Below are 115,343 nucleotides of genomic sequence, written 5' to 3' on the forward strand. Positions count from 1 at the left end.
GCCGAACTCAGAAGTGAAACGCCGTAGCGCCGATGGTAGTGTGGGGTCTCCCCATGCGAGAGTAGGACACTGCCAGGCATCAAACCCAGTGAAAAGCCCCGTACTTGCGTACGGGGCTTTTTGCGTTGTGGGCCACAGATCGGTGCGGCCTATAGAATGGATCTTCTCCACTAAAGCAGAGAAGAACAGGGTAGGACGTTAAGGGGGAATGGGCAGAGAGTACGGCTACTTATGACTTATCCTGCGCCAGGCGTAAGTCCAGCGGCGTTTTGCTGGGTTCACCGCCAATCTCGCGTGTCAGGCGGGGTACCAGATAACCAGAAACCTTGCGCAGCAGCGCATGCATAATCGCCCTGGCTTCATCATCGCTCACCATAAAGTGTGCCGCGCCTTGCACTTTATCCAGTACGTGAAGGTAATAAGGCAGAATGCCGGCATCGAACAGGGCATTGCTTAATGCCGCCAGCGCATCGGCATTATCGTTGATGCCGCGCAGCAGGACGCTCTGATTCAGCAACGTCACCCGGGCCTGCCGCAGCCGCGCCATGCTGCTGCGCACCGCGCGATCGATTTCGTTGGCGTGGTTGATATGCGTGACCATCACCACCTGCAGATGGGTGCTTGCCAGGCGCTGGCATAAATCGGCGGTGATCCGTGCCGGGATCACTATCGGCAGGCGGCTATGGATGCGCAGCCGCTTCAGGTGGCTGATGCTCTCTAATTCGCTAATCAACCAACTGAGTTCATGATCCTTGGCCATCAGCGGATCGCCGCCGGAGAAGATGATCTCATCCAGTTCGTTGTGTTGGCGAATATAGGCTATCGCCTGGCGCCAGTTGTTTTTATTGCCCTGGTTATCCTGGTAAGGGAAATGACGGCGGAAGCAGTAGCGGCAGTTAATCGCACAGCCGCCCTTGACCAACAGCAGCGCGCGGTTACCATATTTATGTAGCAGGCCCGGCACTGCGCTGCGTTGTTCATCTAGCGGATCGTTACTGAACCCCGGTGCGCTGATAAACTCCTCTCTGGCGGTGAGCACCTGGCGTAGCAAAGGATCGTCGGCGTTGCCCGGTTGTATTCTGGCGACAAACGCTCTCGGTACACGCAGCGGGAACAGGCGACGGGCATCGTGCCCTGACGGCAGCTCCGGATGGTTTTCCAGAGACAGCAGCTGTAGCAGTTCGTCGGGATCGGTAATAACATCGGCGAGTTGCTGCAACCAATCTTCTCTATCTACCGTATTTTGGGTTATAATGTGTGCCATTTTTTTGGCTAAGTTACCAGTTTAAATTTTTTAGAGGGCCATCATGGCGACATATTCTAGCAACGATTTCCGTCCGGGTCTTAAAATCATGTTCGAGGGCGAACCTTACGCGGTGGAGTCCAGTGAGTTCGTTAAACCGGGCAAAGGCCAGGCGTTTGCGCGTGTAAAAATGCGCCGTCTGCTGACCGGCAAATTGTTGGAAAAAACCTTTAAATCCACCGATTCCTGCGAAGGCGCAGACGTGATGGATATGACCCTGACTTACCTGTACAACGATGGTGAGTTCTGGCATTTCATGAACAACGAAACGTTTGATCAGCTGGCTGCCGATGAGAAAGCCGTTGGTGATAACGCCAAATGGCTGCTGGATCAGGCCGAGTGCATCGTGACCCTGTGGAATGGTCAGCCGATCGCAGTGACTCCGCCAAACTTCGTTGAACTGGAAATCGTTGATACCGATCCAGGCCTGAAAGGCGATACTGCAGGCACCGGCGGCAAACCTGCCACCCTGTCTACCGGCGCTGTGGTTAAAGTGCCACTGTTCGTGCAAATCGGTGAAGTGATCAAAGTTGATACCCGCTCTGGTGAATACGTATCCCGCGTGAAATAAAATAAGCGCGAATACCAGGGGTTAGGCCCCTGGTATGCAAATCTCTTCCTGCAGAACGGCTATCCGATTCAGCACCAGTCAGCTTCCCATGTTATTGCCTGCCAGCATCGTTTGCCTTATTGATGTAGAAAAATCCGTATAAAAAAAAAGCTTCCTAAATTCTTTACTAAACTTAGAGAGCCATACTTTTTCATCAAAACCAATAAGGATTATATTATGCTGAAAAAAGGTATTATCGCGATTTTTTCTTTACTGATGCTGTCTTCTCTGGTGGCTTGCAACACGACGCAAGGTGTTGGTAAAGATGTTGAAGCTGGCGGAAAAGCGATTCAACGCAGCGCGCAATAATGTGCCCGTAACGGTATTCCCACGAGCTCTCATATTATGCTCGTGGGGGTACTTTCCCCGCTATTCTCGCGTAGTGCTCGTTCCCCCTATTTTATTTACCAAGACCCGTTGGCCGCTATCATTTATCGCCGCCAGGGGCGCGTTTTCGGCACATGCTGAGTTAGGCCTGGGGGCTGTGCTGCTTTACCCAAATGAGCCTTGAGGTGTCAAAGCCATAGCTTTGTGCTGTTTGCAGCAGTTTGGCGCGCACCCCGGCATCCAGGGTTGGTGTGCGTGACAGAAGCCACAAATAATCCCTGTTTGGCCCGCATACCAGCGCATAGCGATAGTCTGGGTCCAGTTCAATGATGTTATAGCCACCATAAAACGGGCCGAAGAAAGAGACCTTCAGCGCACCCACCTGTTCCGAACCGATAAAGTAGGCTTTGCCTACGCTTTCCTGCCATTTTTGCTTTTGGCTATTGAAACCACGGTTGATCACTTTCAGGCCGCCGTCTTCGCGCGGGCTGTAGTTGGCGGTAACCTGTTCTAGGCCGCGTTCAAAGCGGTGATTAAAACGCGCTACTTCATACCAAGTGCCGAGATAGCGTTGACTGTCGAAATTATCGACGACCTTAACATCCTTGGGTGGGGTAACGTTGCTGCAGGCTACGGAAAGAAGGCTAGAAAACATCACGCAAAGCTTTGACCAGAAACGCATTGGCAACTCCTGTTTACCGAATGATAGGTAAACAGTGTAGCGGAAAATCAGGCAAGGCGGCCAACGGGCGCTGACCGCCGAAGAGATTTACAGGGTAATCACCCCAATCAGGGTAATGACGCTAAGGATCGCCGCCAGCCCGTAGAATACCCATTTGCCCGCGGGCACGTGAATTTTCAGATCGTGCATTCCGTGGTGGATACGGTGTAGGCCGCACCACAGTGGCAGAATGATCATCAGCAGCAGGAACAGCCGGCCAATCAGGCTCTGGCAAAACGTCAATACGCGATCGTAGCCCAGCGTATCACCGGGGAACAGGCCCAGCGGCAGAAGTATGCCGACCAGTAAGACGATGGCCGGTGCAACAATGGCGCTCCACATACCGCCGGCGCCGAATAATCCCCAAAAAATCGGCTCATCAGAGCGTTTGGGTGCTGGATTAATCATGTTTCCTCCGGATTACAGTAAGGCCACGGCCAGGATGATCACGCTGACGACAATCGTGACGGCCCACAGCGCTTTGATGATAGGCCCAGGCCCCATTTTCTCATCGTGTATGACGATGTTGGCCGCTTTCGGCGCCAGTTCGAACCAGGTTTTGGTGTGCAGCAGCGCGGCCAGCAGCGCAATGAAGTTAATCAGCAGCACCAGTGGGTTTTGCAGGAAGCCGACAAAACCGGCCCAGCTTTCCGGGCCGCCTTTGAGCGCAAAAACGCCATACAGCAGCACGATACTGAACCAGACCGCCGGCACCGATGTGCCTTCGCGCAGCATGTAAAAGCGGTAGAACCCCAGCTTTTGCCACCATGTCTGCTCCATGGTGCGCACATAAGGCTTACGTTGTGTTGTCATTGCCATTTCTCCCTTATTGCGGCTTCAGCATGGCGATCATGAAATCTTTGGCGCTTTCCACTTTGCCTTGCTGGATCGCGGCAGCCGGATCGACGTGTTTCGGGCAGACTTCGGAACAGAAGCCAACGAAGGTGCAGCTCCACACACCGTTATCGCTGTTGAGCTGCGCCATTCGCTGTTTCTGGCCGTGATCGCGGTTGTCCAGGTTGTAGCGGTGGGCCAGCGTGATGGCGGCCGGGCCGATGAACTCTGGGTTGAGGCCGAACTGTGGGCAGGCGGCGTAGCACAGGCCGCAGTTAATGCAGCCGGAAAACTGGTGATACTTCGCCATCTGCGCCGGGGTCTGCACGTTGGGGCCTTCCTCCGGTTTGCGATTGTTGCCGATGATATAGGGCTTAATCGCTTCCAGGCTTTCGATAAAGTGGGTCATATCGACCACCAAATCGCGCTCGATCGGGAAATTACCCAGCGCCTCTACTCGCATACCGGCGGTGTAGTCGCGCAGAAAGGTTTTGCATGCCAGCTTGGGGATCCGGTTGACCATCATGCCGCAGGAGCCACAGATCGCCATGCGGCATGACCAGCGGTAAGAGAGATCGGGCGCCAGGTTATCTTTGATATAGCCCAGCGCATCAAGCAGCGAGGTTTGCTCATCATAAGGGACGGCATACATCTCGGCATGCGGCGCGGCGTCGCTTTCCGGGTTGTAGCGCACGATCTCTATGTTCAGCGTCTTTGTCTCAGCCATTTGCCTGCTCCTTATCCTTCTTGTCCTGCGCGTCGGCAGCACCGCCATATACACGTTTGGCCGGAGGCAGTTTGGTGATCTTCACATCGCTGTATTCAAGGCGCGGCGCGCCGTCCGCGTTATGGAACGCCAGCGTATGCTTGAGGAAATTCACATCATCGCGCTCGGTACAGCCCTCATCCAGGCGCTGGTGAGCGCCGCGCGATTCTCTGCGTTGGAAGGCGGAATGGGCCATGCATTCCGCCACATCCAGGCCGTAACTCAATTCGATGGTATACAGCAGGTCGGTATTGAAGACGCTGGAGTTGTCGGTAATCTTGACGCGTTTGAAACGTTCTTTCAGCTCGGCCAGCTTATCGATGGTTTTTTGCATCAGTTCCGGCGTGCGGTAAATACCGCAGCCTTCTTCCATCGAAAGCCCCATTTCGTCGCGAATCTTCGCCCAGTTCTCGTTGCCTTCTTGTTTCATGAGATTAGCCAGGCGGGTGTTTACATCGCGGCTCTGGGCATCCAATGCGCTGCCATTGGCCGGGTTAGCTTCCAGTGCGCGTTGCGCCGCCTGTTCGCCGGCCAGACGGCCGAACACCACCAGTTCAGCCAGTGAGTTGGAACCCAGGCGGTTGGCGCCGTGCAGGCCCACGGATGAACATTCGCCGATGGCAAACAGCCCTTTGATGCGGGTTTCACACTGCTGATCGGTTTCAATGCCCCCCATGGTGTAGTGGGCGGTGGGGCGGACCGGGATAGGATCGGTGACCGGATCGACGCCGACATAGGCCTTCGCCAGCTCACAGATAAACGGCAACCGTTCGCGCAGCTTTTTCTCGCCTAAATGGCGCAGATCCAGATACACCACATCGCCGCGTGGCGTGGCGATGGTGCGGCCGGCGCGCCATTCATGCCAGAACGCTTGCGAGACTTTATCGCGCGGGCCCAGTTCCATGTATTTGTTTTTGGGCTGGCCAAGCGGGGTTTCCGGGCCCATCCCGTAGTCTTGCAGGTAGCGGTAGCCATCTTTGTTGACCAGGATGCCGCCTTCGCCGCGGCAGCCTTCGGTCATCAGGATGCCCGAGCCCGGCAAGCCGGTTGGGTGGTACTGCACAAACTCCATGTCGCGCAGGGGAACGCCGTGGCGGAAAGCCATGCCCATCCCGTCGCCGGTGACGATGCCGCCGTTGGTGTTGTAGCGGTAAACCCTGCCGGCGCCGCCGGTGGCCATAATGACGGCGTTGGCACGGATTTGCACCTGCGTCCCTTCCATCATGTTCAGCGCCACCAGGCCGCGGGCCTGGCCGTCATCGATCAGGATATCCAGCACGAAATGCTCGTCGAAACGTTGAATCTGGGGATATTTGAGCGAGGTCTGGAACAAGGTATGCAGCATGTGGAAGCCGGTTTTATCGGCGGCGAACCAGGTGCGTTCTATTTTCATGCCGCCGAAACGGCGTACGTTAACGGAGCCGTCGGGTTTACGGCTCCATGGGCAACCCCACTGTTCCAACTGGGTCATTTCACGCGGGCATTGGTGCACGAAGTGATCGACGACGTCCTGTTCACAAAGCCAGTCGCCACCGGCGACGGTATCGTTAAAGTGGTAGTCGAACGAATCGTGATCCTGCGTGACGGCTGCAGAGCCCCCTTCTGCCGCCACCGTATGGCTGCGCATCGGGTAGACCTTCGAGATCAGTGCGATTTTTAATTGGGGATTGGCTTCCGCTGCGGCGATAGCTGCACGTAAACCAGAACCCCCGGCGCCAATAATGGCAAGGTCGGCATTAAAGGTTTGCACTGCATTCCTCCAGTATTCTTGTGAAAACGGCAAATTAGAAATCTATGCTTAACGTTTATAATTGGGGGCCCATAAAACCGGACGACGATCTGCTCTAAACATTAAGGATAGATAACTCACAATAAATATAGGGTTAACTATACCTAAAGTTAGTGAATAGAAATTTGACATGAACGATTGTTTTGTTGTTTATCGCGTGAGCAGTTGCATGTAAAAAAGTGGCATCGCATCTTGTCGCATTGGCTCTGCGATCGCAGGCGCGGAGGGTTTCTGCCCGGGGCTTTTTACCCTGGCCGCTCGCGCTAGGGTGAAGCGTTTGTTTGCGCAGCCGGATACGGGTAGACTGCATCCCCTGTTTGATTTCGGAGTAATAATCATGAGCGAAACGGCAAGCTGGCAACCTAGTGCACCCATCGCCAATTTGTTAAAGCGCGCAGCCATTCTGGCGGAGATCCGGCGGTTCTTTGCCGATCGTGGGGTGTTGGAAGTTGAAACGCCGACCATGAGCCAGGCGACGGTGACCGACGTTCAACTGTTCCCGTTCCAGACGCGTTTTGTTGGCCCGGGGGCCGCCGCCGGCATGACGTTGTACATGATGACCAGCCCGGAATATCACATGAAACGCCTGTTGGCGGCAGGCAGCGGCCCCATCTATCAACTGGGGCGTTCGTTCCGTAATGAAGAGGCCGGGCGTTATCACAACCCGGAATTCACCATGCTGGAATGGTACCGCCCGCACTACGACATGTATCGCCTGATGAATGAGGTGGACGATTTGTTGCAGCAGGTGCTGGATTGCGACAGCGCGGAAACTCTGTCCTACCAGCAGGCGTTTTTGCGCCATCTGGATGTGGATCCGCTGTCGGCCGATAAGGCCCAACTGCGGGAAGTGGCGGCCAAGCTCGATCTGAGCAACATCGCCGATACGGAAGAGGATCGCGATACGTTGTTGCAACTGCTGTTCGTGACGGGGGTTGAACCGCATATCGGCCGTGAAAAGCCGGCGTTTGTTTACCACTTTCCGGCGACGCAGGCCTCGCTGGCGGAAATCAGTACCGAAGATCATCGGGTGGCGGAGCGTTTTGAGGTGTATTTCAAAGGCATTGAGCTGGCGAACGGCTTCCGTGAACTGACCGACAGCAGTGAACAGCGCAAACGCTTTGAGCAGGATAACCGTAAGCGTGCGGCGCTGGGCCTGCCGGAGCACCCCATCGACAACTATTTACTGGATGCTCTGAAGCACGGCATGCCGGAGTGTTCCGGCGTGGCGCTGGGGGTCGATCGCCTGGTGATGCTGGCGTTGGGCGCCGAAAGCCTGGATGAAGTTATTGCCTTCCCGGTAATGCGCGCCTAAATGCCCTTGTGCCCGTATGATTGCGGGCCATCACCCGCTCTTTAACCATGCCAGCCGCGGTCAACGGGCTGGCATGTTTCGTTTCAGCCTGCGGCGGCGCGCCGCCCATGATTATCTCAGTCATCCCCTGGCTACTCCGGTTGCTTATCCCACTGCGGCGCGCGTAATGAAACATTTTCACCTTCAGGTTGAATACTCGACATTCAATGTGAAAAACGCTATCTTCGGGCATCTAGAAGTCTAAACGTATAAACGGATGTGAGGGGATCAAGTAATGCCGATTCGTGTGCCTGATGAGTTACCTGCAGTTAATTTTTTGCGCAATGAGAATGTCTTCGTCATGACATCCTCGCGGGCAAAGACACAGGAGATCAGGCCGCTAAAAGTATTGATCCTCAATCTGATGCCAAAGAAGATTGAAACGGAAAACCAGTTCCTGCGCCTGCTGTCCAATTCGCCGCTGCAGATTGATATCCAACTGCTGCGTATTGACCGCCGTGCGCCGAAAAACACCCCGGCCGAGCATTTGAATAACTTCTACTGCAACTTTGAAGATATTCAGCATGAAAACTTCGATGGCCTGATCGTTACCGGGGCGCCGCTGGGGCTGGTGGATTTTTGCGACGTGGCCTATTGGCCGCAGATTGAGCGCGTGATTGACTGGGCGAAAGAACACGTTACCTCAACGCTGTTTGTGTGCTGGGCGGTGCAGGCGGCGCTAAACGTGCTGTACGGCATCCCCAAGTTGACGCGCGACGTGAAGCTGTCTGGGGTCTATTTGCACCACACGCTTCAGCCGCATGCTCTGCTGACGCGCGGCTTTGATGAAACCTTCCTGGCGCCGCATTCGCGCTATGCGGATTTCCCTACGGATGTGATCCGCGACTATACCGATCTGGATATTTTTGCTGAATCCGAGCAGACGGGCGCCTACCTGTTCGCCAGCAAAGACAAGCGGATGGCGTTTGTCACCGGGCACCCGGAGTATGATGCGCTGACGTTGGCAGGGGAGTATTGTCGGGACAAAGCCGCCGGCCTCAACCCCACCGTTCCACTGAATTACTTCCCCAATGACAACCCCGAACTGGCGCCAAAAGCTTCCTGGCGCAGCCATGGCCACCTGCTGTTTTCCAACTGGTTGAACTATTACGTGTATCAGATTACGCCGTTCGATCTGCGCCAGATGAATCCTACCCTCGATTAATTTTTTGCATGTTTAAGGCGGCTGAATCGTGGCCGCCGTTGTTCCTCCTTGGTTTTTCCTTCCCTCGTAGTTGCCTTTCTTGCTGTGAAAATCCCTGTATAAACAAACGAACAACGCCAGCTTTTTAGCTTGTGGGAAACGATTTCCTATCATTTTTTAATACATTTTTTTATTAATACATTGAAAATAAAAGGGTAAATAAAAATGTTTTATAAAAATGGAAATCGTTTTTGATTTTTTTATTTTATTGGTTAATCTTAAATCGGAACGGGTAATAAATGAGCATGCGTTGGTGTTTGATCGGCGGTGAACCGTCATTTTTTCTGATGAAACCAATTGCCCGCTGTTCAGTATTCGGGTGGTTAGATGGAGGGGAGCAAGACCATGACGCAACAGATAGTGGGCACGGAATTAACCTTCAGCCAGGCTTTTGGCGCCGAGGAGCGGCAGATCCTCACGGATGATGCCGTTGATTTTCTGGCTGAACTGGTGGGGCGATTCACCCCGCGGCGTAATACATTATTGGCCGCACGTTCGGCCTGGCAGGAGAACATCGATCGCGGTTCGCTGCCGGATTTTATTTCGGAAACGGCTTCCATTCGTGAGTCGGGCTGGAAGATTCGCGGTATCCCGCGCGATCTACAGGACCGCCGGGTAGAAATTACCGGGCCGGTGGAGCGCAAGATGGTGATCAACGCCTTGAATGCCAACGTGAAAGTGTTTATGGCGGACTTCGAAGATTCACTGGCGCCCAGTTGGGACAAAGTGATCGACGGGCAAATCAACCTGCGCGATGCGGTCAACGGCACGATTTCCTACACCAACGAAGCCGGGAAAATTTACCAACTGAAGCCCAACCCAGCGGTGCTGATTGCCCGGGTGCGCGGCCTGCATTTGCCGGAGAAGCACGTGCACTGGCAAGGAGAAGCGATCCCCGGCGGCCTGTTTGACTTTGCGCTGTACTTTTTCCACAACTACCGCCAACTGCTGGCGAAAGGCAGCGGCCCTTACTTCTATCTGCCCAAAACCCAATCCTGGCAGGAAGCCGCCTGGTGGGGCGATGTCTTCAGCTTCACGGAAGACCGCTTTGATCTGCCGCGCGGCACCATCAAAGCCACGGTGCTGATCGAAACGCTGCCCGCTGTATTCCAGATGGACGAAATTCTCTACCACCTGCGCGATCACATCGTAGGGCTTAACTGCGGGCGTTGGGATTATATCTTCAGTTATATCAAAACGTTGAAAAACCATAGTGACCGTGTGCTGCCGGATCGGCAGTCGGTCACCATGGATAAACCGTTCCTCAGCGCCTATTCACGGCTGCTGATCAAAACCTGCCATCAACGCGGCGCCTTTGCCATGGGCGGCATGGCGGCGTTTATCCCCAGCAAGGATGCTGAAAAAAACGCCTGGGTGTTGGACAAAGTGAAAGTGGACAAAGAGCTTGAAGCGACCAATGGCCACGATGGCACCTGGATCGCCCACCCGGGGCTGGCGGATACCGTTATGGCGGTGTTTGACCGCATCCTGGGCGATCGCCCGAATCAACTGGGGGTGTTGCGGGAAAGCGATGCCCCGATCGGCGCGGCGCAACTGCTGGAGCCCTGCGAAGGGGAGCGCACCGAAGCCGGCATGCGCGCCAACATTCGCGTGGCGGTGCAATACATCGAAGCCTGGATTTCCGGCAACGGCTGCGTGCCGATTTACGGCCTGATGGAAGATGCGGCGACGGCGGAGATCTCGCGCACCTCGATCTGGCAATGGATCCACCACGAAAAAAGCCTGAGCGATGGCCAACCGGTCACCAAAGCGCTGTTCCGCCGGATGCTGGCGGAAGAAATGTTGGTGATCCGCGAAGAACTGGGCGCGGCGCGTTTTAACGCCGGGCGTTTCGACGATGCGGCACGCCTGATGGAGCGCATCACCACGCAAGATAAGCTAATTGATTTCCTGACCTTGCCGGGCTACGAACTGTTGGCCTGAGATCGGCGGCCGGCGTGGCGGCTATCCGTACGCCACGCCCGTAAACGCCGGTGCATTACCCCCTACAACTGACAACGTAAGGATAAGAATGATGACGACCTCTCGTACCCAACAGATTGAGCAACTGCAACAGGAATGGCAATCATCCCGCTGGGAAGGCATCACCCGGCCCTACAGCGCCGAAGAGGTGATTTCGCTGCGGGGCTCGGTCAACCCGGTGTGCACGCTGGCGCAAAACGGTGCGGCCAAGCTGTGGCGCCTGCTGCATGGCGAATCACGTAAGGGCTATGTCAATTGCCTGGGGGCGTTAACCGGCGGGCAGGCGCTGCAGCAGGCAAAGGCCGGTATTGAAGCGATCTACCTTTCCGGCTGGCAGGTGGCGGCGGATGCCAACACCGCTTCGGCTATGTATCCGGATCAGTCGTTATACCCGGTGGATTCGGTGCCGGCGGTCGTCACGCGCATCAACAATACCTTCCGCCGTGCGGATCAGATTCAATGGGCAAACAATATCACCCCCGGCAGTAAGGGCTACGTGGATTATTTCCTACCGATTGTCGCCGATGCCGAAGCCGGTTTTGGCGGCGTGCTGAACGCGTTTGAGTTGATGAAAGCGATGATCGAAGCCGGCGCCGCCGGGGTACATTTTGAAGACCAACTGGCGGCGGTGAAGAAGTGCGGCCATATGGGCGGCAAGGTACTGGTGCCCACGCAGGAGGCGGTACAGAAACTGGTGGCCGCACGGCTGGCTGCCGATGTGCTGGGTGTGCCGACGCTGCTGATCGCCCGTACCGACGCGGATGCGGCGGATTTGTTAACCTCCGACAGCGATCCGTACGACAGCGAATTCGTCACCGGCGAACGCACCGTGGAGGGTTTCTTCCGCACCCGTGCCGGCATTGAGCAAGCCATCAGCCGTGGCCTGGCCTACGCGCCTTACGCCGATCTGGTGTGGTGTGAAACCTCCGTGCCCGATTTAGCGGCGGCTAAACGTTTTGCGGAAGCGATCCATGCTCGCTACCCCGGCAAACTGCTGGCCTATAACTGTTCGCCGTCGTTTAACTGGAAAAAGAACCTGGATGACCAGACGATCGCCCGCTTCCAGGATGCGTTGAGCGCCATGGGGTACAAGTACCAGTTCATTACCCTGGCGGGCATCCACAGCATGTGGTTCAACATGTTCGATCTGGCCCATGCCTATGCGCAGGGCGAGGGCATGCGCCACTACGTTGAAAAACTGCAGCAGCCTGAGTTCGACGCCGCCACGCAGGGCTATACCTTCGTTTCGCACCAGCAGGAGGTGGGTACCGGGTACTTTGATAAAGTGACCAACGTCATCCAGGGGGGCGCCTCGTCGGTGACCGCGCTGACCGGTTCAACGGAAGAGCAGCAGTTCTAGGCGGTACAGCAGACAAGCGTATGCGCGCTGCTCCACAGCGGGGCGGCGCGCCTGCGTTATCGCGTAGCGGTGACACCCCGCGCCGCAGCAGGCTGGCGCGTGAGTCTGGATGGGGGCGACATGGCGGAAAAACGGGCATTGTTGATTGCACAAACGATCTTGCAGGGCTTTGATGCACAGTACGGCCGCTTTCTGGAGGTGACCGCCGGCGCGCAGCAGCGTTTTGAGCGGGCGGATTGGCCGGCGGTGCAGCAGGCGATGAGAAAGCGTATCCACCTTTACGATCACCACGTCGGCCTGGTGGTGGAGCAGCTCAAATGCATTTCCGGGCCGGACGTGCTGGATCCCCAGTTCAGCCGCCGGGTCAAGGCCGTCTACACGGAACTGCTGCCGGACTATCCGCGCTTTGAGATTGCCGAAAGCTTTTTTAACTCGGTGTATTGCCGCCTGTTTCAACACCGCGATCTCACGCCGGAAAGGTTGTTTGTGTTTAGCTCGCAGCCGGCGCAGCGCTTTCGTGAAATCCCGCGGCCGTTGGCACGGGATTTCACCCCCCATGGCGAACTGGCCGGCATGTTGCAGGGGATGCTGAATGATTTGCCGCTGCGTTTGCCCTGGGAGGATCTGCCGCGCGATATCGGCTATATCATCCGGGCGTTGCAGCAGGCGTTCAGCGCCCGGCAATTGGCCGGGGCGCGTTTTCAGATCGCCAACGAGCTGTTTTACCGCAACAAGGCGGCCTGGCTGGTGGGCAAGCTGCGTTTGGCGGATACCGTGCATCCCTTCCTGCTGCCGATCCACCATAATGAGTCGGGCGCGCTGTTTATTGATACCTGCCTGACCAGCAAAGCCGAAGCCAGCATTGTCTTTGGCTTTGCCCGTTCCTATTTCATGGTGTATGCGCCGCTGCCGGCGGCGCTGGTGGAATGGCTGCGGGAAATCCTGCCGGGCAAGACCACCGCCGAACTGTATATGGCGATTGGCTGCCAAAAACACGGGAAAACGGAGTGTTATCGTGAGTATTTGACCTATATGGCGCACTCGGACGAACAGTTTATCGTTGCGCCGGGGGTGAAGGGCATGGTGATGCTGGTGTTTACTCTGCCGTCGTTCGATCGGGTGTTCAAAGTGATCAAAGACCAGTTTGCGCCGCAGAAAGAGGTGACGCAGGCCCAGGTAATGGCCTGTTATCGGCTGGTCAAGGAGCATGATCGGGTCGGTCGCATGGCCGATACCCAGGAATATGAGAACTTTGTGATTGATAAGGCGCGTATCAGCCCGGCGCTGCTGGCGGAGCTATGGCGGGAGGTGCCGGAAAAGCTGGAGGACCTGGGGGAGCGCATCATGATCAAGCACCTCTATATGGAAAGGCGCATGACGCCGCTGAATCTGTATCTGGAGCAAGCGAATGACCAGCAGATGCGCGAGGTGATTGAGGAGTATGGCAACGCGATCAAGCAGCTGGCGGCGGCCAATATTTTCCCCGGCGATATGTTGTTCAAGAACTTCGGCGTTACCCGCCACGGGCGCGTGGTGTTCTATGACTACGATGAAATCTGTTATATGACCGAGATTAACTTTCGCGATATTCCGCCGCCACGCTACCCAGAAGATGAACTGGCCAGCGAACCCTGGTACAGCATTTCCCCCAACGATGTGTTTCCGGAGGAATTCCGCCATTTCCTGTGCGGCGATCGGCGTATCCGGCAGGTGTTTGAGGAAATACACGGTGATCTATTCGAAGCGAGTTATTGGCGCGGCCTGCAACAGCGTATCCGCGAGGGATATGTCGAAGATGTCTACGCCTACCGCAAAGCCCGGCGTTTTAGCCAGCGAACCGACGTGTGCTTCGCGGTGGCGGAGGGAACCTCCTAGGGGCAGGCTTACGCTTTCGCGCCGGCGATGGCTGCGCACGCCAGTTCGGTGATGCGGGCGTAGTCGCCGGTTTCCAGCGCGTCTGCCGGCACCAGCCAGGAGCCGCCGATGCACAGCACGCTTTTCAGCGCCAGGTAGTCACGGTAGTTGCCTGGCGAGATGCCACCGGTGGGGCAGAAGCGCACCTGCGGGAATGGGCCGCCGATCGCCTGCAGCGCCTTCACGCCGCCGTTGGCTTCCGCCGGGAAAAACTTGAATTCACGCAGGCCGAAATCGAGGCCCTGCATCAGTTCCGAAACGGTGCTGATGCCTGGGATCAGCGGTATGCTGCCTGCGGTGGCGGCTTTCAGCAGATCTTCGGTCAGGCCGGGGCTGATGGCGAACTGCGCGCCGGCTTCGGTCACTTCCTGCAGTTGGCGGGCATTCAGCACCGTGCCGGCGCCGACGATGGCTTCCGGCACATCCCGGGCGATGGCGCGGATAGCGTCCAGCGCGCACGGGGTGCGTAGCGTGACTTCCAACACCTTGACGCCGCCGGCAAGCAGCGCTTTCGCCAGCGGCACGGCATGTTCCAGCTGTTTAATCACGATGACCGGCATGACCGGGCCGGCGGTCAAAATCTGTTCTGGTTTGGTCTTCCAGTTATTCATGGGTGTTTCTCTCCGTTATACCCCAGGCTGCGGGGTTAAAAATGAATGCAACTTGCGCCCTGCTCGGCGCCGGAAAGCTGGCTGCGCAAAGCGCTGAACAGTTCACGGCCGCAGCCGATATGCTCTGCGCTCAGATCGGGATGGTAAGGCTGGCGTTCGGCCAGTTCGGCGGCGGGCACCAGCAGCGCCAGCTCACCGGTAACGCCGTTGACGCGGATCAGATCGCCGTTTTGTACCTTGGCCAGCATGCCGCCGGTATAGGCTTCCGGCGTCACATGGATGGCGGAGGGCACCTTGCCGGAAGCGCCGGACAGGCGGCCATCGGTGACCAGGGCCACCTTGAAACCACGGTCCATCAATACGCCCAGCGGCGGCATCAGCTTATGCAGTTCCGGCATGCCATTGGCCTGCGGCCCCTGGAAGCGCACCACGACCACACAGTCTTTGTTCAACTGGCCGGCTTCGAACGCCGGCACAATGTCATGCTGGCTTTCAAATACTACCGCCGGCGCTTCGATAATTTGGTTGTCTGCCGGCACCGCCGAGGTTTTCATGACTGCGCGGCCCAGGTTGCCGCTTAGCACTTTGGTGCCGCCGTGGTGGGCGAAAGGCTGCTCGGCGCTGGCGATCACGCTGGCATCCAGCGAGCGCTCTGCGCCGTCGCGCCAGGCCAGTTGGCCGTTCTCCAGCCACGGTTCCTGGGTGTAACGTTCCAGCCCGAAGCCGGCGACGGTATGCACGTCCTGGTGCAACAGGCCGCGCTTCAACAATTCGCGCACCACCAACTGCACGCCGCCGGCGGCCTGGAACTGGTTGATATCAGCCGGGCCGTTCGGATAGATGCGGCACAACTGGGGGACGGCGTCGGACAGCTCGGAAAAATCATCCCAGTTGATGATGATGCCTGCCGCGCGCGCCATCGCCACCATATGCATCGTCAGATTGGTGGAACCGCCGGTGGCCAGCAGCGCAACGATACCATTGACCACTACTTTTTCATCCAACAGTTGGCCGATCGGCATATAGCTGCCGCTGCGGCCGGTCAGGCGCGTCACCTGGCGTGCGGCGGCGTCGGTGAGGGCATCGCGCAGCGGGGTATCCGGGTGAACAAACGAAGCGCCGGGCAGGTGCAGGCCCATCATTTCCATCACCATCTGGTTACTGTTGGCGGTGCCGTAGAACGTACAGGTGCCGATGCCGTGATACGAGGCGGATTCCGCCTCCAGCAGGGCCATGCGATCAACTTTGCCTTCGGCGTACAGTTGGCGTATCCGCACTTTTTCCTTGTTCGGCAAACCGCTGCTCATCGGCCCGGCAGGAACGAACACCGTGGGCAAATGGCCAAAGGAGAGGGCCGACATCACCAGCCCCGGTACGATCTTATCGCAGATGCCGAGGAACAGGGCGCCATCAAACATATTGTGGGAAAGCCCGACGGCGGCGGACATGGCGATCACATCGCGGCTCATCAGCGACAGTTCCATACCGTCTTGCCCCTGCGTCACGCCATCGCACATGGCCGGCACGCCGCCGGCGACCTGGCCGACGGCGCCCACGGCGTGCAGCGCCTTTTTCAACCGTTCAGGGTAATGTTCGTACGGCTGGTGGGCGGAGAGCATATCGTTATAGGCGGTGACGATCGCAATGTCGTTGCGCACCATGTTCTTTAGCGCGGCCTTATCGTCCGGCTGGCACGCCGCAAAGCCGTGGGCCAGGTTGCCGCAGGCCAACTGGGCGCGGTGTACGGTTTGGCTACGCGCGGCGTCAATGCGTGCCAGATAAGCGGCGCGCGCCGCTTTGGAACGTTCGATGATGCGTTGCGTGACACGGGATAGGGTCGAATTAAGCATACCGTCCTCACATTGTTTCATAATCATTGCCGCCAATGGCGGTGCCTTCCCGGCGGCTGTTAGCCGAGAAGGTTCGTGTTGTTATTGCCGTGCGAAGGCTATTATTGCTGCCATGTGGAGCCGCCATGTGCGGTATGAACGGCGCATAGGGCCGTTGGTGATGCCGCTGCTGCTCGGGTGCATTACGGCGGCTACCGGTACTGTGGCATTGGCGCGCCGCCGCGGTACATTCCCTGCCACGGCGATGCTCTGCGTGTAGTGTGCCTTATTTTGGCTAAACCGGTTCAGTAAATGCACTGCAATTTGATCCAGCCCCCCGGTTTTTAGCAAGGTTTTATCGCCGGTTGCGGAAAATGCCGCCGTTTTCACGCGCAGGCCTCCTGCGGCATAGCGCTTTGGATATACTGTAGGGTAGCGGCGATAACGCCTTCCAGGGGTTGATTGATATCAATGGCCGCCACGTCTTTTTCATTCGGCCCGGGCTGTTCCAGCGTGGCGAACTGTGAAACCAACATCTGCGGTTTGAAAAAGTGCCCCTTGCGCGCCGCCATGCGGGCTTGGATCAGCGGAAAATCACCGTGCAGGTAGATAAAAGACAGGTTATCGTTGCCGGCGCGCAGGCGATCGCGATAGTGTTTTTTCAAGGCCGAACACACGATGATGGAGAGGCGGTTGGTGCGTTGCATTGCAAACGCCGCGTCGTTCAGGGCATCCAGCCACGGCGCCCGATCGTCATCGGTCAGGGCGGTGCCCGCCGCCATTTTCATGATGTTGCTGCGCGGGTGCAGAAAATCCCCATCAAGAAAGGCGGCGGAAAGCCGGCGCGCCACCGCATCGGCCACGGCGGATTTCCCACTGCCGGAAACGCCCATGATGACGTAAACTCGGTTGTATTCATTGCTCATGGTTGGGCTCCAAGCTTGATGACGGCGTTGTTAATTTAATTGTTACCGGTAACATGTTATCGGTAACATTATCGAAGGTTTGCGGCAGTTGCAATCGGCTTTTCTCATCACAAGCGCTAATTGTGATCGGCCTCATATTTCTTGTGGATAGTGAAACAGACGGCAAACAGACCGTTACAGGAATGCAACTTCTCCCTCACCCCAGCCCTCTCCCAGAGAGAGAGGGGGCGGACAGTGCTTACCGTTGTGTTACGAAGGAATGGCTTAACGGGTGGCATGACCCCTCACCCCAGCCCTCTCCCAGGGGGAGAGGGGGCGGACTGAACTTACCGCTGGGTTACGAAGACATCACTCACCGTCTGCAGGTGCACAGGCCTTAATACCATCTCGGGCTACTCCCTCTCCCTGGAGGGAGAGGGTTGGGGTGAGGGTGAAAGGCGAGGGGGGATGGAAAGAACTAGCGCACCCCGCCGTATTCCAGACTGATCTCTTTCGCCGCATGGATCACCAGCGCGCCCAGCTCAATCACCCGATCGTCGGTAATACGCGACACCGGGCCGGAAATGGAAATGGCGGCAAAGGCCTCGCGGTGTTCATCGAAAATACAGGCCGCGACGCAGCGCAGGCCGAGCGCATGTTCTTCATCGTCAAACGAAAACCCCTGTTTACGGATCTGTGCTAAACCCGCTTTCAGATTATGCGGTGTCAGGGTTTGCGGGGTGTAAGTCTGCATGCCTTTTTTATGCAGCAACTGGGTGACCTGCTCATCCGGCAAGGTGGCGAGGAAGGCTTTGCCCGCGCCGGAGGCGTGCATCGGCAGTTTGCCGCCGATCGGTGCCGACATGCGCATCAGCGCCGTACACTGCACCTGATCGATAATAATCGCCTGGTGCTCGGCCTGATCCATCACCGCCAGGTTGACTGTTTCGCCGGATTCTTCCATTAGCCGGCGCAGGATCGGGTGCACCATCGCCAGCAAATTACGGCTTTGCAGAAAGCTGCTGCCGACCACAAAAGCATGCGCGCCAATGGTCCACAGGCCAAGATCGCCCACCTGGCGCACAAAACCCTGCTGCTGCATGGTGCTGAGCAGGCGATGGGTGGTGGAGTTGGGCAGCCCGGCGCGCTGGGCCAGATCGGTCAGCGCTACGCTGCCCTGCGCTTCGGCGATGAATTCCAACAGTTTCAGGCCGCGGGTCAGGGACTGAACCTGCCCGGTGGCGGTGCTGGCGGCGGGCGCCGCTGCTCTGGGCTTCTTGCCGCGTTTGGCGGGAACGGGAGTGGCCATGGCTATGCTTCCTTTTTCCGTATTATGGAATCCATTTTCGTTTTTTAAGTGCGAATTGCAATACGCTTATCCGCTCATCGGATCTGTTCATGGTGTAAGCTGAAAAACTCTCAATTAACGGCCGCCGCTTAACCCTTACAACCTGTGCTAGGATGGCTGTCTGCCTTGGGCGCCCGGGATTGCCGGCGGCAAAGGCGGGGTAATGGGATCACCACGTGTGAAGAGGCGACAGTGACGAATCGAGCAGAACAATTACGGCAGCAGCTAGCCCAGCGTATTTTAGTGTTGGATGGCGGCATGGGCACCATGATCCAGAGCTACAAACTGGCAGAGCAGGATTACCGCGGGGCACGCTTTGCTGATTGGCACAGCGATCTGAAAGGCAATAATGATCTGCTGGTGTTGACCAAGCCGGACATCATTAGCGCTATCCATTACGCCTATCTGGAAGCCGGCGCCGATATTCTCGAAACCAACACCTTCAACGCCACCCCGATCGCGATGGCCGACTACCATATGGAAGCGCTGTCCGCCGAGATTAACTACCAGGCGGCCTGCCTGGCGCGCGCCTGCGCCGATGAATGGACGGCGCGCACGCCGGAGAAACCACGCTATGTGGCCGGGGTGTTGGGGCCGACCAACCGAACGGCGTCGATCTCCCCGGACGTCAACGATCCGGCATTCCGTAATATCTCATTCGATCAACTGGTGGCCGCCTACCGTGAATCGACCCGCGCGTTGGTTGAAGGCGGCGTTGATTTGATCATGATCGAAACCATCTTCGATACGCTGAATGCCAAGGCGGCGGCTTTTGCCGTGGAAAGCGAGTTCGAAGCCCTGGGCGTGGTGTTGCCGATCATGATTTCCGGCACCATCACCGATGCCTCCGGCCGTACCCTATCCGGCCAGACCACCGAAGCATTCTATAACTCCCTGCGCCATGTGCAGCCGCTGAGCTTTGGCCTTAACTGCGCACTAGGCCCGGACGAACTGCGCCCGTATGTGGCGGAACTGGCGCGCATCGCGGAAAGTTACGTCAGCGCTCACCCCAACGCCGGCCTGCCCAATGCCTTTGGCGAATACGATCTGGATGCCGCAGAGATGGCGCGGCAAGTGGGGGAATGGGCGCAGGCGGGGTTCCTGAATATCATCGGCGGCTGCTGTGGCACCACGCCGGCGCATATTGCGGCGATGGCGCAGGCGGTGGCCGGGGTGCCGCCGCGCAACCTGCCGGCGATACCGGTGGCCTGCCGCTTATCCGGTCTGGAGCCGTTGAACATTGATGCCGATACGTTGTTTGTCAACGTGGGCGAACGCACCAACGTCACCGGCTCCGCCCGCTTTAAACGGCTGATCAAAGAAGAGAAATACGACGAGGCGCTGGAAGTGGCGCGCCAACAGGTGGAAAGCGGCGCGCAGATCATTGATATCAATATGGACGAGGGGATGCTTGACGCCGAAGCGGCGATGGCGCGCTTCCTTAACCTGATCGCCGGTGAGCCGGACATTGCGCGCGTGCCCATTATGATCGACTCCTCGAAATGGGATGTGATCGAAACCGGCCTGAAGTGCATTCAGGGCAAGGGCATCGTCAACTCGATCTCGATGAAAGAGGGCGAAGCGGCCTTTATCCATCACGCGAAGCTGGTGCGCCGTTACGGCGCCGCCGTGGTGGTGATGGCGTTTGACGAAGTGGGCCAGGCGGATACCCGTGAACGTAAATTCTCCATCTGCCGCCGCGCCTACCAACTGCTGACGGAAACGGTCGGCTTCCCGCCGGAAGACATTATCTTCGATCCGAATATTTTCGCCGTGGCGACCGGTATTGAAGAGCACAACAACTACGCCGTCGACTTTATCGAAGCCTGCGCCGATATTAAAAGCCAACTGCCGCACGCGCTGATTTCCGGCGGGGTGTCCAACGTTTCGTTTTCATTCCGCGGCAACGATCCGGTGCGCGAGGCGATCCACGCAGTGTTCCTGTATCACGCCATTCGCAACGGCATGGATATGGGCATCGTCAATGCCGGCCAACTTGCGATCTATGACGATCTGGCCGCCGAACTGCGCGAAGCGGTGGAAGATGTGATCCTTAACCGCCGCCCGGACGGCACCGAGCGCCTGCTGGAACTGGCGGAAAAATACCGCGGCGGCAAAGATCGGGAAGCCGACGTCCAGCAGGCCGAATGGCGTGGCTGGCCGGTGAGCAAACGCCTGGAGTACGCGCTGGTGAAAGGCATCACCGAGTTTATCGAACAGGATACCGAAGAGGCGCGCCAACAGGCCGCGCGGCCGATCGAAGTGATCGAAGGCCCGCTGATGGCCGGTATGAACGTAGTCGGCGATCTGTTCGGCGAGGGCAAGATGTTCCTGCCGCAGGTGGTGAAATCGGCGCGCGTCATGAAGCAGGCGGTGGCCTATCTGGAACCTTACATCCAGGCCAGCAAACAGCAGGGCAGCGCCGCCGGCAAGATCCTGCTGGCGACGGTCAAAGGCGATGTGCACGATATCGGCAAGAATATCGTCGGCGTGGTGCTGCAATGCAACAACTACGAGATTATTGATCTGGGCGTGATGGTGCCGGCCGACAAGATTCTGAAAACCGCGCGTGAACAACAGGTGGATATCATCGGCCTGTCGGGCCTGATCACCCCATCGCTGGATGAAATGGTCAATGTGGCAAAAGAGATGGAGCGGCAAGGGTTTACCATCCCGTTGCTGATCGGCGGCGCCACCACCTCAAAGGCGCATACCGCGGTGAAGATCGAGCAGAACTACAGCGGGCCAACCACCTATGTGCAAAATGCGTCGCGCACCGTCGGGGTGGTGGCCGCATTGCTGTCGCCCACCCAGCGCGATGAGTTCGTTGCCCGCACCCGCCGGGAATATGAAACCGTGCGTATTCAGCACGGGCGCAAAAAGCCACGCACCGCGCCGGTCACCCTGGAACAGGCGCGCGCCAATGCGATGGTGCTGGACTGGGCGAGCTATACGCCGCCGGTGCCGAAGCAACTGGGCGTATTCCCGGTGGCGGCGAGCATCGGCACCCTGCGTGAGTATATCGACTGGACGCCGTTCTTCATGACCTGGTCGCTGGCGGGTAAATACCCGCGCATTCTGCAAGATGAGGTGGTGGGCGAAGAGGCGACGCGTCTGTTCCAGGACGCCAATCACATGTTGGATATGCTGGATGCCAGCGGCAGCTTGAACCCACGCGGCGTGTACGGCCTGTTCCCGGCCAACCGCGTGGGTGACGACGTCGCGGTGTATCGCGACGAGACGCGTGAACAGGCGTGGGTGGTCAGCCATCACCTGCGCCAGCAGACGGAAAAGAGCGACTTCCCCAACTATTGTCTGGCGGATTTCATCGCGCCGCAAAGCAGCGGCAAGGCCGACTATCTGGGGGCCTTCGCCGTTACCGGCGGCCTGGAGGAAGACGCACTGGCGGCGGCGTATGACGCCCAGCATGATGACTACAACAAAATCATGCTCAAAGCGCTGGCCGATCGGCTGGCGGAGGCGTTTGCCGAATACCTGCACGAGCAGGTGCGCAAGCTGCACTGGGGCTATGCCGCCGATGAAAACCTCAGCAACCAGGAGCTGATCCGCGAAAACTATCAGGGGATCCGCCCGGCGCCGGGCTACCCGGCCTGCCCGGAACACACTGAAAAGACGCAGATCTGGCAACTGCTGGACGTTGAGCGCCATACCGGCATGAAACTGACCGAGTCGTTCGCCATGTGGCCGGGGGCGGCGGTTTCCGGCTGGTACTTCAGCCATCCGCAGAGCAAATACTTCGCCGTGGCGCAGATCCAGCGCGATCAGGTGGCGGACTACGCGGCACGCAAAGGCATGAGCGTCAGCGAGGTTGAACGCTGGCTGGCGCCAAACCTGGGGTATGACGCGGATTAATCTGCTTAGGCCGCGCTTGGCGCGGCCTAAGCCTGCCCCTCGGTGGCTTCCACATCAATATGCAGCGCGTCGTAGCGCCAGTATTCCAGATCGCAGTCAATCACCCGATCGTGCTGATCGCGGTTGATGCGGGTGATGAACAGCGCCGGGCTGCCGTAGGTGACCTTGAGCAGCGCCGCCGCCTCTTGCGGTAGCAACGTCGGCAACATGTCAAAACGCACCCGGCCGTAACGAATGCCGTAGCGCTCGGCGTACATACCGGTGAGCGATTGGCTGAGATCGGCGCTGAGGATGTCGGGGAAATAGGCGGGGTTCAGGTAATGTTCGCAATACAGCACCGCCCGGCCGTCGATATAGCGCAGGCGGCGGATGCGGTATACCGGCGTGCCGTCGGGCAGTTCCAGCCGCTGGCTTAGTGGTTCGCACAGCGCCACCGTGGCGGCGTCAATGGTTTCCGTGCGCGCCTGGCGCCCCTGCTGCTGCGCCATTTCATGGAAGTGGCTGCGCTCCAACGGGTTATACAACAGCCGCGGCGGCGAAATAAACCAGCCGCGGCGCACCTGGCGGTAAATGATGCCCTCGGCTTCCAACTGGCCAAGCGCTTCCTGCAGCGTAATGCGGGTAGTGGAAAACTGCTCGCTCAGTACGCGCTCCGACGGCAGTTTGTCGCCGGCGCACAGTTCCCCGCCCGCAATGCGCGCATGCAGCGCCTGGCAAATGGCCGCTGCCGTTGTGGGTATCTCACTCATTCAACTTTCGCCTCATTATAGTGCAAAACGCCCTCCATGAAGGCAGTTGTCGCCTTGTCATCCAGGCCGGTTAGCGCCGTTATACGTTCCGTTGCCGGTATGTCGGCTTGCCTGCAACTCGAATGATTTTGGGGATATGCCGGTGGTTTAACCGCCGTTTCATTGGCTGACATCTGTTTATCACATTTATTCGCTAGATTGGCGTGGTTCTTGCTGGACTAGTCCAGCCCTTACTACACACTACCATCTGGAGCATAAGTGATGAAACGACGTTTGTACGCCTCCGTTTTAACCAGTGCCATGCTGTTGGCCAGCCAGATGAGCTGGGCCGCTGATGCCGATGTGGCCGCGCTTGAACAGGCCGCCAAACAGGAAGGCGCCGTTAACAGCGTCGGCATGCCGGACAGCTGGGCCAACTGGAAAGATACCTGGAAAGATTTGCAGGAAAAATACGGCCTGCAGCATCGGGACACCGACATGAGCTCGGCTCAGGAGATTGCCAAGTTTGACGCCGAGAAAAACAACGCCACGGCCGATATTGGCGACGTCGGGGCGGCATTCGGCCCGATTGCGTTACAAAAAGGCGTTACCCAACCGTATAAGCCCACTACCTGGGATCAGATCCCTGACTGGGCGAAGGATAAAGACGGCCACTGGGCGCTGGCTTACACCGGCACCATCGCTTTCATCATTAACAAACAGCAGGTTAAGGATGTTCCCCACAGCTGGGCCGATCTGCTGAAAGGCACTTATCATGTGACCATCGGCGATGTCAGCACCGCTTCACAGGCGGCGAGCGGCGTACTGGCGGCCACTTATGCGATGGGCGGTGACGAAAAGAACCTGAAGCCAGGGCTAGAATTCTTCGGCAAGCTGGCGAAGGCTGGCCGCCTGAGCCTGACCAACCCGGTTATCGCTTCATTGGAAAAGGGCGAAGTACAAGTCGGCGTAGTGTGGGATTTCAATGGCCTGAACTACCGCGATCAGATCGATCCAACCCGCTTTGAAGTGCTGATCCCCTCCGACGGCACCATCACCTCCGGCTATACCACCATCATCAACAAATACGCCAAGCACCCGAATGCCGCCAAGCTGGCGCGTGAATATATCTTCTCGGATGCCGGCCAAATTAACCTGGCGCGCGGCTACGCCCGCCCGATCCGCGCGGAACACCTCACCTTGCCGGATGACGTAAAAGCCAAACTGCTGCCGGCGGAGCAATACAAAAATGCGCACCCCATCGCCGATCCGGCCGCCTGGGAAAAAAGCGCCAAACTGCTGCCGCGCCTGTGGCAGGAAAACGTCATTATGTTTATGCAACAGTGAGTGAGAAAGTTATGAAAACGATCCTCGTACTGCTGGACGGCCTGAATTATTCAGTGGCGCATGACGCCATGGGCTATTTACAAGCCGAATGTGCGGCAGGGCGTGGGCGGTTATACAAAATGGAGAGCGAGTTGCCCTCGCTCTCCCGGCCACTGTATGAGTGCATTCTCACCGGCGTTACGCCGGTGCTGAGCGGCGTGGTGCATAACAATGTTTCGCGCCTGTCGCATCAGCAGAGTGTGTTCCACTATGCGCGCGCCGCCGGTTTGTGTACGGCGGCCGCAGCCTACCATTGGGTCAGTGAGCTGTATAACCGTACCCCGTTCAATGCCGCGCGCGATCGCCACACTGACGAACCGGCGCTGCCGATTCAACATGGTCATTTTTATTACGATGACCGCTATCCGGACTCGCATCTGTTTGATGACGCGGAGAGCCTGCGTTGCCGGCACCAGCCGGATTTCCTGTTGATTCACCCGATGAACATTGATGATGCCGGGCACCGCTGTGGGCTTTCTTCCCCGCAGTACCGCAACGCGGCGCGTAATGCCGACGGCGTGCTGTCGCGTTATCTGCCGGGCTGGCTGGAGGCCGGCTACCAGGTGCTGGTGACCGCCGATCACGGCATGAATGACGATCGCAGCCACGGCGGCGTGCTGCCGGAAGAGCGAGAAGTGCCGCTGTTCGTATTCGGCAGCGCCTTCAGCCAACAGGAAGCCAGCCCGTTGCAGACCGAACTGTGCGGCACGCTGTGCGAACTACTGGCCGTTGCCCATGACAAACCGAGCTGCCGCGCACTGCTGGCATGAAGGAGCAAGATGAAAGCTAAATGGATTGCTGCGCTGTGCCTGGTGCCGTTTATCGTGCTGTTTGGCGCATTTCAGGTTGCGCCGCTGATCTGGATCGCCATCAACAGTTTTTTCAGCGAAAGCAGCGGCTGGGGGTTAGGCAACTATATCGACGTGCTGACCTCGCCGTTTTATCTGCAAGCCTTCCAGTTCTCGCTGGAAATCTCCCTGTGGTCGAGCGTCTATGGCCTGTTGATCGCCTTGATCGGCAGCTATTCCCTACGCCAGTTAGGCCCAACCCGGCTGCATGATTTCGTGATGTCGTTTACCAACATGACCAGCAACTTTGCCGGCGTGCCGTTAGCGTTCGCTTTCGTGATTCTGCTGGGGTTGAACGGCTGCCTGACGCTGCTGCTGCGTAAATACGGCCTGATGGAAAGCTTCAATCTGTATTCGAAAAGCGGGCTGATCGTGCTGTACACCTATTTTCAGATCCCGCTGGGGGTTTTGCTGTTGTACCCGGCGTTTGATGCGTTGCGCAGCGACTGGAGCGAATCGGCCGCGCTGCTCGGCGCCAGCCCGTGGCGCTTTTGGCGCTATATCGGCCTGCCGGTGTTGGCGCCGGCGTTGATGGGCACCTTCGTGATTCTGCTGGCCAATGCGCTCGGCGCTTATGCCACGGTATATGCTCTGACCACCGGTAACTTCAACGTGATCCCTATCCGTATTTCGGGCCTGGTGGCGGGGGATATTTCGCTCGATCCTAACCTGGCCAGCGCGTTGGCGATGTTGCTGGTGGTGATGATGGCGTTGATCACCCTGATTCACCAATGGCTGTTACGCAGGAGCTATACCCGTGCACGTTAGCGGCCTATGCGCTGCGTCTTTCAGGTTGCCGCGGCGTAAGCCGCAACGCGAAATCTATGGGGTTTAACGGAGGTTGCCGATGCCGCGTTTTGAATTTTTTTATCACCGGGTGGTGACCGGCGTATTGCTGTTGATCCTGCTGTTGCCGCTGGCGGCGACGCTGGTGTATGCGCTGGCCACGCAGTGGGGGGCCACCATTTTGCCGGACGGCTTCACGCTGAAATGGATGACGGCGCTGTGGGCCGATCCACGCTTCCTGCAGGCGCTGTGGCACTCGCTGCTGATTTGCTTTGGCTCGCTGGTGCTGGCCGTGGTGGTGATTCTGCCGCTGATGTTTGTTATTGCTTACTACTTCCCGAAGCTGGATGCGGTGATGAATATCCTGATCCTGCTGCCTTTCGCCGTGCCGCCGGTGGTGTCATCGGTCGGGCTGATGCAACTGTTTGCCGCGGATCCGCTGCCGTTGCTCGGCACGCCGTGGATCCTGATCGGCTGTTACTTCACCATCGCGTTGCCGTTTATCTACCGCGCCATCAGCAACAACATGCAGGCGATCAACCTGCGCGATCTGATGGATGCTGCCCACCTGTTGGGCGCCAGCACCTGGCAGGCGGCGCTGTTGGTGGTGCTGCCTAATCTGCGCAAGGGCGGCATGATCGCGGTACTGCTGTCGTTCTCTTTTCTGATCGGTGAGTTTGTGTTCGCTAACCTGCTGGTGGGCAGCCAGTATGAAACGCTGCAGGTTTATCTCTACAACATGCGCAATGGCAGCGGCCATTTCACCAGCGCGCTGGTGATTTCCTATTTCGCGGTGGTGCTGGTAGTCACCTGGCTGGCAAACCTACTGAACAAAACAAAGGGCTAACCCTATGGCATATCTCAACATCACACGCCTGAATAAACACTATGGGCCGACCCAGGTGTTTCACGACATCGATTTCAGCGCCGAAGAGGGCGAGTTTGTTACGCTGCTTGGCCCCAGCGGCTGCGGTAAATCCACGCTGTTGCGCTGCCTGGCAGGGCTGACCCCGGTCGACAGCGGGCAGATCTTGCTGCAGGGCGTCGATCTGGTGCCGCTGGCGCCGCAAAAGCGCGGCATCGGCATGGTGTTCCAAAGTTATGCGCTGTTCCCCAATATGACGGTGGCGGGCAACGTGGCGTTCGGCCTGAAAATGCAGCGGCTGGCGAGCGGCGAAATCCAGCAACGGGTGGAGGAAGCGCTGGCGCTGGTAGAGTTGACCGAATTAGCCAAGCGCTACCCGCATCAGCTTTCCGGCGGCCAATGCCAGCGGGTGGCGCTGGCGCGCTCGCTGGTGACGCGCCCGCGTTTGCTGCTGCTCGACGAGCCGCTTTCGGCGCTGGATGCGCGCATCCGCAAACACCTGCGCGAGCAGATCCGCCGTATCCAGCGTGAACTGAACCTTACGGCGATCTTCGTCACCCACGATCAGGAGGAAGCGCTAACACTCTCTGACCGTATCGTACTGATGAATAAAGGGGAAATTGTTCAAAGCGGCGATGCCGCCACCCTGTATACGCAGCCGGCCAACGCCTTCGCCGCTGGCTTCATCGGCAGTTACAATTTGCTCGAGGCGGAACAGGCCACTGCTTTGACCGGGAATCTGTACCGCGGTAAGGTGGCTATTCGGCCGGAATCCATCACCCTGTTGCCCGCCGGCCAGGGGATTGCCGCCCGGGTGATGAACCACAGCCTGCTCGGCAACGTGGTGCGTTACCGCATTCAGGCGCAGGGGGTGGAGCTGTTGGTGGATGTGCTCAACCGCTCGGCGGGCGATTTACACCCCGACGGCGGCGAAATTGGGCTACACTTAGAACCCGTTACATTACGGGAAGTTGCATGACCGTGCTGCGGCATTTGCCGTTATAGCCAAGAGATTTCAACTTGCTGCCGACGTGGCGGCGAGTTGAAAGGTGGAGGGTATAACAACAGGGAACCCCGCCAGGCGCCCGCAGCCCGTTGCCGCTGTCCTGCTAAATTGGCGCCCGGCAGGCAGGATAGCCGCCTTACCTTGCCGGGCGTTTAATGGAGCGTGCTTTCCGTGTTGACCCTTCTTCACCTGCTTTCTGCCGTGGCGCTGCTGGTGTGGGGCACCCACATTGTGCGCACCGGTATCATGCGGGTCTATGGCGCCAATTTGCGCCGGGTGCTAAGCAGCAGCGTTGAAAAGAAACCGTTGGCGTTCGCTGCCGGCATCGGCGTTACCGCGCTGGTACAGAGCAGCAATGCCACCGCGATGCTGGTCAGTTCCTTTGTGGCGCAAAACCTGGTAGGGCTGACGCCGGCGCTGGTGATCATGCTTGGCGCCGACGTGGGCACCGCGCTGATGGCGCGCGTGCTGACCTTCGATCTTTCCTGGCTTTCTCCGTTGCTGATATTCATCGGCGTGATCTTTTTCCTTAGCCGCAAGCAAACCCGCATCGGGCAGATTGGCCGGGTGTCGATTGGCCTGGGGCTGATCGTCCTGGCCCTGGAACTGATTGTGGCCGCCGCCACGCCGATTACCCAGGCCGCCGGGGTGAAAGTGCTGTTCTCTTCGCTGACGGGCGACGTAATGCTGGATGCGCTGACCGGGGCGCTGTTCGCCATTGTCAGCTATTCCAGCCTGGCCGCCGTGCTGCTGTCGGCCACCCTGACCGCTTCCGGCGTGATCTCGCTGAAGGTGGCGTTGTGCTTGGTGATCGGCGCCAATCTGGGCAGCGGGCTGTTGGCAACCATCAACACCAGCGGTGAGAACGCCGCCGGGCGGCGGGTGTCGCTCGGCAGCCTGTTGTTCAAAATCGCCGGCTGCGCGCTGGTGCTGCCGTTTATTTCCTATCTGGCCGATATGATGAGCCGTTTGCCGGGCAAGAATGAAGATCTGGTGATTTACTTCCACATGTTCTACAACCTGATCCGTTGCCTGGTGCTGATCCCGTTGGCCGGCCCGATGGCGCGGTTGTGCGGCGTGCTGATTGCCGATACGCCGGAGGACGATCCGCGGCTGCGGCCGCGCCATCTGGACAGCAGCGCGCTGGATACGCCGACGCTGGCGTTGGCCAACGCGGCGCGGGAAACGCTGCGTATGGGCGACGTGGTGGAGCATATGATGATCCTGCACCACGAAGTGCTGCATGGCAAACTGGCGCGGGAAAAGGAAGTGCGCCGCCTTGATGACGATGTGGACGTGCTGTACACCGCCATCAAACTGTATCTGGCGCAAATTCAGAAAGAGGATCTGGGCGAGCAGGATTCACGCCGTTGGGCGGAAATCATTGAAATGGCGCTTAACCTGGAGCAGGCTGGGGACATCATCGAGCGGATGACCGACGACGTGGCGGCCAAGTCCCATGCCGCACGGCGCGCTTTTTCGGCCGAAGGGCTGGCAGAGCTGGATGCCCTGCATGAACGCCTGGTCGGCAACCTGCGTCTGAGCCTGTCGGTGTTCTTGTCCGGCGATCTCACCAGCGCCAGGCGGCTGCGCCGTTCCAAACACCGCTTCCGTATTCTCGATCGTCGCTATGCCCATGCTCACGTTAACCGGCTGCACCAGCAGAACGTGCAGAGCATCGAAACCAGCTCGTTGCATCTGGGGCTGCTGGGGGATATGAAGCGTTTGAATTCGCTGTTCTGTTCGGTGGCGTATAACGTGCTGGAGCAGGATGAGCGGGAAGATGAGCGTGACTGGGAGGAAAAAACCAGCTCGTTGTAAACGCCCGGTCTATCTCATTGCGGGGCGCCAATCGGCGCCCCGTGTGCGTTTATTTTTGTTTCTTGATTGGCCGGCCGGACCAGTAGCCCGCCAGCAGCGAGCCGGAAAGGTTGTGCCAAACCGAGAACAATGCGCCCGGCAGGGCCGCCAGCGGCGAGAAGTAAAGCTTGCCGAGCGTGGCCGCCAGCCCGGAGTTTTGCATGCCCACTTCAATCGCCAGCGTGCGGCAGGTGGATTCATCAAAGCCGAACAGCTTGCCCCCCCAATAGCCGCTCAGCAGGCCGATGCCGTTATGCAGAATCACCGCGACAATCACCACCAGGCCAACGGAGGCAATGTGGCTCTGGCTGCCGGCCACCACGGCGCTGATGATCGCCAGGATGCACACCATCGACAGCGCCGGCAGGAAGGGCTCAATGCGTTTAACGGTTTTGGTGAAGGTTTGGTGCACAATCAGCCCCAGGCCAATCGGCACCACCACGATCTGCAAAATGCTCAGCAGCATGCCCATGATATCGACGCTGATTTTGGCATCGACATACAGGCGCGTCAGCAGCGGCGTGGCGAACACCCCGACCAGCGTTGAGACGGCCGAAATGGTGACCGACAACGCCACATCGCCTTTGGAAAGATAGATCATCACGTTGGATGCAGTCCCGCTGGCGACGCTGCCGACCAGCACCATGCCGGCGGACAAATCCGGCGGCATATGGAACAGCATCGCCAGCAGCCAGGCGGCCAGCGGCATCACCAGATAATGCAGAAAAATCCCGGCGGCCACCGGCGCAGGGCGCGAGAGCACGCGCTTGAAGTCGTCCAGCCGCAGCGTGACGCCCATGGCGAACATAATCAACATCAGTAGTGGGCTGACGTAGGGGCCGACGCCGCTGAACGACGACGGCGTGTAATAGGCGGCGAGCGAGAGCAGGATTGCCCACAGTGGGAACAGACGAGTTACTTTTGCCAGCATGAATGAATTTCCTTAGCCAAGCGGGAACAAGGGGAGTGGTGGTTGGTCGTTATGTTGGAGGTGTGGAACATTATTTTTTATATATGTACGTGATTACAGTGCGGGCACGCCGTGGGTGCCCGCAGAACAGAGCTTATTCGAACAGGTTGCGGTGCAGGGTGCGAACCACTTGCTCAGCATCGTCGCCGGGCACCAGGAAGCAGAGGTTATGGGTGCTTGCGCCGTAGCAAATCATGCGGATGTTGAACGGTTCGAGTACGCCAAAGACTTCTTTGCCCACGCCGCAGGCCTGCGACAGATTGTTGCCGATTAGCGCCACCAGCGCCAGGTTTTCTTCAACTTCGACCCGGCACAGCGAGGAAAGCTCGGTCAATAGCGCGGTAGTCAGCAGGCTGCCGCCGGTCGAGGTGGAGCCGGTGGTATCCATGGTGAGCGCCACGTTAACCTCAGAGGTGGTGATCAGATCCACCGAAATGTTATGGCGCGCCAGAATACTGAACACCTCCGCCAGGAAGCCGCGCGCATGCAGCATGTTCAGGCTGTGCAGCGTCAGCAGTGTTTGTTTGCGGCGCAAGGCCAGCGCGCGGAACAGCGGTGGGTTTTCCGTGTCGTTGCACACCAGCGTACCGCCAGCGGCGGGATCCTTACTGGAGCCGACGAATACCGGGATATCGCAGCGCACCGCCGGCAGCAGCGTGGCCGGGTGCAGCACTTTGGCGCCAAAGGTCGCCATTTCCGCGGCTTCTTCGAACGCAATGCGGTCGATACGCTTGGCTGAGGGCGCCACGCGGGGATCGGTGGTGTAAATGCCCGGCACGTCGGTCCAGATATCCACCCGGCTGACGTTCAGCGCTTCGCCCAGCAGCGCCGCGGTGTAGTCGCTGCCGCCGCGGCCCAGCGTAGTTGTGCGGCCTTTCGGTTCGCAGCCGATAAAACCCTGGGTGATCACCAGGGCTTCTTCAACCCGCGGCTTCAGCAGCGTTTGCGCCAGCTCTTTCAGCGCGGCGGTATCTGGCGCGGCGCGGCCAAAGTTATCGGTGGTGCGCATCACTTTGCGCACGTCGAACCACTCGGCCTGAACCTGGCGCTGGCGCAGCACTTCCACAAACAGCAGGGTAGACATCAGTTCGCCATGGCTGACCAGCTCATCGGTCAGTGCCGCCGAGGTGGCCAGTGCGGCGGCTTCCGACAGCATGGCGATGTTTTCCAACATGCGGTCGATTTCGTCGCGCACCACCTGGGGGTTATCCAGGCGATCAAGGATGGCGTACTGAATACGGCGAATTTCATCGAGGTAATAGCTGCGTTTTTCGGTTTCGTTGCCTTCGGCCAGCGCCACCAGCAGGTTGGTAATGCCGGCGGAAGCGGAAAGCACCACCAGGCGCACATTGGGGTTGGCCAGGACGACGTCCGCGCTGTGGTTCATGGCGTCAAAGTTGGCGACGCTGGTACCGCCGAATTTGGCCACGATGGTGGCATGTTGGGATGCTGCTTGAGTCATGTAAAAAAACCTCGTGTCAGGGAGTGCCGTTTTGACGGCATTTTATTTCCAGAGCCTTGGCACAAGGGAAGAGCGGTAAACAGGGAGCAGGCGTAGAGATGAAGGCTACGGTACACCCAGAAGCGCCCCACCTTGCAGGCCACCTGCGGTGGCCTAGGGTGACAACCCAGGGGATTCAGCCCCTGTAGCCGATACGTTGGTCGCCGCTGGCCGCTGTACCTCGGCGTCGCTCCCCCTCCGGTGCCGTCATGGGAGTACGGCTCCTCTGACACTTTACCTGGGCGACGCGCCTCTTCTGGCTTGCGCACGGGGTGCGCAAGTAGGCTGTTAGGAATAACGGGTTTAGGCCCAACTGTCAACGGCCGAAGGGTGAGGGATTTTCATTTTTGTCGCTTGCGGCGGGCGTCGTGCGCTCTGCGTTAAATCCCGCCGGCGTTTGTCGCACAGAGTTAACCGAAGTGCGGGCTGTTTGTTGAATAAAGGTAAATGCGATGTGCGTGACGTGGGCAGCATGCGCCTATTGCAAGAAAAGAGATCATAATCATCGGCGTTCAGGCTACAATCGGACGATTACGTCACCTTCATCTCAAGCATAAGAGCGTTGCTATGAAAAATATTAATCCTAGTCAAACCGCTGCTTGGCAAGCCCTGCAGCAACACTTTGAACAAATGAAAGACGTACAGATCCGCGATCTGTTTGCCCAGGACGGCGATCGCTTCGCCAAGTTTTCCGCTACCTTCAACGATCAGATGCTGGTGGATTTCTCCAAAAATCGCATCACGTCGGAAACCCTGGAAAAACTGCTGGCGCTGGCTGAAGAAACCGATCTGCAGGGCGCAATCAAATCCATGTTCGCCGGTGAGAAAATCAACCGTACTGAAGATCGCGCCGTGCTGCACGTTGCGCTGCGTAACCGCAGCAATACCCCGATTGTGGTCGACGGCAAAGATGTGATGCCGGAAGTTAACGCCGTGCTGGCGAAAATGAAGCAGTTCTGCGAGCGTGTGATTGGCGGTGAATGGAAAGGCTACACCGGCAAACCGATCACCGACGTGGTAAACATCGGCATCGGTGGTTCCGATCTTGGCCCTTATATGGCGACCGAAGCGCTGCGCCCCTATAAGAACCACCTGAACATGCATTTTGTTTCCAACGTTGACGGCACTCACATTGCGGAAACCCTCAAAACGTTGAACCCGGAAACCACCCTGTTCCTGGTGGCTTCCAAAACCTTCACGACGCAGGAAACCATGACCAACGCCCACAGCGCGCGTGATTGGTTCCTGAAAACCGCCGGCGATCAACAGCACGTCGCGAAACATTTCGCCGCGTTGTCCACCAACGGCAAAGCGGTAGCGGAGTTCGGCATCGACACCGCCAACATGTTCGAATTCTGGGATTGGGTGGGCGGCCGTTACTCCCTGTGGTCCGCCATCGGCCTGTCGATTGCGCTGTCCATCGGTTTTGACAACTTCGAACAACTGCTGAGCGGTGCGCATGAAATGGACAAACATTTCTCCACCACGCCGGCGGAGAAAAACCTGCCGGTGCTGTTGGCGCTGATCGGTATCTGGTACAACAATTTCTTCGGTGCCGAAACCGAAGCGATCCTGCCGTACGATCAATACATGCACCGTTTTGCCGCGTATTTCCAGCAGGGCAATATGGAATCCAACGGCAAATATGTCGATCGTAACGGCAAACCGGTGGACTACCAGACCGGCCCGATTATTTGGGGTGAGCCTGGCACTAACGGCCAACACGCGTTTTATCAGCTGATCCACCAGGGCACCAAGCTGGTTCCTTGCGATTTCATCGCACCGGCGATCAGCCACAACCCACTGAGCGATCACCACGCCAAGCTGTTGTCTAACTTCTTTGCCCAGACCGAGGCGCTGGCCTTTGGTAAATCGTTGCAGGTGGTGGAAGAAGAATTCGCTGCACAGGGCAAGAAACCGGAAGACGTGAAGCACGTTGCGCCGTTCAAGGTATTCGAGGGCAACCGCCCGACCAACTCTATTCTGCTGCGGGAAATCACTCCGTTCAGCCTGGGCAGCCTGATCGCCTTGTATGAGCATAAAATCTTCACCCAGGGTGCGATCCTCAATATCTTCACCTTCGACCAATGGGGTGTGGAACTGGGCAAACAGCTGGCCAACCGTATTCTGCCGGAACTGGCAGGCGCTGACGCCGTCAGCAGCCATGACAGCTCAACCAACGGCCTGATTAACCGCTTTAAAGCGTGGCGTTGATTTATACTCTAAATAATTCGAGTTGCAGGAAAGCCAACACGCCTGCAACGTGAAGAATGACGAGTATATCGCCGCTAAGGCGATGCTGTGACAAATGTCGGCCGTGAGGCCGGCATTTTGCGTTTATCGGTACGCCCACCGGAGCGCGCGCGATACGTGCCCCATGCCGAGCCGAGCGGAAGATGCCGCGAGAATATGACACGTTGCTTACCGTCTGCTATGGCGGCCGCGGATAGGCTACCGATAAAATAGGGGTAACTAAGAATCATCTCAATGTGTGGGGTTGATGCAGGGGAAAAGGGCTGTTGGCTTGGTTAACGGGTGAAGGGTTGAGGTATCTGTTTGAAAAATAATAGTTTATATTGTGAATGGGCTTTTTCTGAATTTCCATTTATCGGCTTTTTTCATTTTTGTTTTATTATTTATTGTGTTATACAAATTAAAACCATCGCTAATGGCTATTTGCCCTGTCAGAAAGATATGACTTATTTTTAGATAATAGCGATGTTTTTTTAACATGATACCTTATACTAGTTAGGCCTAAAAAGTGATCTTTAGGCCGTAGGTTCATTACTGAAAGAGGGTTGTGTATGAAAAAGGTATTATATTCAGCATTAGCCGCAATGGCGCTGCTGGGTGCCTCCAATTCCTGGGCAGCCTTTGATCCAGCCGGGTCAAAAGGTGATGCAGTGATTGTTGGCACTGGCGCGGTTGCTGCTGTAGCAGCGGCTGCATTGGTTGCCCAGAGCAATAGCGATGACGGCAGCTCAACCAGCACCAGCACCAGCACGACAACAAGTACAGCGGGCTAAACCGTAAAAGAATAACCACTTAGTGGTTATTCTTTTTTTTTCTTTTTCTTAATGTGCCGGGATTGCTCAGTTGCGCCATCTATTTTTATTATTCATATGTTTATCCCTTCAGGCCTGTACCTCAGCCCAAAACAGCGTCAATGACACTGTCTATCACGTATTGTTTGAATCATCGGGCGTTGAGCTGACAGATCAAGAAATCCAAGACTTATCCAGGCCCAGCGTCTATGTCACCATTAACGATCAGCCACAGATCATGATGGTGCTCGGGGCGTTTGAAAATGGCGAAGAAAAATGGGTGAGCCAGGACCGCACGTTAATGACGTTACGCCATGGGCGCCTGGTGAAAACCCTGGGCTGGCATGACAATTTAACCAGCGTCTCCAACCTTGAACAAGATCCTCTGGCGGCGCCTTTGCGGATTATCGACGTTACCCGCTGGCTGCGCCAAATGTCCTGGACGGAAAATAACCAAACGCGCTATGGGCTGGCCGAATCCACCTTCCAACGTCAGGAAGATGAAACCCTGACCATCGGCGGCAAACGTAAGACCTATCGCGTAATTGAAGAACAGGTTGCGGTCAGCGGCCTGAATAAGAATTGGGAAAACCGTTTCTGGGTTGACCCGCAAACGGGTGTGGTTATCAAGTCCGAGCAATATCTGGGTGCGGACTATTTCCCGGTTGAAATTACACTATTGAAGCAGAGGGACAATGAGAAAAATTAATCTGCTCTTAAGTGCATCACTGTGCCTCTTGTTGAACACTGCCTATGCAGATAGCCGGGTAACCGTGTTTTATCCGAACAAGGCAGCGGTCACGATCAAGGATGCGGCGACGCTGCAAAGCCTGGTGGTGGGTAACCCGGCGTTGCAAGGCAACATCTGGTGGCCGGGGGCGGCGATTGCAGAACGCAGCGCCACCCAGTTGCAAAAACAGAAGCAACAGCAATTGTTGGCACGGCTCAGCGCATTGAGCGCCGAACTGCGCCAGGATGGGGATACCACGGTCGCGGCCACGGTAGACAGTGTGCGTTCGCAGATCGCCGGGCTGAACATCGTCGGCCGTCAGTTTGTGTCGCTGGATCCGGATTGGCTGCAACTGCGCCCGGATTTGGATCGCCGTCTGGCGGGGGAATATCAGGTTTTCGTGGCGCCGGAGCCGAAAGACGTCAGCCTGCTGGGGGCATTGGCGCCCGCCGGCAAACATGATTTTCTGCCTGGCAAAGACGTCAGTGATTATTTAAGCGGGCTTCAACGCCTGGATGGCGCTGAGCGCAGCACCGCCTGGCTAATCACGCCTGAAGGTGAGGCCCAAAGCGTTCCAATTGCTTACTGGAACCGGCGGCATCATGAAATGACGCCAGGGAGTCTGCTGTTCCTCGGGTTTGCCTCATCCGCTCTGCCCAGGAGCTATAAAGACATCAATGAGCAAATCATTTCGTTATTGACGCACCGGATCCCTGACTGATGAAAACACGTTACTTACTTAGCTTGGTTGCGCTGTCTGTCGCGAGTGCGTGTCAGGCAGCGTCATATCCTGAACCTCTGGGCCCTTCTCAGTCTGATTTCGGCGGCGCGGGGTTGTTGCAAATGCCGAGCGCCCGTATGGCGAAAGAGGGCGAGTTCAGCTTCAACTACCGTGATAACGACCAATATCGCTTTTATTCGGTCTCTATTCAGCCGTTGCCTTGGTTGGAAACCACCATTCGTTATACCGACGTGCGGACGCGTCAATACAGCAGCAATACGTCATTCAGCGGCGATCAAACCTATAAAGACAAATCCTTTGATGTGAAGCTGCGCCTGTGGGAAGAAGGCTATTGGTTGCCGGAAGTGTCTGCCGGGATACGGGATATTGGCGGTACGGGGTTATTTGACGGTGAATACCTGGCTGCCAGCAAGGCGTGGGGCCCGTTTGACTTCACGCTAGGCATGGGCTGGGGCTATCTGGGCAACAGCGGCAATGTGAAAAACCCGTTCTGTGAAGCCAGCGACAGCTATTGCCACCGCGGCAACGGCGGCAGAACCGCCGGCTCCGTCGATCTCAACAACTCTTTCAAGGGGCCGGCATCGTTGTTCGGCGGTATTGAATACCAAACGCCCTGGCAGCCGCTGCGCCTGAAAGTGGAGTATGAAGGGAATAATTACCAGGATGATTTTGCCGGTACGCTGCGCCAGGACAGCAAATTCAACTTCGGCGCCGTTTACCGCATCACGGATTGGGCGGATGTGAACGTCAGCTATGAGCGTGGCAATACCTTTATGGCCGGCTTTACCCTGCGCACCAACTTTAACGATCTGAAGCCGTCGAATGTCGATCAGCCTAAACCCGCCTATCGGCCGCAGCCGCAGGATAGATATCTGCAGCATGACGTCGTGGCGAACCAACTGACCGATCTCAAATACAATGCGGGCTTCAACGCGCCGAAGATTCAGGTGAAAGACAACACGCTGTACATGACCGGCGAGCAAAGCAAATATCGTTATTCCGAAGACGGTGTTGAGCGCGCGAACGTTATCCTGATGAACTACTTGCCGGAAGGTGTGGATACGCTGGATGTGACCGAAACGCGCTACCACATGCCGCAGGTGACCACACGTACGGACGTGAACAGCCTCCGTCAGCAGTTGGAAGGCTACCCGTTGGGGCATGAGCAGACGTTGCAGCAAAAACGCATCGATCCCGATCTGCCGAAAACCACCGAACAGGGCTATTACATCGATGATGAGGCGCTGTCCTTCAGCCTGTCGCCGACCTTAACCCAATCGCTGGGCGGGGCGGAAACCTTCTACATGTACCAGGTGGGCCTGCTGGGCAGCGCCAACTGGTGGGTGACTGACCATTGGTTGAACAGCGGTAGCGTATTCGTCAACCTGTTCAATAACTACGACAAGTTCAACTACACGGCGCCGCCTTCGGACAGCCATCTGCCGCGCGTGCGTACGCACATTCGTCAGTATGTGCAGAACGATGCGTACATTAACGATTTGCAGACCTCTTACTTCCAGGACTTCGGCCAAGGGTTCTATGGCCAGGTTTACGGCGGTTATCTGGAAAGCATGTTCGGCGGCGTCGGCGGTGAAGTGCTGTATCGGCCGCTCGACAGCAATTGGGCGGTGGGCGCTAACGCCAACTGGGTGAAACAGCGTGACTGGGACGACATGATGCGCTTCACCGACTACAGCACCGCAACCGGCCACATTACCGGCTACTGGATGCCGCCGTTCGTCGATGGCGTGCTGGTCAAACTGAGCGTGGGCCAATATCTGGCTAAAGATAAGGGCGCGACGTTGGATCTGTCCAAACGCTTTGACAGTGGGGTCGTGGTGGGCGCTTATGCGACGGTCACCAACGTATCGAAAGAAGAATACGGTGAGGGGTCATTCACCAAGGGATTCTATGTCTCTATCCCGCTGGATCTGATGACGGTATCGCCTTCACGCAGCCGTGCTTCCGTAAGCTGGACGCCGCTGACCCGCGACGGCGGCCAGATGCTGGGCCGCAAGTATCAGCTGTATAGCATGACTTCTGATCGCAACGATAGCTTCCGTTAAGCCGCGCACCAACCTGCGTACGAGGGGGAGATGGCTCCCCCTCATTTATTTTCCAGCACGACATCCCTCTCTTGCGGTTAAATACGCCGCCGCGCGCCCACCAGGGTGTTTGGTACCATCTCGCTCCCGGCAAGGTTAACAGTATACAATGCGTTTGGGCTGGGCTTGCCGCCGGCGGCAATGCCGTGGCCTGGCACAGACCGAGCGAATAATATCCGGATGGGATACCGGGCAATATCACTTTTAACCATGTTGTATAAGGTGGACTATTTTATGGCAAAAACATCACGCTCTATCCTGGTGGCGAAAACCCTACAGCGGGTACTTAACGTGGGGTTGCTGCTGTTGGCCGCCATACTGGTGGTGTTTCTGGGCAAGGAAACCATTCACCTGGCACAGGTGTTGTTTATGAATAACGAAGCGTCATCATCATATCTGTTGATTGAAGGCATCGTTATTTACTTCCTGTATTTTGAATTTATTGCGTTGATCGTGAAGTATTTCGAATCGGGTTATCACTTCCCGCTGCGCTATTTTATTTATATCGGCATTACCGCGATTATCCGCCTGATTATTGTGGATCACAAAAACCCGGTGGATACGCTGATTTATTCCGCCGCCATATTATTCTTGGTGATTACCCTGTACCTGGCCAATACCGAGCGCCTTAAGCGCGAATAACGTCGTATGACTAAGAGCCTATCCCAGTAGGCGTTATTGTCGCAGCCAGTTTGGACACGGACAGCGCGCAGACAACATGCCGCGCATGTTGAACGGACTTTAGTCCGGCCCGTAGGGCGAGCGCAGCGAGTAAACCGAAGCGTACACGGAGTACGTGAGGATTTCGAGCACTGTCCAGGTTCAAAATGGCAAGTAAAATAGCCCTAATGGGGCGATAAAAAAAGCGGCCGTTAAGGCCGCCGAGACACAGAGAATGCGTGGTGAGAAAGTACAGCAAAGATTGCAGTGGCTAAAATGACTTACCCCTTCACCCCACCGGCCGTGAGGCCGCCGACCAGCCAACGCTGGGCCAGCAGGAACACCACGGTAATGGGGATGGCCGAGAGCACCGCCGCGGCGGCGAAGTCGCCCCACAGGTAGTTCTGCGGGTTCAGATATTGTTGCATCCCCACCGCCAGCGTATAGCTGTTAACGTCGCGCAGCAGTAGCGAGGCGACCGGCACTTCGGTAACCGCCGCGATAAAGGACAGAATGAATACCACCGCCAGGATCGGCACCGACAGCGGCAGCAGCACCAGGCGGAACGCCTGCCACGGGCTGGCGCCGTCCAACGCGGCGGCCTCCTCCAGCGAATTATCGATGGTTTCAAAATAGCCCTTGATGGTCCAGACGTGCAGCGCGATGCCGCCCATATAAGCGAAAATCACGCCGCCGTGGGTATTCAGGCCGAGAAACGGCACGTACTGGCCCAGGCGATCGAACAGGGCATACAGCGCCACCAACGACAGCACCGCCGGGAACATCTGAAAAATCAGCATGCCTTTCAGCAGGCTGCTTTTGCCGCGAAAGCGCATGCGGGCAAAAGCGTAGGCGCAGGTGGTGGAAAGCGCCACGATGCCGATGGCGGTAATCGCCGCCACCTTCACCGAATTCCATAGCCATAGCAGCACTGGGAACGGCGGCGGGGTAACGCTGCCGTCGGCGTGCGTCACGCTAATGCCGAGCGCCAGCCGCCAGTGATCCCAGGAAATCTGTTCCGGGATCAGGCTGCCGGTAGCGAAGTTGCCGGAGCGCAGCGAAATGGTGATCACCATCAGCAACGGGAACATAATCAAAGCGATAAAGCACAGCATCAGTATATGGGTGATCCACAGGCGCACGCGCTGGGATTTGGGTTGAACCATGGCCATCTTGCTTACTCCTCATATTGGCGTGGCTGCCGCCGGCAATGGATTAATCAAAGTTCATCTTGCTGGCTTTCAGGTTGAGAATGGCCAGCGCCCCCACCAGCAGGAAGATCAACGTGGCGATTGCCGCCGCCAGGCCAAAGTCTTGGCCGCCGCCGCCTTCAAAGGCGATGCGGTAGGTATAGCTGACCAACAGATCGGTATAGCCGGCCGGCGTGGTGGTGCCGATCATATCCGGGCCGCCGTTGGTCAGCAGTTGAATCAGCACGAAGTTGTTAAAGTTGAAGGCGAAGCTGGCGATCATCAGCGGCGTCAACGGTTTAATCAGCAGCGGCAGGGTGATGCGAAAGAAGTTCTGCAGCGGCCCGGCGCCGTCCATCGCCGAAGCTTCGTACAGATCGTCCGGGATCGCTTTCAGCAGGCCCATGCACAGGATCATCATATAGGGGTAACCCAGCCAGGTGTTGACGATCAGGATCATGCTCTTGGCGGTGAGCGGATCGCTAAACCAGGCCGGTTTGATGCCGAACAGGTGGCTGAGCATCATGTTGATCTCGCCAAAGCTCTGGTTGAACAGCCCCTTGAAGATCAGGATCGAAATAAACGACGGCACCGCGTAGGGCAGTATCAGCAGCACCCGGTACAGCGCCTTGCCTTTCAGCGCTTCCCACTGCACCACGCAGGCCAGAACCATGCCCACCGCCACGGTCAGGATCACCGTCATCACCGAAAAGATGATGGTCCAGATAAAGATCGAGACAAAGGGTTTCTGGATGCCTTCGTCATGCAGCACACGCAGGAAATTCTGCCAGCCGATGGTGACGGTATAGCCGGGGCTGAGGGTTTCCTGCGCCCAGTTGCCGTCTGCGTTCACCGCCTGGTAAAAACCGATGTCGTCGTTCGGGCGATACTGCACCTGCGTTTGGTTGTTGGTCAGGGTCGTGCCGTCCGCGGCCAGGCTATACAGCGGGCTGGTGCCGGAGAACTGGCGCAGTGAGCTCATGCGCAGTTCGCCGCCGTCGGGCATTTTAGCGACAATCTGGCTCAGCGCCTGGCGGTTTTGCGTGATTACCCGCAGCGTGGCGCGTTCTTCGCTGGGCGCGGCGCTGACCGCGGCCATGGCCAGCGTTTGCGGCTGGGCGGCGTTAAAGCTGAACGGCTCGGACAGCATCTGCTGGCCGTTGGCCGGATCGGTCAGTTGCAGACGCCATTGCTGGGCCGGCGCCGGGAAAAGGGCGAAGGTGAAGGTTTGGCCGCTTTGGAACTGGCGCTGCATCAGCACCGATTGCGCCCGTTCAAAGGTCAGTTGGTTGGTGCTGCTGTAATTGGTAAAGGCGATGGCAATGGTGCAAATCAGCGGAAACAGAACGAACAATCCCATGCCGGCAACGCCGGGGTAGACATAGCGCCAGGCGTAGGCGCGGCGGTTGGCGAAAACATATATTCCGGCGCTAATCAGGAGCAGCGTGATGATGGCGAATAGGTATTCACCCTGTGCATACATCAACACAATCAGATAGCAGGTAAACAGGCTGAGCAGGCCGACTACCAGCCATTTCAGACTCTCTTTTTGCCACCACTTCGATTTTTTGCGCGCGGATGAACCGGCGTGAGCTAATTGCATGGGGTGTTCCTTTCTTGGCGACAACGGCGGAGCGCCGCCAGGCGCTCCGCACGACTAGGCTTACTTGGTAATTCGGGTCTGCACATCGTCCAGCGCGGCTTTTACCGTCTGGCGGCCATGGATGGCATTGAGCACGGCGCTGCGTTCGGCATACCAGAAGGCGCTCATTTGCGGAATGTTAGGCATGATTTCGCCATTCTGTGAGTTCTGCATGGTCGCGGCGATCTTCGGATCCTTCGCCAACTGCTCCTGGAACGACTTCAGCGCTACGGCGCCCAGCGGTTTGTCGTTATTGACCTGCGCCAGCCCTTGATCGGTCAGCAGGTAGTTTTCCAGAAACTCGGTGGCCAGTTCCTTGTTCGGGCTGGCGGCGTTGATGCCGGCGGTTAGCACGCCAACGAACGGCTTGGACGGCTGGCCTTTGAAGGTCGGCAGCAGCGTTACGCCGTAGTTGATCTTGCTCTGTTCGATATTTGACCACGCCCACGGGCCGTTGATGGTCAGCGCGGTTTGGCCCTTGTTAAAGGCGGCTTCGGCGATGGAATAGTCGGTATCGGCATTGATGTGTTTGTTGTTCACCAGATCGACGATGAACTGCAGCCCGGCCTGGGAGCCGGCGTTCGCGACGCCAACGTCTTTGATGTTGTATTTGCCGTCTTCATACTTGAAGGCATATCCACCGGCGGCGGCAATGATCGGCCAAGTGAAGTAGGGTTCCTGCAGGTTCCACATGATGGCGCTCTTGCCTTTGGCGCGCAGTTCCTTATCCAGCGCCGGAATTTCTTCCCAGGTCTTTGGCGCTTCTTTGATCAGGTCTTTGTTGTAAATCAGCGACAGCGCTTCCACGGCGATCGGGTAGCCGATCAGCTTGCCGTCGTAGCGCACGGCATCCCAGGTAAAGGGATAGACTTTATCCTGGAACGCCTGGGAGGGGTGGATCTCGGCCAGCAGGCCGGACTGAGCATAACCGCCGAAGCGATCGTGGGCCCAGAAGATAATGTCCGGGCCGTCGCCGGTGGCGGCCACCTGCGGGTATTTTTCTTCCAGTTTGTCCGGATGTTCGACGGTCACTTTAATGCCGGTATCCTGCTCAAATTTTTTGCCGACCTCGGCCAGGCCGTTGTAACCTTTATCGCCGTTAATCCAGATAACCAGCTTGCCTTCTTCAATCTTGGCGAAAGCCGGGGCAGAGAGCACTAACGTGGTCAGCGCGGAAAGCATCAGCGTACGGGCAGTGCGATTCATAAGCCAGTCCTTCTATCTATTGTGGGCACTTCGTGTAAGGAAAGTGGTTTCCTGAGCATAGTGGGTCACAACGTGCCCTTTTCTCATCCTCCCCCCCTCTACGCCCCGTAGCCCGGTAGTGTGATCCAGATAACATTGCGCTCTATTCTGTGGCCTCAGGCACAAAAAAGGTGGGCTATTTTTGTCAGGCAGATCACAGAATTGAATTCGGCAGGGAACTTCTCATCCACTTCATCGTTCCCTCATCCTCCCATCTCCTCCCCCATGAAAAAGCGCCTAACGGATGATTCCCCCGTGCGCCGATTGTCGCACTATCGCCAGCATTGATTTTGGTTATCAGCCGCTGCGGGAGCCGGTCTTATGTCGTCAACATCCATCGCCAGCCAGCCTACGTTGTACCGGATCCATCCGGTGAGTTTCCGTGACGGCAACGGAGATGGCGTTGGGGATTTGTACGGCCTGCTCGGCGCACTGCCTTACCTGAACGCGCTCTCTGTCGACGGCCTGGTGCTGCCGCAAACGTGGCGCGATGAAGCCGGCAGCGTGGTGGCCGCACGTGGGTTAGCGTTGTGGGCCTGCGATGGCCAAGGGCGGATACATGGGCCGGGGCGCCAGCCCTATGTCAGCAGCCCGCTGGCGCAGGCGGTGGCGCCGTTCAGCATTGAAAAACTGGTCACGGTGCTCAATACCCACCGCCGGCGCCTGGCGGACAGCGTCTGGAGCACGGGCAGCGCCGATCAACCGCGGGTGGTCAGCCACTGGGGGCAAGGGGATCTGCGCTCCGCCGCCGCCTTCCTGACGCTGTTGGCGCTGCTGCCGGCGCCGATCTGCCTGTATCAGGGGGAAGAGCTGGGCTTGCCCCACGCCGCTGGGCTGGATGAGCTGCAGGGCGCCCAAACGCCGATGCCCTGGCACGAAGCGCCGGAACAGGTGACCGCCGGTGAGCGCCACTGGTACCAGCGGGTCGCCATTGAGCACCGGGCGCTGGCCATCAGCCGCCAGCAGCACGATCGCCATTCGACATTGCGTTATTGCCAGTCACTGTTGGCGTTGCGCCGCTTGGCGGTGATCCAGCAGGGGGAATTGAGCGCAGTTAGCCAGAACAATGGGGTGGTTCGTTTACTTATAACCCATCAGGAACAATGCCTTGAAGCGCTGATTAATCTACAGCCTTATACTCAGCCGGCGGCGCCGTCTGAGGCGACCCTGCCTTTGGCAGGACAGGCGGTGCGCAGCCAAGAGGGTCATCAATGGGTTTTGGCAGGGTTTGCCTCTGCCATTTTCACGAAAAATGTTAACTGCGAAAGCAGGGGAGTAACGCATGGCTAGCGTCACACTGCGCGGCGTTTATAAAGCATTTGGCGAGACGGTGATTTCCAGAGACGTCAATTTAACGATCGATGACGGTGAGTTTGTGGTGTTTGTCGGGCCGTCCGGCTGCGGCAAATCCACGCTGTTGCGCATGATCGCCGGGCTGGAGGATATCACCGCCGGCGATCTGTTCATCGGCGAAACCCGGATGAACGACGTGCCGCCCGCCGAACGCGGCATCGGCATGGTGTTTCAGTCCTATGCGCTCTATCCGCACCTGTCGGTGGCTGACAACATGTCGTTCGGCCTGAAGCTGGCCGGCGCCAAAAAGGCGGAAATCACCCAACGGGTGAACCAGGTGGCCGAGGTGCTGCAACTGGCGCACCTGCTCGATCGTCGGCCGAAGGCGCTGTCCGGCGGGCAACGCCAGCGCGTGGCGATTGGCCGCACGCTGGTGGCGGAGCCGGCGGTATTCCTGCTGGACGAACCGCTGTCCAACCTGGACGCCGCGCTGCGTGTGCAGATGCGTATCGAGATCTCGCGCCTGCATAAGCGCCTGCAGCGCACCATGATTTACGTCACCCACGATCAGGTTGAAGCGATGACGCTGGCCGACAAAATCGTGGTGCTCGACGCTGGGCGCGTCGCGCAAATCGGCAAGCCGCTGGAGCTGTATCACTACCCGGCCAACCGCTTCGTCGCCGGGTTTATCGGCTCGCCCAAAATGAATTTCCTGCCGGTCAAAGTGACCGCCGCAGAACCGCAACAGGTGCAGATCGAACTGCCCAACCGCCAACGGGTATGGCTCCCGGTGGACGGTTCGGGCGTTCAGACCGGCGCCAACATGTCTCTGGGGATCCGCCCGGAACACCTGCTGCCAAGCGATGCCTCTGAAGTGCGGCTGTCAGGTGATGTACAGGTGGTAGAGCAGCTCGGCAACGAGACGCAAATCCACATCCAAATACCGGCAATCCGTCAGAACCTGGTGTACCGCCAGAACGACGTAGTGCTAGTAGATGAAGGTGCCACATTCGCCATCGGCCTGCCGCCGCACCGTTGCCATCTGTTCCGTGAGGACGGTACGGCATGCCGGCGGCTGCATCAGGAACCGGGCGTTTAAACGCATCAAGGTCTGTAGAACAGGAGAATAATGATGACTACTCTGCGCAAACTTCCTCTGGCACTGGCTGTCGCCGCCGGTGTTCTCTCTTCACAAGCCATGGCGTTGGATTTTAAAGGCTATGCGCGTTCCGGTATCGGCTGGACCGGCAGCGGCGGTGAGCAACAGTGCTTCCAGGCTACCGGGGCCTCAAGCAAATACCGTCTTGGCAACGAATGCGAAACCTACGCTGAATTAAAGCTGGGCCAGGAAGTGTGGAAGGACGGTGATAAAAGCTTCTACTTTGATACCAACCTGGCGTATTCCGTTTCCCAACGTTCCGATTGGGAAGACGTCACCCCGGGCTTTCGCGAAGTGAACGTTCAGGGTAAAAACCTGATCGAATGGCTGCCAGGTTCCACCATCTGGGCCGGTAAACGCTTCTACCAGCGCCATGACGTCCACATGATCGACTTCTACTACTGGGATATTTCCGGCCCGGGCGCCGGCCTGGAAAACATCGATCTGGGCTTTGGTAAACTGTCTCTCGCGGTGACCCGTAACTCCGAATCCGGCGGCTCTTACGGCTACCTGGATAACGAATGGGATCAGCGGCCAACCATCAACGATACCTTCGACGTGCGCCTGGCGGGGCTGGAAACCAACCCGGGCGGCACGCTGGAATTCGGCGTCGACTATGGCCGAGCCAACGTACAGGATCATTACAGCCTGGCCGATGGCGCTTCCAAGGACGGCTGGCTGTTCACCGCCGAACATACGCAAAGCATCCTCAACGGCTACAACAAGTTTGTGGTGCAGTACGGCACCGACGCCATGACCTCGACCAACAACGGCCGCAACCAGGGCGCCACCATTGATAACGACGGCTCAATGCTGCGCATCCTGGATCACGGCGCCATCGACTTTAACGACAAATGGGCGCTGATGTATGTCGGCATGTACCAGGATATCGACCGCGACAACAATAACGGCACCACCTGGTACACCGTAGGCGTGCGGCCAATGTACAAATGGACGCCGATCATGAGCACCCTGCTGGAAGCCGGCTACGACAACGTTAAGTCCCAGCGCACCGGCGAGCGCAACGGCCAGTACAAAGTTACCCTGGCGCAACAGTGGCAGGCCGGCGACAGCATCTGGTCGCGCCCGGCAATCCGCCTGTTCGCTACCTATGCCAAATGGGATGAGAAGTGGGGCTACGCCACCAGCAGCGATACCGGCTACAGCACCGGTACGGCCTACAGCGACACCAGCCTGCATACCTTCAGCCGCGGCAAGGATGACGAAGTCACCTTCGGCGCCCAAATGGAGATCTGGTGGTAATGGCGTTACCGCGGGAGAGCGCTACGCGCTTTCCCACGCCTGATTAACCGGCAGCGGGCGCTTGCCTGCCCGCTGCCGGCCTGCATGCTTGATGCGAGAGGGTATAACAATGAAAAAGAATCTACTGGCTCTTTGCCTGTCTGTGGCGCTGGCCGCCGGTGCGCCGTTAGCCGCCTATGCCGCCACGCCAACCAACGTTTCCGTCGCACCCGCCATTAACCCGGCCACGTTGCAAAACCTGCCGTGGCAGCCGCTGGTGCCGCCGGCCAATCAGGATGTCAAACTGGATGGCAGCAGCCCGCAAATCAATCAGGGCGATATTCAGGGCGCGGTTGCCGCCTATACGCTGCCGGCGGATCGCGGTTCGCTGGAAATTACTTTAAGCAGTATCGCCAAGGATAACCGGGTGTACTCGCCGAGCGTGCTGGTGCTGGATGAACACCAGCGGCCGGCAGCCTACTACCCGTCCAGCTATTTTAGTTACCAGCCGCCGGGCGTGATGTCTTCCGATCGTCTGGAGGGCACGCTGAAACTGACGCCGGCGCTGGGGCAACGGCAGATTTATCTGCTGGTTTACACCACCCGCCAGGATGTGGGCAAAAGCACCCGCCTGACCAACCCGGCGAAAGCCTATGCGCAAGGGGTGGGCAACGCGGTGCCGGACATTCCCGATCCGATCGCCAGCCACAGCAGCAGCGGGCTGCTGAAGCTGAAGGTGACGGCGGAGCAAGGCAGCGGCAACGTGATGATCGGCATGTTGCAACCGGCGCCGGCCACCACGCCGGTAGTGGTGGGGACCAATGCGCCAACGGCAGCGCCTGCGCCGCAGCCGGCTGCGGCGAAACCCGCCGAGCCGATGTTGAATGACACCGAGGCCTACTTCAATAACGGTATCAAACAGGCGGTCAAAGCCGGAGATATCGATAAGGCGCTGAAACTGATGAATGAAGCGGAAAAACTGGGTTCCACCACTGCACGTGAAACGTTTATCAGCAGCGTGAAAGGCAAGGGCTAATACCCCGCGCTGCCGATGCTGGCTGGAGGGTTGGTGCGCTGTGGCGCACCTTTTTTCATACGCGGGCGAGCTGGCTGGCGATCAGCGCCAGCAGGCGCGCGTTGTCCACGCTTTCCATCACCTGTATCGGTTTCCCCTGCGGTTCCGGCATCCCCAGCGCCAGGCGCAGGCTATCGGGCCGCCAACGGCGCGAACTGCCGCGTGTTACGCCGCCTTCCAACGCCACATCGACAAAATAGTCTCGCGTGGTAACCAGATCCGGTTCCAGCAGCCATGCCACCACCAGCGCGTCATGGATCCAGCAGCCCGGCAGTTGGCGAGTGTGCCGCGAATAATCAACCCAGGGTTGCGTGGTTGCGCGCAGGTAGCGGCATAGCGGGGTGTCCGGTTGGGTGAGGCGAGTGAGATCCTGCTGCGTCAACATGGTTTGGGTGGTGACATCCAGCGGGGCGAGCGTGATATTGGCGCCGCTGTTCAACACCAACTGCGCGGCTTCGGGATCCAGGCCGAAGTTGGTGTCCTTGATATAGCCTTCCACCGCGAACACCCCGCCCATGATCACGATGTTTTTCACCGCTTGCGCCATCTGCGGATAGAGCTGCAGCGCGTGGGCCACGTTGGTCAACGGGCCAATGGCGGCCAGCGTAATTTCACCGGGGTTAGCGCAAATCAATTCGCCGATGGCGATTGCTGCTTCCGGCCTGGCCGGCGTTGCGGGCTGCGGCGCCGGGGTGTTGCGCCACAGGGCGGCCAAAATCGGATCGGCGATGGTGCGATCCAGATAGGCGCGCCATGGCTCGGGGCGCTCGCACAGCGCCCGCGCCGCGCCGGCGATAACCGGTACGGCATAGCCGCTCTGTTCCAACAGGGTATTGGCAACGGCGAAGCCCAGATCGCGCGGCGTATTGCCCGCCACGATGGTAATCAGTTCCAGCGCTAGCCGTGGGCGGGCCGCCAGCGCCAGGGCCAACGCCAGGCCATCATCCACATTGGCGCCGGGTACCCCGTTGCCAGGATCGCAATCAATAATCAAACGCATAATTTTACCTGGAAGAAAACGCGCAGCCGCAGGAACGGCGGATGTGCAATTGGAAAGCGAATTCGTGCAGCACCGGTTCTTTGGCGCCGGCGGCCAGTATGGCGATCGCCTGTTGCGCCATGGCGTGAATGGGTTGCTCCACCGCGCTTAACGGCGGCACGCTGAATTCGGACTGCGGCGTGCCGTTAAAACAGATCAGCGCCAGATCGTCCGGGGCGCGCAGATCGTGCTGCGCCAGCGCGGCCAGGCAGCCGAGCGCTTGCTGTTCGTTACTGGTGAACACCGCGCGCGGGCGGGGACCGGCCAGCAACTGCCGGGTGGCCTGGTAGCCGCCGGTGCGGGTATAAGGCACTTCGAAAATCCACTCTTCACGCGGCGTGATACCGGCTGCCAGCAGCGCATCGCGCCAGCCGTTGAGGCGGTCTTGCGCGTTGAGCATGGTCAGCGGGCCGATGAAAATACCGATATCGCGATAGCTGTGCTCGATCAGATGGCGCGTGGCCTGGCTGGCGGCGCCGCGCTCATCGACGCGGATGGCGCTGATGCCGGCGGCGGGATCAATGGTGTCGATCATCACGCAGGGCGTGCCTGCCGCGCGGATCACGTCGAACCACGGGTGGCGATCGACGCTGGTGTACAGCAACCCATCCACTTGGCGGCGCAGCAGGTTGGTGATCAGTTCGTATTCGCGCTGGCGATCGTCGCCGGCGTCGGCCAGCAGCAGGGCGCGGCCGAATTTGAACGCTTCCTGCTGCAGCGCGCGCGCCATTTTGGCGAAAAACGGGTTGGAAATGTCCGGCACCACCAGGCCGTAGGTCTGGGTGGAGCCGGAGGCCAGCGCACGGGCCACGTCGTTTGGCTGGTAGCCGGTCTGCGCAATCGCCGCCAGCACCCGCTGGCGCGTCGCTTCCGCCACCGGGCGCGGGCCGTTATTGATGACATAGCTGACGACGGCAACCGATGTGCCCGCCGCGCGGGCGACATCGGCGCGGGTAATGCGCCGAGCGGGGTGATTATCCACGTTGTTTTCCTGGGCCAGGTTACACCGCATCCTGTGGCAGATTGAGATCGCGGCCGCGGGTTTCGGGTGCAAAGTAAGTGGTGATGAGACCAATGGCCGCCATTACAACAAAATAACTGGCAATAGGCCACCAGTGGCCAAAGCCGGACAGCAGGGCGGTGGCGATCAGCGGCGCCGTGCCGCCAGAAAGGATAGAGCCCAGCTCCTTGGCGAAGGCCATCTTCGAGTAGCGGTTCTTCACCCCGAACAGCTCCACCCCATAGGCCGCCTGCACGCCGAAAATGCCCAGCGAGGCAATGCACATCCCGGTGACGATTACGCCAATCACGATAGCCGGTTCGCGGCTTTCCAGCAACCAGAAGGCCGGGAAGGCATACAGCACCAGCAACAGGCAGAACCAGCGGTAGGTAATGCGCCGGCCGAAGCGATCGGACAGCCAGCCGGCCAGCGGGATCACCAGAAAGCCGCACAGGGAAGCGATCAACACCGCCAGCGCCGGCACGGATTTATCCACCATCAGGATCTTGGCGACGTAGCCGACGATAAATCCCTGGCACAAATAGGACGGCCCGTTTTCGCCGATCCGCAGGCCCAGCATCACCCAAAAGGCGCGGGTACGCTGCAAATAGCTGCGATTATCAACCGTTTCCGTTTCCGCCGCCTGCAGCAGTTGCTGGTGGTTTTGTTCCAGCTCACGCTGAAACACCGGCGTTTCCTGCACGTGGCGGCGCAGATACAGTGCGATGCCGGCAATCAGGATGCTGGCGAGGAACGGAATGCGCCAGCCCCAGCTCATCAGCGCGTCTTTGTCCAACTGCAACACCAGCAGCCACACCAATGAGGCCAGCAGCGTGCCGCTGTTGGAACCCAATGCGATGATCGAGGCGATCAGCCCTCGCCGCTGGGCTGGGGCGTATTCGGCCAGCATCACGGCGCCGCCGGACAGTTCGGCGCCGGCGCCGAAGCCCTGCATAAAGCGCAGGAACACCAGGCACAGCGGCGCAAAAATGCCGATCTGAGCATAAGACGGGATCAGCCCGATCAGGGTGGTGGAAACCCCCATCATGGCGACGGTGGTGATCAGTACCACGCGGCGGCCTTTGCGATCGCCAATCCAGCCAAACACCAGCGCGCCGATCGGGCGGGCGATAAAACCGACGGAGTAGGTGGCGAAGCTCGCCAGCAGCGCCAGCAGCGGGGTGGCTTCCGGGAAGAACACATCGCCGAACACCATGCCGGCCGCCAGGCCGTACAGGGCGAAGTCGACGTATTCCATGGTGGTGCCAAGCCAACAGGAGAAGGTGGCGCGTATAAACTGGCTGCGCCCCTCTGGAGTGGCCAGCTTTTCATCGGCCGCCAGCGGTGCGCCGGCGACGCCTGGCTTGGCCAGCGTTGTCTCGCTCATCGTGTTATGTCCTCTCTTGTGCCGCGAGCGGCGTCGTTAAAGGTATTTCCCTGGTGTTGGCGAATCCGCCAACCAATGTGCCTGACCGGTAACGATTCAACGCTGAGCCGCAAGATTATCTACGCGCGTAGATAAAGCAATACAGTCCTGCTTATTGCGTGCGTGCGATCACAGAATAGCGACCGATCAAGGGGAGGAATGTAGGGCACACAGATGGCAGAAAGATGACATAGGGATAAATTCACCACCCGTTATTTGCCGGGGGTTGCATGATGAATCCGCCTGCCGCTTTTAGATTTCTGCGTTACAATGGCTTTCTGTTAACAGTTTGTGGTGCCGAGGGGGGGCCTGGCGCGTCCCTTTGGCATGGAGTAAAGGTAATGTCTGGCAATAGGGGTTCCATCCTGCCACCCATCACGTGGTTGTCTGAACAACATCCTCCGGTGCCTGCTGGCATCAGCGACTGGCTGATGGAGTTGGGATCGATGACCCGCCGCTTTGAACGCCACTGTGCGTGCGTGCACGTTGAGCCGCAGTGTGAGTGTTTCGTCACGCGGGCCGAACTGGGCGACGAGGCGCAACATCTGCCCGCGAGCTCGCGTTACTGGCTGCGTGAAATCATTCTGTTGGGGGACAATGAGCCTTGGCTGATCGGCCGCACGGTGATCCCGCAGGAAACCCTGACGGGTGAGGATCAGGCATTGGTGGATTTGGGTACCGTGCCGCTCGGCCGTTACCTGTTCAACAACGGCGCCCTGACGCGGGATTACATTCATATTGGCCGGCACGGCGCGCAGTGGGCGCGGCGTTCCCGTTTGCGTTTGGCGGGCAAGCCGCTGCTATTGACCGAGCTGTTTTTACCGGCGGCGCCGGTGTATAACGCGGGCAATAGCGCACCGGCATGATAAGGGAGGAAAAACGTTGGAAAGTAGCGTGACGCAAAGCAAATGGCAGGCTTATAGCCATTTGATGCGCATTGATAAACCTATCGGCAGCTTGCTGTTGTTGTGGCCGACGCTGTGGGCCTTATGGCTGGCGGGGCAAGGGGGGCCTTCATGGTCTGTGCTGGCGGTGTTTGTGCTGGGGGTCTTCCTGATGCGTGCCGCCGGCTGCGTGGTGAATGATTACGCCGATCGCGCCTTTGACGGCCATGTGAAAAGAACCGCTAACCGCCCGCTGCCGAGCGGCCGGGTCAGCGAGAAAGAAGCCAAGATCCTGTTTGTGACGCTGGTGCTGCTGTCGTTTTTACTGGTGCTGACGCTGAACGCCATGACCATCTGGCTATCGTTGGCGGCGTTGGCGCTGGCATGGATGTACCCGTTTATGAAGCGCGTCACCCATTTGCCGCAGGTGGTGCTGGGGGCTGCGTTTGGCTGGTCGATCCCGATGGCCTACGCGGCGGTCAGCGAGGCGTTGCCGCTGAGTTGCTGGCTGCTGCTGCTGGCCAATATTTGCTGGACGGTGGCCTACGATACGCTGTACGCCATGGTCGATCGCGATGACGATGTGCGGATTGGCATCAAATCCACGGCGATTCTGTTTGGCCGCCATGACAAGCTGATCGTCGGCCTGCTGCAATTCGCCACGCTGCTGCTGCTGCTGTGGGTGGGCTACCTGTCGCAACTGGGCGGCGCTTATTACTGGTCGCTGCTGCTGGGCGGTGCGCTGTTTATTCATCAACAGCGCCTGATCGCCACCCGCGAACGCGACGCCTGCTTCCAGGCGTTTCTCAATAACAACTATGTCGGCCTGGTGCTGTTTATCGGCATCGCCCTAAGCTACTGGCAAGCCTGAACCCCAAACCGCTCCTCTCTGCGGAGCTTGCATATTTTGTGCCCCAGGTACTAACTCACAGAGTTCGAGAGTGAGTCGCTAAATATAAATGCAACTCCGGACTGCTCCCTCTCCCACTGGGAGAGGGTTGGGGTGAGGGCGTTATTTGACTACGACTCCGGGCTGCTCCCTCTCCCATTGGGAGAGGGTTGGGGTGAGGGCGTTATTTGACTACGACTCCGGGCTGCTCCCTCTCCCATTGGGAGAGGGTTGGGGTGAGGGCACGGAATTACTCGCCCTTCGCCTCTTCCGCCGCTGGCTGCGCGATCGCCTCCGCCAGCATACTCACGCTTTCAATCGTCAGCTTGATTTCCGGGGTGATCAGATCGCTCAACATGGTGTAAACCTCCATGGTGTGCTCACGGATCGCGTCGCCGCTGTCGCTGATATATCCCTCTTCGCGCAGCGTTCCCACCAGGGTGGCAAATACCGCTTTATCGAAGAACTCCGGCGCGTTGATGCCGTGCAGCACCGACAGGCGCTGGGCCATGATGCGGCTTTCTTTTTCCAGCGCGCCGCGGTTGATGCTTGGGTTGGCGCTGAGAATCGACATGGTAATCGCATAGCGTTGCAGCGTTTCACGCACACCGGCGGCCAGCAACTGCAGCGGGCGAATGCGCGCCGGGTTCAGTTGCAGCTCGTCATCGCTGTAGCTGATTAACTGCTGGCGCGCCAACTCGTCGATCATCGGCTGCAGCACCTCCAGCAGCTGTTCCTTACCGTAATGCAGGAACAGTTCCGCTTTCAGCATCGGATAAATCAGGCCGATCTGGCGCAGCAGTTCGCTGCGTGACACGCGGCGGTGATGCATCACGATGGTGGCGATCAGCGAAGGCAGCACCAACATATGGTGGATATTGTTACGGTAATAGGTCATCAGCACCGCCTGTTCGCGCGGCAGGATGATGATGTCGCCGATATTATCCTTTTCCACCCCGAACTTATCCATGCCCAGCGCGTGATCCAGCAATTCTTCCGCGGTTTGAGCCGGCACGGTGGCGTCGGCGGCGTAAGGCACGTTACGCATCAACTGCAGGTAGCAATCCAACTGTTCGATCAATTGCTCGCGGGTCAGCGAACGTTGGCGCGAGGCCAGCAGGGCGGTGGCGCACAGGTTCATGGCGTTGGCGGCGGCGGCATTGTTGATGCGCACCATGATTTTGCCGGCAAGATCGTTCACCGTTGGCGTCAGCCAGCTTGGGCGCTGGGCTTCGATCGGATCGATAGCGTCACGCCACTGAGGCACATGCTGGTTGAGGTAGGTGGTCAACGGCAGCGGTTCGCCGAAGTTGACATAGCCCAGGCCAAGATTGCGCAGTTTGCGCAGGCCACGCAGCATTTGCAGCAGGTTTTCTTTTTCTTTGGTGGCACCGCGCAGTTCTTTGGCGTAGGTACCCACTTCCATCACGTGCTCGTAGCCGATGTAGATCGGCACCAGCGTGATTGGGCGGGTGCCGCCGCGCAGCATCGCCTGGATGGTCATCGCCAGCGTACCGGTTTTCGGCTCCAGCAGGCGCCCGGTACGGGAACGGCCGCCTTCGACAAAGTATTCCACCGAGTAGCCGCGGGTAAACAGTTCGCCCAGGTATTCACGGAACACCGTGGAATACAGTTTGTTGCCTTTGAAGGTGCGGCGAATGAAAAAGGCGCCCAGACGGCGGAAGATCGGCCCGGCCGGCCAGAAATTCAGGTTAATGCCGGCGGCGATGTGCGGTGGCACCAGCCCCTGGTGATACAGCACGTAGGACAGCAGCAAGTAGTCCATATGGCTGCGGTGGCAGGGAACATAGACGATCTCGTGGCCGTCCTGCGCCAGTTGGCGCACGCGTTCGGCGTTGGTGACGTTGATCCCTTGATACAGGCGGTTCCAGGTCCAGCCCAGTACGCGGTCTGACAGGCGCACGGTTTCGTAGGAGAAATCGGCGGCGATCTCTTCCATCAGCGCAATGGCGTTCTGCTGCGCTTTTTCATGAGAGATTTTTTTGTTGCGCGCTTCATCCTCAACGGCTTTTTCAATCGCCTTGGAAGCCAGCAGCTTGTTGAACAAGTCCTGGCGTGCCGGCAGGCTAGGGCCGACCGCGGCCAGGCGCTGGCGGGCGAAATGCATGCGCGCCACACGTGCCAGTTTCTGCGCAATGGTTTGATCGGTACCGTGTTCGTTCGCCATATGGCGCAGCGAAACGGTATTGGAGAAGCGGACGAAGCTGTCGCGCCCCAGCCACAGCACGGCGAAGAATTTCTGTATGCCGTTCAACAGGCGTAGGTGCGGGGTGCCGTGGCCTTCGCGGCCGGGGGAGCGGCCGAACATAACGGAAACCGGCAGCATCTGGATGTCGAGATCCGGGTTGTTGCGGTGCAGATCCAGATAGTCATGGAACAGCTTGACCGACTCTTCTTTCGGCGTGTAGTACCGGAACACACGCGGGCCATGGTGAATAAACACATAGCCGGGCAGCACGGTGCCGTCGATTTCCAGCGGAGTGAGCGGATCGGGCAGATCCTGCGCCAGACATTGGGCCCGCAGCGTGAGTAAATCCGCCTTCGAGTTATAAGGTAAAACGTACAAAATCGGCCGAGTGGGATCCAACCCTAACTCCGCGACCGGATCTGACGGGATAACCTTACTTCTTACCAGCAGTTTTAGTGAAGAACTCAATAAGTTATAATAAATTTTACGCCAACTTGACATAACAACGTGAAGCCTCTTGTTAGCAACGCGCCGCAAGCATACCAGAAACCGCTTTGCAGATCTGTGGTGTTAAAAAAGCCGATGCCGTTAAAATGATGTTTTACCCCTGAAAAAGGCGCCCGTAAATGGCAAATCAAACAACCGGTCTAACGCGTATTATCAAGGCGGCAGGTTATTCCCGGCAGGGGTTTATCGCCGCCTGGCAAAATGAAGCGGCATTCCGCCAGGAAACCCTCGCCGCTGCGCTAGCCATTATTTTGGCCGCCTGGCTGGACGTTGGGGCGATCGCCCGTATTTTACTGGTGGGTTCCGTGATCCTGGTGATGATCGTCGAGCTGCTTAACAGCGCAATCGAAGCGCTGGTCGATCGCGTGGGCACCGAGCACCATGTGCTTTCCGGCCGGGCAAAGGATATCGGTTCGGCGGCGGTGACGCTGGCGATCATACTGGCGCTGTTTGTCTGGGGCAGCGTATTGTGGCAGCACTTTGCCTGAATGGCAGCCGCCATTGGGTTGTTTTTCACCGGTTTTGCGCGCCTACTCCCTGATTTTTATTTATTCTGCGGTTCCCAATCCCCGCGCACCTGTATATACTCACAGCAAAACTGTATAAACAAACAGGGGGCGGGATGAAAGCACTAACTACCAGGCAGCAAGAGGTCTATGACCTGATTCGCGATCATATTTCGCAGACGGGCATGCCGCCCACGCGTGCCGAGATCGCATTGCGTCTGGGGTTCCGCTCGCCGAATGCGGCTGAAGAGCACCTGAAGGCGCTGGCGCGCAAAGGGGTAATCGAGATCGTCTCCGGCGCCTCGCGCGGTATCCGCCTGCTGATGGAAGATGAAGACGGTCTGCCGCTGATTGGCCGCGTGGCCGCCGGTGAACCGCTGCTGGCGCAGCAGCATATCGAAGGGCATTACAAAGTTGATCCTTCCCTGTTCAAGCCCAATGCCGATTTCCTGCTGCGGGTAAAAGGGATGTCGATGCGTGACATCGGTATCCTTGATGGCGATCTGCTGGCGGTGCATAAAACCCAGGACGTGCGTAACGGCCAGGTCGTTGTGGCCCGTATCGAAGATGAAGTGACCGTCAAACGCCTGAAAAAACACGGCAACGTGGTTGAGCTGTTGCCGGAAAACAGTGAATTCCAGCCGATCGTCGTCGATCTGCGTGAGCAAAACCTCACCATTGAAGGGCTGGCCGTCGGCGTTATTCGCAACGGTGACTGGATTTAACCCCTGCGTTTCCCCCTGATGTAAATCGCCCCTGTCCAGGGGCGATGCCTTTCTTGCCTTTTCAATACGCACTGCCACAGGAATAGGTTGCTATGCGCTTGATTACCGCCTTCTTTAGTGACAACGACAAAGCGCTGTGGCGTTTGGCGTTGCCGATGATCTTTTCCAACATTACCGTGCCGTTGCTGGGTTTGGTCGATACGGCGGTGATCGGCCACCTCGACACCCCCAGCTATCTTGGCGGCGTCGCCGTGGGGGCGATGGTCACCAGCTTCCTGTTCATGCTGTTCCTGTTCCTGCGCATGAGTACCACCGGGCTGGCGGCGCAGGCGCAGGGCGCCGGCGATGCGCCGCGGCTGGCCCAGGCCTTTGTGCAGCCGCTGCTGCTAGCCGGGATCGTCGGCCTGGCGATACTGTTGCTGCGCCGGCCGCTGATCGGGCTGGCGTTGCAGATTGTCGGCGGCGACGGCGAAGTCTTGCAACAGGCGCGGCTCTTTTTGGAAATTCGCTGGTTGAGTGCGCCGGCGGCGCTGGCCAACATGGTGCTGCTGGGGTGGCTGCTCGGCGTGCAGTACGTGCGTGCGCCGGTATTATTGCTGATCGCCGGCAACCTGCTGAATATTGTGCTGGATGTGTGGTTGGTGATGGGGCTTGGCTGGAACGTGCAAGGGGCCGCGCTGGCGACGGTGGTGTCTGAGTATGCCATGCTGTTGTTTGGGCTATGGCTCGCCTGGCGGGTGATGAGGCGGCGGGGCATTTCATTGCCGATCTTGCGCCACGCCTGGCGGGGAAATCTGGGCCGTTTGTTGGCGCTGAACCGGGACATCATGCTGCGTTCCCTGCTACTGCAGTTGTGCTTCGCTTCGTTGACCATTCTTGGCGCCCGGCTGGGCAGCGAAGTGGTGGCGGTTAACGCGGTGCTGATGAACCTGCTGACCTTTACTGCCTATGCGCTTGATGGTTTTGCCTATGCGGTGGAAGTGCACTCCGGCCATGCCTATGGCGCGCGCGACGATCGCAAGTTGCACCAGGTATGGCACGCCGCTTGCCGGCAAGCGGGCCTGGTTGCCCTGGGATTTGCGGCCGTCTACGCCGTGGCCGGCCAACAGATTGTCGGCGCACTGACCTCATTACCGGTGTTGCGTGAGCTGGCTAACCACTACCTGGGCTGGCAGGTGGTGCTGCCGCTGGTCAGCGTGTGGTGCTATCTGATGGATGGCATGTTTATCGGCGCGACCCGCGGCGCGGAAATGCGTAACAGCATGGCAGTCGCCGCCGCCGGCTATGCGCTGGCGTTGCTTACCCTGCCGCTGCTCGGCAACCATGCGTTGTGGCTGGCGCTGTGCGTGTTCCAGATGCTGCGTGGCATTACGCTGGGGTGGCTTTGGCTGCGCCATAACCGGCAGGGCACCTGGTTTGCGCACGAACGGGGCAAGGAGTAGCCCTCCATTCGTCGTGGATTTTGTTAATATTATGTTACATCTTGCTGGATGAAGAAAATCCCGGTTATCGGGTTGTTTTACGGTTGTTTTTAACTAGAAAAATTCTTATTTGTGGTATTTATCGCTGGTTTTTGTTTTTAATTCGGAATCTATAGCTAAGATTAGTAATGTGGCTGGCTGATTAGGCAACGGCTTAATCCTGTACAGATGAGGAAAATCTGTTACTTACTTTGGTCAGTTAGGCCAGCCGGATTATCTGAAACTGACTTACTTTAGTTACGGAGAGAAATGATGAACAAAGATCAAGCTGGCGGTAACTGGAAGCAGTTTAGAGGTAAGATCAAGGAACAATGGGGCAAGCTGACCGATGACGATATGACGGTCATTGAAGGGAAGCGCGAACAGCTGGTCGGCAAAATTCAGGAACGCTACGGCTACCAGAAAGAGCAGGCCGAAAAGGAAGTTAAATCCTGGGAAGACAGCAACAAATACCACTGGTAATACACTAGGCTTTACCCCTACGGCAATCCAAAACGGTACAGGGACGTACCGAGAATGTCCCCGCTGTATGCCCGCCGGTTATTTCTTCTTCACTACAATGCTGTGATCGTGATCGCAATCATGCGGATGCTTACAGGCTTCTACCTCTACGCAGTCAACGCACAGGCCGTGCGCTTCAACCACGCTGTGGCGCAGAGCAAAGCCGGACTCTTTTGCCAGCTTCTGCAGTGTTTCTTCGATGCCGTCGGTCGTGCGCTCGGTCACTTGCCCGCAGCGATCGCAGATAAACAGCGCAGAAGTATGCATCGGCTGTTCAAAGTGGTGACACAGCACGTAGCTATTGGTGGACTCCACCCGGTGGATAAATCCCTGTTCCAACAGGAAATCCAGTGCGCGATACACCGTCGGCGGCTTGGCCTGTGGCTCGGCCACCCGTAACAGATCCAACAGATCATAGGCGCTGATGGCACCGGGCTGTTGTGCCATCAGGCGTAACACTTCCAGCCGTTGTGGCGTCAGGCGCACATTGCGTTGCTGGCAAAGGTGCTCAGCCTGCGCGAGCAGCTTTTCCTGGTTGGTTGGGTTCATGGCAAATATCCCGGGTACGTAAAAAGGCGACTTTACCATGTTTAGGGGCAATAGCCGAGAGGTGCGCGCGTTTGCGCGGGGTGAGGTTTCGCACTGCATTGCGCGCGGGTAATTTACGACACGATGACGAGTAAAAAACGGATTTATCTGGCTGTTGCAGATTCGAAAAAATGGAGAATGCCAATCCAGAACGGGTGGCTGGCGATGCGCCGTTTTTGCTTGCCATAACAAATAGCCCGATCTTCGGGCTATTTGGGGTATCAGGCAAACACTACTGTCAAGCTGCCCGGTGTCCGGCGGGGCTTTCCTACCACGATTTGCACATCGCGCCCTAAGCGGGTCAGGCATTCCAGCATTTTGGCTTCACTGATGCCCCGGAACTGCCCACGCAGCATATTAGATACCTTGGGTTGCGTCATGCCCAGCAGTTTTGCCGCTTGTTCCTGCGTCAGGCGACGGCTTTTAATGATGTTGCCAATGGTGGTGGCAAGCTGGGCTTTTACCCGCATTTCCTCTGCGTCTTCTCTGCCAATATCGGCATAAACGTTGCCGCTGCTGATTTCAATATCATGGCTCATATTATGCTCCTCTGGCATGGCTTTCTGCGGCTTTCAGCCGTTTGCGGATTTTGTCCATATCGGGTTTCGGCGTGGCAACCCCCGATGAAGACTTTTTCTGGAATACGTGCAAAACATAGACGGCATCACCGAACTTAACGGTATACACCGCACGATAAGTATCACTGAAAAAATCCTCAACCACCTCAAGCGCGCCAGCGCCGCCAAACCCTTTCAGTGGTTTGGCTTGGGTATGTTTACCGCCTGACTGCGCCAGATGCAGGGCATAGCCGAAAACATCCTGTACATCGTTAGGCAATGACTGGAGATCTTTCTTGCTGCTGCCAACCCAATATAGTGGCTTCATCCGCGTTATCCATGCGTTAAATTATATCCATTTGGATATAATTTAACATGGCTAATGGTCAATGTATAGTCAAGAAGGGAGGGGCATATATTTGATTCGTTTATGGAGATGATACTGGCGATGTCGCAGTCAACCGGCATATTCAGTCCGTCACTTTTAGTACCATCGGCTTTGCCTCCAGGGTGAACAGTTTTCCCGGTAGCGGTGCTTTTTGCCTTGGCGCCTACGGTGCGGCGGCAGCGCAATGTACCCTCTGCGCGCTGGCGCTTGCCTATGCTATAGTAAGTCAAATTCCATTCTTTTCCACAGCACCCCATCTTTGAACCGGGGGCTAAGAATGCCAAAACACCCTGAAAAATTTAAAAATGCATCAAAATAAAGAATCGCAAAACGCGTTGCAAACTCGTGTGCTGCCTGAGGAATCGGCTAAATTTCCGCCGCACCGTTTTTCCATCGCGCCGATGCTCGACTGGACCGATCGCCATTGCCGTTACTTCCACCGTCTGCTGTCCAGGCAGGCGCTGCTGTACACCGAAATGGTCACCACCGGCGCCATTATCCATGGCAAAGGCGACTATCTGGCGTACAACCAGGAAGAACACCCGCTGGCGCTACAGCTGGGCGGCAGCGATCCGGCGGCGTTGGCGCACTGCGCCCGGCTTGCTGAACAGCGGGGCTATGATGAAATCAACCTCAACGTGGGTTGCCCGTCCGATCGGGTGCAGAACGGTATGTTCGGCGCCTGCCTGATGGGCCAGGCAGCGTTGGTGGCGGACTGCGTGAAAGCGATGCGTGATGCGGTATCCATCCCGGTGACGGTAAAAACGCGCATCGGCATTGACGATCAGGACAGCTACGCTTTCCTGTGCGATTTCATTTCGACGGTGGCCGGGCGCGGCGAATGCGAGATGTTTATTATTCATGCCCGGAAGGCCTGGCTTTCCGGGCTAAGCCCGAAAGAGAACCGCGAAGTGCCGCCGCTGGATTACCCGCGGGTCTATCAGTTCAAGCGTGACTTCCCGGCGCTAACCATCGCCATTAACGGCGGCGTGAAAACGCTGGCCGAGGCGCAGCAGCATCTGCAACATGTTGATGGCGTGATGATGGGGCGTGAAGCCTATCAAAACCCAGGCGTGCTGGCGCAGGTGGACCGCGAGCTGTTCGGCGCCGAAACGCCGGCAATCGACAGCGTGGCGGTGGTCGAGGCGCTTTATCCCTATATTGAGCGTGAGCTGGCCAACGGTACCTATCTCGGCCACATCACCCGCCACATTTTGGGCCTGTTCCAGGGCGTGCCGGGCGCGCGGCAGTGGCGCCGCCACCTGAGTGAAAATGCCCATAAGCCGGGGGCGGATGCGCGGGTGGTCGAGCAGGCGTTGAGCCTGGTGCGGCAACCGCGGGCTGATGTGGCGTAATTCACCATTGTTCTGACTAACAGTTGGCGATTTTCACCCGGCTGGTGGCTGCAATGAATATTACTTACGCGAAAAATCAAGCCGTTAGCATTGCGTGCGGCTTGGCACGCTTCTTGTAACTGACCGGTGGATACCGTGTTTTGCCAAGGAGCAATCATGTTGGAACTTTTCTTTATCATTGGCTTCGTCGTCATGCTGTTGGTGACCGGCGTTTCTTTGCTGGGGGTTATCGCCGCCCTGTTTGCGGCCGCGGCGTTTATGCTGCTCGGCGGCCTGTTCGCCATGATGTTCAAACTGCTGCCGTGGCTGGTGCTGGCGGTGGTTTGCGTGTGGCTCTACCGTGCGGTGCAAAAGCCGCAGATACGCCGTTATTAAGCGGGCATTATGTTGAATTATCAGGCACTCCCTCAACAGAGGGGGATTCATGCCGGCCGAATGCGGCAGAGATCACACCTTGGAAGTTTAGCGGCACGTAGGCATGTTTTTTATGTTGAAGGGCTGCTAGGATAGCCGCCGAATCGCTGATGCGAACGATTTCATCCCCGTTGGGAACAAAACCGATAATTCGTGTTGCACAAGCAACCCCGTTCCCGGCGGACTCTGCTCCACCCCTACGACAACCCTGCAGTAATAAAAACAGAAAGCCCCTTGTGGGAAAATGCCAGCCAGCTAATCCCTGGCTGGCATTTTTATTGCCGCGCTTAATCAGCCGGCCGTTCAAGGGATCAGTAAACTGGAACCAACCGTTGCGCGGCTTTCTAACACCCGGTGCGCCCGCTGCGCATCCCCCAGCGCAAACTTTTGCTCATCGCGCACATCCACATTGATCGCCCCACTGCTAATCTGCGCGAACAGCGCATCGCTGGCCGCCTGCAGCTCTTCACGGTTCGTCACATAGCCGTTCAGCGAAGGGCGCGTCACGTAGAGCGAGCCTTTTTGGTTCAGGATCGCCAAATCCACCCCGGTCACCGGGCCGGACGCATTGCCAAAGCTGACCATCAGCCCGCGGCGTTTCAGGCTATTGAGCGAAGCCAGCCAGGTATTTTTGCCCACCGAGTCATACACCACGCCGACTTTGGCGCCATCGGTCAGTTCCGCCACGCGCTGGGCGATATCCTGGGTGTTGTAGTTAATGGTGGCCCAGGCGCCGGCCTGCAGCGCCAGCTCGGCCTTGGCATCGGAACCGACGCTGCCGATCAGCCGGGCGCCCAATGCTTTGGCCCACTGGCAGGCGATCAGCCCAACGCCGCCGGCGGCGGCATGGAACAGAAAGATTTCGCCCGGCTGCACCACATGGGTCTGGCGCAGCAGATAATGGACCGTCAGGCCTTTAAGGAACGATGCCGCGCCCTGTTCGAAGCTGAGCGCATCAGGCAGCAGCGCCACTTTGGCGGCCGGCACGTTGTGGATTTCGCTGTAGGCGCCCAGCGGCGCCTGGGCATACACCACCCGATCGCCGGGCTTGATGCCGCTGACGCCGGCGCCCACTTTGCTGACCACGCCGGCCGCTTCGGTACCCAGCCCGGACGGCAACTGCGGCGGCGCATACAGGCCGCTGCGTACATAGGTGTCGATATAGTTGATGCCGATCGCCTTGTTGGCAATCTGTACTTCACCCGCCGCAGGATCGCGCGGGGTAAAATCAACGTATTGCAGTACGTCCGGCCCGCCGGTCGCGGCGAATTGAATGCGTTTTGCCATGATCGCTCCTCAGGTAACCGATTAAACCCGTGGCCCAATTGTTGGGGCATGGGGATTTATCATTATGTATACTGACGCGTCGTCACTTGATAACAGGTAATTTATTCCCACTATGGCAGGAAAGAAACCCACCAACAAATCTTACGAGGCCCAGGCACCCCGCGATCGCCAGATGGAAGGGCTGAAGATGCCGCCGCATTCGCTGGAGGCGGAGCAATCCGTGTTGGGCGGTTTGATGCTGGACAACGAACGCTGGGACAATGTGGCCGAGCGCGTGGTGGCCGGTGATTTCTTTAGCCGCCCGCACCGGTTGATCTTCACCGAGATGCAGCGCCTGCTGGAGATGAGCAAGCCGATCGATCTGATCACCCTGTCTGAATCACTGGAGCAGAAAGGGGAGCTGGATTCCGTCGGCGGCTTTGCCTACCTGGCGGAGCTGTCCAAAAACACCCCCAGCGCGGCCAACATCGCGGCCTATGCGGACATCGTGCGCGAGCGCGCGGTGGTGCGGGAAATGATCTCGGTTGCTAATGAGATCGCCGATGCCGGTTATGATCCCCAGGGGCGCAGCAGTGAGGATCTGCTCGATCTGGCGGAATCGCGCGTGTTCCAGATTGCTGAAAACCGCGCCAATAAAGACGAAGGGCCGAAAAGCATCGATCAGATCCTGGAAGCCACGGTGTCGCGCATTGAATCGCTATACCAGACGCCGCATGACGGCGTGACTGGGGTGGACACCGGCTATAACGATCTGAACAAGAAAACCGCCGGCCTGCAGAAATCGGATTTGATCATCGTGGCGGCCCGTCCGTCGATGGGTAAAACCACCTTCGCCATGAACCTGTGTGAAAACGCCGCCATGCTGCAGGAAAAGCCGGTGCTGATTTTCAGCCTGGAGATGCCCGGCGAACAGATTATGATGCGTATGCTGGCTTCGCTGTCGCGTGTGGACCAAACGCGGATTCGTACCGGCCAGCTTGACGATGAGGACTGGGCGCGCATTTCCAGCACCATGGGGCTGCTGCTGGAAAAACGCAACATGTATATCGATGATTCTTCCGGCCTGACGCCAACCGAAGTGCGTTCCCGCGCGCGGCGTATTTTCCGCGAGCATGACGGCCTGAGCCTGATCATGATCGACTATCTGCAATTGATGCGTGTGCCCGCCCTGTCGGACAACCGTACGCTGGAGATCGCCGAGATTTCCCGTTCGCTGAAGGCGCTGGCCAAAGAGCTGCAGGTACCGGTGGTGGCGCTGTCGCAGCTTAACCGCTCGCTGGAGCAGCGCGCCGATAAACGCCCGGTTAACTCGGATCTGCGTGAATCCGGCTCGATCGAGCAGGACGCCGATCTGATCATGTTTATTTACCGTGATGAGGTCTATCACGAAAACAGCGATCTGAAAGGCATCGCTGAAATCATTATCGGTAAGCAGCGTAACGGCCCGATCGGTACCGTGCGGCTTACCTTTAACGGCCAGTGGTCGCGTTTTGATAATTACGCCGGGCCACAGTATGACGAAGAATAATTAACCGAGCCGATCTCAATAGCCCTTGTGCCTTCCGGCGCCTATTGAACCCAGGCTTTAAGGAACTGAAATGAAAGCGGCAACCGCTATAATCGACCGCCGCGCTCTGCGACACAACCTGCAACAGGTGCGCCGTTTGGCGCCTCAAAGCCGCCTGATCGCCGTTGTGAAAGCAAACGCTTATGGCCATGGCCTGCTGGATACGGCACACACCCTGCAAGACGCCGACTGCTACGGCGTGGCGCGCCTGAGTGAAGCGCTCACGCTGCGCGCCGGCGGCATCGTTAAACCCATTCTGCTGCTGGAAGGCTTTTTCGCCGCCGAGGACTTGCCGCTGCTGGCGGCCAACAATATTGAAACCGCCGTGCACAGCAACGAGCAGTTGGCCGCGCTGGAGCAGGCCGATTTGCCACGCCCGCTGCGGGTGTGGATGAAGCTGGACACCGGCATGCACCGGCTGGGCGTGCATCCTGAGCAGGCCGAAGCCTTCTACCAGCGCCTGTGCGCCTGCCGCAGCGTGGCGCAACCGGTGAACATGATGAGCCATTTTTGCCGCGCCGACGAGCCGCAATTGGACGTGACGCCACGGCAAATCGCCTGTTTTGAACAGTTCACGCAAGATAAACCGGGGTTGAGATCTATCTCTGCCTCCGGCGGCATTCTGCTCTGGCCGCAGGCGCACTACGACTGGGTGCGCCCAGGGATTATTATGTACGGCGTCTCGCCGCTGGCGGAGCCTTATGGCGAGAGCTTCGGCCTGCAGCCGGCGATGGCGCTGACCTCCAGCCTGATTGCGGTGCGCAGCCATAAAGCCGGCGAACCGGTGGGCTATGGCGGCACCTGGGTGAGTGAGCGCGACACGCGGCTCGGCGTGGTGGCGATAGGCTATGGCGACGGTTACCCGCGCAGCGCCCCCTCCGGTACACCGGTGTGGCTCAACGGCCGCGAAGTACCGATTGTCGGGCGGGTTTCGATGGATATGATGTCGGTCGATCTGGGGCCGGACAGCACCGACAGCGTCGGGGATGAAGTGCTGCTGTGGGGTAAACCATTGCCGGTCGAGCGCATCGCCGCCTTTACCGGCATCAGCGCCTATGAGCTGATCACCAAACTGACGGCGCGCGTGGTGACGCAATACCTCGGCGAATAAGCCCTTCTGGCCGCCGGCATGGCCGGCGGCGCAGCACGGGAGCCGTTGCCCGCGTTATTCCAGATAAAACACTTCTTTGAGTTCCTGGCTGATCGGGCTGTTGTCCGGGTTGCTTGGCATCAATTCACGCATGGACGCCCACCAGCGCTGGCACACCTCGGTGCCGGCCACCGCCGCCCAGCGCGCCTCGGACTCAATTTCTACCGTAGCAAACAGCAGGTGGCGATCGGCGTCGAGATAAATAGCATAGTGATGAGCACCGTGCTGTTTAAGAACCGCCGCCAGTTCCGGCCAAATCGGCGTATGGCGGCGCTGATATTCTTCATGCGCATCGGGATTCACCTGCATCACAAAGGCTTTGCGGATCATAGTGCCTCCAGGTACATCTCACGCACCTCTTCACGGGAAGCGCTGCGTGGGTTGCAGGGCGCACACGGATCGGCCAGCGCTTTATCCAGCCAATTTTCAATATCAGCCTGCGAAATCCCCAACTGTTGAAACCCGTCGGGAATGCCGACGCGGCGCGACAGTTGGCGGATAGCGGCAATCGCCTGCTGGCTGGCCTGCTCGTCGTTCATGCCCTGACGCTCCACCCCCATCGCTTCGGCGATGCGCGCAAAGCGCGCCACTGCCTGCGGCCGGTTAAACGCTTCGACGATCGGCAGCAAAATGGCATTGCAGACGCCGTGCGGCAGATTGTGCGTGGCGCCCGGCTGGTGCGCCAGGGCGTGCACCAGCCCCAGGCCGGCGCTGTTAAACGCCATGCCCGCCAGATATTGGCCATAGGCCATGTATTCGCGTGCTTGCAGATTGTGCCCGTCGTCCACCGCTTTCGGCAGCCACTGGCTAATCAAGCGGATGGCCTCCAGCGCGGAGGCGTCGGTCAACGGGTGCGCGCCGACGGAAACATAGGCTTCAATCGCGTGGGTGAGCGCATCCATGCCGGTGGCCGCGGTGACGCTGGCCGGGATTTCCAGCATAACGCTGGGATCGTCAACTGCGATATCAGGAATAATGTTCGGATCGATGATCACCTCTTTGACCTGGCGCCCGCTATCGATAATTACCGCGTTGCTGGTCATCTCGGCGGCGGTGCCCGCCGTGGTATTGATCGCCACCAGCGGCACGCCGGCATGGGCCACTTTGCCCACTCCGGCGTATGCGGTGGAAGGGCCGGGGTTGGCGGTGAGGATTTTGATGGCTTTGGCGGTGTCGATCGGGCTGCCGCCGCCAAAGGCGATGATGTAACTGCAATTGGCGGCGCGGTAGGCCGCCAGCCCCTGTTGCACCAGTTCTTCGGTTGGGTTGGGGAACACACGGTCGAACAGGGTATAGGGGAGCTGCGCGCTATCCAGGTTGGCGAACAGCGTGTCCAGCAGCCCTAACTGCACCAACTGGCCGTCGGTGACGATCAGCGCCTTGCCCCATTGTTTGCCCGCCAGCAGCTTCACCATATCGGCGATGGCGCCTGCGCCATGCAGGCTGATTTTCGGTAGTGCCAACATAAAGCTCATGATCTGTTCCTTATATCTTGAGTGCGGCGGCCATTGGCGTGACGCCGAAACGCTCGCCCAGGGCGATCAGTTGTTCGGTGGTGATGGTTTGCCGCATGCCGCCCATGGCGATCACTTTCACCAGCACTTCCGAGGATTTTTCCGCCGTGTCGATCAGGCCGAATGCTTCATCCAGCGTTGGGCCGGTGGCGAATATGCCGTGGTGCGGCCACAGCACCAGACTATGCGCGCGCATTTGTTCTGCGGTAGCGGCGCCGATGCCGTCGGTGCCCGGCACCATCCACGGCACGATGCCGATGCCGTCGGGGAATACCACCAGGCATTCGGTGCTGCCTTCCCACAGCTTGCGGGTGAAGCTGACGCTATCCAGTTCCAGCACGTAGCTCAGGGCGATCAGGTTGGTGGCGTGGCAGTGCATGATGACGCGGTCCGCCCCGCCGGCGAGTTGTTTGCGCACCGCATGGGATTGCAAATGCGTCGCCAGTTCCGAGGTCGGCAGGCCGCCGTTCACCAGCCCCCAGTGAATGTGGTAGGCCATGCCGTCGTCGTTGATTTGCAGCAGCGCCAGGCTATCCGCCGGATCGAGCTGCACGTTGCGGAAAAACTTGCCGGAGCCGGTAACGATAAACCAGCATCCGGCCAGCGCCGGCGCCGGCTGGCTCAGTTCGACGCAGCGCGGTTCGGCGGCAAATTCATCGCGGTAGGGCGCGATGTCTTCGGCATCCAGCCGCAGGCTGACATTGCCGCCGTTGCGCTCATCCCAGCCTTTCAGCCACATATCGCTGGTGGCTTTCACCATGCCCTGAACGAACCATGAAGAGAGAATACGTTGCATAGGGGCTCCTTAGCGTTGGGCTAAAATTTGTTGTTCATAACGGCGGACGGTGGCGAGCCAGGAGGCATCCGCCGGGGTATCGTTGCGCAGGCAGTACATTTCCCACACGGCCTGCCACGGCAGGGATTTTTGCTCTTCCAACAGCGCCAGGCGGGCGGTGTAATCCCCGTCGCGCTCCAGTTGGCGCAGCTGTGCGGTCGGTTCCAGCAGCGCGCGCAGCAGGGCTTTTCGCATGTTGCGGGTGCCGATCACCCAGGCGGCGATGCGGTTGATGGAGGCATCGAAGAAATCAAGGCCGATATGCACCCGGTCGAACAGATCGTGGCGCACGATTTCATTGGCGATGGCCTGGGTTTCGTCATCCAGCAGCACCACGTGATCGCTGTCCCAGCGCACCGGGCGGCTGACGTGCAGCAGCAGGCGGGGGATATACAGCATGGCGCTGGAGATCTTGTCGGAAATCACTTCGGTCGGGTGGAAGTGGCCGGCATCCAGGCATAGCGCGGTCTGGCGGCTGGTAGCGTAGCCGAAGTAGAACTCATTGGAGCCGACGGTGTAGCTTTCCGCTCCGATGCCGAACAGCTTGCTTTCCACCGCGTCAATGTGGTGCGCCGGGTTGAGCTTTTCGGCGATCACTTCATCCAGCGCGGCCAGCAGGCGCCGGCGCGGCGCCAGACGATCGACGGTAATATCTTTCATGCCGTCCGGGATCCAAATATTCATCACCGACGGCGTACCCAACTGTTCGCCAAAATAGGCCGACACGCGGCGGCTGGCCTGGCAGTGTTCGATCCAGAACTGGCGGATTTCATCGTTGGCGTGCGACAGGGTAAAGCCGTCGGCGCTCAACGGATGCGAGAAGCACGATGGGTTGAAGTCCAGCCCCAGTTGGTTTGCCTTGGCCCACGCCACCCAGTTTGTGAAGTGCTCCGGTTTGATTTCGTTGCGCGGCACCTGGGTGTCGGCTTCAAGATAAATGGCGTGCAGGTTCAGGCGCTTGGGGCCGGGGATCAGGCTGAGCGCCTGTTCCAGATCGGCGCGCAGTTCGCCGGCGGTGCGCGCTTTGCCGGGGTAGTTGCCGGTGGCCTGAATGCCGCCGCTCAACTCGCCATCCGGGTTTTCGAAGCCCGCCACGTCATCGCCCTGCCAGCAGTGAATGGAGATCGGTAAACGATCGAGCTGGCGCAAGGCCTGTTCGACATCGACGCCAACGGCGGCAAAGCGTTGTTTTGCCAGCTCCCAGGCCTGATTGATTTGTGTAGTCATGCGCAAAGCTCCTTACGTGATTGACGATTTTGCAGAATCTGCGCGACGAAGCGGGCAGTTTCGCTATTTGAATCGGGGGTAAACTGTTGCAGCTCGCTGTTGCGGCCGATCAGCGCCCGGAAGGCATCGACGTCGGCGATTTCATCCAGCGCCATCAGTTGGCAGCCGACGTTGCCCAGGGTTGAGGCTTCGATCGGCCCGGCGATCACCGTGACGCCGCAGGCGTCGGCGCACAGTTGGTTAAGAAAGTGGTTCTGGCTGCCGCCGCCGACGATATGCAGGCGGGTGAACGGCCGGCCGCGCAGTTCGCTAAGTTCCAGCAGCACCTGCGCATACAGCAGCGCCAAGCTGTCGAAGATGCAGCGTGCCAGTTCACCGGCGCCGGCAGGCACCGGCAGGCGGCTTTCGCGGCAGGCGGCCTGGATCTCCTGGCTCATGCTCGCCGGGTTGATGAAGCGATCGTCATTGGGGTTGATGATCGCGCGGCAGGCGGGGGCGGCCTGCGCCTTGCGGATCAGATCCGGCAGATCGTCGATTGCCTGCTCCTGAACGATGCGTTGCAGCAGCCACAGGCCCATGATGTTTTTCAATACCCGGTAGCGCCCTTCCGCGCCGCCTTCGTTGGTGATATTGGCCGCCAGCGCGCGTTCATCAACGTAGGGCGTTTTGCTTTCAAATCCCATCAGCGACCAGGTGCCGGACGAGAGATAAGCGGCATCGTCATCGGCCAGCGGAGCGGCGATCACGGCGCTGGCGGTATCGTGCGTGGCAACGGAAACCACCGGAATGCGTTTCCCCTGCGCACACACCCAGTGGCCGATAATGTTGCCCGGGTGGGTGGGCGTGCCCAACCATTCGCGCGGCACCCCCGCCCAGCTCAGCAGGTGCTCATCCCAGTTATCGGTGTTGATGTTCACCATTTGCGTGGTGGTGGCGTTGGTGTATTCCCAATTCAGCTTGCCGGTCAGGCGGTAATAGAGGTAATCCGGCATCAGCAGCGCGTGCGCCACCTGGCCCAGCAGTGCCGGCTGTTGTTCGGCCAGCGCGCGCAGTTGATAGAGCGTATTGAACGGCAGAAATTGGATGCCGCTGCGCCGGTAGATCTCTTCGCGGCCCAGCGCCTGCTGGGCGCGCGCCATGACGCCCTCGGTACGGCCGTCGCGGTAAGCGATGGGCAGGCCAACGCGTTGGCCTTGTTTATCGATCAGTACATAGTCGACGCCCCAGGTATCAATACCGATGGAGTCGATGGCGGGCGCCTGGTCGCAGGCTTGTTGCAGCCCGTGGCGGATTTCGCTTTCCAGCGCATCCACGTCCCAGACGTCGTGGCCGTTGATGCGCTTTAGCCCGTTCTTAAAGCGGTGAACTTCACACAAGGCCAGGCTATGGTCCCGGTTGTCGTAACGCGCCAGCATCACGCGGCCACTTGAGGCGCCCAAATCAACGGCAACACTATGGCGGAGAGTCATGGTAGGTGTCCTTATTTGTCTCATTGCCCACCAGTCTAAGAAGTTCCCCGCGCGCCGACCTTCATGCCACTGACATCCGCAAGAGGCGGTTGGCAAAGAGAAAAAGGTGAGTGTGAGTGAGCTCACAGAATGTAATTTGGCGCCTAAATGGCGCCGCTTGTGATGCCAGTCGCATTTCTGAATAATTCCATCGCGTTTCTTAAAAAACGCACGGGATTTGCGCGTTTTTCTGTCAAAAAATTAAGGTGGCGTTGAGAATCGTTCTCTACTATCAAACGACGTTACAACCCAGTGGGGATGACAATGACCGTTTTACGCAGCGTTGATTTTTTCCCTTCCGAACACGCGTCGGTGGCGATCGAGCCGCGTTTGCCGCAGCCGGAGTTTCCGGAGCATTACCATGATTTTTATGAGATTGTGGTGGTTGAACACGGTACCGGCACCCATGTTTTCAACGGCCAGCCGTATACGCTCAGCGGCGGCTCCGTCTGCTTTGTGCGCGATCGCGATCGGCACCTGTTCGAGCATACGGAAAACCTATGCCTGACCAATGTGCTGTATCGGGCGCCGAACGGGTTCAACTTCCTGACCGGCCTGGAACAGCTGTTGCCGCAGGAGCAAGACGGCAATTATCTTTCCCATTGGCGGGTGAATCCGTGCATGTTGCAGCAGGTTAAACAGGTGATTGATCGCTTTGAAACCCTGGCGGATGATGCGGGGCCGCATGCCATCGCCGCGCGCGAGATTTTGTTTATGCAACTGCTGGTGGTACTGCGCAAAAGCACATTGGCCGAGTGCGGTGAAGGGGATGAAGGGCGGCTGAACCACCTGATCGTCTGGCTGGAGGCGCATTTTGCCGAGGATGTGTGCTGGGAGCAGCTCGCCGATCGTTTTCGCCTGTCATTGCGCACATTGCACCGGCAGTTGAAGCAGCAAACCGGGCTCACGCCCCAGCGTTACCTGAACCGGCTGCGGTTGATGAAAGCGCACCATTTATTGCGCCACAGCGATGACAGCGTGACCGATATCGCCTTCCAATGCGGTTTTAGCGATAGCAACCATTTTTCTACCCTGTTTAAACGGGAGTTCTCCTGCTCGCCACGGACGATACGCCAGGGGATCAACGCCTGAAGGCTGCCATTAACGGCAGCCGGGTAACGCGCTTACCTGCATAGTTTTTTTCAATTCAGAAGCCAACAATTTACTAATTGCATGTTTTCTACCATTACCACCATAGTGGTTAACCGTCTGATAACAGACGGTCCATTCTGGAAAATTCGAGAAAACATGCATGAACACTCAATTATTTGAAGGTGGCGAGTTCACCACACTGGCTCATTCGATGACGCCAGCGGAGTTGGCCAATATTCTCAACGGCCATGGCATGTGGAAAACAGCGCAGAATGAACGGTTTGGCATCCCGAATATCGTCATGACCGATGGTACCTACGGCGTACGATACTCCATTCAGCAAATCGATCATGATGAAAAAGGGGGCCAGGATTTCGCCGGCTTTCTCAATGTCGTTAACCAACGGGCCAAAGACGTTGAAATCGCCTGGGGCACCATGAAACCCGCCACCTGTTTTCCTAATGGCTCAAGCTTTGCCTGTAGCTGGGATGTGGCGCTCGCCAATCAGCTCGGCGATGCGCTAGGCAAAGAGTGCCAACAAATGGGTGTTCATCTGTTGCTTGGCCCGGGTATTAACATTCGCCGTACCCCGTTGGGCGGCCGCAGTTATGAATACTATTCAGAAGATCCGCTGATCTCGGGTGAGATCGCCAGTGGCGTCATCCATGGGCTGCAACAGCAGGGCGTGGGCGCTTCATTGAAACACTTCGCCTGTAACAACTCGGAAATTGAACGCACCAGCATGGATTCTATCGTCGATGAGCGGGCGCTGCGTGAAATCTACCTGCGTGGTTTTGAACGCGCGATCAAACAGGCGCGCCCGTGGACGGTGATGAGCTCATATAACCGCCTGAATGGCGCGCAGACTGCCGAACATAGCTGGCTGCTGACCGACGTGCTGCGCCACGAGTGGGGCTTTGACGGTGTGGTCGTGGCGGACTGGCATGGTATTAAAGATCGCCCGCAGTCGTTGCTGGCCGGCAACGATCTTGATATGCCGGAAAGCCAATCGCGCAAAGCCGATCTCGTCAAGGCGCTCAACGCCGGCAGCGTACCGCGTGAACAGGCTGAACTGTCCGCCACGCGGGTAATGCGCCTGGTGCACCGTGCATTGCATAGTGAAAAACGTGATACCCAGTGCGATAAACCCACGCACCATTTGCTGGCGCGCCGGATGGTGGCGGAATCCATTGTGTTGCTAAAAAACCGCAATCGGGCTTTGCCGCTGGAAATCGCCACCTGTCCGCGGCTGCTGATTGTGGGCGAAGGCGCCAAAAAACCCGTGATTCAGGGATCGGGCTGTGCGACCACCCTGCCGACCCAGGTAGATATTCCGTTCGATGAGATGCTGAAATATGCAGGCGACGCGATCCGCGTTGAGTGGTGCCGCGGCCACAGTGATGATCCCAACCAGGTGTTCGCACTGCGCGATGAAGCCTGCGCCGCCGCCCGTGAAGCCGATCGGGTGGTGGTATTCGCCAACAGTGAAGACGGCTATGACGGCGAAGGTTCTGACCGCCTGACGCTTGGGCTGCAAGCGGGGCAGGATGCGTTAATCAGCGCACTGGCGGCGGTGAACGATAACGTCATTGTGGTGCTGGCGAACCCCGACGCCGTGGTTATGCCCTGGTTGGAACAGGTCGCCGCAGTGGTTGAAACCTTCTATGCCGGGCAGGCGATGGGGGGCGGGCTGGCCGATGTGCTGTTTGGCGTGGTGAACCCCAGCGGCAAACTGACCGTGACCTTCCCACAGCAGATTGCGGATATTCCCGGTTGGCACAGCTACCCCGGTGAAAATGGCCGCCATTATTACAGTGAAGGGGTGTTTGTGGGTTACCGCTGGTACGACATTCGTCATCTGGAGCCGCTGTTCCCCTTTGGCTTTGGCCTAAGTTACAGCGATTTTCGTTATAGCGATATCGCGGTGGATAAAGCGCAGGTAAAAGCGGGGGAAGAGATTCACGTGAGTTTTACCCTGACCAACGCCAGCCAACGCGCCGGAAAAGAAGTCTGCCAGCTTTACAGCGCCTATGTTGATTCGCGCCAGAAGCGCCCTCTGCGCGAACTGCGCGCTTTCACGAAAGTCCTGTTACAGCCCGGCGAACAGCGCCGCATCACGCTATGCGTGCCGGCGGATGATTTGCGTTATTACGACACCGCTCGGCAGCAGTGGGTGTTGGAAGCCGGGCAAGTACAGCTATGCGTTGGCGCCAGTTCACGGGATCTGCCGTTGGCGGTGACCCTGACCTGCCTGAACAAGGTGGCCCGTTACCGCCTTATCGCGCGGGATACTCAACCGAAGTTCATTTTGGAAAACCCGCTGGCACGTGATTTGTTCAATGCGTTCCTTCAGCAGCAACTGGCCGTTTCGGCAGAGGATGCCGACCGGCTGCTGGAGCACTGCGCCAACTCGTTCGTCGGCATAATGACCACGTTTGATCGCCGCTTCCGCTACCGCTTCGACGAACAGGCGATGGATGCGGTGATTGAGAAAGTAAACCGGGCGATCTTGCAACAAGAGCAGGAACAATAAATCGGCCAGGATGGCCTGGGTTTAATAAAGACGCCATTGACAAAAATAATGCTATGCAGCAGGGGGAAAAATGACCAATAACGTCGGCAAGAAACACTACACGCGTCGGGATGCCTTGAAGCTTGGGTTGGGGGCAGCGGCGGCTGCGTCGTTGGCGCCGCTGGTGGCATCACGTTCAGCCAGCGCGGCGGAGGTAACCACCCTCACGGTCGCCGACGTGGGCGGCCCCTACAGTACGGGCTTTAGTAAAGCGTTCTACAAGCCCTTTGAAGAAGCGACCGGGATCAAAGTGATCAATACCGTGCTTGGCCCCGATCCGGTGCCGCAATTCCAAATGATGGTGGACACGAAAAACTACCTGTTTGACGTGGCGCTGCTTAATCCGGAACACCTGGTTCGCCTCAACAAAATGCCGAAACCCTATCTGGAAGATATCCACGTTCAGGTGGCCGATCCGGAAAACTACGTCAACGGGGCGATTACCCCGCAGTTTGGCGGCGTCAGTATTTTTGCTCTGGCATTGGGTTACCGCACCGATACTTTCGCCAGCGATCATGCGCCGGCGAATTTCATCGATTTCTGGAACACCGCAAAATTCAAGGGCCGCCGTGGCTTGTGGCGTAGCCCGGTCTGTACCCTTGAAATGGCGTTGATGGCGGACGGCGTCGATGCGAAAAAGCTCTACCCATTAGACGTTGAACGCGCCTTCCGCAGCCTGGATAAAATCCGCCAACACATTGATATCTGGTGGACCAGCGGCGCGCAGGCCACCCAGTTGCTACAGAGCGGGGAGCTTGATCTGCTGAGTATCTGGAGCACCCGGGCGCAGACGGCCATCGACGGCGGGGCGCCTGCATCCATCGCCTGGGGGCAGGGGCTGTATAACATTGATGGGTTTACCATTCCTCACGGCAGCCCAAAAGTCGAAGCCGCGCGCAAGTTTATCCAGTTCTGTATGGACCCCAAACGTCAGTCGCTCTATACCCAGGATTTGGCCTGTGGGCCGACCAATATCAAAGCTTATGAATACATCGATAAGGCGAAAGCGGCATTGTTGCCGACCGCCCCCGATCATATTCAACAGTTGGCGCTGCTGGGGGCGGATTATTGGGGGGAAAACCAGGTGGCACTGACCGAACGTTTCGAGAAATGGATACTGAGCTGATCCGCTAGCAGGGCTCCGCGCCTTTTTACTCTGGAGGATTTTACTTGAGCGAATCTGTCACCTCTCCCGCCAAAAGGCGCGCTTTTGCCATGAAGTGGAACCGGCACCCCCTGTGGCTGGCGGCGCCGGGCCTGTTGTTTTTGGCGGTTTTTCTTGCCTGGCCGACCTTGAAGCTGATGTTGCTCAGCTTCCAAAACAGCGACGGGCAGCTTTCCCTGGAGGTCTGGCGGCAGATGTTTAGCGCCAGCGTCTATGTCAAAGTCACACTGAATACTTTTGTCATCGCATTACAGACTACCCTGGTGTGTCTGGTGGTGGGATATCCGGTGGCTTACTGGTTATCCCTGCGCAGTGAACGTGCCCGCCGCCGATTGATGTGGCTGATCCTGTTGCCTTTTTGGACCAGCGCGCTGTTGAAAAACTTTGCCTGGATGGTATTGCTTTCGCGCCGGGGGATCCTGTCTGAAATCCTGATGTCGATGGGCGCCGATCAGCCGCTGAATGTGCTCTATACCCGCGGCGTGGTGGTATTTGCCATGGTGCACAGCATGTTGCCGTTGGCGATTATCACCATGCTGCCCACCATGACCGGCATCGATGGCCGCTTGCGGCTGGCCAGCCATACGATGGGCGCATCGCGCGTGCAAAGTTTCTGGCGTATTTTTTTCCCGCTCTCTATGCCGGGGCTGGTGGCTTCATGCCTGCTCATTTTTATTGGCTCGCTGGGCTTCTTCATTACCCCAGCGCTGCTTGGCAGCCCACAGGATTCGGTGATTGGTCAGTTGCTGATAACCCAGGTGCAACAGTTGCTCAACTGGCGGCTGGCGGGCGCGGTAGCGATGCTGCTGCTGGTGACTACGCTGGTTGTCTGTTTCGCCTATGACAAGCTGTTTGGCATGTCGGCGATTTCAGGCGGTGAAGGGCATGCCAGCGGCAAACGCGTGCGTCTTGTCGGGTATGCGTTGATCGCGATAATTGCGCGCAGCGCGGATGGGGTGGCCAACGTGCTTGGCCGCCTGCCCGGTAACCCGCGCTTTGGCGGGTTGCTAACGCTGTTCAGCGCACTGGTGATCGCCGTATTGGTGCTGCCGGTGGTGTCGTTCGTGCCGATGGCGTTCAGCAGTTCCAGCTTTTTGCAGTTTCCGCCGCCGGGCTTCTCGCTGCGATGGATGCAGGCTTATCTTGAATCGCCGATCTGGACCGGCGCGACGGTACGCTCCGTCGGCATCGCACTGGTAACCGGCCTGTTGGCGGTGCTGATTTCAACGGCTGCCGCTTTTGGCCTCTCGCGGTATAAAGGCAAATTAAGCAGCCTGGTAGTGATGACGTTCCTGCTACCGATGATCATCCCGAACATCGTGACTGCCGTTGCCCTGTTTTACCTGTTCGCCACCCTGGGGCTGGTGGGCTCTAACGCCGGTATTATTCTCGGCCATACCGTAATGGCCATACCCGTGGTGTTTATCATCATCCTCACCACCTTCAAAAGTTATGACTGGCGGCTGGATCAGGCCGCCGGCACTCTGGGGGCCGGCAGGCTGCAGGTGATTTGGGAAATTACGCTGCCCCTGATCAAGAACAGCCTGGTGGCGGCGTTTATCTTCGGCTTTCTTAACTCTTTCGAAGAGCTCACCGTGGCGCTGTTTGTCGGCGGCGGGGTGAAGCAGACGCTGCCCAAGCAGATGTGGGATGACGTGCTGCTTTCGGTTACCCCCACGCTGGCGGCGGCTTCGGTCATTATTTTGACCATTGTCACCCTGTTATTCATTGTTGCAGAACGCTCACGCCGTAAAGCGGAAACCCTGTGAGGAGATAAAACCATGTCATCAACCATTAAATTGCAGGCGGAGCAAATCGGTAAGCAGTACGGCCAAACAACCGTTTTACAGCATCTGGATTTGGCCGTCAGAAACGGGGAGCTGCTGACGCTGCTTGGCCCGTCCGGTTCGGGCAAAACAACGCTGCTGCAAATTATCAGCGGCCTGACGGCGCCGACTTCCGGGCGGTTACTGATTGACGATAAAGATGAAACCAGGACGCCAGTACATCAGCGCGATATCGGCGTCGTTTTTCAAAACTATGCGCTGTTCCCGCATCTGACGCTGGAAGAGAACGTCGGCTTCCCATTGCGCATGCGCCGTCTACCGGCCGCGGAGATTGCTCGCAAGGTTAACGCCGCGCTGGAGATGGTGGCGTTGGCACATGCGGCTAAACGTTTCCCGAGCGCGCTTTCCGGCGGGCAGCAGCAACGTGTGGCGCTGGCCCGATGCCTGGTTTATCAACCGGGCATTATTCTGATGGATGAACCGCTGGGCGCGTTGGATCGCAAGCTGCGGGAAAATATGCAGATGGAAATCAAGCGGATCCACCGTGAATCGGGCGCTACCATCATCTTCGTCACCCACGATCAGGAAGAGGCGCTGGCGCTGTCCGATCGTATTTGCCTGATGAATGAGGGGCGCATTGCCCAGATTGATACGCCGGAGAATATTTACGAACAGCCCAACTCGACGTTCGTTGCCGATTTTATCGGGCTGTCTAACATCCTGCGCGGCCAGGTGCGCGAGGGTTGCCTGGTCACCGAACAGGGGACGTTTGCGCTGCCGGCATCATCGGCCCCGAACGGGCACGGCGCGCTGGTCATTCGCCCTGAATACATCCGCCTTGCCGCCGCAGGGGCCGGGCAGTTGCAGGGGGAAATCAGCGAACGCATCTATGCCGGTTCTGAAACCCGCATTGTGGTGACGCTGGCCGGACGCGAGCGTTTTATCGTGCGCAGCAGCGGTATCTCGGGCAGTAAGATTGGCGACAAAGTATCGCTGGACTGGGATGCGAACAACAGCCGGTTGCTTTCTGCCTAAACTCGCTACTGCCCGTTTTGATAAACAGAACTGCGTTTTTGCGCGGGCCGCTCCGGTGGCCCGCGATTCGGCGCAATCGCAATCGACATTCCCGGTGAATCCGCCAATAAAAAAGCCGCTCCGTTATCCGTTGCGGCCGTCATCAAACATTCACTGATTAGGCTGTGTCCCGCTATTGCGGGACACGGCCTGACATCGGCGCGGTTTAGCCGCGTTGATAGGCGCTGTATTTTTGCTGCGTCGCTATATGGTCGGCGATATATTTGGCGTCATGCCATACGCCCCAAATAAACGCCGAGCCACGGCGCGATAACCAGGGCAGCCCCAGGAAATACACGCCGGGTTCACTTGATACGCCGCGTTGATGTTTGGGGGTGTTGTTTTCATCGAAAGCATTCACGTCGAGCCAGCTGTAATCCGTCTTGTAGCCGGTTGCCCAAATAATGGTGGTAACCCCGGCGGCGGCTAAATCCAGTTGTAACGTGGGGTGAGTCATACAGGGCGGATCGGGTAAAAATTTACGCGCCTGCGGCTCTTCAGGAAGATCCAAACCATTGCGGGCAATATATTCGTCGGCGGCATCCAGCAGCGACAAATAATTCCGGTCCCCGTTTTTGATGTTCTCGCTCAGATCCGGCTGAAACGTCACCACGCCGTTGTGGAAACTTTTAGTCAGGCCGACCAGGTGCACGCCCTGATTTGCCAGCGCGCGGAAATCCACGGTATGGCCACCGCGTGCGCCGCTGACGGCGATGGTCACATGCTCTTTACCCGGTTGGTTGACCGTCGCATCCCACAGCCCAAGAACGCCTAACCACCAGCAAAAGTCACGGTTACGGTAGGCGCGCGGCGGGCGATCGTGAGCGCCGATCGAAAGATAGACCTTTTTACCGGCACGCTGCAGTTCATCAGCAATTTGCACGCCGGATGATCCCGCCCCGACAACCAGCACGGCGCCCTCCGGCAACTGCCCCGGGTTCTTGTAATGGGCGGAATGCATTTGTAGCAGGCGCGCATCCTCGGGGGCAAGCACGGGGATCACCGGGCGTTGGAACGGCCCGGTGGCCGCGACGATGCGGGTTGCTTCAATGATCCCGGCCGTGGTTTCAATGCGAAAGCCGGGGCGGCCTGGGTTGCGTGCGGCGTGTTTGACTTCAACGCCGGTGCGAATGGGCGCCTGGTACTTTTCAGCATAATCGGCCAAATAGTCGGCGACCCGATCTTTCGGCACGAAATCGTCTTGGCCCATGCCTTTAAATTGCATGCCGGGAAAGCGGTCATGCCAGGCCGGGCCATTAGCGACCAGCGAGTCCCAGCGCCCGCTGCGCCAGGCTTCGGCAACCCGGTTTTTTTCTAGTACCAGATGCGGGATGTTCAGCGTTGTCAGGTGCTCGCTCATCGCAATGCCGGCCTGGCCGCCACCCACGATAAGCGTATCGGTTTTGATGATTTCGTCTGTCATGTCTGTGTCCTTTGAAGCGCGTAGGAGAGAGAAAATTCACCGACTGCGTAGACACTCAAGACTATTGAACCGCGTTACCCCGGTAAAATATTATAAATCTGGTTACTAAACATATAATTTGAATGCTCTGCCGCCGTAATTCCCTTGACCGGCGCTGATTGTTCGTTACCCGAGGGGGCCACTCAATAGGCGATAGCGTAAGGTTCGCCGTCTGCGAGCAATAATGCGGGAACCGTCACCGTTTTTTCCGCCAGAAAAGCGGATATTTGCAGATGGTTTTTTTCATGAGGCAGCGCTGTGGCCGATCAGTTAATCCTCAAAAAAGACGATTTCTTCGCTACTGCCACCCAGCCGGTGGCGGTGGCCGACCGTTATCCGCAGAATGTATTTGCCGAACACACCCATGAGTTTTGCGAAGTCGTGCTGATCTGGCGCGGCAACGGCCTGCACACGCTGAACGACCGGCCGTACCGGATAACCTGCGGCGATTTGTTCTATATCCGGGCGGAGGACCGCCACAGCTATGAATCCGTTGATAAACTGATGCTGCATAATATTATCTACTGCCCGGAGCGGCTGAAGTTGAACGTCGACTGGGGGGATCTGTTGCAGCAGCGCCAACCGCCGGGCTGCAGCCCGCATTGGCGGCTCAGCAGCCACGGGATGGCGCAGGCGCGCCAAGTGATTGGCCAGCTTGAACATGAGAGCCAAAAGCGCGATCAACTGTCCTACTGTTTGGCGGAAAGCCTATTTTTGCAGCTTGCCATCATTCTGCGCCGCCATCGCTACCAGCCCGCCAGCGCCAGCAGCCTGGAAAAGGGTGAAGGGATCGATCTGCTGTTGGCTACGCTTGGCAACAGCCTGGCCCGGCCGTTCAATCTGCAGCAATTCTGCCAGCGCCAACAGCTTGCCGAGCGCCCGCTGCGGGAACTGTTCCGCCAGCAAACCGGCATGACGGTCAGCCAGTATCTGCGCCAGTTGCGTATTTGCCAGGCGCAGCATCTGCTGCGCCATAGCGACATGCTGATCAGTGATATTGCCGCCCGCTGCGGTTTTGAAGACAGCAACTACTTTTCGGTGGTGTTCACCCGGGAAACCGGTATCACGCCGCGGCTATGGCGGCAACGGTTTGGCGCCGCTGCGGAACGGGAGAAAGCGCGCTCCCGTTCCGGTTCGGCATGCTAGCGCCTAGTTCGCCATGCCCAGGCCAACGATGTTGGCGGCCAGAATAATCACTATACAGCCAATGCTCAGCACGCCCACCGGGCGGCGGCCAACGTTTTTCCACTCTTTCAGCACCAGCCCCACCAGGCCGCCGCACAGCACATAGAAACTCATGTGCAGCATCCAACTGACGTAATCATACTGGGCCGGGATCTTGGCGTGGCCCCAGGCGTAAAAGAAGAATTGCAGGTACCACATCAGGCCGCCGAGCGCGGAAAACAGCAGGTTGCTGATGATAAGCGGCCTGGCGATGGAAAAATCGGCCTTGAGCGACAGCGTTTTTACCTTGGCCAGGCGGATAAAACAGAAGCCAAGGTTAATCAGCGCACCGCCGCCCATGATTACCACATAGCTGGGCAGTGCCACGTATAACGGATCAACACCTAACGCCGCTGCCGTTTCATGCATCGGCTTGGCGGCATCCATGGCGAACGACATCCCGGCGGAGAAGATACCGCACATGACGGCCAGCAGCAGGCCCTTTTTCAGGTTGAATTCTTCCGCCTGAATGCCCATTTTGCGCTCCTTCAACTGCCCGGCCCGGGTGACGATACCCACGCCGATCAGCGCGACAAAGACGCCCAGCAGTGTCATCCGGCCGCCTGGCGTTCCGATCAGGACGTCGATTTTGCCGTTGAGGATCGGCGTCATCAGGGTGCCGACGATCAGCGTGATGCCGATGGCGATACCGATGCCCATCGACATGCCGAGATAGCGCATGGTCAGGCCATAGTTGATATTGCCGATCCCCCACATGGCGCCGAACAGGAATACCGGCAGCAGGGTCGACAGGCTGAACGAACCGTAATAAGCCCAGAAATTGGGCAGCAGCGCGATGCTGACCGCCCAGGGGAGGATCAGCCATGAAACCATCCCGCCCAGCGACCACATGGTTTCCCACGACCAATTCCGCACTTTTTTGAACGGAGCATAAAAGCAAGCGGCGCTGGCTGCCCCGATCAAATGCCAGACTATCCCCATGGTTATTGCGTCACTCATTTTCCACTCCTCATTTTTTGAGTTGGCGGGGGATTAGCGCTTCCCCCAATAGCCATGAGTCTATGGGGGTGGCAACTGACCGACCTTCGATGCAATGCCGCCGGTGGCATAAAGCTGGCAAAATTCAGTGGGTGGGAAGGATGGCGATCACAGTTTGCCATTTTTGGCATGTGGGGCGGCGCTAAGCCGTGGGGGCGGGTGGTCAGGCAAGGGCGAGCAGGGTACAGCAGCGGCGGCCAGGCGACCCGCCGCTGCTTATCGGGCGCGGTTAACGGCGGCTTATTTCTTCGCGGCCAGCCACTGATCGAGCACGTGCTGGTATTCCCCGGTGGCTTTCGCCAGGTGCAGCCACTGGTCGACATACAGCTTCCAGCTCATGTCGTCACGCGGCAGCATATAGGCCTTTTCGCCATACTGCATCGGCTGATCCGGGTTCACGGCGCACAGCTTGGGGTAGTGTTTTTGCTGATACAAGGCTTCGGAGGCATCGGTGATCATCACGTCCGCTTTGCGATCCACCAACTGCTGGAAAATCCCCATGTTGTCGTGGGATAGCGTTAAATCCGCTTTCGGCAGGTAGGCATGCACGAAGGCTTCGTTGGTGCCGCCCGCCGGTTCGATCAGGCGCACGCCGGGCTTATTGATTTGCTCGACGGTGCGGTATTTCTTCACGTCCGTACAGCGTACCAGCGGGATTTTGCCGTCCACATCCAATTTTTCGGCGAAAAACACCCGTTTTTGCCGTTCCAGCGTGACGGAAATCCCGCCCATGGCGATATCGCATTTGCCGGCGACAAAGTCTGTCATCAGGTTTTTCCAGGTGGTTTTCACCCACTTCACCTTGGCGCCCAGGCTGTTGGCCAGCGATTCGGCCATCGCGATGTCGATCCCTTCATAGCTGCCGTCTTCCTTCAGGAAGGTATAGGGCTTGTAGTCGCCGGTGGTGCACACATCCAGCGTTTTTTGTTGCAGAACTTTGTCCAGGCGCGATTGGGCGCTGGCGCTCCCGGCGGCGAGCAGCAGGGCAAGAGGCAGTATTCTTTTCATGGAGTTCCCTTGTTACAAATGCATGGCTATACCCGTCATACTTCAAGTTGCAGGTGTGTTGGCAATAACTCGGCCCCTCCCTGGGCCTCGCCCTGACGGGCGCGGTGAACCGCGTTCAAATTCGTTCCTGACGAATTTGTCCTTGCTCACCCCAGTCACTTACTTGAGTAAGCTCCTGGGGGTTCGCTGCGTTGCCGCCTGCCTGCAACTCGAATTATTTTGAGTATAAAAGTACTACATAGCCGTTAATTGTTGTTGATTTATCGGCGTTAGCCGTTATTTATGCCATCAATGGGCCGTTTGCTGTTGTATCCCGCCTTTTCGGCGCCAGGGGGACTACAACGGCAAAAAAACTGATAGTCTGATATCTCCATCATACGTCAAGTTGCCGCTGGATTGGGCCTATCTTTGGGCTTGCCCCGATGGGGCCGCGGCCGGGCGCAGTTACCGGCTCCCGCGCTGTTGAAAACACCGGTGGCGTTTTGCCCTGCAACTTGAATGATTTTGGGGATAGCGTCGATATTTCTTAACACAGTTTATGGGTGGCTATGTACAACATTGATGATTTTGATATGAAAATCCTGACGCTGTTACAGGCCAACGGCCGTTTGACCAATCAGGAACTGAGCGATCTGGTGGGGTTGTCCGCCTCCCAGTGTTCACGGCGGCGTATCAGCCTGGAGCAGGCGCAGCTGATTCGCGGTTACCATGCCCGCTTGGCGCCAGAGGCGGTGGGGCTTGGCATGGTGGGGCTGATCGAAGTCAGTCTGACCCACCACGGGCATGAGCGGGTGGACAGCTTTCATGAGCTGCTGGAACAGGCGGACGCGGTGCTGGATGCTTACAAGACCACCGGCGACGCCGACTATCTGCTGAAGGTGGCCGTGGCCGATCTGGCCGCGCTGAGCGATTTTATCAGCAAAACCCTGTTGACCCACAGCAGCGTTGGGCATGTGAAAACCGCGGTGGTGCTTAACCGCATCAAAGAAAACGGCCTGCTGCCAGTGGCGCGTTAATCTCCCGCGCAGGGCGACCTATTTTGGGGCGCAATGCACCAAAATAGGGAATATCCTGCTTGTTTTGAGCCTGTCATTGTCCATTATCGGTCTTATTGTGCGTGATATGCCTTTTTTATGCGTATATCGTGCATTTTCTTCTTGAGGGAAAACAGCGCATTAGCTAAGTTAACTACCGCCTCGCCGGTCGGCCTTCTCTTCCATGGTGCACTTCTTGCATTATTCAACGCCATAGGCCCGCTGTGCCGGGCGATGATGACTTCCTGACGTAGAGTAATTACCCCATGGATAACTGCATTACCCCCGAAGAAAACCTTTCGCATAGTTGGCTGGAAGATGTGCTGGCGATCGTTATCGGCACTCTGATGGTGTCGTTCGGCGTTATTTTATTGCGGCAGGTCGGCGCGTTGACCGGCGGTACCGCGGGTATGGCCTTCCTGATTAGCTACCTGACGCCACTGTCTTTCGGCGTGGTCTTTTTCCTGCTGAACCTGCCGTTTTACTGGCTGGCGATCCGCCGCATGGGCTGGGCCTTTACCGTAAAAACCTTCTGTTCGGTGGCGCTGGTGTCGATCTTTTCCGATTTGCACCCCTACTTTATCCATTTTGACCGCCTGCAGCCGTTTTACGCGACGGTATTCGGTAGCGTGATTATGGGATTAGGGTTTATTGTATTGTTTCGCCACCAGGCCAGCCTGGGCGGCGTCAACATCCTGGCGCTCTACCTGCAGGACAAATACGGCCTGCGTGCCGGCAAGCTGCAGATGGGGGTTGATGTGATCATCGTGCTGGCCTCATTATTCGTGGTGAGTATTCCCATGCTGATAGCGTCTATATTGGGCGCACTGGTGCTGAATTTGATTATCGCCATGAACCACCGGCCTGGCCGCTATGTCCACTAGATAGCGATTGCGCGTGGCCGGTGAATGGTAATAAGCGCCGCTGAATCACTGAACCAAGGAGAGCCATTACGTGTTCCAAAATGTTGATGCCTATGCCGGAGATCCGATCCTGTCGCTGATGGAAACTTTCAAGCAGGATCCCCGTGAGCGCAAGGTGAACCTGAGTATCGGCCTGTACTATGACGAGCAGGGGATCATCCCGCAGCTGCAGGCGGTCGCCAACGCGGAGGCGCAACTGAACGCGGCACCACAGGGCGCTTCGGTATATCTGCCGATGGAAGGGCTGCCGGCCTATCGCAGCGCTATCCAGCCGTTGCTGTTCGGCGCCGATCACCCCATGCTGCAGCAGAACCGCATCGCCACCGTGCAGACCGTCGGCGGTTCCGGCGCGCTGAAAGTCGGGGCGGATTTTCTGCACCACTATTTCCCGGATTCCCAGGTGTGGGTGAGCGATCCGACCTGGGAAAACCACGTTGCCATTTTCAGCGGCGCCGGTTTCACGGTGAATACCTATCCTTATTTCGACAACGCCAGCCTGGGCGTGAAGTTCGACGCCATGCTGGCGGCGCTGAAACAGCTGCCGGCGAAGAGCATCGTGCTGCTTCACCCGTGCTGCCACAACCCGACCGGTTCGGATCTGACCAACGCCCAGTGGGATGCGGTGGTGCAGGTGGTGGCCGAACGTGAGCTGATCCCCTTCATGGACATCGCTTACCAGGGCTTTGGCGCTGGCATGGAGCAAGACGCCTATGCGATCCGCGCGATGGCCGCCGCCGGCCTACCGTGCCTGGTGAGCAACTCGTTTTCCAAAATCTTCTCGCTGTATGGCGAACGCGTCGGCGGCCTTTCCGTGGTGTGTGAAAGCAGCGAAGCGGCCGGGCGCGTGTTGGGCCAACTGAAGGCCACCGTGCGCCGCAACTATTCCAGCCCGCCGAAGTTTGGCGCGCAGGTGGTGGCGACGGTGTTGCAAGACGCCGCCCTGAAGCAGCAGTGGCTGGATGAAGTGGAAGCCATGCGGGCGCGTATTCTGGCGATGCGCCATACTCTGGTCGACGCGTTGAAAAGCGCGCTGCCGCAGCGCAACTTCGACTATCTGCTGCAACAGCGCGGTATGTTCAGCTACACCGGATTTAGCGCGGCGCAGGTCGATCGCCTGCGTGATGAATTCGGCGTTTACCTGATCCACAGCGGCCGTATGTGCGTGGCCGGCCTGAACCATAACAACGTGCACCTGGTGGCGGAGGCATTTGCCGCCGTGCAGTAAATGCTGTTAGGGTGAACTGCGGTTCGCTGTTATTTGAGAAAGGACGATATCGCTATCGTCCTTTTTTTTCGCTGATATACCGTCGCAATGCGTGAAACCGGGCCAGACAAGCAGCATGTCATGCGCTTTCACGCACAATAATGGGATATCGCTTACAGGGGGCGGCGGCCAGAGTTGTCGCCGATTGGATAAATAATATACTGATTGAGGGAGCTCAGTTATGTGGCATCAGCAAACGCTTATCCTCAGCGCAAAAGCGCGTGGTTTTCATCTGGTCACGGAAGAAATCACCGACCAGCTAACCCATTTGCATCGCGTGAAAATCGGCCTGCTGCACCTGTTGTTGCAGCATACCTCAGCCTCGCTGACGCTTAACGAGAACTGCGATCCCACCGTGCGGTTCGATATGGAACAGCACTTTCTTCGCCAGGTGCCGGAAGATGCACCCTATCAACACGACTATGAAGGGCCGGATGATATGCCTGCCCACATCAAATCTTCGCTGTTGGGCGTGTCGCTGTCTTTGCCCGTCAGCCACGGGCGGTTGATGCTGGGAACATGGCAGGGGATCTGGCTTGGGGAACACCGTAACCACGGCGGCGCACGCCGCGTCGTGGCCACGTTACAAGGGGAATAGCCAATGAACCACTCAGCACTGCTGGAATACTGTATGGCCAAGCCGGGCGCGCAGCAAAGCGAACAGCCCCAATGGCAGGCCAGCCAGATCAAGGTTGGGGATGTGATGTTCGCCATGGTATGGGAAGTGGATGGCCGCCCGGCGTTGGCGGTAAAAAGCAGCCCGGAACTGGCGGAAAACCTGCGTGAGCTGCACCCGGAGATCGTGCCGTGCGAGCACCTGAATAAAGCGCACTGGAACGCGGTGTTTCTTGATGGCGATCTGCCCAATTCGCAGTTTTATACCTTGATTGACAGTTCATATCAGTTGGTGCTGGCGGGGTTGCCGGAACAGGTGCGCCAGGCGTTGCATGCCTAAGCGGCATCTTGCCGGCGTGCGGCGACGGTATTATAAGCGATGGCGGCATGCCGCCTGGTCATTCGGTTAAACAACATTGACAAGGGATGCTTATCGTATGGCGATCGGTGACGAAAAACGCAAAATGCTGGCCGGTGAATTTTACAATGCCGAGGACGAACAGCTGCGCCGCGAGCGCATTCGTGCGCGCCAACTGCTGCATCATTACAATCATTCGGCGCCGGACGAGGGCGCACTGCGTGCGCAATGGTTGGCGGAGCTGCTGGGGCGGTTCCAGGGCGGCACTATCGAGCCGAACTTTCGCTGCGACTATGGCTACAACATCTATCTGGGCAGTAACATCTACGTCAACTTTGATTGCGTCATGCTGGACGTGTGTGAAGTGCACATCGGCGACAACTGCCTGCTGGCGCCGGGCGTGCATATTTACACTGCCACGCATCCGTTAGAGGCGGCGCTGCGCGCACGCGGAGTGGAGTATGGCAAGCCGGTGACCATTGGCAATAACGTATGGATTGGCGGCCGGGCGGTGATTAACCCTGGCGTCACGATTGGCGATAACGCGGTGGTGGCTTCCGGCGCGGTGGTGACCAAAGACGTGCCGGCCAACTGCGTGGTGGGCGGCAACCCGGCCAGGGTGCTGAAAACGCTGCCGCAACAGTAAACAGGCGCCCGGATGGGCGCCTGATAACGGTTATTTCTTCTCAAGCATTGGTTTCAGGAAGCGCGCTGTGTGCGAGGCTTCGCACTGCGCCACGGTTTCCGGCGTGCCGGAAACCAGGATCTCACCGCCGCCGCTGCCGCCTTCCGGCCCCAGATCGACAATCCAGTCCGCGGTTTTAATCACGTCCAGGTTATGCTCAATCACCACGATGGTGTTGCCCTGATCGCGCAGCTGGTGCAGCACCGAAAGCAACTGCTGAATATCGGCGAAGTGCAGGCCGGTGGTCGGCTCGTCAAGGATATACAGGGTTTGGCCGGTGCCGCGTTTTGACAGCTCACGCGCCAGTTTCACCCGCTGGGCTTCGCCGCCGGACAGCGTGGTGGCCGATTGGCCGAGGCGGATATACGACAGGCCAACGTCGATCAGCGTTTGCAGCTTGCGCGCCAGCGCGGGAACCGCATCAAAGAAATCGCGTGCTTCTTCGATGGTCATATCCAGCACTTCGTGGATACTTTTGCCTTTGTATTTAATCTCCAGCGTTTCGCGGTTATAGCGTTTGCCTTTGCACTGATCGCAGGGCACGTAAATATCCGGCAGGAAGTGCATTTCCACCTTGATCACGCCATCGCCCTGGCAGGCTTCGCAGCGGCCGCCGCGCACGTTGAAGCTAAACCGCCCTGGGTTATAACCGCGGCTGCGCGCTTCCGGCACGCCGGCGAACAACTCACGCACCGGCGTGAAGATGCCGGTATAGGTGGCTGGGTTGGAGCGCGGCGTGCGGCCGATCGGGCTTTGATCGATATCGATCACCTTGTCGAAATGCTCAAGCCCGGTAATTTCACGGAACGGCGCCGGTTCGGCGATGGTGGCGCCGTTAAGCTGGCGCTGGGCAATCGGGAACAACGTATCGTTAATCAGCGTCGATTTGCCCGAGCCGGAAACCCCGGTGATGCAGGTGAACAGCCCGACCGGCAGCGTCAGCGTGACGTCCTTCAGGTTGTTGCCGCGTGCGCCGCTCAGCTTCAAGACTTTGCTCGGATCGGCCGGGACGCGCTGCTGCGGAATGGCGATTTCGCGCTTGCCGCTCAGGAACTGCCCGGTGAGGGAATCCGGCTGCGCCATGATGTCGGCAACGGTGCCTTCCGCCACTACCTGGCCGCCGTGTACGCCGGCACCGGGGCCAATATCGATCACGTGATCGGCGGTGCGGATGGCGTCTTCATCATGTTCCACCACAATCACCGTGTTGCCCAGGTTGCGCAGGTGGATCAGCGTTTCCAGCAGGCGCTCGTTATCGCGTTGGTGCAGGCCGATGGACGGCTCATCCAGCACGTACATGACCCCCACCAGCCCGGCGCCGATCTGGCTCGCTAGGCGGATACGCTGCGCTTCGCCGCCGGACAGGGTTTCTGCCGAACGGGACAGCGACAGGTAATTCAGGCCGACGTTCACCAGGAACTTCAGGCGATCGCCGATTTCTTTCAACACTTTCTCGGCGATCTTGGCGCGTTGACCGCTCAACTTCATGTTCTGGAAGAAGGTCAGCGCATGGCCGATGCTGAGATCGGAAATTTGCGGCAGCGTGGTGTCTTCAACAAACACGTTGCGTGCTTCTTCACGCAGGCGCGTGCCGTTACAGGAAGCGCAGGGGCGGTTGCTGATGAACTTCGCCAGCTCTTCGCGCACCGCAGTGGATTCGGTTTCCTTGTAGCGGCGTTCCATATTGTGCAGCACGCCTTCGAACGGGTGGCGGCGCACTGTGGTATCGCCGCGATCGTTGATGTATTTAAACTCGATCGATTCCTTGCCGGAGCCATACAACACGGCTTTTTGCACGTTGGCGTCCAGGCTGTTGAACGGCGCTTCGATATCAAAATCGTAGTGGTCCGCCAGCGAGCGCAGCATTTGGAAGTAGTAGAAGTTGCGGCGATCCCAGCCGCGGATCGCGCCGCCGGCCAGAGACAGCTCGGGGTTTTGCACCACGCGGTCCGGATCGAAAAACTGCTGCACGCCCAGGCCGTCGCAGGTGGGGCAGGCGCCGGCCGGGTTGTTGAACGAGAACAGGCGCGGTTCCAGTTCACGCATGCTGTAACCGCACAGCGGGCAGGCGAAGTTGGCGGAGAACAGCAGCTCCGGCGCCTTGGCGTCGTCCATATCGGCGACCACCGCCGTGCCGCCGGAAAGCTCCAGCGCGGTTTCGAACGATTCCGCCAGGCGCTGGGCCAGATCCTCACGCACTTTGAAGCGATCGACCACCACTTCAATAGAGTGTTTTTTCTGCAGCTCCAGTTTAGGCGGATCGGAAAGATCGCACACTTCGCCATCGATACGCGCACGGATGTAGCCCTGGGCGGCCAGGTTTTCCAGCGTTTTGGTGTGTTCGCCTTTGCGGTCTTTAATCACTGGCGCCAACAGCATCAGCCGTTTGCCTTCCGGCTGGCTGAGCACGTTGTCCACCATTTGGCTGACGGTCTGCGCCGCCAATGGCACATGGTGCTCCGGGCAGCGCGGCTCGCCGACGCGGGCGAACAGCAGGCGCAGGTAATCGTGGATTTCCGTGATGGTGCCCACGGTGGAACGCGGGTTGTGCGACGTTGATTTTTGCTCGATCGAAATGGCCGGAGACAGCCCTTCGATATGATCGACATCCGGTTTTTCCATCAGAGAAAGGAACTGGCGCGCATAGGCGGAAAGCGATTCAACGTAGCGGCGCTGCCCTTCGGCGTATAGCGTATCAAAAGCCAGTGAGGACTTGCCTGATCCAGACAGACCGGTGACCACCACCAGCTTGTCGCGTGGGATAATCAGGTTGATGTTTTTGAGATTATGGGTACGAGCACCACGAACTTCGATATTGTCCATTTACACTTCCCGTCTTGATGATACGCTGCGCCCGTTTGCACTTTTTGCGTGCATTCTTGTGACTTAACGCGCAAAAAAACAGTACAGCCAGTACGAAACGCATAATTATGGCACAAAAAAAACTGAATGGATATCCAGTATATGAATGCAACGTAGCCGGGTGTGGGAACACTTCTGGAACCCAATTCGCAGTTATTAACGTAGGTGTGGTTTCGCGTCTGGCATGTTAAACTCACTCGTTTATACTGTGTAAAAATCATTCATCAGGAGAGTGCTCATGGCCAGCCGAGGCGTAAACAAAGTAATTCTGGTCGGGAACCTGGGCCAAGACCCGGAAGTTCGTTACATGCCGAATGGGGGCGCAGTTGCCAACATTACTCTGGCAACCTCCGAAAGCTGGCGTGATAAGGCGACTGGCGAGCAGAAAGAAAAAACGGAATGGCACCGCGTAGTGCTGTTCGGCAAACTGGCGGAAGTGGCGGGCGAATACCTGCGTAAAGGCTCACAGGTTTATATCGAAGGCCAGCTTCAGACCCGTAAATGGCAGGATCAGAGCGGCCAGGATCGTTACACCACGGAAGTGGTGGTGAACATTGGCGGCTCCATGCAGATGCTGGGCGGCCGTCAGCAAGGGCAGGGCGGCGGCGCAGGCGCTGGCCAATCAGCCGGTGGCCAGGGCAACTGGGGCCAGCCACAGCAACCCCAGGGCGGCAATCAATTCAGCGGCGGCCAGCAGGCGCGCCCGGCGCAGAACAGCGCCCCGGCGGCCAGCAGCAATGAACCGCCAATGGATTTTGACGACGATATCCCGTTCTAACGCATGCATTTTTAGCATGTGTTGACGAAGAACGATGAAACCCTGCTTCGGCAGGGTTTTTTTATTGCTGCGTAAACACCATTCGGGCTCCACATTTGGACGTTGCCCGCTGCCAACTCAGTCAGTGCGTTATATCGCTTTTTGACACCAGATAGCTGTTAACTTCGCTTATTGAACACTCGGTACTGGATGCATCGCTTTGCGTGATTACCTCGTAGCGCCCACCTGATTTATCATGGAAAACAAAATGATAAACCTGAGTATAGCGATCTTTGCCCTTCTTCTCCGAGGCCAGGCGGTTAATCTCCGTCTTCGATTCATCAAGATTAACAATATCGACAATCCCAGCATTCTTCATCCATGCTTCGGCCATATTCATTGGCCATGAATGGCAATCAGGAGATGCGGCCATGGTTGATAATGGTGAGAATATAGCCAACAGAACGATGATATTTTTCTTCATTTGACGACCTCAAACAGTTTATCACCGCTGCTCCATATTTTTTGGCGAATAAACAACGGCATAATAATACAGCCGTTAGAAGCACTTCCTGGTTGCTTTATACATTTCAGGCGATGAGAGGCAGGCGGGCCATGCTAAAGAAAATGCCAGGCAGGCGGCGCTGGCTGGCATTTTTTTGAATAACCTGGTGGGGTTAGTCATTAGTTGAAGATTTCTGCGGTGCCGTACAGTTTATTCTGGCCGCCGACGGCAGTGATGTGGTAGGCGCTGGCGCCGGATGCGGCGGCTTTGCTGGCCAGTTCGCTTTCCAGTGAGCTCAGGCTGGAAGCGCCGGTGACGGAAATCACGCCGATTTTTTGCGCGCCTTCAGCCGGTTGGCTGCTGATGTGGTCGGCGGCGACAGTGGCAAAAGAAGCGGTGGTCAGCAGCAGTGCAGTAGCAAAAATTTTGATGCTTTTCATGATAAATTCCTTGGCTTGTTTGTTAGATGAGAGGGCGTTCCCTCTCGATGTGTTGAATAATAGCCCTCTGGCTGGGCGGAGGAAATCGGAGAGTTTTGAGTTAATTTGTCAAATTAATTGACTGAATAATGCGCGTTGGGCTTTGATCATGGCGGGATACCGGGATCGCCACTACGCTTACAATTGGCGGGCGTTTGCTGTCCGTAATCCACTGGCGCCGCGTTATACCCCGGCCCCTATCACCACGTCTTGCCGGGGTGGCAACCAGGCAACCAACCGGAGCGTCGCTATGATTATTGTCCACCACCTGAACAACTCGCGTTCGCAGCGTATTTTGTGGTTCCTGGAAGAATTGAACGTGCCGTACCAGGTGCAGCGCTATCAGCGCGATAGCGTGACCATGTTGGCGCCGCCGGCGCTGAAAAAGGTGCACCCGCTGGGCAAATCGCCGGTGATCGAGGATGGCGATCTGGTGCTGGCGGAATCGGGCGCCATCATTGAATACCTGCAAGAGGCCTATGATGCGCAGGGCCTGTTTATGCCCACCGACTTTCATGCGCGCCAACAATACCGCTACTGGCTGCATTATGCTGAAGGTTCGCTAATGCCGCTGCTGGTGATGAAACTGGTGTTCGGCCGTCTGGACCATCCGCCGATGCCCTGGCTGATGCGCCCGCTTGCGGGGGCTATCGGCAAAGGGGTTCAGCGTGAATACCTGGATAAACAGATTGCCGGCCACCGCGCTTATCTTGAACAGCACCTGGCGAAAAGCGCCTGGTTTGTCGGCAATGACTTCAGCGCCGCCGATATCCAGATGAGCTTCCCTATCGAAGCGATGGCCTCACGCGGCGGCCTGGACGGTTGCCCACAACTGAGCGATTTTTTGCAACGCATCCATGCCCGCCCCGCTTATCAACGCGCCCTGCAGCAGGGCGGCCCGTTTGAATTGCCGCGTTAGCCCAACATCGCCAATGCCAATCTTTTATCCCATGCCAGGCGTTGAAAGGGGCGCGTTTCAGGCTGCTATCCCTCAATTATTTATGTGACAAAGCCCACATTTTCGCTGATGATTAGCATTAATGCCTTTGTGCATATTTTGTCGCTGTTTTTCATTGATTAGACGGTGCGGAAGGTTGGATAATCGTTTGCTTTGCATAAAACATCATAAATGACGCGCACCAGGCGTTAAACGCTAAAACGTTTGCTTTTTTCGCGCTGCATGTTGCGGTGTTAGGGAAAAGTGTGGGGTGAAACCTGGCAACGGCGGTTCGCCATGGCTCAACGCGGAAACAATAAGGCCATATATACCCAAAATAATTCGAGTTGCGGGAAGGCGGCAACGCAGCGAATCCCCAGGAGCTTACTGGAGTAAGTGACTGGGGTGAGTGACAAATCTGCCGGGAGCAGATTTGAACGCAGTTGGCAGCGGCCCCGAAGGGGCGAGGCCCAGGGATGGGCCGAGTAACCAAGCCAACACACCTGCAACTTGAAGTATGAAGGGTATAACAATGGTCGGGATGACTACAGGGGATAAGCATATGTCGAATTCTCAGCCGAAAGGTGGGCTTGACGCATTTTTTAAACTTTCAGAACGGGGCAGTAACGTGCGTCAGGAAGTGGTGGCCGGGTTAACCACCTTTCTGGCGATGGTCTATTCGGTGATCGTGGTGCCGAGCATGCTGGGCAAGGCGGGTTTTCCCCCCACGGCGGTGTTTGTCGCTACCTGTCTGGTCACCGGTTTTGGTTCGCTGCTGATGGGGCTGTGGGCCAACCTGCCGATGGCGATTGGCTGTGCCATTTCGCTGACGGCGTTTACCGCCTTCAGCCTGGTGCTGGGCCAACATATCAGCATTCCGGTAGCGCTGGGCGCGGTGTTCCTGATGGGGATTTTGTTCACCGTGATTTCGGTGACCGGCATCCGTGCCTGGATCCTGCGTAACCTGCCGATGGGTGTGGCGCACGGCACCGGCATCGGTATCGGCCTGTTCCTGCTGCTGATCGCCGCCAACGGCGTTGGCCTGGTGGTAAAAAATCCGCTGGACGGGTTGCCGGTGGCGCTCGGCGCCTTTACTTCTTTCCCGGTGGTGATGACGTTGCTAGGGCTGGCGGCGATCTTCGGGCTGGAAAAGCGGCGGGTGCCGGGTGGTATTCTGCTGGTGATTATCGCGATTTCGATTATCGGCCTGATCTTCGATCCGGCGGTGAAATATCAGGGGCTGTTTGCGATGCCGAGCCTGGCGGATGCCAATGGTAACTCGCTGATTTTCAGCCTGGACATCATGGGGGCGTTGCAGCCGGTGGTGCTGCCGAGCGTGCTGGCGCTGGTCATGACGGCGATATTTGACGCCACCGGCACGATCCGCGCCGTGGCGGGGCAGGCGAACCTGCTGGATAAAGACGGGCAGATCATCAGCGGCGGCAAGGCGCTGACTTCCGACTCCCTGAGCAGCATATTCTCCGGCCTGGTGGGGGCTTCACCGGCAGCGGTGTACATCGAATCCGCCGCAGGCACCGCAGCGGGCGGCAAGACCGGCCTGACGGCTACCGTGGTCGGCATCCTGTTCCTGCTGATCTTATTCCTGTCGCCGCTCTCTTATCTGGTGCCGGCCTATGCGACGGCACCTGCGCTGATGTACGTAGGCCTGCTGATGCTGAGCAACGTGACCAAGCTGGATTTCAACGACTTTGTGGATGCGATGGCCGGCCTGCTGTGCGCGGTGTTTATCGTTCTGACCTGCAACATCGTTACCGGCATCATGCTGGGCTTCAGTGCGTTGGTGATTGGCCGTATCTTCGCCGGCGAGTGGCGCAAGCTGAACATCGGCACGGTGTTGATCGCGGTGGCGCTGGTGGCATTCTATGCCGGCGGTTGGGCGATCTGAGTTTGCTTTTCCCCCGCCGTTCCCGGCGGGGCAACCCGGCGGCGGCACATTATCTTTGCGATGTGCCGCCGCCGTGGCGTATTTGCCCTCAGGCCTTTCTGAAAGGCACAACAAGTTTTATCCACTGTAAAAAAAGTGATCTATCATCGGCAGATACTTTGGTAACACGCCTTGGTAGTTTGAACCGTAGAGTCTAAGGAAAGCATGGAAATCTTTTTTACAATCCTCATTTTGATCCTGGTGGTTTCGCTTTCTGGGGTGGTGACGCGCATGTTGCCGTTCCAGGTGCCGTTGCCGTTAATGCAGATTGCGATAGGGGCCCTGTTGGCCTGGCCACATTTTGGGCTGCATGTCGATTTCGATCCCGAGCTGTTTTTAGTGCTGTTTATCCCACCCCTGTTGTTTGCCGACGGCTGGAAAACCCCAACGCGTGAGTTTATTCACCACGGCCGGGAGATCCTTGGGCTGGCGCTGGCCTTAGTGCTGGTGACCGTGGTTGGCGTGGGTTACCTGATTTATGCGATGGTGCCGGGCATCCCGCTGGTGGCGGCGTTTGCGCTGGCTGCCGTGCTCTCACCGACCGATGCCGTGGCGCTGTCCGGCATTGTCGGCAAGGGGCGTATCCCGAAAACCATCATGGGCGTGCTGGAAGGCGAAGCGTTGATGAACGACGCGTCGGGCCTGGTTTCGTTGAAGTTTGCCATTGCGGTGGCGATGGGCACCATGGTGTTTACCGTCGGCGGCGCCACGCTGGAATTCTTAAAGGTGGCGATTGGCGGCTTGCTGGCCGGGGTTGCGGTCACCTGGACCTACAGTAAATCGCTGCGCATGATGAGCCGCTGGAGCGGGGACGATCCGGCGACGCAGATCGTGTTCCTGCTGCTGCTGCCGTTCGCTTCCTATCTGATTGCGGAACATATCGGCGTGTCCGGCATCCTGGCGGCGGTGGCGGCAGGGATGACCATCAGCCAGTCTGGCGTTATCCGCAATGCGCCGCTGGCGATGCGTCTGCGTGCCAACAGCGTATGGGCGATGCTGGAGTTTGTCTTCAACGGCATGGTGTTCATCATGTTGGGGCTGCAGTTGCCGGGCATCCTGGAAACCTCCATCCTGCAGGCCGAGCTCGATCCGACGATTGAAACCTGGTACCTGTTTACCGATGTGGCGGTGATCTACGCCGCGCTGTTGCTGCTGCGCTTCAGTTGGCTCTGGTTGATGAAGGGGGCCAGCCGGCGTTTTCTGAAGAAACGCCCGCTGCTGTTCGGCAGCTATACCACCCGTGAGCTGTGGGTGGCATCATTTGCCGGCGTACGCGGCGCCATCACGCTGGCGGGTGTGCTTTCTATCCCGCTGCTGTTGAGCGACGGCTCGGCGTTCCCGGCGCGTTACCAACTGGTGTTTATCGCCGCCGGCGTGATCCTGCTGTCGTTGGTGATCGGCGTGCTGGCGCTGCCGCTGTTGCTGCGCGGCGTGCAGGTGGCGGACGTTAGCGTCAGCAAGGGCGAAGAACGTATGGCGATCGCCATGGCGGCGGAAGTGGCGATTGAGAGCATCCACAAAATGGAAGAGCGGCTGGCGGCCGACAGCGAAGAGAATATCGACCCTCAGATCCTAAAAGAGATCAGCTCACGGGTGATTGGTACGCTGCGGCGGCGTATCGCCAGCAAGGACGATATCGAAAATGCGCTGGCGCTGGAGAATCTGGAGCGGCGTTTCCGCCTGACGGCGCTGCGTGCGGAGCGCGGTGAGCTGTATCACCTGCGCGCCACGCAGAAGATCAGCAATGAAACGCTGCAAAAACTGCTGCACGATCTGGATCTGCTCGAAGCGCTGCTGGTAGAGCGCGAAGGGTAGACGCCGCGCATTATCGTCAAGGGCCGCTGTGAGCGGCCCTTGTTGTTTGCGCCGGGCTATTTTGCCAGCGGATAGATGTCGCGGCAGCAAGCGATCCACGCCTGTGCGCTGTGGGAAAGGTAGCTGCCCTGGCGCCAGATCAGCCCCACGCTCCAGGCCATACGCGGCGCCAGCGGCAGCCAAAGCAGGCTGTCTTTATCCAGCCACCGGCACACCGGCTCCGGCAGCATAGCGATGCCCACGCCCGCCTGCACCATGGAAGCCAAAAAATCCCACTGGCCGCTGCGCACGGCGATTTGCGGCTCGATCCCGGCTCGCCGGAACGCCGCCATCAGCATCTTATACAGCACGAAGTCTTCGTTATAAATCAGGATCGGCGAGTTGGCCAACTCGCTAATATCGATGGCGGTGCGCTTTTGCCAGTGCGCGGTGCGCGGCACCACGACGCACATCGGGTGTTCCAGCAGGGGAAGAAAGGTGAGCGGTTGTTCGGAATCGGGCGAGTAGGCGGTCAGCGCCAGATCCAGCTCGCCGGCGATGACCGCCTGCTCGCCCGACAGGCCGCCCAGTTCAGAAATACGCAGCTCAATGCCGGGGTAACGCTGGCGGAACTGGCGGATTAAATCGGCGATCTGCCGGCCCACCATCGGCGGAATGCCCAGACGCAACACACCTTTTTTGACCGCGCTGATATCGTCCAGCTCGGTTTCTAACTGGCGGAACTCATCCAGGATCGCCAACCCACGCTGATACACCGCCTGGCCGCTGTCGGTCAAACGCAGCCGGCGCCCTTCGCGGATCAATAATGTGCATTCCAGCTCTTCTTCCAGGTGGCGCAGCATTTTGCTGATGGTCGGCTGGGTCACAAACAGCTTTTCCGCCGCGTGGGTAAAGCTCTGCTGGCGGACCACTTCAACAAAATAGCGCAGGGTGCGGACATCCACGGTAGGTTCTCCTGATGGACAATACCGGTGAGAAACTATTCCTGTCCGGCATGATGTTGATAATTTTAATTCATTTCATCTCTGGTTTCTTGGCTACGTATACTGTTATTTCTGTTTTTTTCGATGGAATTTGAGGTGGTTTGCCATGTCTTTGGCGTTACGCCCAGCTGCGCCTTCCCTGTTGAGCCGCCTGCAGGTGCCTGTTCAGGTGGTGCTGTACGCGGTGCTGTTTGTGATCGCCGATCGGTTGGTGCAGCACTTTCATCTGCCGCTGCCGGCCAACATCATCGGCATGATGCTGCTGCTGGCGTTGATTCTGCTGCGCATTTTGCCGTTGAACTGGGTGAAAGCCGGCTCACGCTGGCTGCTGGCGGAAATGCTGCTGTTTTTTGTCCCGGCGGTGGTGGCGGTGGTGAATTACGCGCAACTGCTGATGGTGGAAGGCTGGAAGATTTTTCTGGTGATTGCCGTCAGTACCATGTTGACGCTGGGCGCCACCGGGCTGGCGGTCGATCGGGTGTATCGGTTTGAAATCTGGCTACAGCGGCGTAAACGGCAATGAGTGATTTTATTATCAGCCTGGCCTGCTTTGCGATAACGCTGGCGCTGTATTTCGCCAACAAGGTGCTGTACCGCCGCCGCCGAAACCTGTTGCTGATGCCGTTGGTGCTGACGCCGCTGGTGTTGGTTTTGCTGCTGGTGATCACCCACGTCTCCTACCAGGATTACCTGGGGGAAACCCACTGGCTGTTGTGGCTGCTTGGCCCGGCCACCATCGCCTTCGCGGTGCCGGTGTATGAAAACCTGCATATCATCCGCCGCCATTGGCTGTCGCTGAGCGTTGGCGTGGTCACTTCCATGCTGGTGGCCGTTTACAGTTCTGTGTGGCTGGCGCGTTTGATGACGTTGCCCGAAGCGGTGCAGCGCAGTTTGGCGGTGCGCTCGATTACCACGCCGTTCGCGCTGGAAGCGGCCAAACAGATGGGCGGCCAACCGGATTTGGTGGCGTTGTTTGTAGTGATCACCGGGGTGTTCGGCATGGCGGTGGGGGATATTCTGTTCCTGCGGCTAATGGTGCGCAGCCGCCTGGCGAAAGGTGCCGGGCTGGGGGCGTCGTCGCACGGCGCGGGCACCGCCAGGGCCTATGAAATGGGGCCGGAGGAGGGCGTGGTGTCCAGCCTGGTGATGATGTTGGCCGGGATTATCACTGTGGTTTCCGCACCGATGATTGGGCAATTGATGTGGTGACGGGTTGCTCGCCCTCACCCTAACCCTAACCCTCTCCCACAGGGAGAGGGGACAGATCGCGCACGTTGACAGTACGCAGTTATTCTGCGGCAGCCCAGAGCAGGCGCTCGTGGCTGGCAGCGCGCACGGAATTAAGCCCTCTCCCATTGGGAGAGGGTTGGGTGAGGGAGCAGATCGTGGCTGGCAGCGCGCACGGAATTAAGCCCTCTCCCGCTGGGAGAGGGTTGGGTGAGGGAAGATTAGTGAATCACCTGCGCCAGGAACGCCTGGGTGCGTTCTGATTTCGGATTGCTGAAGAACTCCAGTGGCGGCGCCTGCTCTACGATCTCACCGCGATCCATAAAGATCACCCGGTCGGCCACCGTGCGGGCAAAACCCATCTCATGGGTTACGCACAGCATCGTCATACCGTCGTTAGCCAGCCCAATCATGGTATCCAGCACTTCTTTCACCATTTCCGGATCCAGCGCAGAAGTTGGCTCATCAAACAGCATGATCTTCGGCTTCATGCACAGTGAGCGGGCGATCGCCACACGTTGTTGCTGGCCGCCGGACAACTGCCCTGGGAACTTCATCGCATGCTCGGCAATCCGCACCCGTTCCAGATAATGCATCGCCAGCTCCTCCGCCTCTTTCTTCGGCATATTGCGCACCCAGCATGGCGCCAGCGTGCAGTTTTGCAACACCGTCAGGTGCGGGAACAGGTTAAAGTGCTGGAACACCATGCCAACCTCAGTGCGCACCCGCTCGATGTTGCGCAGATTGCCGTCCAGCGTGATCCCATCCACGGTGATCTTGCCCTGCTGGTGCTCTTCCAAATGGTTGATGCAGCGGATGGTGGTGGATTTGCCCGAGCCGGATGGCCCGCACAGCACGATGCGCTCGCCGGGGCGCACCTGCAGGTTAATGTCTTTCAATACGTGGAACTGCCCGTACCACTTGTTGACGTTGTCCAGCGTGATCATCATTTTTTCGCCGGCGGTAGTAGTGTTATTCATGCTTGACCTCAGTGGTTGGAACGTCCGGTATTAAAGCGTTTTTCCAAATGCTGGCTGTAACGCGACATGCTGAAACAGAAAACCCAATAGATGGCGGCGGCAAACACGTAGCCTTCAGTCGACATGCCCAGCCAGGCCGGATCGACCGTTGCCTGCTGCACGCTGCTGAACAGATCGAACAGGCCGATGATGATCACCAGGCTGGTGTCCTTAAACAGCGCGATGATGGTGTTGACCAGGCCAGGGATCGTCAGTTTCAGCGCCTGCGGCAGGATCACCAGCCCCTGGGTTTTCCAGTAGCCCAGTCCAAGCGATTCTGCGGCTTCGTACTGCCCCTTCGGCAGCGCCTGCAGCCCACCGCGCACCACTTCCGCCACGTAGGCGGACTGGAACATGATGACCCCGACCAGCGCCCGCAGCAGCTTGTCGATATTGGTGCCTTCGGCCAGGAACAGCGGCAGCATCACCGAGGACATAAACAGCACGGTAATCAGCGGCACGCCACGCCAGAATTCGATAAACACCACCGACAGCACGCGCACGATGGGCAGCGTGGAGCGGCGCGCCAACGCCAGCAGGATCCCCAGAGGCAGCGCGCCAGCGATGCCGACCGCGGCGATGATCAACGTCAACGTCAGGCCGCCCCATTGGCGCGTCTCAACCAGCGGCAGGCCGAGCAGGCCGCCGTACAGCAGCACCCACACCACAATCGGGTAAGCCACCACCCAGCAGGCGATGTAGCGCCCGCGGCGCGGCAGGGCCTTCCAGAACATCGGGGCGATGGAAAGCAACCCGATCAACAAGGCCAGGTTGATGCGCCAGCGTTCATCGGTGGGGTACAGGCCGTACATAAACTGGCCGAAGCGGGCATGAACGAACACCCAGCAGGCGCCGTCCCGGGTGCAATCCGTGCGGCTACTGCCCAGCCAGTTGGCGTCGAAGATCGTCCAGTTGAGCAACGGCGGGATCAGCACCCACATCAGCCACAGGCAGAACAGCGTCAGCAGGCTGTTCGCCCAACTGGAGAACAGGTTGCGGTGCGCCCAGGCGAACGCCAATTGCAGGCGGTTGGGCGAAACGGCGGTATGGGAATGCAGTGTCATCGTCATGAAGTTCCCTTAGCGCTCAACCAGCGCGATACGCCGGTTATAAATATTCATCAGCAACGAAATCGTCAGGCTGATAATCAGATAGACCGACATGGTGATGGCGATGGTTTCTATCGCCTGGCCGGTTTGGTTCAACACCGTGCCGGCGAACAGCGACACCATATCCGGGTAGCCGATGGCGGCCGCCAGGGATGAGTTCTTCACCACGTTCAGGTATTGGCTGGTCAGCGGCGGGATAATCACCCGCAGCGCCTGCGGCAGGATCACCTGGCGCAGCGTGACGGGGTTGGGCAGCCCAAGCGAGCGCGCCGCTTCATGCTGGCCAGAGGGTACCGACTGAATACCGGAGCGGATCACTTCGGCGATGAACGATGAGGTGTAGACCGACAGCGCCAGCGTCAACGCCGCCAGCTCCGGGATCAGCACCAGGCCGCCGCGGAAGTTAAAGCCGCGCAGTTCCGGTATATCCCAGTGCAGGGCCGCGCCAAACAGCAGGTGGGCCAGCGCCGGCAGGCCGATCAGCAGCAGCAGGGCATAGGGCCAGGTGTGCCGGATCTTCCCGGTGTGGATCTGGCGGTGGTGGTTGTAGCGGCGCAGCGCCAGGATGGCGATAATGGCCACCGCTACCGCCGCCAGGAAGGCGTATATGCCTTCACCGGCGATTGGCGCCGGGATATACAGCCCACGGTTGCTCAGGAACAGGCTGCCGAACACATCAATGCTCTGGCGCGGGCCGGGCAGGTTGCGCAACACGGCGAAATACCAGAAAAAGATCTGCAGCAGCGGGGGAATATTGCGGAAGGTTTCAATATAGACGGTAGAAAGTTTGCGCAATAGCCAGTTGTCGGACAGGCGGCCAAGACCGACGAAAAACCCCAGCAGCGAAGCGAAAACGATACAAAGCGCCGAAACCAACAGCGTGTTCATTAGCCCGACCAGGAATACCCGGCCATAGCTGTCGCCCTGCTGGTAGTCGATCAGGCTTTGCACGATGCCGAAGCCGGCAGGATTATTCAGAAAGGCGAAACCAGAGGTAATCCCGCGATGGGATAAATTGGTCACTGTGTTGTGAATTAAATAGCCGCCGAAGGCGACTAAAGCCACCAGAGCAATAATCTGGTAGAGCCAGGCGCGAACCGCGGGATTACTCAGCGACAGGTCGCTTTTAACGGTTGGGCGTGGGGACATGATATAAACCTCTGTTAACCAGGACTGTGCCGGCAGGGGTTTCCCCCTGCCGGGCGCTACACGCTAAGCGGGGAATTAACGCACTGGCGGTGCATACTGGATGCCGCCCTGGTTCCACAACGCATTTTGGCCGCGTTTGATTTTCAGCTCGCTGCCCATGCCGACGTTGCGTTCGAACACTTCGCCATAGTTACCGACCTGTTTAACGATTTTGACCACCCAGTCGTTGGGCAGCTTCAGATCTTGGCCGTAGGTGCCTTCATGCCCCAGCAGGTGCGACATATCCGGCGTGGTGGGCTTGGCTGCCAGTTGGTCGACGTTCTTCGACGTGACGCCCATCTCTTCGGCGTTCAGCATGGCGAACAGCGTCCAGCGTACGATCGACAGCCAGTCTTCATCACCGCGGCGCACCACCGGCCCCAGCGGCTCTTTAGAAATCACTTCCGGCAGTACGATAAACTCATCCGGCTTGCCGAGCTTGATGCGCAATGCATACAGCTGCGACTGATCGGAGGCCAGCGTATCGCAGCGGCCAGAGTCCAGCGCTTTGGCGCTCTCGTCGGAGCGGTCAAACGTGACCGGCGTATACTGCATCTTGTTGGCTTTGAAGTAGTCGGCGACGTTCAGCTCGGTGTCGGTGCCGGCCTGGATACAAACGGTGGCGCCGTCCAGCTCTTTGGCGCTTTTCAGCCCGGCTTTTTGGTGGGTGAGGAAGCCGATGCCGTCGTAATAGTTAACCCCGGCGAAGATCATCCCCATGCCGGCATCGCGTGACGATGTCCAGGTGGTGTTGCGCGACAGGATATCCACTTCGCCGGATTGCAGCGCGGTGAAACGCTCTTTGGCGGTCAACGGGGTATATTTCACTTTTTCCGCGTCGCCAAATACCGCTGCGGCGACGCCGCGGCACAGATCGACGTCAATCCCAGAGAATTTGCCGCTGGCATCGGCATAAGAGAAGCCGGGCAGCCCATCGCTGATGCCGCACTGAATAAAACCTTTTTTCTTGATGGCGTCTAATGTGGCGCCGGCATGTGCCTGTCCTGTGATAGCGAATAATGTGGCCGTAGCGGCCAACGTAGAGATAATTAGTTTTTTCATAAAGCGTCCTGTAAGCGAATTGCACTGATTGTTGTTACTGGTGCAGTAGGGCGCACCTTCTCAAAATCTATGGAAGTAATGCCAAAGAGTGCTTAGCAAACAAGATGCCAGAATTGCAGGAGTCTGATTATTCAAGCTACCCATAAAGAAGTAGTGCTTAAGAATGCATGGGTATGCACTAATAACAGGCGTTGACGCAGCGGCTGCTGTATTTTGGTGCGGATTGCTGTGGCGTTGGCGGTGGGAAAATCAGGCGCTGTGAATGCCGTTCGGCCTGATTGATGCGCGGTGGAGGTCGATAACCTTGCAAAAGCAACAGCCCCCGGCGGTGCGGCGGGGGCGAAAGTGGGGGAATTAATACAGCGACGGGGCGCCGACCGGGCGGGTTTTGAAGCGGCGGTGCAGCCACATATACTGTTCCGGCGCCCGCATGATCTCTTTTTCCACCACTTTGTTCATGTAGGCAGCGGCGGCTATTTCATCGGTCATCGGGTAGTTTTCCAGCGCTGGCTGAATCAGCAGATTATAGCCGCTGCCGTTTTCACGGCGGATTAACACCACCGGCACCAGCGCCGGCTTGGCCATGCGGGCCAGCATAAACGTGCCGCTGGTGGTGGCGGCCTGATCGACGGCAAACAGCGGGGCGAACACGCTGCCGCGCGGGCCGTAATCCTGATCGGGGGCGAACCATACCGCTTCGCCGCGTTTCAGCGCATGCACCATGCCGCGCAGATCTTTACGGTCCAGCATGGCTTTGTTAGAGCGCATACGGCCTTTAGTTTGCGCCCATTCCATCGCCTTGTTGTTGTGCGGGCGATACATGGCCATCATCGGCTGGCATAGCCCCATTGCCCGGCCGCCCAGCTCCAGCGACATAAAATGCACGCCGATGACCAGTACGCCGCGGCCGTCTTGCTGCGCCACTTTCAGGTGGTTGATACCGGAAACATTGAACCAGCGCTTAACGCGTTTATCAGACCAGAACCACGCCATGCCGGTTTCCAGCAGCCCCATGCCGAGGGATTCAAAATTGCCCACCACTTTACGTTCGCGCAGTTGCGGCTCCATATCTGGGAAGCACAGCTCCAGGTTGCGGCGGGTGATGGCGACGCGGCGCTTGAGGAAACGCATTGAAGTGCGGCCAAGCCAGATGCCCAGGCGATGAAGCACCGGGTAAGGCAGTTGGACCAGCAGGAAAAGGATGGCAAGGCCAAACCAGGTCAGCCAGTAGCGGGGGTGCAGCAGGGCTGCTTGGAAAGCTTGCGTACGCTTCATATCGACTCTTTTATGCAATATAGGGAGCAGAAACTTGTAGCGCATTAAGAAGCCGTTCTATAGCGTTACGATACTTCAGACACCCGGCCAGGATGATGGTTTAGCCAAAGCCATAAATTGACTAAATCTTTACAATCAAGGGGCCGTTAGTATCGGGTGGGGGAACACGGTAACTGCACTGGGCCCTTGGCGAGGCAGTATATCACACCCGCCGGCCCGGAATGGGTGCCAGAGAGTATGAATATTCTGAATAGATCGGGTTAATTCCTACTACCGGATATTTCAGCCGCCGGCGGTTTCGTCTTTACGGGCCTTATTGTCCGTGTGGCCTAAAGAACGCTCGGGGAAGCAATGGTCACGTAAACGCTGTTTGAGCACGGCCGCGTCGGGGAAGCCGCCATCGGTTTTACGATCCCAGATAAGCGTTTCATCTACCAGGATTTGGTAGATGCCGCCGGTACCGGGAACCAGCGTCACGGAAGCCAGATCGGTGCTGAACGTGTTTAGCAGTTCCTGCGCCATCCACCCTGCGCGCAGCAGCCAGTTGCATTGTGAACAATAGTGAATGGTAACCGCCGGGAGTTTTTTCATCAGTGAGGCTCTGATTGTAAGATTGCGGTCATCTTCTGCTGACATACTGCTTGTTGTCAACCAGCCCCCACCCGTGCCCACCCCCTCAGTGCGGGCGGCTGTACTGCGGCAAAGAAAAAGGCGCTTAACCATGAAGGTTAAAGCGCCTTTTATCAATACGTTAACTGACTAGTATCAGTTCATGCCGTATTTTTTCAGTTTCTTGCGCAGCGTACCGCGGTTGATGCCCATCATCAGGGCTGCACGGGTCTGGTTGCCACGGGTGTATTGCATCACCATGTCCAACAGTGGCTGTTCTACTTCAGCCAGTACCAGCTCATACAGGTCATTGACATCCTGACCATTCAGTTGAGCAAAATAGTTCTTCAGTGCTTGTTTAACCGAGTCGCGCAGAGGCTTTTGGGTCACTTGGTCCTGTGAGTTTACGGTTGAAACGGTCAGTACGTCAGAATTTACGCGTTGTTCGAACATAGTTCTGTCAGCTCTTTTTTTACGCTAAGATTTTCGAAATATGCCTCCAACGCCTCCAGCTGTTCGCTGGCATCCTCTATGGCGTTGAATGTGCGCCGAAACTGGTCATTTGGGGCATGCTCCTGGAGATACCAGGATACGTGTTTACGAGCAATTCGGAATCCCTTGCCTTGGCCGTAAAAGCCGTGCAATTCCCGAATATGCCCAATTAACAAGCGTTTCACCTCGCCAAGCGGCATCGGTGGCAGTAGCTCCCCTGTGTCCAGATAATGCTGGATTTCCCGGAAGATCCAGGGTCTCCCCTGAGCAGCGCGGCCTATCATCAGGGCATCGGCCCCGGTGTAGTCGAGCACTGCTCTGGCTTTATGCGGGTCAGTAATGTCGCCATTCGCGATAACCGGAATGGAAACGTTCTGCTTAACTGCCCGAATACTGTCGTATTCCGCGTCGCCGTTAAACAGGCAGGCACGGGTTCGGCCATGAACCGTCAAAGCCTGAATACCACAATCTTCGGCCAGTTGGGCAATCTCTACACAGTTACGGTGTTCTGGCGCCCAGCCAGTACGTATCTTCAGCGTTACCGGCACATCCACGGCGTTAACTACCGCCTGCAGGATCTGTTTTATCAACTGCGGGTACTGCAACAAGGCAGATCCCGCCAGCTTCCGGTTCACCTTTTTAGCCGGGCAACCCATATTGATGTCGATGATTTGCGCCCCGTTCTGCACGTTAATCCGTGCCGCGGCGGCCATATCATCCGGATCGCATCCGGCAATTTGCACGGCGCGGATCCCGGGTTCATCACTATGTACCATGCGCAGACGCGACTTATCTGTACGCCACACTTCCGGGTTGGAGGAGAGCATCTCGGATACCGTCATCCCAGCCCCCATCTCATAACATAATGTTCTGAAAGGGCGATCTGTAATGCCGGCCATCGGGGCCGCAATCAAGCAATTTGTTAACTGGTGGTGTCCAATGCGCATAGACAAAGAATGACCATACTGTGTCCGCAAGGGCGCGTATATTACGCATTTTTTCGTCGAGATGAAAGGCCAAACTTTGACCAATTTTTCGTTGACGAATACGCGAAATGTGGTTCCGCGCGGTGCGGAAAAATATTATATATATTTAACAATGACTTGTGTTTTTTAGCCCATTTTGTGTTCAGGGAAATATTCCTCTGCCAACAGGATATTATCTGCCATTGTCACGGTTATTATCGGCGATAGCAGGGGGGATAGCGGCTTTATCAGGCAAATGCATCGCCAACCCCCCTAAAACAGCGGTGTGTTTTGCTGTTTGTCGTTAAGCGCCGCGGCGGCGGTTAATCGACGATCACGCGGCCGTTAAGCGGCTGTAGCGGCCGGTTATTGGCATGATGCATTACGGAACGGAATTGATCGATTTGTTCCGCAGAAGCGCTTACAGGCTTATCCAGCACCAGCCAGCTTACCCCTTCGGAACAAGGCGGCGTCGTCAGCGAACCACTGAAGCGATAATAGTTAGCGTGTGGCGGTATCATTGCCTGGATATCCACCGGCGTGCTCAGCCGCGCCGGCTCACCGGCCGTCGCCGGCAGTTGATTCCAGGCATGCGCCAACTGTGGATTTGCCTTGCCCGCCTGGAACATCAGCGCCAACACCGTCAGGGCACCGTCGTCAGCCTTATAAACAAAGTGCGCTTCCAGCGGGAACTGTTTGCCGTCGATTTCGTTTTCGCTCGGGGCGTGGAAGTGGAACTGCTGCATGGTAAAGGTTTTGCCGTCCAGCATCAGGGTGTTGCCTTGGCTGACGTTTACCTGAAGCGTGTGGCCGTTATTGATGATCTGCTGGGCACCCGGTTGGAAGGCGAGCTTCAACTGTGCATGATGGGTTTTCAACGCGCCCTGGATATCGACTGGGGACTGGTTTTTGCCGGTTTCACACAGCGAAAAATCCGGCGAGAGTTTGCCCCAGTGCGCGGGATCTTCCTGGCCTTCATAGCCCCAATGCGCATGTTCCGCGGCGCCGGCAGAAACGCTGCCCGCCAGCATGATGGCAATCCACAGTTTATTTTTCATTTCCCTTCCCTTTTAAAATAAGTCTCTGCGTTATTCAGCACCTGCCCTGTGTGATGCAGCAGTATGCCTGTCGGCACGCAGGATACACCTACTTTAGTCATGGATAAACGGGATATGCGGGGAAAAAAACGCCGCCGGAGGATGCTCGCGGCGGCGCGGATGCGGCAAAAAACGGCGATTATTTGCGCTGGCCGGTAATACGGCACCACTCTTCGCGTTCGGCCACCGGATCGAGGGCAAATTTGTCTTCATAGGCTTCGGCCACGCTGGCGGCCTGGGTCGCCAGGATACCGGACAACCCCAGATAGCCCCCTGATTTCGGCAGGCAGCTAATTAACGGCGCCAACTCGCGCAGCGGGCCGGCGAGGATGTTGGCTACCACGACGTCGGCCAGCAGCCCTTCCGGCTGGTCTTTCGGCAGGTACAGCGCCAGACGATCCGCCACGCCATTGCGTTCGGCGTTGTCACGGCTGGCCTGGATGGCCTGCGGATCGATATCAATGCCGATGGCGTGCGCGGCGCCAAGCTTGAGCGCCGCGATGGCCAGGATGCCGGAGCCGCAGCCGAAGTCGATCACGGTTTTGCCCGCCAGATCCAACCCGTCCAGCCACTGCAGGCACAGCGCAGTGGTCGGGTGGGTGCCGGTGCCAAAGGCCAGGCCCGGATCGAGCATCACGTTCACCGCATCGGGCTCCGGCACTTCGCGCCAGCTCGGGCAAATCCACAGCCGTTGGCCAAAGCGCATCGGGTGGAAGTTTTCCATCCATTCGCGCTCCCAGTCCTTGTCTTCCAACTGCTCGATTTTGTGGTGGAAACCGTTCCCCAGCAGCGGGTGCTGCGCCAGGATGGCTACCACCTCCGCCATATCGGTTTCGGCGTCATACAGGCCAATCACGTCCGTATCGCCCCACAGCAGCGTCTCGCCAGGCAGGGGTTCAAAAACCGGGTTGTCGTGGCTGTCCTGAAAGGTCACCGAGACGGCGCCGCTTTCAACCAGCGCATCGCTCAGGGCTTCAGCCTGGCTGCCGGTGGTGTTCAGTTTGAGTTGGATCCAAGGCATAACAGTTCTCTTCAAGAGGGTAAGGATAACGCCGCACGGCGCTTTTCGCCGCAGACGTTACCGATATAAAACGCCAGCAGGCTGAGCAACAGCGAAGGCACTATCGGGTGCAGCGCTGCCAGGTGCAGATTAAAGCTGGCCAGTAGCGTATAGCATACCGCACCCACGATCATTGAGCTAAGCGCCCCTTGCGCGTTGGCGCGCTCCCAGTACAGGCCAAGCACCAGCGGCCACAGGAACACCGCTTCCAGCCCGCCGAAGGCCAGCAGGTTCAGCCAGATGATCATCTCCGGCGGCCGCCATGCAGCCAGCAACACCAGCAGGCCGAGGATCAGCGTGGTCAGGCTGGAAAACCGCTTGATCCTTTTCTCGTTCTGCATCTGTTGCGGCCGGATGCCCAGGTACAGATCTTTGACAATCGTCGCCGCAGACTGCAACAGCTGTGCGTTGATGGTCGACATGATGGCCGCCATCGGCGCGGCCAGGAAGATCCCGGCGGCAAACGGTGGCAGCACGGTGATCATCAGCGTTGGGATCACCTGATCGGGGATCTTCAAGTCCGGGATCACCGCGCGGCCGATGGCGCCGGCCAGATGCATGCCGAACATTAGGATGGCGACCACGATGGTGCCGAGAATAATCCCGCGGTGCACCGCCTTGCTGTCTTTATAGGAGATGCAGCGCACCGCGGTGTGCGGCAGGCCAATCACGCCGAAACACACCAGGATCCAGAACGAAGCCATAAACGGCAGGCTGAGGATCTGCTCGCCGCCCTGCGGCGAAATCAACGCCGGATCGATCTGCTGCAGCTTATCCACCGCGCTGTGCAGGCCGCCCGCCGCATGCACCACGGCAACCAGCAGCAAAATGGTGCCAATCAGCATTACCAGCCCCTGCATGGTATCGTTCAGCACGCTGGCGCGGAAGCCGCCAAAGGCGGTATACAGCGCAATGCTGATGCCGAAGATCAGCAAACCGGTGTCGTAGGGGATGCCGGCCGCGGTTTCCAGCAGGCGCGCGCCGCCGATAAACTGCACCGTCATCGCGCCGATAAACGCCACCAGCAGGCTAAGGCTGGCCAGCCACACCAGCAGGCGGCTTTGATAGCGGGCATACAGCATATCGTTGAGGGTTATGGCATTGTAGCGCCGTGCCAGAATGGCGAACTTTTTGCCCAGCACGCCGAGCGACAGCCAGACCGCCGGCAGTTGGATCATCGCCAGCAGCACCCAGCCCAGGCCGTATTTGTAGGCCGCGCCCGGGCCGCCGATAAACGAGCTGGCGCTGATGTAGGTGGCGGTCAGGGTCATCGCCAGCACAAAGCCGCCCATCGAGCGGTTGCCAAGAAAATACTCGTTGAGGAAGTTGCCCTGTTGGCGGCGGCTGTAGGCATAGACCGACAGGCCGAATACCAGCAGCAGATAGGCGATCAGCGGTATGATCACTTCAGTTTGCATCGTTGTCCTCCAGCGGGATATCGCGGAACAGCATGCGGACCATCAGCCAGCATAGGCCGATGAACAGCAGCGGCACCAACAGGCAGGCCATCTCAAACCAGTGCGGTAGTCCGGTGATGCCGATTTCGCTGTCCGGCAGGTAGGCCGCCAGCGTCCAGGCCAACAGGTAGATCAGTGTCAGCCACAGTGCCCAGCGTGCTTCGCGGTGGGCCTGAATAAAGCGCTTTTCCATCCATGTCTCCGGTCGGTTTACGGTTATGGATATCTCAGAAGGAAGGGGATTTTACGGCAAGTGTGGCATTTGCCAAGCGGTTCGGCCGCCGTGGCGATTTTTTTTGGCGTGATGCGGGCATAACCCTATGGTGGAAAAAACAGGCCCCCTCCACTGGAGGGGGGCCTGGCAGGGGGTATACGCCGTTTAGGGTAAACCTTAGCGTTCCTGCAAACCGAGTTTTTTCTCCAGATAGTGGATGTTGGTGCCACCGTGCTGGAAGTTCTCGTCGTTCATGATTTTCTGTTGCAGTTCAACGTTGGTTTTGATGCCGTCGATGATCAGCTCCGCCAGCGCGTTTTTCATCCTGGCGATCGCCACGTCACGGTTTTCACCGTAGGTGATCAGCTTGCCGATCATGGAATCATAGTACGGCGGCACGGTATAACCGGCGTAGATATGGGATTCCCAACGCACGCCGAAGCCACCTGGCGCATGGAAGCGGGTGATCTTGCCCGGGCTTGGCAGGAAGGTGTTCGGATCTTCGGCGTTGATACGGCATTCCACCGCATGGCCGTGAACCTTGACTTCTTCCTGTTTGATCGACAGCGGCTGACCGGCCGCAACGCGCAGTTGCTCTTTGATCAGATCCACGCCGGTGATCATTTCGGTCACCGGGTGTTCCACCTGTATACGGGTGTTCATTTCGATGAAATAGAACTCGCCGTTTTCATACAGGAACTCAAAGGTGCCGGCGCCGCGATAGCCGATTTCCACGCAGGCTTTCGCACAACGTTCACCGATAAATTTACGCTGTTCGCTGGTAATGCCCGGCGCCGGCGCTTCTTCGACCACTTTCTGGTGGCGGCGCTGCATGGAGCAGTCGCGTTCTGCCAGATAGATGGCGCTGCCCTGGCCGTCCGCCAACACCTGAATTTCGATGTGGCGCGGGTTTTCCAGGTATTTTTCCATGTACACCATGTCGTTATTGAAAGCCGCTTTGGCTTCCGCACGGGTCATGTTGATGGACTGTTCCAGCTCTTTGTCGCTGCGCACCACGCGCATGCCACGGCCGCCACCGCCGCCGGACGCCTTGATAATCACCGGGTAACCAATGCGTTTGGCAAAGGCGCGGTTTTTATCCATGTCGTCGGTCAGTGGGCCGTCTGAACCCGGCACGCACGGCACGCCGGCTTTTTTCATCGCGGTGATGGCGGAAACCTTATCGCCCATCAGGCGGATGGTTTCGGCTTTCGGGCCGATGAAAATAAAGCCGGAGCGCTCAACCTGCTCGGCGAAGTCGGCGTTTTCGGACAGGAAGCCGTAACCGGGGTGGATCGCCACCGCACCGGTGATTTCCGCCGCCGAGATAATCGCCGGGATGTTCAGATAGCTTTTGGTTGACGGCGCCGGGCCGATGCACACGGTCTCGTCAGCCAACAGGACGTGTTTCAGATCGCGGTCTGCGCTGGAGTGGACGGCAACGGTCTTGATGCCCAGCTCTTTACAGGCGCGCAGAATACGCAGCGCAATCTCGCCACGGTTGGCGATAACAATTTTATCAAGCATGGTTCGCCTCGTTATTCGATGACGACCAGTGGCTCGTCATATTCAACTGGTTGGCCGTTTTCGACCAGGATGGCTTTTACCACGCCGGATTTGTCAGCTTCGATCTGGTTCATCATTTTCATTGCTTCAACGATGCACAGCGTATCGCCGGCGTTCACTTTCTGGCCCACTTCAACGAAGGCTTTCGCATCCGGGCTTGGCGTGCGGTAGAAAGTCCCGACCATAGGGGAACGGACCATGTGGCCACTCACGGCCGCCGGTGCGGCAGGCGCTTCTTCGGCAGGCGCGGAAGCAACGGCGCTGGCCAGAGCGGGCTGCTGCTGAACAGGCATGCTGTACACCTGTTGTGCAGGGTAAGCCTGGGCAGGGGCGGCGCGGCTGATGCGAACTGACTCTTCGCCCTCAGAAATTTCCAGTTCAGAAATACCTGATTCTTCAACCAGTTCGATCAGTTTCTTGATTTTACGAATATCCATGAGTGTGATTCCGTACTCTTTTTGTGTAGCAATTAGTTGGATTTTGACAAGCGGCTGGCCGCTGCCAGTAAAGCGAATGAATAGCCCTGCGCACCGAGCCCGCAAATCACGCCTACTGCAATATCAGACAGGTAGGAGTGATGGCGGAAAGGTTCGCGGGCATGCACATTCGACAGATGGATCTCGATAAACGGGATCGCAACTGCCAGCAGCGCATCGCGCAGCGCCACGCTGGTGTGCGTGAACGCGGCAGGGTTGATCAAAATAAAATCCGTATTGCCGCGCGCCTGATGGATGCGCTCGATCAACACATGTTCGGCGTTGGACTGCAAATGGCTCAGGGTGATACCCAGCGCAACCGCCTGGTTCTCAAGGCCGTTGACAATTTCGGCCAGCGTGGTGCTGCCGTACTTATCCGGCTCACGCGTCCCCAACAGATTCAGATTAGGGCCGTTCAGAAGCAAAATGTGAAACTTATCCGCCATTGTGCTGGTATCTCCGGCAATAAAACCATCATCGTAGAAAATAGCCCGATGTCACCGATTTGTCACCTATTGACGGGAAAATTTGCGCCGTGCACAGGGACAAAGTGAGGCATTATAGCGATATCGTAGCAATTCGCAGCTAAATACTGGTCTTATCAGCGAAGATATTCA

At 58.0% G+C, this 115,343-nt stretch carries 103 protein-coding genes, 1 rRNA gene and 1 riboswitch; of the genes, 53 read left to right on the plus strand and 51 right to left on the minus strand.

Features of this window, described 5'->3' with window-relative positions:
• Positions 1-78, plus strand: a 5S ribosomal RNA gene (gene rrf, locus AC559G_RS21045); the annotation flags it as partial.
• 151 nt (positions 79-229) lie between these two features.
• Here the strand turns inward: rrf and epmB are convergent.
• Positions 230-1,264 carry an EF-P beta-lysylation protein EpmB gene (epmB, locus tag AC559G_RS21050; protein WP_498914459.1) on the minus strand — a complete coding sequence of 345 codons (1,035 nt, stop codon included), beginning with the start codon at positions 1,262-1,264 and terminating at the stop codon, positions 230-232.
• Between the two features lie 43 nt (positions 1,265-1,307).
• Here epmB and efp point away from each other — a divergent pair, with 43 nt between their 5' ends.
• On the plus strand, positions 1,308-1,874 hold the full coding sequence (efp, locus tag AC559G_RS21055) for an elongation factor P (protein WP_279027274.1): 567 nt from the start codon (positions 1,308-1,310) through the stop codon (positions 1,872-1,874).
• A gap of 216 nt (positions 1,875-2,090) precedes the next feature.
• The gene (locus AC559G_RS21060; protein WP_438597862.1) at positions 2,091-2,222 is read left to right on the plus strand and encodes an entericidin A/B family lipoprotein; all 132 of its coding nucleotides are present in this window, start codon (positions 2,091-2,093) and stop codon (positions 2,220-2,222) included.
• 160 nt (positions 2,223-2,382) lie between these two features.
• Here AC559G_RS21060 and blc read toward each other — a convergent pair whose 3' ends face one another.
• From blc to frdA, 5 genes are all read right to left on the minus strand, one after another.
• A complete protein-coding gene (blc, locus tag AC559G_RS21065) occupies positions 2,383-2,922 on the minus strand; it encodes a lipocalin/fatty-acid binding family protein (RefSeq protein ID WP_498914462.1) in 540 nt (179 codons plus the stop codon).
• An 87-nt stretch (positions 2,923-3,009) separates the two neighbouring features.
• On the minus strand, positions 3,010-3,369 hold the full coding sequence (gene frdD / locus AC559G_RS21070) for a fumarate reductase subunit D (RefSeq protein WP_498914464.1): 360 nt from the start codon (positions 3,367-3,369) through the stop codon (positions 3,010-3,012).
• 12 nt (positions 3,370-3,381) lie between these two features.
• Positions 3,382-3,774, minus strand: a complete 393-nt coding sequence (frdC, locus tag AC559G_RS21075; RefSeq protein ID WP_498914466.1) for a fumarate reductase subunit C — start codon at positions 3,772-3,774, stop codon at positions 3,382-3,384.
• Positions 3,775-3,787: 13 nt separating this feature from the next.
• Positions 3,788-4,522, minus strand: coding sequence for a succinate dehydrogenase/fumarate reductase iron-sulfur subunit (locus AC559G_RS21080; RefSeq protein ID WP_438597858.1), 735 nt, complete (start codon positions 4,520-4,522; stop codon positions 3,788-3,790).
• Positions 4,515-6,311 (minus strand): fumarate reductase (quinol) flavoprotein subunit, encoded by a 1,797-nt coding sequence (gene frdA, locus AC559G_RS21085; RefSeq protein WP_498914468.1) that lies wholly within the window; start codon positions 6,309-6,311, stop codon positions 4,515-4,517. The genes AC559G_RS21080 and frdA overlap by 8 nt, the downstream gene beginning before the upstream one ends.
• A 376-nt stretch (positions 6,312-6,687) precedes the next feature.
• Between frdA and epmA the strand changes: the two genes are divergently transcribed.
• From epmA to aceK, 5 genes are all read left to right on the plus strand, one after another.
• The gene (gene epmA / locus AC559G_RS21090) at positions 6,688-7,665 is read left to right on the plus strand and encodes an elongation factor P--(R)-beta-lysine ligase (RefSeq protein WP_438597856.1); all 978 of its coding nucleotides are present in this window, start codon (positions 6,688-6,690) and stop codon (positions 7,663-7,665) included.
• A gap of 274 nt (positions 7,666-7,939) precedes the next feature.
• A complete protein-coding gene (metA, locus tag AC559G_RS21095) occupies positions 7,940-8,869 on the plus strand; it encodes a homoserine O-succinyltransferase MetA (RefSeq protein ID WP_438597855.1) in 930 nt (309 codons plus the stop codon).
• A 384-nt stretch (positions 8,870-9,253) separates the two neighbouring features.
• On the plus strand, positions 9,254-10,852 hold the full coding sequence (gene aceB, locus AC559G_RS21100; RefSeq protein WP_498914471.1) for a malate synthase: 1,599 nt from the start codon (positions 9,254-9,256) through the stop codon (positions 10,850-10,852).
• A 91-nt stretch (positions 10,853-10,943) separates the two neighbouring features.
• Positions 10,944-12,251, plus strand: a complete 1,308-nt coding sequence (aceA, locus tag AC559G_RS21105; RefSeq protein WP_438597865.1) for an isocitrate lyase — start codon at positions 10,944-10,946, stop codon at positions 12,249-12,251.
• Positions 12,252-12,371: 120 nt separating this feature from the next.
• Positions 12,372-14,126 (plus strand): bifunctional isocitrate dehydrogenase kinase/phosphatase, encoded by a 1,755-nt coding sequence (gene aceK / locus AC559G_RS21110; protein WP_498914650.1) that lies wholly within the window; start codon positions 12,372-12,374, stop codon positions 14,124-14,126.
• Between the two features lie 8 nt (positions 14,127-14,134).
• Here aceK and AC559G_RS21115 read toward each other — a convergent pair whose 3' ends face one another.
• From AC559G_RS21115 to iclR, 4 genes are all read right to left on the minus strand, one after another.
• A complete protein-coding gene (locus AC559G_RS21115) occupies positions 14,135-14,776 on the minus strand; it encodes a bifunctional 4-hydroxy-2-oxoglutarate aldolase/2-dehydro-3-deoxy-phosphogluconate aldolase (protein WP_498914473.1) in 642 nt (213 codons plus the stop codon).
• 35 nt (positions 14,777-14,811) lie between these two features.
• Positions 14,812-16,626, minus strand: coding sequence for a phosphogluconate dehydratase (gene edd, locus AC559G_RS21120; protein ID WP_498914652.1), 1,815 nt, complete (start codon positions 16,624-16,626; stop codon positions 14,812-14,814).
• A gap of 365 nt (positions 16,627-16,991) precedes the next feature.
• Complete coding sequence (gene gntK / locus AC559G_RS21125; protein WP_498914475.1) at positions 16,992-17,531, minus strand: nucleoside/nucleotide kinase family protein; 540 nt, start codon at positions 17,529-17,531, stop codon at positions 16,992-16,994.
• A gap of 457 nt (positions 17,532-17,988) precedes the next feature.
• Positions 17,989-18,819, minus strand: coding sequence for a glyoxylate bypass operon transcriptional repressor IclR (gene iclR / locus AC559G_RS21130; RefSeq protein ID WP_121555322.1), 831 nt, complete (start codon positions 18,817-18,819; stop codon positions 17,989-17,991).
• 231 nt (positions 18,820-19,050) lie between these two features.
• On the opposite strand from iclR, the gene metH reads away from it, so the two are divergent.
• Positions 19,051-22,731, plus strand: coding sequence for a methionine synthase (gene metH / locus AC559G_RS21135; RefSeq protein ID WP_498914477.1), 3,681 nt, complete (start codon positions 19,051-19,053; stop codon positions 22,729-22,731).
• Between the two features lie 26 nt (positions 22,732-22,757).
• Here metH and AC559G_RS21140 read toward each other — a convergent pair whose 3' ends face one another.
• Positions 22,758-23,480 carry a UTRA domain-containing protein gene (locus tag AC559G_RS21140; protein WP_498914479.1) on the minus strand — a complete coding sequence of 241 codons (723 nt, stop codon included), beginning with the start codon at positions 23,478-23,480 and terminating at the stop codon, positions 22,758-22,760.
• Between the two features lie 261 nt (positions 23,481-23,741).
• On the opposite strand from AC559G_RS21140, the gene AC559G_RS21145 reads away from it, so the two are divergent.
• The 6 genes from AC559G_RS21145 (at position 23,742) to AC559G_RS21170 (ending at position 30,171) form a co-directional block, all read left to right on the plus strand.
• The gene (locus tag AC559G_RS21145) at positions 23,742-24,806 is read left to right on the plus strand and encodes an ABC transporter substrate-binding protein (protein WP_498914482.1); all 1,065 of its coding nucleotides are present in this window, start codon (positions 23,742-23,744) and stop codon (positions 24,804-24,806) included.
• 11 nt (positions 24,807-24,817) lie between these two features.
• Positions 24,818-25,615: an alkaline phosphatase family protein gene (locus AC559G_RS21150; protein ID WP_095846845.1), complete on the plus strand. Its 798-nt coding sequence runs from the start codon at positions 24,818-24,820 to the stop codon at positions 25,613-25,615.
• Positions 25,616-25,624: 9 nt separating this feature from the next.
• Positions 25,625-26,461, plus strand: a complete 837-nt coding sequence (locus AC559G_RS21155; protein ID WP_498914484.1) for an ABC transporter permease — start codon at positions 25,625-25,627, stop codon at positions 26,459-26,461.
• 79 nt (positions 26,462-26,540) lie between these two features.
• Complete coding sequence (locus tag AC559G_RS21160) at positions 26,541-27,326, plus strand: ABC transporter permease (protein ID WP_095846847.1); 786 nt, start codon at positions 26,541-26,543, stop codon at positions 27,324-27,326.
• 4 nt (positions 27,327-27,330) lie between these two features.
• A complete protein-coding gene (locus tag AC559G_RS21165) occupies positions 27,331-28,323 on the plus strand; it encodes an ABC transporter ATP-binding protein (RefSeq protein ID WP_498914486.1) in 993 nt (330 codons plus the stop codon).
• 198 nt (positions 28,324-28,521) lie between these two features.
• On the plus strand, positions 28,522-30,171 hold the full coding sequence (locus AC559G_RS21170; RefSeq protein ID WP_498914488.1) for a Na/Pi cotransporter family protein: 1,650 nt from the start codon (positions 28,522-28,524) through the stop codon (positions 30,169-30,171).
• Positions 30,172-30,220: 49 nt separating this feature from the next.
• Here AC559G_RS21170 and panS read toward each other — a convergent pair whose 3' ends face one another.
• Both panS and lysC read right to left on the minus strand, forming a co-directional pair.
• Entirely contained in the window at positions 30,221-31,141 is a 921-nt protein-coding gene (panS, locus tag AC559G_RS21175; RefSeq protein WP_498914491.1) for a bile acid:sodium symporter family protein, read from the minus strand.
• A 133-nt stretch (positions 31,142-31,274) separates the two neighbouring features.
• Positions 31,275-32,642: a lysine-sensitive aspartokinase 3 gene (gene lysC, locus AC559G_RS21180; RefSeq protein ID WP_438599259.1), complete on the minus strand. Its 1,368-nt coding sequence runs from the start codon at positions 32,640-32,642 to the stop codon at positions 31,275-31,277.
• A gap of 112 nt (positions 32,643-32,754) precedes the next feature.
• Positions 32,755-32,945, minus strand: a riboswitch (Lysine riboswitch).
• Between the two features lie 303 nt (positions 32,946-33,248).
• Between lysC and pgi the strand changes: the two genes are divergently transcribed.
• The 6 genes from pgi to psiE all read left to right on the plus strand — a co-directional run bounded on the left by pgi (position 33,249) and on the right by psiE (position 39,944).
• The gene (pgi, locus tag AC559G_RS21185) at positions 33,249-34,895 is read left to right on the plus strand and encodes a glucose-6-phosphate isomerase (protein ID WP_462614671.1); all 1,647 of its coding nucleotides are present in this window, start codon (positions 33,249-33,251) and stop codon (positions 34,893-34,895) included.
• A 590-nt stretch (positions 34,896-35,485) separates the two neighbouring features.
• A complete protein-coding gene (gene yjbE, locus AC559G_RS21190; protein WP_121525898.1) occupies positions 35,486-35,707 on the plus strand; it encodes an exopolysaccharide production protein YjbE in 222 nt (73 codons plus the stop codon).
• 70 nt (positions 35,708-35,777) lie between these two features.
• On the plus strand, positions 35,778-36,434 hold the full coding sequence (locus AC559G_RS21195) for a YjbF family lipoprotein (protein WP_498914494.1): 657 nt from the start codon (positions 35,778-35,780) through the stop codon (positions 36,432-36,434).
• Positions 36,421-37,176 carry a capsule biosynthesis GfcC D2 domain-containing protein gene (locus tag AC559G_RS21200; RefSeq protein ID WP_438599256.1) on the plus strand — a complete coding sequence of 252 codons (756 nt, stop codon included), beginning with the start codon at positions 36,421-36,423 and terminating at the stop codon, positions 37,174-37,176. Before AC559G_RS21195 ends, AC559G_RS21200 begins: the two co-directional genes overlap by 14 nt.
• Positions 37,176-39,263, plus strand: a complete 2,088-nt coding sequence (locus tag AC559G_RS21205) for a YjbH domain-containing protein (protein WP_438599255.1) — start codon at positions 37,176-37,178, stop codon at positions 39,261-39,263. The genes AC559G_RS21200 and AC559G_RS21205 overlap by 1 nt, the downstream gene beginning before the upstream one ends.
• Before the next feature lie 273 nt (positions 39,264-39,536).
• Positions 39,537-39,944, plus strand: a complete 408-nt coding sequence (gene psiE, locus AC559G_RS21210) for a phosphate-starvation-inducible protein PsiE (RefSeq protein WP_438599254.1) — start codon at positions 39,537-39,539, stop codon at positions 39,942-39,944.
• Between the two features lie 299 nt (positions 39,945-40,243).
• Here the strand turns inward: psiE and malG are convergent, their stop codons facing one another.
• Genes malG through malE form a run of 3 tightly spaced genes read right to left on the minus strand, consistent with a single transcriptional unit; the run spans position 40,244 to position 44,000 of the window.
• On the minus strand, positions 40,244-41,134 hold the full coding sequence (gene malG / locus AC559G_RS21215) for a maltose ABC transporter permease MalG (protein WP_498914497.1): 891 nt from the start codon (positions 41,132-41,134) through the stop codon (positions 40,244-40,246).
• 43 nt (positions 41,135-41,177) lie between these two features.
• A complete protein-coding gene (gene malF, locus AC559G_RS21220) occupies positions 41,178-42,755 on the minus strand; it encodes a sugar transporter permease (RefSeq protein WP_498914499.1) in 1,578 nt (525 codons plus the stop codon).
• A gap of 60 nt (positions 42,756-42,815) precedes the next feature.
• The gene (gene malE, locus AC559G_RS21225) at positions 42,816-44,000 is read right to left on the minus strand and encodes a maltose/maltodextrin ABC transporter substrate-binding protein MalE (protein ID WP_438599251.1); all 1,185 of its coding nucleotides are present in this window, start codon (positions 43,998-44,000) and stop codon (positions 42,816-42,818) included.
• A gap of 360 nt (positions 44,001-44,360) precedes the next feature.
• Between malE and AC559G_RS21230 the strand changes: the two genes are divergently transcribed.
• The 4 genes from AC559G_RS21230 (at position 44,361) to malM (ending at position 48,769) form a co-directional block, all read left to right on the plus strand.
• The gene (locus AC559G_RS21230; protein ID WP_498914502.1) at positions 44,361-45,329 is read left to right on the plus strand and encodes an alpha-amylase family protein; all 969 of its coding nucleotides are present in this window, start codon (positions 44,361-44,363) and stop codon (positions 45,327-45,329) included.
• Positions 45,322-46,431: an ABC transporter ATP-binding protein gene (gene malK, locus AC559G_RS21235; protein ID WP_498914504.1), complete on the plus strand. Its 1,110-nt coding sequence runs from the start codon at positions 45,322-45,324 to the stop codon at positions 46,429-46,431. The genes AC559G_RS21230 and malK overlap by 8 nt, the downstream gene beginning before the upstream one ends.
• Positions 46,432-46,461: 30 nt before the next feature.
• Positions 46,462-47,754 (plus strand): maltoporin, encoded by a 1,293-nt coding sequence (locus tag AC559G_RS21240; protein ID WP_279025450.1) that lies wholly within the window; start codon positions 46,462-46,464, stop codon positions 47,752-47,754.
• Between the two features lie 109 nt (positions 47,755-47,863).
• On the plus strand, positions 47,864-48,769 hold the full coding sequence (gene malM / locus AC559G_RS21245; RefSeq protein ID WP_498914506.1) for a maltose operon protein MalM: 906 nt from the start codon (positions 47,864-47,866) through the stop codon (positions 48,767-48,769).
• 55 nt (positions 48,770-48,824) lie between these two features.
• Here malM and AC559G_RS21250 read toward each other — a convergent pair whose 3' ends face one another.
• Genes AC559G_RS21250 through AC559G_RS21260 form a run of 3 tightly spaced genes read right to left on the minus strand, consistent with a single transcriptional unit; the run spans position 48,825 to position 52,234 of the window.
• Positions 48,825-49,808, minus strand: a complete 984-nt coding sequence (locus AC559G_RS21250) for a nucleoside hydrolase (protein WP_498914508.1) — start codon at positions 49,806-49,808, stop codon at positions 48,825-48,827.
• Positions 49,809-49,812: 4 nt separating this feature from the next.
• On the minus strand, positions 49,813-50,829 hold the full coding sequence (locus tag AC559G_RS21255; RefSeq protein WP_498914510.1) for a LacI family DNA-binding transcriptional regulator: 1,017 nt from the start codon (positions 50,827-50,829) through the stop codon (positions 49,813-49,815).
• A gap of 19 nt (positions 50,830-50,848) precedes the next feature.
• Complete coding sequence (locus AC559G_RS21260) at positions 50,849-52,234, minus strand: MFS transporter (RefSeq protein ID WP_438599247.1); 1,386 nt, start codon at positions 52,232-52,234, stop codon at positions 50,849-50,851.
• 380 nt (positions 52,235-52,614) lie between these two features.
• Here AC559G_RS21260 and ubiC point away from each other — a divergent pair, with 380 nt between their 5' ends.
• Together ubiC and ubiA are read left to right on the plus strand one after the other, a co-directional pair.
• Positions 52,615-53,139: a chorismate lyase gene (gene ubiC, locus AC559G_RS21265; protein ID WP_498914512.1), complete on the plus strand. Its 525-nt coding sequence runs from the start codon at positions 52,615-52,617 to the stop codon at positions 53,137-53,139.
• 16 nt (positions 53,140-53,155) lie between these two features.
• The gene (ubiA, locus tag AC559G_RS21270) at positions 53,156-54,028 is read left to right on the plus strand and encodes a UbiA prenyltransferase family protein (protein ID WP_498914514.1); all 873 of its coding nucleotides are present in this window, start codon (positions 53,156-53,158) and stop codon (positions 54,026-54,028) included.
• A gap of 268 nt (positions 54,029-54,296) precedes the next feature.
• On the opposite strand, the gene plsB is transcribed toward ubiA, so the two are convergent.
• Positions 54,297-56,756 (minus strand): glycerol-3-phosphate acyltransferase, encoded by a 2,460-nt coding sequence (gene plsB, locus AC559G_RS21275; RefSeq protein WP_498914516.1) that lies wholly within the window; start codon positions 56,754-56,756, stop codon positions 54,297-54,299.
• A 125-nt stretch (positions 56,757-56,881) separates the two neighbouring features.
• Here plsB and AC559G_RS21280 point away from each other — a divergent pair, with 125 nt between their 5' ends.
• The 4 genes from AC559G_RS21280 to AC559G_RS21295 all read left to right on the plus strand — a co-directional run bounded on the left by AC559G_RS21280 (position 56,882) and on the right by AC559G_RS21295 (position 59,936).
• Complete coding sequence (locus tag AC559G_RS21280; RefSeq protein WP_498914518.1) at positions 56,882-57,250, plus strand: diacylglycerol kinase; 369 nt, start codon at positions 56,882-56,884, stop codon at positions 57,248-57,250.
• A gap of 134 nt (positions 57,251-57,384) precedes the next feature.
• Positions 57,385-57,993: a transcriptional repressor LexA gene (gene lexA / locus AC559G_RS21285; RefSeq protein WP_438597749.1), complete on the plus strand. Its 609-nt coding sequence runs from the start codon at positions 57,385-57,387 to the stop codon at positions 57,991-57,993.
• Positions 57,994-58,085: 92 nt separating this feature from the next.
• Positions 58,086-59,435 carry an MATE family efflux transporter DinF gene (dinF, locus tag AC559G_RS21290; RefSeq protein WP_498914520.1) on the plus strand — a complete coding sequence of 450 codons (1,350 nt, stop codon included), beginning with the start codon at positions 58,086-58,088 and terminating at the stop codon, positions 59,433-59,435.
• A 291-nt stretch (positions 59,436-59,726) separates the two neighbouring features.
• Positions 59,727-59,936: a CsbD family protein gene (locus AC559G_RS21295; protein WP_438597751.1), complete on the plus strand. Its 210-nt coding sequence runs from the start codon at positions 59,727-59,729 to the stop codon at positions 59,934-59,936.
• A 78-nt stretch (positions 59,937-60,014) separates the two neighbouring features.
• Here AC559G_RS21295 and zur read toward each other — a convergent pair whose 3' ends face one another.
• The 3 genes from zur to AC559G_RS21310 all read right to left on the minus strand — a co-directional run bounded on the left by zur (position 60,015) and on the right by AC559G_RS21310 (position 61,448).
• Complete coding sequence (gene zur, locus AC559G_RS21300) at positions 60,015-60,524, minus strand: zinc uptake transcriptional repressor Zur (RefSeq protein ID WP_095846870.1); 510 nt, start codon at positions 60,522-60,524, stop codon at positions 60,015-60,017.
• A 260-nt stretch (positions 60,525-60,784) separates the two neighbouring features.
• A complete protein-coding gene (locus AC559G_RS21305; protein ID WP_095846871.1) occupies positions 60,785-61,102 on the minus strand; it encodes a helix-turn-helix domain-containing protein in 318 nt (105 codons plus the stop codon).
• Position 61,103: 1 nt separating this feature from the next.
• Positions 61,104-61,448, minus strand: a complete 345-nt coding sequence (locus AC559G_RS21310) for a type II toxin-antitoxin system RelE/ParE family toxin (protein WP_438597752.1) — start codon at positions 61,446-61,448, stop codon at positions 61,104-61,106.
• 365 nt (positions 61,449-61,813) lie between these two features.
• Here AC559G_RS21310 and dusA point away from each other — a divergent pair, with 365 nt between their 5' ends.
• Positions 61,814-62,863, plus strand: coding sequence for a tRNA-dihydrouridine(20/20a) synthase DusA (gene dusA, locus AC559G_RS21315; RefSeq protein WP_498914523.1), 1,050 nt, complete (start codon positions 61,814-61,816; stop codon positions 62,861-62,863).
• A 156-nt stretch (positions 62,864-63,019) separates the two neighbouring features.
• Entirely contained in the window at positions 63,020-63,238 is a 219-nt protein-coding gene (gene pspG / locus AC559G_RS21320; protein WP_498914525.1) for an envelope stress response protein PspG, read from the plus strand.
• 342 nt (positions 63,239-63,580) lie between these two features.
• Here the strand turns inward: pspG and AC559G_RS21325 are convergent, their stop codons facing one another.
• Positions 63,581-64,564 (minus strand): quinone oxidoreductase, encoded by a 984-nt coding sequence (locus tag AC559G_RS21325; RefSeq protein ID WP_498914527.1) that lies wholly within the window; start codon positions 64,562-64,564, stop codon positions 63,581-63,583.
• Positions 64,565-64,676: 112 nt separating this feature from the next.
• Between AC559G_RS21325 and dnaB the strand changes: the two genes are divergently transcribed.
• Together dnaB and alr are read left to right on the plus strand one after the other, a co-directional pair.
• Positions 64,677-66,092, plus strand: coding sequence for a replicative DNA helicase (gene dnaB / locus AC559G_RS21330; RefSeq protein WP_279027111.1), 1,416 nt, complete (start codon positions 64,677-64,679; stop codon positions 66,090-66,092).
• A gap of 70 nt (positions 66,093-66,162) precedes the next feature.
• Positions 66,163-67,242 (plus strand): alanine racemase, encoded by a 1,080-nt coding sequence (gene alr / locus AC559G_RS21335; RefSeq protein WP_498914528.1) that lies wholly within the window; start codon positions 66,163-66,165, stop codon positions 67,240-67,242.
• A 54-nt stretch (positions 67,243-67,296) separates the two neighbouring features.
• Here the strand turns inward: alr and rhaM are convergent, their stop codons facing one another.
• From rhaM to rhaB, 5 genes are read right to left on the minus strand one after another with little or no spacing between them, the layout of a single operon-like run.
• A complete protein-coding gene (gene rhaM / locus AC559G_RS21340) occupies positions 67,297-67,611 on the minus strand; it encodes an L-rhamnose mutarotase (protein ID WP_498914530.1) in 315 nt (104 codons plus the stop codon).
• The gene (gene fucO / locus AC559G_RS21345; protein ID WP_498914532.1) at positions 67,608-68,756 is read right to left on the minus strand and encodes an iron-containing alcohol dehydrogenase; all 1,149 of its coding nucleotides are present in this window, start codon (positions 68,754-68,756) and stop codon (positions 67,608-67,610) included. The genes rhaM and fucO overlap by 4 nt, the downstream gene beginning before the upstream one ends.
• Before the next feature lie 10 nt (positions 68,757-68,766).
• The gene (rhaD, locus tag AC559G_RS21350) at positions 68,767-69,591 is read right to left on the minus strand and encodes a rhamnulose-1-phosphate aldolase (RefSeq protein WP_498914534.1); all 825 of its coding nucleotides are present in this window, start codon (positions 69,589-69,591) and stop codon (positions 68,767-68,769) included.
• Between the two features lie 9 nt (positions 69,592-69,600).
• Positions 69,601-70,857, minus strand: a complete 1,257-nt coding sequence (gene rhaA, locus AC559G_RS21355) for an L-rhamnose isomerase (protein WP_498914536.1) — start codon at positions 70,855-70,857, stop codon at positions 69,601-69,603.
• Complete coding sequence (gene rhaB, locus AC559G_RS21360) at positions 70,854-72,326, minus strand: rhamnulokinase (RefSeq protein ID WP_498914537.1); 1,473 nt, start codon at positions 72,324-72,326, stop codon at positions 70,854-70,856. Before rhaB ends, rhaA begins: the two co-directional genes overlap by 4 nt.
• A 303-nt stretch (positions 72,327-72,629) precedes the next feature.
• On the opposite strand from rhaB, the gene rhaS reads away from it, so the two are divergent.
• The 5 genes from rhaS to AC559G_RS21385 all read left to right on the plus strand — a co-directional run bounded on the left by rhaS (position 72,630) and on the right by AC559G_RS21385 (position 80,016).
• Positions 72,630-73,457, plus strand: a complete 828-nt coding sequence (rhaS, locus tag AC559G_RS21365; protein ID WP_498914538.1) for an HTH-type transcriptional activator RhaS — start codon at positions 72,630-72,632, stop codon at positions 73,455-73,457.
• 160 nt (positions 73,458-73,617) lie between these two features.
• A complete protein-coding gene (locus tag AC559G_RS21370) occupies positions 73,618-75,990 on the plus strand; it encodes a glycoside hydrolase family 3 C-terminal domain-containing protein (protein WP_498914540.1) in 2,373 nt (790 codons plus the stop codon).
• Between the two features lie 70 nt (positions 75,991-76,060).
• Entirely contained in the window at positions 76,061-77,155 is a 1,095-nt protein-coding gene (locus AC559G_RS21375) for an ABC transporter substrate-binding protein (protein ID WP_498914542.1), read from the plus strand.
• An 89-nt stretch (positions 77,156-77,244) separates the two neighbouring features.
• Positions 77,245-78,963, plus strand: a complete 1,719-nt coding sequence (locus AC559G_RS21380) for an ABC transporter permease subunit (RefSeq protein WP_498914544.1) — start codon at positions 77,245-77,247, stop codon at positions 78,961-78,963.
• A gap of 12 nt (positions 78,964-78,975) precedes the next feature.
• Positions 78,976-80,016: an ABC transporter ATP-binding protein gene (locus tag AC559G_RS21385; protein ID WP_438597573.1), complete on the plus strand. Its 1,041-nt coding sequence runs from the start codon at positions 78,976-78,978 to the stop codon at positions 80,014-80,016.
• 205 nt (positions 80,017-80,221) lie between these two features.
• Here the strand turns inward: AC559G_RS21385 and AC559G_RS21390 are convergent, their stop codons facing one another.
• On the minus strand, positions 80,222-81,478 hold the full coding sequence (locus AC559G_RS21390) for a flavin-containing monooxygenase (RefSeq protein WP_498914547.1): 1,257 nt from the start codon (positions 81,476-81,478) through the stop codon (positions 80,222-80,224).
• Positions 81,479-81,775: 297 nt separating this feature from the next.
• Between AC559G_RS21390 and rhaR the strand changes: the two genes are divergently transcribed.
• Complete coding sequence (rhaR, locus tag AC559G_RS21395) at positions 81,776-82,663, plus strand: HTH-type transcriptional activator RhaR (protein WP_498914549.1); 888 nt, start codon at positions 81,776-81,778, stop codon at positions 82,661-82,663.
• A gap of 3 nt (positions 82,664-82,666) precedes the next feature.
• Here the strand turns inward: rhaR and rhaT are convergent, their stop codons facing one another.
• On the minus strand, positions 82,667-83,701 hold the full coding sequence (rhaT, locus tag AC559G_RS21400) for an L-rhamnose-proton symporter family protein (RefSeq protein ID WP_498914551.1): 1,035 nt from the start codon (positions 83,699-83,701) through the stop codon (positions 82,667-82,669).
• A gap of 279 nt (positions 83,702-83,980) precedes the next feature.
• Entirely contained in the window at positions 83,981-84,748 is a 768-nt protein-coding gene (locus tag AC559G_RS21405; protein WP_121553384.1) for a transporter substrate-binding domain-containing protein, read from the minus strand.
• Positions 84,749-85,296: 548 nt separating this feature from the next.
• On the opposite strand from AC559G_RS21405, the gene AC559G_RS21410 reads away from it, so the two are divergent.
• From AC559G_RS21410 to maa, 6 genes are all read left to right on the plus strand, one after another.
• Complete coding sequence (locus AC559G_RS21410; protein ID WP_095846888.1) at positions 85,297-85,764, plus strand: Lrp/AsnC family transcriptional regulator; 468 nt, start codon at positions 85,297-85,299, stop codon at positions 85,762-85,764.
• Between the two features lie 284 nt (positions 85,765-86,048).
• Complete coding sequence (locus AC559G_RS21415; protein ID WP_498914553.1) at positions 86,049-86,666, plus strand: YitT family protein; 618 nt, start codon at positions 86,049-86,051, stop codon at positions 86,664-86,666.
• A 70-nt stretch (positions 86,667-86,736) separates the two neighbouring features.
• Positions 86,737-87,930, plus strand: coding sequence for an amino acid aminotransferase (locus AC559G_RS21420; protein ID WP_498914554.1), 1,194 nt, complete (start codon positions 86,737-86,739; stop codon positions 87,928-87,930).
• A 220-nt stretch (positions 87,931-88,150) separates the two neighbouring features.
• Positions 88,151-88,567, plus strand: coding sequence for a YjbQ family protein (locus tag AC559G_RS21425; RefSeq protein WP_498914556.1), 417 nt, complete (start codon positions 88,151-88,153; stop codon positions 88,565-88,567).
• 3 nt (positions 88,568-88,570) lie between these two features.
• Complete coding sequence (locus AC559G_RS21430) at positions 88,571-88,924, plus strand: MmcQ/YjbR family DNA-binding protein (protein ID WP_438597580.1); 354 nt, start codon at positions 88,571-88,573, stop codon at positions 88,922-88,924.
• Positions 88,925-89,021: 97 nt separating this feature from the next.
• Complete coding sequence (gene maa / locus AC559G_RS21435; RefSeq protein ID WP_498914558.1) at positions 89,022-89,588, plus strand: LbetaH domain-containing protein; 567 nt, start codon at positions 89,022-89,024, stop codon at positions 89,586-89,588.
• 30 nt (positions 89,589-89,618) lie between these two features.
• Here maa and uvrA read toward each other — a convergent pair whose 3' ends face one another.
• Positions 89,619-92,450: an excinuclease ABC subunit UvrA gene (gene uvrA, locus AC559G_RS21440; protein ID WP_498914560.1), complete on the minus strand. Its 2,832-nt coding sequence runs from the start codon at positions 92,448-92,450 to the stop codon at positions 89,619-89,621.
• A 277-nt stretch (positions 92,451-92,727) separates the two neighbouring features.
• Here uvrA and ssb1 point away from each other — a divergent pair, with 277 nt between their 5' ends.
• Positions 92,728-93,267: a single-stranded DNA-binding protein SSB1 gene (gene ssb1, locus AC559G_RS21445; protein ID WP_095846895.1), complete on the plus strand. Its 540-nt coding sequence runs from the start codon at positions 92,728-92,730 to the stop codon at positions 93,265-93,267.
• A 121-nt stretch (positions 93,268-93,388) separates the two neighbouring features.
• Here ssb1 and AC559G_RS21450 read toward each other — a convergent pair whose 3' ends face one another.
• Both AC559G_RS21450 and bhsA read right to left on the minus strand, forming a co-directional pair.
• Positions 93,389-93,730: a hypothetical protein gene (locus AC559G_RS21450; protein WP_095846896.1), complete on the minus strand. Its 342-nt coding sequence runs from the start codon at positions 93,728-93,730 to the stop codon at positions 93,389-93,391.
• Between the two features lie 200 nt (positions 93,731-93,930).
• Positions 93,931-94,191: a YdgH/BhsA/McbA family protein gene (gene bhsA, locus AC559G_RS21455; protein ID WP_498914563.1), complete on the minus strand. Its 261-nt coding sequence runs from the start codon at positions 94,189-94,191 to the stop codon at positions 93,931-93,933.
• A 289-nt stretch (positions 94,192-94,480) separates the two neighbouring features.
• On the opposite strand from bhsA, the gene AC559G_RS21460 reads away from it, so the two are divergent.
• The 3 genes from AC559G_RS21460 (at position 94,481) to AC559G_RS21470 (ending at position 98,927) form a co-directional block, all read left to right on the plus strand.
• Entirely contained in the window at positions 94,481-95,149 is a 669-nt protein-coding gene (locus tag AC559G_RS21460; protein ID WP_438596659.1) for a glutathione S-transferase family protein, read from the plus strand.
• 580 nt (positions 95,150-95,729) lie between these two features.
• A complete protein-coding gene (locus AC559G_RS21465; protein WP_095846915.1) occupies positions 95,730-97,073 on the plus strand; it encodes an NCS2 family permease in 1,344 nt (447 codons plus the stop codon).
• 204 nt (positions 97,074-97,277) lie between these two features.
• The gene (locus tag AC559G_RS21470; protein ID WP_095846916.1) at positions 97,278-98,927 is read left to right on the plus strand and encodes a Na+/H+ antiporter; all 1,650 of its coding nucleotides are present in this window, start codon (positions 97,278-97,280) and stop codon (positions 98,925-98,927) included.
• A gap of 56 nt (positions 98,928-98,983) precedes the next feature.
• Here the strand turns inward: AC559G_RS21470 and AC559G_RS21475 are convergent, their stop codons facing one another.
• Positions 98,984-99,871, minus strand: coding sequence for a LysR family transcriptional regulator (locus AC559G_RS21475; RefSeq protein ID WP_095846917.1), 888 nt, complete (start codon positions 99,869-99,871; stop codon positions 98,984-98,986).
• A 145-nt stretch (positions 99,872-100,016) separates the two neighbouring features.
• Between AC559G_RS21475 and AC559G_RS21480 the strand changes: the two genes are divergently transcribed.
• Together AC559G_RS21480 and AC559G_RS21485 are read left to right on the plus strand one after the other, a co-directional pair.
• On the plus strand, positions 100,017-100,433 hold the full coding sequence (locus AC559G_RS21480; RefSeq protein WP_498914566.1) for a CidA/LrgA family protein: 417 nt from the start codon (positions 100,017-100,019) through the stop codon (positions 100,431-100,433).
• Positions 100,430-101,119, plus strand: a complete 690-nt coding sequence (locus tag AC559G_RS21485) for an LrgB family protein (RefSeq protein WP_498914567.1) — start codon at positions 100,430-100,432, stop codon at positions 101,117-101,119. Before AC559G_RS21480 ends, AC559G_RS21485 begins: the two co-directional genes overlap by 4 nt.
• Positions 101,120-101,358: 239 nt before the next feature.
• Here the strand turns inward: AC559G_RS21485 and AC559G_RS21490 are convergent, their stop codons facing one another.
• The 15 genes from AC559G_RS21490 to aroQ form a co-directional block, all read right to left on the minus strand.
• Complete coding sequence (locus AC559G_RS21490; RefSeq protein ID WP_165907063.1) at positions 101,359-102,117, minus strand: amino acid ABC transporter ATP-binding protein; 759 nt, start codon at positions 102,115-102,117, stop codon at positions 101,359-101,361.
• Positions 102,118-102,125: 8 nt separating this feature from the next.
• The gene (locus AC559G_RS21495; protein WP_498914570.1) at positions 102,126-103,226 is read right to left on the minus strand and encodes an amino acid ABC transporter permease; all 1,101 of its coding nucleotides are present in this window, start codon (positions 103,224-103,226) and stop codon (positions 102,126-102,128) included.
• A gap of 9 nt (positions 103,227-103,235) precedes the next feature.
• On the minus strand, positions 103,236-104,414 hold the full coding sequence (locus tag AC559G_RS21500) for an amino acid ABC transporter permease (protein ID WP_498914572.1): 1,179 nt from the start codon (positions 104,412-104,414) through the stop codon (positions 103,236-103,238).
• 75 nt (positions 104,415-104,489) lie between these two features.
• Entirely contained in the window at positions 104,490-105,515 is a 1,026-nt protein-coding gene (locus AC559G_RS21505; RefSeq protein WP_438598775.1) for an amino acid ABC transporter substrate-binding protein, read from the minus strand.
• 354 nt (positions 105,516-105,869) lie between these two features.
• Positions 105,870-106,790 carry a kdo(2)-lipid IV(A) palmitoleoyltransferase gene (lpxP, locus tag AC559G_RS21510; RefSeq protein WP_498914574.1) on the minus strand — a complete coding sequence of 307 codons (921 nt, stop codon included), beginning with the start codon at positions 106,788-106,790 and terminating at the stop codon, positions 105,870-105,872.
• A 282-nt stretch (positions 106,791-107,072) separates the two neighbouring features.
• Positions 107,073-107,381: an Rdx family protein gene (locus AC559G_RS21515; protein ID WP_498914576.1), complete on the minus strand. Its 309-nt coding sequence runs from the start codon at positions 107,379-107,381 to the stop codon at positions 107,073-107,075.
• A 174-nt stretch (positions 107,382-107,555) separates the two neighbouring features.
• Entirely contained in the window at positions 107,556-107,852 is a 297-nt protein-coding gene (gene fis, locus AC559G_RS21520) for a DNA-binding transcriptional regulator Fis (RefSeq protein ID WP_000462905.1), read from the minus strand.
• Positions 107,834-108,838, minus strand: coding sequence for a tRNA dihydrouridine synthase DusB (dusB, locus tag AC559G_RS21525; RefSeq protein WP_095846926.1), 1,005 nt, complete (start codon positions 108,836-108,838; stop codon positions 107,834-107,836). Before dusB ends, fis begins: the two co-directional genes overlap by 19 nt.
• Before the next feature lie 341 nt (positions 108,839-109,179).
• Positions 109,180-109,914 (minus strand): carbonic anhydrase, encoded by a 735-nt coding sequence (locus AC559G_RS21530; RefSeq protein ID WP_498914586.1) that lies wholly within the window; start codon positions 109,912-109,914, stop codon positions 109,180-109,182.
• Positions 109,915-110,092: 178 nt separating this feature from the next.
• Positions 110,093-110,974 (minus strand): ribosomal protein L11 methyltransferase, encoded by an 882-nt coding sequence (gene prmA, locus AC559G_RS21535; protein ID WP_498914588.1) that lies wholly within the window; start codon positions 110,972-110,974, stop codon positions 110,093-110,095.
• Between the two features lie 11 nt (positions 110,975-110,985).
• Positions 110,986-112,431, minus strand: coding sequence for a sodium/pantothenate symporter (gene panF, locus AC559G_RS21540; RefSeq protein WP_498914590.1), 1,446 nt, complete (start codon positions 112,429-112,431; stop codon positions 110,986-110,988).
• Positions 112,421-112,663 (minus strand): YhdT family protein, encoded by a 243-nt coding sequence (locus AC559G_RS21545; RefSeq protein WP_462614633.1) that lies wholly within the window; start codon positions 112,661-112,663, stop codon positions 112,421-112,423. The genes panF and AC559G_RS21545 overlap by 11 nt, the downstream gene beginning before the upstream one ends.
• A 198-nt stretch (positions 112,664-112,861) precedes the next feature.
• Complete coding sequence (gene accC / locus AC559G_RS21550) at positions 112,862-114,211, minus strand: acetyl-CoA carboxylase biotin carboxylase subunit (RefSeq protein WP_279029637.1); 1,350 nt, start codon at positions 114,209-114,211, stop codon at positions 112,862-112,864.
• 11 nt (positions 114,212-114,222) lie between these two features.
• The gene (accB, locus tag AC559G_RS21555; RefSeq protein WP_438597683.1) at positions 114,223-114,687 is read right to left on the minus strand and encodes an acetyl-CoA carboxylase biotin carboxyl carrier protein; all 465 of its coding nucleotides are present in this window, start codon (positions 114,685-114,687) and stop codon (positions 114,223-114,225) included.
• Between the two features lie 32 nt (positions 114,688-114,719).
• Positions 114,720-115,172 carry a type II 3-dehydroquinate dehydratase gene (aroQ, locus tag AC559G_RS21560; RefSeq protein ID WP_498914592.1) on the minus strand — a complete coding sequence of 151 codons (453 nt, stop codon included), beginning with the start codon at positions 115,170-115,172 and terminating at the stop codon, positions 114,720-114,722.
• Positions 115,173-115,343: the final 171 nt, after the last annotated feature.

Source organism: Gibbsiella greigii (assembly GCF_039540155.1).
GTDB classification, from domain to species: Bacteria; Pseudomonadota; Gammaproteobacteria; order Enterobacterales; family Enterobacteriaceae; genus Gibbsiella; species Gibbsiella quercinecans.

Coding starts and splice junctions, on each gene's coding strand:
- malG (WP_498914497.1), bottom strand. CDS start 41,134: ATGGCCATGGTTCAACCCAAATCCCAGCGCGTGCGCCTGTGGATCACC.
- AC559G_RS21505 (WP_438598775.1), bottom strand. CDS start 105,515: ATGAAAAAACTAATTATCTCTACGTTGGCCGCTACGGCCACATTATTC.
- gntK (WP_498914475.1), bottom strand. CDS start 17,531: ATGAGCAATGAATACAACCGAGTTTACGTCATCATGGGCGTTTCCGGC.
- epmA (WP_438597856.1), top strand. CDS start 6,688: ATGAGCGAAACGGCAAGCTGGCAACCTAGTGCACCCATCGCCAATTTG.
- AC559G_RS21415 (WP_498914553.1), top strand. CDS start 86,049: ATGGATAACTGCATTACCCCCGAAGAAAACCTTTCGCATAGTTGGCTG.
- AC559G_RS21450 (WP_095846896.1), bottom strand. CDS start 93,730: ATGAAGAAAAATATCATCGTTCTGTTGGCTATATTCTCACCATTATCA.
- epmB (WP_498914459.1), bottom strand. CDS start 1,264: ATGGCACACATTATAACCCAAAATACGGTAGATAGAGAAGATTGGTTG.
- AC559G_RS21375 (WP_498914542.1), top strand. CDS start 76,061: ATGACCAATAACGTCGGCAAGAAACACTACACGCGTCGGGATGCCTTG.
- fucO (WP_498914532.1), bottom strand. CDS start 68,756: ATGAGCTTTATGTTGGCACTACCGAAAATCAGCCTGCATGGCGCAGGC.
- AC559G_RS21425 (WP_498914556.1), top strand. CDS start 88,151: ATGTGGCATCAGCAAACGCTTATCCTCAGCGCAAAAGCGCGTGGTTTT.
- pspG (WP_498914525.1), top strand. CDS start 63,020: ATGTTGGAACTTTTCTTTATCATTGGCTTCGTCGTCATGCTGTTGGTG.
- AC559G_RS21295 (WP_438597751.1), top strand. CDS start 59,727: ATGAACAAAGATCAAGCTGGCGGTAACTGGAAGCAGTTTAGAGGTAAG.
- prmA (WP_498914588.1), bottom strand. CDS start 110,974: ATGCCTTGGATCCAACTCAAACTGAACACCACCGGCAGCCAGGCTGAA.
- lysC (WP_438599259.1), bottom strand. CDS start 32,642: ATGACTCAAGCAGCATCCCAACATGCCACCATCGTGGCCAAATTCGGC.
- psiE (WP_438599254.1), top strand. CDS start 39,537: ATGGCAAAAACATCACGCTCTATCCTGGTGGCGAAAACCCTACAGCGG.
- AC559G_RS21530 (WP_498914586.1), bottom strand. CDS start 109,914: ATGAAAAATAAACTGTGGATTGCCATCATGCTGGCGGGCAGCGTTTCT.
- malE (WP_438599251.1), bottom strand. CDS start 44,000: ATGAATCGCACTGCCCGTACGCTGATGCTTTCCGCGCTGACCACGTTA.
- AC559G_RS21385 (WP_438597573.1), top strand. CDS start 78,976: ATGTCATCAACCATTAAATTGCAGGCGGAGCAAATCGGTAAGCAGTAC.
- plsB (WP_498914516.1), bottom strand. CDS start 56,756: ATGTCAAGTTGGCGTAAAATTTATTATAACTTATTGAGTTCTTCACTA.
- dinF (WP_498914520.1), top strand. CDS start 58,086: ATGCGCTTGATTACCGCCTTCTTTAGTGACAACGACAAAGCGCTGTGG.
- AC559G_RS21160 (WP_095846847.1), top strand. CDS start 26,541: ATGCCGCGTTTTGAATTTTTTTATCACCGGGTGGTGACCGGCGTATTG.
- efp (WP_279027274.1), top strand. CDS start 1,308: ATGGCGACATATTCTAGCAACGATTTCCGTCCGGGTCTTAAAATCATG.
- aceB (WP_498914471.1), top strand. CDS start 9,254: ATGACGCAACAGATAGTGGGCACGGAATTAACCTTCAGCCAGGCTTTT.
- AC559G_RS21465 (WP_095846915.1), top strand. CDS start 95,730: ATGTCGAATTCTCAGCCGAAAGGTGGGCTTGACGCATTTTTTAAACTT.
- AC559G_RS21480 (WP_498914566.1), top strand. CDS start 100,017: ATGTCTTTGGCGTTACGCCCAGCTGCGCCTTCCCTGTTGAGCCGCCTG.
- AC559G_RS21305 (WP_095846871.1), bottom strand. CDS start 61,102: ATGAGCCATGATATTGAAATCAGCAGCGGCAACGTTTATGCCGATATT.
- AC559G_RS21325 (WP_498914527.1), bottom strand. CDS start 64,564: ATGGCAAAACGCATTCAATTCGCCGCGACCGGCGGGCCGGACGTACTG.
- rhaD (WP_498914534.1), bottom strand. CDS start 69,591: ATGCAACGTATTCTCTCTTCATGGTTCGTTCAGGGCATGGTGAAAGCC.
- malK (WP_498914504.1), top strand. CDS start 45,322: ATGGCTAGCGTCACACTGCGCGGCGTTTATAAAGCATTTGGCGAGACG.
- AC559G_RS21250 (WP_498914508.1), bottom strand. CDS start 49,808: ATGCGTTTGATTATTGATTGCGATCCTGGCAACGGGGTACCCGGCGCC.
- AC559G_RS21080 (WP_438597858.1), bottom strand. CDS start 4,522: ATGGCTGAGACAAAGACGCTGAACATAGAGATCGTGCGCTACAACCCG.
- AC559G_RS21405 (WP_121553384.1), bottom strand. CDS start 84,748: ATGAAAAGAATACTGCCTCTTGCCCTGCTGCTCGCCGCCGGGAGCGCC.
- AC559G_RS21115 (WP_498914473.1), bottom strand. CDS start 14,776: ATGAATAACTGGAAGACCAAACCAGAACAGATTTTGACCGCCGGCCCG.
- bhsA (WP_498914563.1), bottom strand. CDS start 94,191: ATGAAAAGCATCAAAATTTTTGCTACTGCACTGCTGCTGACCACCGCT.
- ubiC (WP_498914512.1), top strand. CDS start 52,615: ATGTCTGGCAATAGGGGTTCCATCCTGCCACCCATCACGTGGTTGTCT.
- iclR (WP_121555322.1), bottom strand. CDS start 18,819: ATGGCCACTCCCGTTCCCGCCAAACGCGGCAAGAAGCCCAGAGCAGCG.
- aceK (WP_498914650.1), top strand. CDS start 12,372: ATGGCGGAAAAACGGGCATTGTTGATTGCACAAACGATCTTGCAGGGC.
- AC559G_RS21390 (WP_498914547.1), bottom strand. CDS start 81,478: ATGACAGACGAAATCATCAAAACCGATACGCTTATCGTGGGTGGCGGC.
- rhaA (WP_498914536.1), bottom strand. CDS start 70,857: ATGACTACACAAATCAATCAGGCCTGGGAGCTGGCAAAACAACGCTTT.
- panS (WP_498914491.1), bottom strand. CDS start 31,141: ATGCTGGCAAAAGTAACTCGTCTGTTCCCACTGTGGGCAATCCTGCTC.
- frdC (WP_498914466.1), bottom strand. CDS start 3,774: ATGACAACACAACGTAAGCCTTATGTGCGCACCATGGAGCAGACATGG.
- AC559G_RS21485 (WP_498914567.1), top strand. CDS start 100,430: ATGAGTGATTTTATTATCAGCCTGGCCTGCTTTGCGATAACGCTGGCG.
- dnaB (WP_279027111.1), top strand. CDS start 64,677: ATGGCAGGAAAGAAACCCACCAACAAATCTTACGAGGCCCAGGCACCC.
- AC559G_RS21310 (WP_438597752.1), bottom strand. CDS start 61,448: ATGAAGCCACTATATTGGGTTGGCAGCAGCAAGAAAGATCTCCAGTCA.
- AC559G_RS21155 (WP_498914484.1), top strand. CDS start 25,625: ATGAAAGCTAAATGGATTGCTGCGCTGTGCCTGGTGCCGTTTATCGTG.
- fis (WP_000462905.1), bottom strand. CDS start 107,852: ATGTTCGAACAACGCGTAAATTCTGACGTACTGACCGTTTCAACCGTA.
- AC559G_RS21205 (WP_438599255.1), top strand. CDS start 37,176: ATGAAAACACGTTACTTACTTAGCTTGGTTGCGCTGTCTGTCGCGAGT.
- AC559G_RS21165 (WP_498914486.1), top strand. CDS start 27,331: ATGGCATATCTCAACATCACACGCCTGAATAAACACTATGGGCCGACC.
- rhaT (WP_498914551.1), bottom strand. CDS start 83,701: ATGAGTGACGCAATAACCATGGGGATAGTCTGGCATTTGATCGGGGCA.
- dusB (WP_095846926.1), bottom strand. CDS start 108,838: ATGCGCATTGGACACCACCAGTTAACAAATTGCTTGATTGCGGCCCCG.
- AC559G_RS21150 (WP_095846845.1), top strand. CDS start 24,818: ATGAAAACGATCCTCGTACTGCTGGACGGCCTGAATTATTCAGTGGCG.
- AC559G_RS21145 (WP_498914482.1), top strand. CDS start 23,742: ATGAAACGACGTTTGTACGCCTCCGTTTTAACCAGTGCCATGCTGTTG.
- zur (WP_095846870.1), bottom strand. CDS start 60,524: ATGAACCCAACCAACCAGGAAAAGCTGCTCGCGCAGGCTGAGCACCTT.
- AC559G_RS21200 (WP_438599256.1), top strand. CDS start 36,421: ATGAGAAAAATTAATCTGCTCTTAAGTGCATCACTGTGCCTCTTGTTG.
- lexA (WP_438597749.1), top strand. CDS start 57,385: ATGAAAGCACTAACTACCAGGCAGCAAGAGGTCTATGACCTGATTCGC.
- AC559G_RS21230 (WP_498914502.1), top strand. CDS start 44,361: ATGTCGTCAACATCCATCGCCAGCCAGCCTACGTTGTACCGGATCCAT.
- maa (WP_498914558.1), top strand. CDS start 89,022: ATGGCGATCGGTGACGAAAAACGCAAAATGCTGGCCGGTGAATTTTAC.
- ssb1 (WP_095846895.1), top strand. CDS start 92,728: ATGGCCAGCCGAGGCGTAAACAAAGTAATTCTGGTCGGGAACCTGGGC.
- alr (WP_498914528.1), top strand. CDS start 66,163: ATGAAAGCGGCAACCGCTATAATCGACCGCCGCGCTCTGCGACACAAC.
- AC559G_RS21460 (WP_438596659.1), top strand. CDS start 94,481: ATGATTATTGTCCACCACCTGAACAACTCGCGTTCGCAGCGTATTTTG.
- pgi (WP_462614671.1), top strand. CDS start 33,249: ATGAAAAATATTAATCCTAGTCAAACCGCTGCTTGGCAAGCCCTGCAG.
- rhaS (WP_498914538.1), top strand. CDS start 72,630: ATGACCGTTTTACGCAGCGTTGATTTTTTCCCTTCCGAACACGCGTCG.
- panF (WP_498914590.1), bottom strand. CDS start 112,431: ATGCAAACTGAAGTGATCATACCGCTGATCGCCTATCTGCTGCTGGTA.
- dusA (WP_498914523.1), top strand. CDS start 61,814: ATGCATCAAAATAAAGAATCGCAAAACGCGTTGCAAACTCGTGTGCTG.
- AC559G_RS21495 (WP_498914570.1), bottom strand. CDS start 103,226: ATGACGATGACACTGCATTCCCATACCGCCGTTTCGCCCAACCGCCTG.
- aroQ (WP_498914592.1), bottom strand. CDS start 115,172: ATGGCGGATAAGTTTCACATTTTGCTTCTGAACGGCCCTAATCTGAAT.
- AC559G_RS21515 (WP_498914576.1), bottom strand. CDS start 107,381: ATGAAAAAACTCCCGGCGGTTACCATTCACTATTGTTCACAATGCAAC.
- yjbE (WP_121525898.1), top strand. CDS start 35,486: ATGAAAAAGGTATTATATTCAGCATTAGCCGCAATGGCGCTGCTGGGT.
- AC559G_RS21410 (WP_095846888.1), top strand. CDS start 85,297: ATGTACAACATTGATGATTTTGATATGAAAATCCTGACGCTGTTACAG.
- AC559G_RS21140 (WP_498914479.1), bottom strand. CDS start 23,480: ATGAGTGAGATACCCACAACGGCAGCGGCCATTTGCCAGGCGCTGCAT.
- AC559G_RS21500 (WP_498914572.1), bottom strand. CDS start 104,414: ATGTCCCCACGCCCAACCGTTAAAAGCGACCTGTCGCTGAGTAATCCC.
- accC (WP_279029637.1), bottom strand. CDS start 114,211: ATGCTTGATAAAATTGTTATCGCCAACCGTGGCGAGATTGCGCTGCGT.
- metA (WP_438597855.1), top strand. CDS start 7,940: ATGCCGATTCGTGTGCCTGATGAGTTACCTGCAGTTAATTTTTTGCGC.
- aceA (WP_438597865.1), top strand. CDS start 10,944: ATGACGACCTCTCGTACCCAACAGATTGAGCAACTGCAACAGGAATGG.
- AC559G_RS21545 (WP_462614633.1), bottom strand. CDS start 112,663: ATGGAAAAGCGCTTTATTCAGGCCCACCGCGAAGCACGCTGGGCACTG.
- malF (WP_498914499.1), bottom strand. CDS start 42,755: ATGCAATTAGCTCACGCCGGTTCATCCGCGCGCAAAAAATCGAAGTGG.
- AC559G_RS21430 (WP_438597580.1), top strand. CDS start 88,571: ATGAACCACTCAGCACTGCTGGAATACTGTATGGCCAAGCCGGGCGCG.
- AC559G_RS21490 (WP_165907063.1), bottom strand. CDS start 102,117: ATGAATAACACTACTACCGCCGGCGAAAAAATGATGATCACGCTGGAC.
- lpxP (WP_498914574.1), bottom strand. CDS start 106,790: ATGAAGCGTACGCAAGCTTTCCAAGCAGCCCTGCTGCACCCCCGCTAC.
- AC559G_RS21260 (WP_438599247.1), bottom strand. CDS start 52,234: ATGAGCGAGACAACGCTGGCCAAGCCAGGCGTCGCCGGCGCACCGCTG.
- AC559G_RS21380 (WP_498914544.1), top strand. CDS start 77,245: ATGAAGTGGAACCGGCACCCCCTGTGGCTGGCGGCGCCGGGCCTGTTG.
- AC559G_RS21470 (WP_095846916.1), top strand. CDS start 97,278: ATGGAAATCTTTTTTACAATCCTCATTTTGATCCTGGTGGTTTCGCTT.
- AC559G_RS21280 (WP_498914518.1), top strand. CDS start 56,882: ATGGCAAATCAAACAACCGGTCTAACGCGTATTATCAAGGCGGCAGGT.
- uvrA (WP_498914560.1), bottom strand. CDS start 92,450: ATGGACAATATCGAAGTTCGTGGTGCTCGTACCCATAATCTCAAAAAC.
- malM (WP_498914506.1), top strand. CDS start 47,864: ATGAAAAAGAATCTACTGGCTCTTTGCCTGTCTGTGGCGCTGGCCGCC.
- frdD (WP_498914464.1), bottom strand. CDS start 3,369: ATGATTAATCCAGCACCCAAACGCTCTGATGAGCCGATTTTTTGGGGA.
- rhaB (WP_498914537.1), bottom strand. CDS start 72,326: ATGACTCTCCGCCATAGTGTTGCCGTTGATTTGGGCGCCTCAAGTGGC.
- accB (WP_438597683.1), bottom strand. CDS start 114,687: ATGGATATTCGTAAAATCAAGAAACTGATCGAACTGGTTGAAGAATCA.
- rhaM (WP_498914530.1), bottom strand. CDS start 67,611: ATGATCCGCAAAGCCTTTGTGATGCAGGTGAATCCCGATGCGCATGAA.
- blc (WP_498914462.1), bottom strand. CDS start 2,922: ATGCGTTTCTGGTCAAAGCTTTGCGTGATGTTTTCTAGCCTTCTTTCC.
- AC559G_RS21370 (WP_498914540.1), top strand. CDS start 73,618: ATGAACACTCAATTATTTGAAGGTGGCGAGTTCACCACACTGGCTCAT.
- AC559G_RS21240 (WP_279025450.1), top strand. CDS start 46,462: ATGATGACTACTCTGCGCAAACTTCCTCTGGCACTGGCTGTCGCCGCC.
- AC559G_RS21060 (WP_438597862.1), top strand. CDS start 2,091: ATGCTGAAAAAAGGTATTATCGCGATTTTTTCTTTACTGATGCTGTCT.
- edd (WP_498914652.1), bottom strand. CDS start 16,626: ATGCTTAATTCGACCCTATCCCGTGTCACGCAACGCATCATCGAACGT.